The 115,343-nt window shown below is 30.3% G+C and carries 98 protein-coding genes, 1 other RNA gene, 1 riboswitch and 1 other annotated feature (2 of these 101 only partly in view); of the genes, 30 read left to right on the forward strand and 69 right to left on the reverse strand.

Going from position 1 to position 115,343, the window contains the following annotated elements:
• Positions 1-2,469 carry the 5' portion of a preprotein translocase subunit SecA gene (gene secA / locus CP520_RS02805; RefSeq protein ID WP_096862933.1) on the reverse strand. 369 nt of this gene lie to the left of the window's left edge, so only the first 2,469 of its 2,838 coding nucleotides appear in the window; its start codon is at positions 2,467-2,469; its stop codon lies off the left edge, out of view.
• Positions 2,470-2,626: 157 nt separating this feature from the next.
• Between secA and CP520_RS02810 the strand changes: the two genes are divergently transcribed.
• Entirely contained in the window at positions 2,627-3,211 is a 585-nt protein-coding gene (locus tag CP520_RS02810) for an IMPACT family protein (protein ID WP_096862934.1), read from the forward strand.
• 113 nt (positions 3,212-3,324) lie between these two features.
• A complete protein-coding gene (locus tag CP520_RS02815; protein ID WP_096862935.1) occupies positions 3,325-5,139 on the forward strand; it encodes a 5'-3' exonuclease in 1,815 nt (604 codons plus the stop codon).
• A gap of 61 nt (positions 5,140-5,200) precedes the next feature.
• On the opposite strand, the gene CP520_RS02820 is transcribed toward CP520_RS02815, so the two are convergent.
• The 38 genes from CP520_RS02820 to CP520_RS03005 form a co-directional block, all read right to left on the reverse strand.
• Positions 5,201-5,500, reverse strand: a complete 300-nt coding sequence (locus tag CP520_RS02820) for a FoF1 ATP synthase subunit delta/epsilon (protein WP_096862936.1) — start codon at positions 5,498-5,500, stop codon at positions 5,201-5,203.
• 14 nt (positions 5,501-5,514) lie between these two features.
• Positions 5,515-6,966 carry a F0F1 ATP synthase subunit beta gene (gene atpD / locus CP520_RS02825; protein WP_096862937.1) on the reverse strand — a complete coding sequence of 484 codons (1,452 nt, stop codon included), beginning with the start codon at positions 6,964-6,966 and terminating at the stop codon, positions 5,515-5,517.
• Between the two features lie 17 nt (positions 6,967-6,983).
• Positions 6,984-7,850 carry an ATP synthase F1 subunit gamma gene (gene atpG / locus CP520_RS02830; protein WP_096862938.1) on the reverse strand — a complete coding sequence of 289 codons (867 nt, stop codon included), beginning with the start codon at positions 7,848-7,850 and terminating at the stop codon, positions 6,984-6,986.
• Between the two features lie 6 nt (positions 7,851-7,856).
• Positions 7,857-9,434, reverse strand: coding sequence for a F0F1 ATP synthase subunit alpha (gene atpA / locus CP520_RS02835; protein ID WP_096862939.1), 1,578 nt, complete (start codon positions 9,432-9,434; stop codon positions 7,857-7,859).
• A gap of 3 nt (positions 9,435-9,437) precedes the next feature.
• Entirely contained in the window at positions 9,438-10,025 is a 588-nt protein-coding gene (locus CP520_RS02840) for a F0F1 ATP synthase subunit delta (protein WP_096862940.1), read from the reverse strand.
• Complete coding sequence (gene atpF, locus CP520_RS02845) at positions 10,025-10,564, reverse strand: F0F1 ATP synthase subunit B (protein ID WP_096862941.1); 540 nt, start codon at positions 10,562-10,564, stop codon at positions 10,025-10,027. Before atpF ends, CP520_RS02840 begins: the two co-directional genes overlap by 1 nt.
• A 63-nt stretch (positions 10,565-10,627) precedes the next feature.
• Positions 10,628-10,879 (reverse strand): ATP synthase subunit c family protein, encoded by a 252-nt coding sequence (locus CP520_RS02850; protein ID WP_373423240.1) that lies wholly within the window; start codon positions 10,877-10,879, stop codon positions 10,628-10,630.
• Between the two features lie 106 nt (positions 10,880-10,985).
• Positions 10,986-11,903, reverse strand: coding sequence for a F0F1 ATP synthase subunit A (locus tag CP520_RS02855; protein ID WP_245832602.1), 918 nt, complete (start codon positions 11,901-11,903; stop codon positions 10,986-10,988).
• Positions 11,890-12,357: an MG406 family protein gene (locus tag CP520_RS02860; RefSeq protein WP_096862943.1), complete on the reverse strand. Its 468-nt coding sequence runs from the start codon at positions 12,355-12,357 to the stop codon at positions 11,890-11,892. The genes CP520_RS02855 and CP520_RS02860 overlap by 14 nt, the downstream gene beginning before the upstream one ends.
• Positions 12,358-12,503: 146 nt before the next feature.
• Positions 12,504-13,127: a uracil phosphoribosyltransferase gene (gene upp / locus CP520_RS02865; RefSeq protein WP_096862944.1), complete on the reverse strand. Its 624-nt coding sequence runs from the start codon at positions 13,125-13,127 to the stop codon at positions 12,504-12,506.
• Positions 13,128-13,190: 63 nt separating this feature from the next.
• Positions 13,191-14,432, reverse strand: a complete 1,242-nt coding sequence (locus CP520_RS02870; protein ID WP_096863134.1) for a serine hydroxymethyltransferase — start codon at positions 14,430-14,432, stop codon at positions 13,191-13,193.
• On the reverse strand, positions 14,425-14,868 hold the full coding sequence (gene rpiB, locus CP520_RS02875; RefSeq protein WP_096862945.1) for a ribose 5-phosphate isomerase B: 444 nt from the start codon (positions 14,866-14,868) through the stop codon (positions 14,425-14,427). Before rpiB ends, CP520_RS02870 begins: the two co-directional genes overlap by 8 nt.
• 125 nt (positions 14,869-14,993) lie before the next feature.
• Entirely contained in the window at positions 14,994-18,761 is a 3,768-nt protein-coding gene (gene rpoC / locus CP520_RS02880; RefSeq protein WP_096862946.1) for a DNA-directed RNA polymerase subunit beta', read from the reverse strand.
• Between the two features lie 20 nt (positions 18,762-18,781).
• Positions 18,782-22,633, reverse strand: coding sequence for a DNA-directed RNA polymerase subunit beta (gene rpoB / locus CP520_RS02885; protein ID WP_096862947.1), 3,852 nt, complete (start codon positions 22,631-22,633; stop codon positions 18,782-18,784).
• Positions 22,634-22,658: 25 nt separating this feature from the next.
• A complete protein-coding gene (locus tag CP520_RS02890; protein ID WP_096862948.1) occupies positions 22,659-23,828 on the reverse strand; it encodes a hypothetical protein in 1,170 nt (389 codons plus the stop codon).
• A gap of 206 nt (positions 23,829-24,034) precedes the next feature.
• Positions 24,035-24,403 (reverse strand): 50S ribosomal protein L7/L12, encoded by a 369-nt coding sequence (gene rplL / locus CP520_RS02895; protein WP_096862949.1) that lies wholly within the window; start codon positions 24,401-24,403, stop codon positions 24,035-24,037.
• 72 nt (positions 24,404-24,475) lie between these two features.
• A complete protein-coding gene (rplJ, locus tag CP520_RS02900; protein ID WP_096862950.1) occupies positions 24,476-24,982 on the reverse strand; it encodes a 50S ribosomal protein L10 in 507 nt (168 codons plus the stop codon).
• A 41-nt stretch (positions 24,983-25,023) separates the two neighbouring features.
• Positions 25,024-25,176, reverse strand: a sequence feature (ribosomal protein L10 leader region).
• Between the two features lie 111 nt (positions 25,177-25,287).
• Positions 25,288-25,977 (reverse strand): 50S ribosomal protein L1, encoded by a 690-nt coding sequence (gene rplA, locus CP520_RS02905; RefSeq protein WP_096862951.1) that lies wholly within the window; start codon positions 25,975-25,977, stop codon positions 25,288-25,290.
• On the reverse strand, positions 25,977-26,411 hold the full coding sequence (gene rplK, locus CP520_RS02910) for a 50S ribosomal protein L11 (protein WP_096862952.1): 435 nt from the start codon (positions 26,409-26,411) through the stop codon (positions 25,977-25,979). The genes rplA and rplK overlap by 1 nt, the downstream gene beginning before the upstream one ends.
• Before the next feature lie 257 nt (positions 26,412-26,668).
• Complete coding sequence (nusG, locus tag CP520_RS02915; protein ID WP_096862953.1) at positions 26,669-27,340, reverse strand: transcription termination/antitermination protein NusG; 672 nt, start codon at positions 27,338-27,340, stop codon at positions 26,669-26,671.
• An 18-nt stretch (positions 27,341-27,358) separates the two neighbouring features.
• Positions 27,359-27,781, reverse strand: a complete 423-nt coding sequence (secE, locus tag CP520_RS02920) for a preprotein translocase subunit SecE (RefSeq protein WP_096862954.1) — start codon at positions 27,779-27,781, stop codon at positions 27,359-27,361.
• 1 nt (position 27,782) lies between these two features.
• A complete protein-coding gene (rpmG, locus tag CP520_RS02925; RefSeq protein ID WP_096862955.1) occupies positions 27,783-27,944 on the reverse strand; it encodes a 50S ribosomal protein L33 in 162 nt (53 codons plus the stop codon).
• Positions 27,945-28,011: 67 nt separating this feature from the next.
• Positions 28,012-28,605 carry a hypothetical protein gene (locus CP520_RS02930; RefSeq protein ID WP_096862956.1) on the reverse strand — a complete coding sequence of 198 codons (594 nt, stop codon included), beginning with the start codon at positions 28,603-28,605 and terminating at the stop codon, positions 28,012-28,014.
• A 153-nt stretch (positions 28,606-28,758) separates the two neighbouring features.
• A complete protein-coding gene (gene rlmB, locus CP520_RS02935; RefSeq protein WP_096862957.1) occupies positions 28,759-29,487 on the reverse strand; it encodes a 23S rRNA (guanosine(2251)-2'-O)-methyltransferase RlmB in 729 nt (242 codons plus the stop codon).
• A gap of 2 nt (positions 29,488-29,489) precedes the next feature.
• Positions 29,490-30,818: a cysteine--tRNA ligase gene (cysS, locus tag CP520_RS02940; RefSeq protein ID WP_096862958.1), complete on the reverse strand. Its 1,329-nt coding sequence runs from the start codon at positions 30,816-30,818 to the stop codon at positions 29,490-29,492.
• A gap of 17 nt (positions 30,819-30,835) precedes the next feature.
• The gene (locus CP520_RS02945; protein ID WP_096862959.1) at positions 30,836-31,738 is read right to left on the reverse strand and encodes an ECF transporter S component; all 903 of its coding nucleotides are present in this window, start codon (positions 31,736-31,738) and stop codon (positions 30,836-30,838) included.
• Positions 31,739-31,784: 46 nt separating this feature from the next.
• The gene (locus CP520_RS02950; protein WP_096862960.1) at positions 31,785-32,444 is read right to left on the reverse strand and encodes a uracil-DNA glycosylase; all 660 of its coding nucleotides are present in this window, start codon (positions 32,442-32,444) and stop codon (positions 31,785-31,787) included.
• A gap of 41 nt (positions 32,445-32,485) precedes the next feature.
• Positions 32,486-34,087 (reverse strand): lipoprotein, encoded by a 1,602-nt coding sequence (locus tag CP520_RS02955; protein WP_096862961.1) that lies wholly within the window; start codon positions 34,085-34,087, stop codon positions 32,486-32,488.
• Between the two features lie 119 nt (positions 34,088-34,206).
• On the reverse strand, positions 34,207-35,562 hold the full coding sequence (gene dnaB / locus CP520_RS02960) for a replicative DNA helicase (protein WP_245832604.1): 1,356 nt from the start codon (positions 35,560-35,562) through the stop codon (positions 34,207-34,209).
• A gap of 11 nt (positions 35,563-35,573) precedes the next feature.
• On the reverse strand, positions 35,574-36,026 hold the full coding sequence (gene rplI, locus CP520_RS02965; protein ID WP_096862963.1) for a 50S ribosomal protein L9: 453 nt from the start codon (positions 36,024-36,026) through the stop codon (positions 35,574-35,576).
• Positions 36,027-36,185: 159 nt separating this feature from the next.
• On the reverse strand, positions 36,186-36,596 hold the full coding sequence (locus tag CP520_RS02970) for a hypothetical protein (protein ID WP_096862964.1): 411 nt from the start codon (positions 36,594-36,596) through the stop codon (positions 36,186-36,188).
• A 142-nt stretch (positions 36,597-36,738) separates the two neighbouring features.
• Positions 36,739-36,960: a 30S ribosomal protein S18 gene (gene rpsR / locus CP520_RS02975; RefSeq protein WP_211276333.1), complete on the reverse strand. Its 222-nt coding sequence runs from the start codon at positions 36,958-36,960 to the stop codon at positions 36,739-36,741.
• A gap of 21 nt (positions 36,961-36,981) precedes the next feature.
• Positions 36,982-37,467 (reverse strand): single-stranded DNA-binding protein, encoded by a 486-nt coding sequence (locus CP520_RS02980; protein WP_096862966.1) that lies wholly within the window; start codon positions 37,465-37,467, stop codon positions 36,982-36,984.
• Between the two features lie 39 nt (positions 37,468-37,506).
• A complete protein-coding gene (gene rpsF, locus CP520_RS02985) occupies positions 37,507-37,992 on the reverse strand; it encodes a 30S ribosomal protein S6 (RefSeq protein ID WP_096862967.1) in 486 nt (161 codons plus the stop codon).
• 130 nt (positions 37,993-38,122) lie between these two features.
• A complete protein-coding gene (locus tag CP520_RS02990) occupies positions 38,123-41,266 on the reverse strand; it encodes an AAA domain-containing protein (RefSeq protein WP_096862968.1) in 3,144 nt (1,047 codons plus the stop codon).
• A gap of 116 nt (positions 41,267-41,382) precedes the next feature.
• Positions 41,383-41,934, reverse strand: coding sequence for a ferritin-like domain-containing protein (locus CP520_RS02995; protein ID WP_096862969.1), 552 nt, complete (start codon positions 41,932-41,934; stop codon positions 41,383-41,385).
• A 129-nt stretch (positions 41,935-42,063) separates the two neighbouring features.
• Positions 42,064-43,611: a lysine--tRNA ligase gene (lysS, locus tag CP520_RS03000; protein ID WP_096862970.1), complete on the reverse strand. Its 1,548-nt coding sequence runs from the start codon at positions 43,609-43,611 to the stop codon at positions 42,064-42,066.
• Between the two features lie 48 nt (positions 43,612-43,659).
• Positions 43,660-43,971, reverse strand: coding sequence for a DUF1904 family protein (locus CP520_RS03005; protein ID WP_096862971.1), 312 nt, complete (start codon positions 43,969-43,971; stop codon positions 43,660-43,662).
• Between the two features lie 195 nt (positions 43,972-44,166).
• Between CP520_RS03005 and proC the strand changes: the two genes are divergently transcribed.
• Together proC and CP520_RS03015 are read left to right on the forward strand one after the other, a co-directional pair.
• The gene (gene proC, locus CP520_RS03010) at positions 44,167-44,967 is read left to right on the forward strand and encodes a pyrroline-5-carboxylate reductase (RefSeq protein ID WP_096862972.1); all 801 of its coding nucleotides are present in this window, start codon (positions 44,167-44,169) and stop codon (positions 44,965-44,967) included.
• The gene (locus CP520_RS03015) at positions 44,967-46,076 is read left to right on the forward strand and encodes an alpha/beta hydrolase (protein WP_096862973.1); all 1,110 of its coding nucleotides are present in this window, start codon (positions 44,967-44,969) and stop codon (positions 46,074-46,076) included. The genes proC and CP520_RS03015 overlap by 1 nt, the downstream gene beginning before the upstream one ends.
• An 11-nt stretch (positions 46,077-46,087) precedes the next feature.
• On the opposite strand, the gene CP520_RS03020 is transcribed toward CP520_RS03015, so the two are convergent.
• Positions 46,088-47,008, reverse strand: coding sequence for a hypothetical protein (locus tag CP520_RS03020; protein WP_096862974.1), 921 nt, complete (start codon positions 47,006-47,008; stop codon positions 46,088-46,090).
• A gap of 218 nt (positions 47,009-47,226) precedes the next feature.
• On the opposite strand from CP520_RS03020, the gene CP520_RS03025 reads away from it, so the two are divergent.
• Entirely contained in the window at positions 47,227-48,426 is a 1,200-nt protein-coding gene (locus tag CP520_RS03025) for a phosphatase PAP2 family protein (protein ID WP_157755782.1), read from the forward strand.
• 30 nt (positions 48,427-48,456) lie between these two features.
• Here CP520_RS03025 and CP520_RS03030 read toward each other — a convergent pair whose 3' ends face one another.
• The 10 genes from CP520_RS03030 to dnaX all read right to left on the reverse strand — a co-directional run bounded on the left by CP520_RS03030 (position 48,457) and on the right by dnaX (position 62,725).
• Positions 48,457-51,849 (reverse strand): ABC transporter permease, encoded by a 3,393-nt coding sequence (locus CP520_RS03030; RefSeq protein WP_096862976.1) that lies wholly within the window; start codon positions 51,847-51,849, stop codon positions 48,457-48,459.
• A 122-nt stretch (positions 51,850-51,971) separates the two neighbouring features.
• Complete coding sequence (locus tag CP520_RS03775; RefSeq protein ID WP_169835721.1) at positions 51,972-52,823, reverse strand: ABC transporter ATP-binding protein; 852 nt, start codon at positions 52,821-52,823, stop codon at positions 51,972-51,974.
• Between the two features lie 829 nt (positions 52,824-53,652).
• Positions 53,653-54,528 carry an Hsp33 family molecular chaperone HslO gene (locus CP520_RS03040; protein ID WP_096862977.1) on the reverse strand — a complete coding sequence of 292 codons (876 nt, stop codon included), beginning with the start codon at positions 54,526-54,528 and terminating at the stop codon, positions 53,653-53,655.
• Positions 54,529-54,581: 53 nt separating this feature from the next.
• On the reverse strand, positions 54,582-56,750 hold the full coding sequence (gene ftsH, locus CP520_RS03045; protein WP_096862978.1) for an ATP-dependent zinc metalloprotease FtsH: 2,169 nt from the start codon (positions 56,748-56,750) through the stop codon (positions 54,582-54,584).
• Positions 56,751-56,861: 111 nt separating this feature from the next.
• Positions 56,862-58,055, reverse strand: coding sequence for a tRNA lysidine(34) synthetase TilS (gene tilS, locus CP520_RS03050; RefSeq protein WP_096862979.1), 1,194 nt, complete (start codon positions 58,053-58,055; stop codon positions 56,862-56,864).
• Positions 58,056-58,065: 10 nt separating this feature from the next.
• Positions 58,066-58,788 (reverse strand): tRNA1(Val) (adenine(37)-N6)-methyltransferase, encoded by a 723-nt coding sequence (locus CP520_RS03055; RefSeq protein WP_096862980.1) that lies wholly within the window; start codon positions 58,786-58,788, stop codon positions 58,066-58,068.
• A complete protein-coding gene (locus CP520_RS03060; RefSeq protein ID WP_169835708.1) occupies positions 58,788-59,480 on the reverse strand; it encodes a hypothetical protein in 693 nt (230 codons plus the stop codon). The genes CP520_RS03055 and CP520_RS03060 overlap by 1 nt, the downstream gene beginning before the upstream one ends.
• A gap of 40 nt (positions 59,481-59,520) precedes the next feature.
• Entirely contained in the window at positions 59,521-60,147 is a 627-nt protein-coding gene (tmk, locus tag CP520_RS03065; protein WP_096862982.1) for a dTMP kinase, read from the reverse strand.
• 11 nt (positions 60,148-60,158) lie between these two features.
• Positions 60,159-60,743, reverse strand: coding sequence for a recombination mediator RecR (recR, locus tag CP520_RS03070; RefSeq protein WP_096862983.1), 585 nt, complete (start codon positions 60,741-60,743; stop codon positions 60,159-60,161).
• A gap of 2 nt (positions 60,744-60,745) precedes the next feature.
• Positions 60,746-62,725, reverse strand: a complete 1,980-nt coding sequence (gene dnaX / locus CP520_RS03075) for a DNA polymerase III subunit gamma/tau (RefSeq protein ID WP_096862984.1) — start codon at positions 62,723-62,725, stop codon at positions 60,746-60,748.
• A 175-nt stretch (positions 62,726-62,900) separates the two neighbouring features.
• On the opposite strand from dnaX, the gene CP520_RS03080 reads away from it, so the two are divergent.
• Complete coding sequence (locus tag CP520_RS03080) at positions 62,901-63,236, forward strand: winged helix-turn-helix transcriptional regulator (protein WP_096862985.1); 336 nt, start codon at positions 62,901-62,903, stop codon at positions 63,234-63,236.
• A gap of 23 nt (positions 63,237-63,259) precedes the next feature.
• Here the strand turns inward: CP520_RS03080 and CP520_RS03085 are convergent, their stop codons facing one another.
• From CP520_RS03085 to dnaA, 12 genes are all read right to left on the reverse strand, one after another.
• On the reverse strand, positions 63,260-63,694 hold the full coding sequence (locus CP520_RS03085) for a nucleoside deaminase (RefSeq protein ID WP_096862986.1): 435 nt from the start codon (positions 63,692-63,694) through the stop codon (positions 63,260-63,262).
• 14 nt (positions 63,695-63,708) lie between these two features.
• An RNA gene (ffs, locus tag CP520_RS03090) (signal recognition particle sRNA small type) lies at positions 63,709-63,805 on the reverse strand.
• Between the two features lie 31 nt (positions 63,806-63,836).
• A complete protein-coding gene (gene serS / locus CP520_RS03095) occupies positions 63,837-65,105 on the reverse strand; it encodes a serine--tRNA ligase (protein ID WP_096862987.1) in 1,269 nt (422 codons plus the stop codon).
• A 115-nt stretch (positions 65,106-65,220) separates the two neighbouring features.
• Positions 65,221-66,186: a hypothetical protein gene (locus CP520_RS03100; RefSeq protein ID WP_096862988.1), complete on the reverse strand. Its 966-nt coding sequence runs from the start codon at positions 66,184-66,186 to the stop codon at positions 65,221-65,223.
• Positions 66,187-66,257: 71 nt separating this feature from the next.
• Positions 66,258-66,869, reverse strand: coding sequence for a LemA family protein (locus CP520_RS03105; protein WP_096862989.1), 612 nt, complete (start codon positions 66,867-66,869; stop codon positions 66,258-66,260).
• 111 nt (positions 66,870-66,980) lie between these two features.
• A complete protein-coding gene (gene gyrA, locus CP520_RS03110) occupies positions 66,981-69,458 on the reverse strand; it encodes a DNA gyrase subunit A (RefSeq protein ID WP_096862990.1) in 2,478 nt (825 codons plus the stop codon).
• A gap of 18 nt (positions 69,459-69,476) precedes the next feature.
• Positions 69,477-70,049: a nucleoside 2-deoxyribosyltransferase gene (locus CP520_RS03115; RefSeq protein ID WP_096862991.1), complete on the reverse strand. Its 573-nt coding sequence runs from the start codon at positions 70,047-70,049 to the stop codon at positions 69,477-69,479.
• Positions 70,050-70,072: 23 nt separating this feature from the next.
• On the reverse strand, positions 70,073-71,992 hold the full coding sequence (gene gyrB, locus CP520_RS03120) for a DNA topoisomerase (ATP-hydrolyzing) subunit B (protein ID WP_096862992.1): 1,920 nt from the start codon (positions 71,990-71,992) through the stop codon (positions 70,073-70,075).
• Positions 71,993-72,195: 203 nt separating this feature from the next.
• Positions 72,196-72,996, reverse strand: a complete 801-nt coding sequence (gene rsmA, locus CP520_RS03125) for a 16S rRNA (adenine(1518)-N(6)/adenine(1519)-N(6))-dimethyltransferase RsmA (protein WP_096863136.1) — start codon at positions 72,994-72,996, stop codon at positions 72,196-72,198.
• Positions 72,992-73,546, reverse strand: a complete 555-nt coding sequence (rnmV, locus tag CP520_RS03130; RefSeq protein ID WP_096862993.1) for a ribonuclease M5 — start codon at positions 73,544-73,546, stop codon at positions 72,992-72,994. Before rnmV ends, rsmA begins: the two co-directional genes overlap by 5 nt.
• Before the next feature lie 233 nt (positions 73,547-73,779).
• Positions 73,780-74,916: a DNA polymerase III subunit beta gene (dnaN, locus tag CP520_RS03135; protein ID WP_096862994.1), complete on the reverse strand. Its 1,137-nt coding sequence runs from the start codon at positions 74,914-74,916 to the stop codon at positions 73,780-73,782.
• Between the two features lie 288 nt (positions 74,917-75,204).
• Complete coding sequence (gene dnaA, locus CP520_RS03140; protein WP_096862995.1) at positions 75,205-76,524, reverse strand: chromosomal replication initiator protein DnaA; 1,320 nt, start codon at positions 76,522-76,524, stop codon at positions 75,205-75,207.
• Between the two features lie 349 nt (positions 76,525-76,873).
• On the opposite strand from dnaA, the gene rpmH reads away from it, so the two are divergent.
• The 7 genes from rpmH to CP520_RS03175 all read left to right on the forward strand — a co-directional run bounded on the left by rpmH (position 76,874) and on the right by CP520_RS03175 (position 82,478).
• Complete coding sequence (gene rpmH, locus CP520_RS03145) at positions 76,874-77,008, forward strand: 50S ribosomal protein L34 (RefSeq protein ID WP_096862996.1); 135 nt, start codon at positions 76,874-76,876, stop codon at positions 77,006-77,008.
• 37 nt (positions 77,009-77,045) lie between these two features.
• A complete protein-coding gene (rnpA, locus tag CP520_RS03150) occupies positions 77,046-77,387 on the forward strand; it encodes a ribonuclease P protein component (protein ID WP_096862997.1) in 342 nt (113 codons plus the stop codon).
• 26 nt (positions 77,388-77,413) lie between these two features.
• Positions 77,414-78,628 carry a membrane protein insertase YidC gene (gene yidC, locus CP520_RS03155; protein ID WP_279306708.1) on the forward strand — a complete coding sequence of 405 codons (1,215 nt, stop codon included), beginning with the start codon at positions 77,414-77,416 and terminating at the stop codon, positions 78,626-78,628.
• Between the two features lie 152 nt (positions 78,629-78,780).
• Positions 78,781-80,142, forward strand: a complete 1,362-nt coding sequence (mnmE, locus tag CP520_RS03160) for a tRNA uridine-5-carboxymethylaminomethyl(34) synthesis GTPase MnmE (protein ID WP_096862998.1) — start codon at positions 78,781-78,783, stop codon at positions 80,140-80,142.
• 2 nt (positions 80,143-80,144) lie between these two features.
• Entirely contained in the window at positions 80,145-80,951 is an 807-nt protein-coding gene (locus CP520_RS03165; protein WP_096862999.1) for a TatD family hydrolase, read from the forward strand.
• Positions 80,952-80,988: 37 nt separating this feature from the next.
• The gene (locus CP520_RS03170; protein ID WP_096863000.1) at positions 80,989-81,555 is read left to right on the forward strand and encodes a hypothetical protein; all 567 of its coding nucleotides are present in this window, start codon (positions 80,989-80,991) and stop codon (positions 81,553-81,555) included.
• Between the two features lie 128 nt (positions 81,556-81,683).
• Positions 81,684-82,478 (forward strand): TatD family hydrolase, encoded by a 795-nt coding sequence (locus CP520_RS03175; protein WP_169835710.1) that lies wholly within the window; start codon positions 81,684-81,686, stop codon positions 82,476-82,478.
• Between the two features lie 72 nt (positions 82,479-82,550).
• Here the strand turns inward: CP520_RS03175 and CP520_RS03180 are convergent, their stop codons facing one another.
• A complete protein-coding gene (locus CP520_RS03180; protein WP_096863002.1) occupies positions 82,551-82,952 on the reverse strand; it encodes a MarR family winged helix-turn-helix transcriptional regulator in 402 nt (133 codons plus the stop codon).
• Between the two features lie 72 nt (positions 82,953-83,024).
• Positions 83,025-84,560 (reverse strand): ABC-F family ATP-binding cassette domain-containing protein, encoded by a 1,536-nt coding sequence (locus tag CP520_RS03185; RefSeq protein ID WP_096863003.1) that lies wholly within the window; start codon positions 84,558-84,560, stop codon positions 83,025-83,027.
• A 404-nt stretch (positions 84,561-84,964) separates the two neighbouring features.
• On the opposite strand from CP520_RS03185, the gene CP520_RS03190 reads away from it, so the two are divergent.
• Complete coding sequence (locus CP520_RS03190) at positions 84,965-87,037, forward strand: MATE family efflux transporter (protein WP_096863004.1); 2,073 nt, start codon at positions 84,965-84,967, stop codon at positions 87,035-87,037.
• Positions 87,038-87,069: 32 nt separating this feature from the next.
• Here CP520_RS03190 and CP520_RS03195 read toward each other — a convergent pair whose 3' ends face one another.
• A complete protein-coding gene (locus CP520_RS03195) occupies positions 87,070-87,777 on the reverse strand; it encodes a hypothetical protein (protein ID WP_096863005.1) in 708 nt (235 codons plus the stop codon).
• A 277-nt stretch (positions 87,778-88,054) separates the two neighbouring features.
• Between CP520_RS03195 and CP520_RS03200 the strand changes: the two genes are divergently transcribed.
• The 5 genes from CP520_RS03200 (at position 88,055) to CP520_RS03220 (ending at position 92,597) form a co-directional block, all read left to right on the forward strand.
• A complete protein-coding gene (locus CP520_RS03200) occupies positions 88,055-88,687 on the forward strand; it encodes a hypothetical protein (RefSeq protein WP_096863006.1) in 633 nt (210 codons plus the stop codon).
• Positions 88,688-88,810: 123 nt separating this feature from the next.
• Positions 88,811-89,860 (forward strand): ribose-phosphate diphosphokinase, encoded by a 1,050-nt coding sequence (locus CP520_RS03205; RefSeq protein ID WP_096863007.1) that lies wholly within the window; start codon positions 88,811-88,813, stop codon positions 89,858-89,860.
• A 2-nt stretch (positions 89,861-89,862) separates the two neighbouring features.
• Positions 89,863-90,444: an aminoacyl-tRNA hydrolase gene (pth, locus tag CP520_RS03210; protein WP_096863008.1), complete on the forward strand. Its 582-nt coding sequence runs from the start codon at positions 89,863-89,865 to the stop codon at positions 90,442-90,444.
• 20 nt (positions 90,445-90,464) lie between these two features.
• On the forward strand, positions 90,465-92,000 hold the full coding sequence (gene metG, locus CP520_RS03215) for a methionine--tRNA ligase (protein ID WP_096863009.1): 1,536 nt from the start codon (positions 90,465-90,467) through the stop codon (positions 91,998-92,000).
• Positions 92,001-92,093: 93 nt separating this feature from the next.
• A complete protein-coding gene (locus tag CP520_RS03220) occupies positions 92,094-92,597 on the forward strand; it encodes a hypothetical protein (protein ID WP_096863010.1) in 504 nt (167 codons plus the stop codon).
• Between the two features lie 46 nt (positions 92,598-92,643).
• Here the strand turns inward: CP520_RS03220 and CP520_RS03225 are convergent, their stop codons facing one another.
• Positions 92,644-95,367, reverse strand: coding sequence for a lipoprotein (locus tag CP520_RS03225; RefSeq protein ID WP_096863011.1), 2,724 nt, complete (start codon positions 95,365-95,367; stop codon positions 92,644-92,646).
• A 572-nt stretch (positions 95,368-95,939) separates the two neighbouring features.
• On the opposite strand from CP520_RS03225, the gene mnmG reads away from it, so the two are divergent.
• The 6 genes from mnmG (at position 95,940) to ychF (ending at position 104,011) form a co-directional block, all read left to right on the forward strand.
• The gene (mnmG, locus tag CP520_RS03230; protein ID WP_096863012.1) at positions 95,940-97,841 is read left to right on the forward strand and encodes a tRNA uridine-5-carboxymethylaminomethyl(34) synthesis enzyme MnmG; all 1,902 of its coding nucleotides are present in this window, start codon (positions 95,940-95,942) and stop codon (positions 97,839-97,841) included.
• Between the two features lie 195 nt (positions 97,842-98,036).
• Positions 98,037-99,668: an APC family permease gene (locus CP520_RS03235; protein WP_096863013.1), complete on the forward strand. Its 1,632-nt coding sequence runs from the start codon at positions 98,037-98,039 to the stop codon at positions 99,666-99,668.
• Positions 99,669-99,759: 91 nt separating this feature from the next.
• The gene (locus CP520_RS03240; RefSeq protein WP_096863014.1) at positions 99,760-101,376 is read left to right on the forward strand and encodes an APC family permease; all 1,617 of its coding nucleotides are present in this window, start codon (positions 99,760-99,762) and stop codon (positions 101,374-101,376) included.
• A 66-nt stretch (positions 101,377-101,442) separates the two neighbouring features.
• Complete coding sequence (gene pgsA, locus CP520_RS03245; protein WP_096863015.1) at positions 101,443-102,126, forward strand: CDP-diacylglycerol--glycerol-3-phosphate 3-phosphatidyltransferase; 684 nt, start codon at positions 101,443-101,445, stop codon at positions 102,124-102,126.
• Positions 102,101-102,835, forward strand: coding sequence for a 16S rRNA (guanine(527)-N(7))-methyltransferase RsmG (gene rsmG / locus CP520_RS03250; protein ID WP_096863016.1), 735 nt, complete (start codon positions 102,101-102,103; stop codon positions 102,833-102,835). The genes pgsA and rsmG overlap by 26 nt, the downstream gene beginning before the upstream one ends.
• 78 nt (positions 102,836-102,913) lie before the next feature.
• Positions 102,914-104,011 carry a redox-regulated ATPase YchF gene (gene ychF / locus CP520_RS03255; RefSeq protein ID WP_096863017.1) on the forward strand — a complete coding sequence of 366 codons (1,098 nt, stop codon included), beginning with the start codon at positions 102,914-102,916 and terminating at the stop codon, positions 104,009-104,011.
• 58 nt (positions 104,012-104,069) lie between these two features.
• On the opposite strand, the gene topA is transcribed toward ychF, so the two are convergent.
• Both topA and CP520_RS03265 read right to left on the reverse strand, forming a co-directional pair.
• Positions 104,070-106,307, reverse strand: coding sequence for a type I DNA topoisomerase (topA, locus tag CP520_RS03260; protein ID WP_245832609.1), 2,238 nt, complete (start codon positions 106,305-106,307; stop codon positions 104,070-104,072).
• Positions 106,308-106,538: 231 nt separating this feature from the next.
• Positions 106,539-107,033, reverse strand: a complete 495-nt coding sequence (locus CP520_RS03265; protein WP_096863018.1) for a hypothetical protein — start codon at positions 107,031-107,033, stop codon at positions 106,539-106,541.
• 393 nt (positions 107,034-107,426) lie between these two features.
• Between CP520_RS03265 and CP520_RS03270 the strand changes: the two genes are divergently transcribed.
• The 3 genes from CP520_RS03270 to CP520_RS03280 all read left to right on the forward strand — a co-directional run bounded on the left by CP520_RS03270 (position 107,427) and on the right by CP520_RS03280 (position 111,893).
• The gene (locus CP520_RS03270) at positions 107,427-108,986 is read left to right on the forward strand and encodes a YfcC family protein (protein WP_096863139.1); all 1,560 of its coding nucleotides are present in this window, start codon (positions 107,427-107,429) and stop codon (positions 108,984-108,986) included.
• Positions 108,987-109,116: 130 nt separating this feature from the next.
• On the forward strand, positions 109,117-109,821 hold the full coding sequence (locus tag CP520_RS03275) for an ABC transporter ATP-binding protein (RefSeq protein WP_096863019.1): 705 nt from the start codon (positions 109,117-109,119) through the stop codon (positions 109,819-109,821).
• A gap of 2 nt (positions 109,822-109,823) precedes the next feature.
• On the forward strand, positions 109,824-111,893 hold the full coding sequence (locus tag CP520_RS03280) for an ABC transporter permease subunit (RefSeq protein ID WP_096863020.1): 2,070 nt from the start codon (positions 109,824-109,826) through the stop codon (positions 111,891-111,893).
• Positions 111,894-111,953: 60 nt separating this feature from the next.
• On the opposite strand, the gene CP520_RS03285 is transcribed toward CP520_RS03280, so the two are convergent.
• Complete coding sequence (locus CP520_RS03285; protein WP_096863021.1) at positions 111,954-112,550, reverse strand: FMN-dependent NADH-azoreductase; 597 nt, start codon at positions 112,548-112,550, stop codon at positions 111,954-111,956.
• A gap of 148 nt (positions 112,551-112,698) precedes the next feature.
• Positions 112,699-112,793: riboswitch (purine riboswitch) on the forward strand.
• A gap of 98 nt (positions 112,794-112,891) precedes the next feature.
• Between CP520_RS03285 and CP520_RS03290 the strand changes: the two genes are divergently transcribed.
• Both CP520_RS03290 and purB read left to right on the forward strand, forming a co-directional pair.
• Complete coding sequence (locus tag CP520_RS03290; protein WP_096863022.1) at positions 112,892-114,196, forward strand: adenylosuccinate synthase; 1,305 nt, start codon at positions 112,892-112,894, stop codon at positions 114,194-114,196.
• A gap of 2 nt (positions 114,197-114,198) precedes the next feature.
• A protein-coding gene (gene purB / locus CP520_RS03295) for an adenylosuccinate lyase (RefSeq protein ID WP_096863023.1) crosses the window boundary here: on the forward strand, positions 114,199-115,343 show its 5' portion. The gene runs 148 nt beyond the window's last position; 1,145 of the gene's 1,293 nt are visible here — the first part of the coding sequence; the start codon lies at positions 114,199-114,201; its stop codon lies off the right edge, out of view.

Raw genomic sequence — 115,343 nt, forward strand, 5'->3', positions numbered from 1 at the left:
TGGATCTACTTTAGCTTTTAAATCAGCAAATTTTTGACTTAATACCTCTGGAGATAAATCTTCTTTGCTAATTCCAGTTTCATTAAAGATTTTTTCAATATCTTCATCAGTAATTTCAATTTGTTCAGGTTGACGATCAGTTGCAACTTCTCTTAAAACAACTTGTGAAAGTCTATCAGTTACTTGTTCAGCAATTTTAACTTTCATATCATTGAATAGTTTTGTAGCTTTTTCAACGTATTCACTTAATGGATTGTTTTGTGCATATTGTTCTAGATAAATTCCTGATTTTAATTTAGAAACAATATTGATATGTCTAGTTCAATTATCATCAAAAACTTCAAGAATAATTCCTCTATCCATTCGGTCAACAACGTTTTTATCAACACCATCAACTTTTCCATGATAGAACTTCATCATGGCATTAGTAATTTTTTTAGCAATTTGATTATTTTCTAAACCATCAAAATCTGATGGTTTAAATTCACCTTTTGGTACATATTTACCATCAATTTCTTTTAATAAACTTTCAGCATCCAAGGTTCTTTCGTCACGAATAATTTTGGCATGTTTTAAAACTAATTCATAAGCAGTTGTATAGAACATTCTTTCAACAACAACTTCAATGTTTTCAGTAGTTAAAATATCGTCACGTTGAGCATACATAGTTTCACGTTGTTGAGCTACGATGTTATCATAATCTAAAACGTTTTTACGTTGGTCAAAGTTCATTCCTTCAAGTTTCTTTTGTGCATTATTAACAGAACGGTTAAATAAACGAGATTTAATATAGTCATCCCCAAGTTTTAAGAATTGTTGGCGAGTTTTTGCAGTAGTAAAACGAATCATTAATTCATCTTCCATAGAAATATAGAATCTTGAATATCCAGGGTCTCCTTGACGACCACTACGTCCACGTAATTGGTCGTCAATACGACGAGCTTCGTTGTGTTCAACTCCGAAAACAACTAATCCACCAAGTTCTTTAACTTCTGGGGTTAATTTAATATCAGTCCCACGACCAGCCATGTTAGTAGCTAAAGTAATAGCTCCTTTTTCACCAGCATGAGCAACAATTTCAGCTTCTCTTCCGTGGTTCTTGGCATTAATCATTTGATAATCAAAACCAGCTTTATCTAAGTAGTTAGCAATTTGTTCAGAAGAATCAACAGAAGTTGTTCCAATCAAGATTGGGTTTCCTTTTTCATGAACTTCTTTAACTTCACCCATTAAGTGTTTTAAAGCAGCATTCTTAGTTCCAAAAGTTAAATCAGTTTCATCTTTACGAATAACTGGTCTATTGGTTGGAACAACAACAACTCTAGTGTTATAAATTTTAATAAATTCTTCTTCTTCAGTTTTAGCAGTCCCAGTCATTCCTGAAAGTTTTGCGTATAAACGATAGAAGTTTTGATAAGTAATTGAGGCTAAAGTAGCTGTTTCTTCTTCAATATAAACTCCTTCTTTAGCTTGTAAAGCTTGTTGAAGTCCATCAGAATAGGCTCTACCTTCCATAATACGTCCAGTTAGTTGGTCAATTAACATAATTTCATCATCTCTAACTGTATATTCAACCCCTTCTTTAAAAGTAAATTGTGCTTTTAAAGCATTTAAGATTAAGTGGTATAACTCAGTATTTTGAGTTGAGAATAAGTCATTAACACTAAAGAATTCTTTTGCTTTTTGAATTCCTTTCTCTGTTAAATAAACTTGTTTGGTTTCTAAATCAACTTCAGCATCATCATTTTCTCCAACCTTTAAAGTTTTAGAAAATTGATCTGCTGCTTTATAAAGGTTAGCAACAGTAGCTGAACCTCCAGAAATAATTAAAGGCGTTCTAGCTTCATCGATTAGAACAGAGTCGGCTTCATCGATAATTGCAAAGTTCAATCCACGTTGAACTTTGTCAGCAAAATTATCAACCATGTTATCTCTTAAATAGTCAAACCCTAATTCAGAGTTAGTTGTATAAGTAATATCTTGTGCATAAGCATCTCTTTTTTCTGCTTTTGAAGCAGATGAAGAGTTAACTCCATGTGTAATTCCTAAGAAATCAAAGACTTCTCCGTTGATTTCAGCATCACGTTCAGATAAGTATTCGTTAACTGTAACAATATGTACACCTTTACCAGTTAATGCATTTAAATAAGCTGGAAATAACCCAGTTAAAGTTTTTCCTTCTCCAGTACGCATTTGCGCAATATCTCCAGAGTTTAAAACAATTGCTCCAATTAATTGGACTCTAAAAGCATTCATACCTAAGATTCTTCTAGCAGCTTCTCTTGCAACTGCATAAGCTTCAACTAAGATATCATCAACTTCGTTACCTTCAACTTGTAAATAATCTTTAAATTCTTGCGTTTTTGTTTTAAAGTCTTCATCCTTTAATTCACGCATTTGTGGTTCAAGGGCAATAATTTTGTCCGCTATTTTCCCGTACTTCTTAATAAGTCTTTTATCACTAGCCATTTATTAATATTCTCCCTGTTCTTAAATAAATAAAAAAATATCGGTGGTAAATGTCCACCTTGCTACTTATAATTATAAGATAAATAGAAAGTTTTTAATAACTAAATCACGTAATTTAGAAAATGTGGTTTTGAAAGGAGTTAGTCATATTTAATTTATGCAAACTTTAAAAGAAAATCATGTTTATCAAACTGAGTTAATTATTAAAAAATCAAGATTTATTACCATTGCTAAAAAAGTGAGTTCTAAAGAAGAATTAAATGATTTTTTAGATCGGTATTCTCAAAAAGAAGCTCGCCATAATTGCTACGCCTATAAGATTGGGATTGATCCTCAAACCGGTGGCTATAGTGATGATGGAGAACCAAAAAATACAGCAGGAATGCCATTGTTTAAATTAATTGAAAATAAAGATTTAACCAATGTAGTTGTACTTGTAATTCGTTATTTTGGAGGAATTAAGCTTGGTGCTGGTGGATTAATTAGAGCTTATACCAAAGCTGGGACTATGGTTCTAGATGAAGCTTCGTTCCACCAAATAGAAGAAATGTGAGAGATTAAAATTTCTTTTGATATCAATGATATTAAAAGTGTAGATTTATTTTGTTTAAAACATGATTTAGAAGTTATAGATAAAGAGTTTTTAGAACAAGTTAGCTACACCCTTTTAACTGATGATAAAGACATTTCTTTTGACAATTTAAATATCGAAGTTATTTCAAGAAAGAAAAAATACCTATAAAGGGTTTTCTACTATATTATTGATTAGTAGACGCTCTTTTTTGCGTTTTTCCTATACCATTCTAAGAGATAGCAAAGATGTTAAAATATAGAATAAGATAAGAGGAAAAACATATGGATAAGAATAATAAAGAAACTATTATGATTATCGACGGATACCTTCTGCTTCATAAAGGATATTATGGTTCTTTAAAAAGGAAAAAAATAGCAACAAACCGTGATGGTGTAAAAATTAATGCTATATATACTTTCGTTTCAAAACTGAATCAAATCATTGATTCAAATAAATATAGAACAATTATAGTGACATTCGATGTTGATAGAGGGTGCGAATGACGCCGAGAATTATACCCAGATTACAAAGCTAAGAGAAAAGAAACACCAGATGATTTGATACCACAAATGCAAATCATTCGTGACTTTTTAACAGCTGCTCAGATTCCTTGATATGAAAAGAAAAACTGAGAGGGAGACGATGTCATGGGGACTATAGCAAGTATGGCTACAAAAGCCGGCTATAAAGTCCACATTTTATCAAACGATAAAGATTGTTATCAACTAGTCGACGAAAACGTTAATGTTGTTGTTAAAGCATCAAGAAACGACGCTACAGAATTAATAGATGAGCAAGCCGTATTGAAAAAAATGGGCTGTACTCCAAAACAAGTAATAGATATGAAAAGTTTAATGGGAGATAGTTCTGACAACATTAAAGGTGTTAGATATCTTCATTATCAAACTGCCACTTCTTTAATTAAAGAATATGGATCAGTTGAAGGAATTTTTGAAAATCTAGATGAACTAAAGGGAAAAGCAAAAGGCCTATACAAACGTATGAAAGATGCTAAGGATCAAATATTAACTAATAAAAAAATTGTAACAATTTGTAGAGACTTAGATTTGGGAGAAGAAGTTAACTTCTCTCCCCTACGCGTAAATTGACGCGGTTACAACAGATTCTTAAAAGAAAACAAGATGTGAGCTTATGTTCCTTATGTGGACAATAAAATTTCAAAGCTCCCAAGAAAGAAAAAAATGGAAGACATTAAATTAAACAACAGTACTGTTGATACTAGCGAAGAAGCTAAAGACTATTATGATAACGAAAGAATCGCCAAATCAAATAGAGATAAAGAAGAAAAGAAATTTTCACGTAATGGTGGAAAAAGAAATTTCTCACGTGATGACGATTTCAAAAAAGGTAATAAAAAACCATACAACAAGAAAAATGGAAACTTCAACAAAAGAAGTTTTGTAGAACCAACTGGAGAAGGAAATTCTTTCTCAAGAGATAGAGATAATTCTGATCGTAAACCATACAACAGAGATGGTGGAAACAGAAACTTTAACCGTGATAACAATTCTGGTGAAAGAAGACCATACAACCGTGATAACAACGGACAAGGACGTTCATTCAACCGTGATAACAACAGTGGAGAAAGAAGACCTTACAATCGCGAAAACAATGGTGATAGAAAGCCATATAACCGTGATGGTGGAAACAGAAACTTCTCAGACAGAAAACCATATAACAGAGATAACAATCAAGAAGGTAGAACTTTTAACCGTGATAACAATGGTGGAGAAAGAAGACCTTACAACAGAGATAATTCTGATCGTAAACCATACAACAGAGATGGTGGAAACAGAAACTTTAACCGTGATAACAATTCAGGTGAAAGAAGACCATATAACCGTGATAACAACGGACAAGGACGTTCATTCAACCGTGATAACAATGGTGGAGAAAGAAGACCTTACAACAATAATCGTGGGGACCGTAAACCATACAACCGTGATGGTGGAAACAGAAATTTCCAAAGAAACGATAATGGTTATAAACCAAGAACAAATAATTCAAACTTTGATCGTAACCAAAAACCTGGATACGACAAACCAAAATTTGAAAAAACTGATTCAGAAGATTAATTATAAGCACAAAAAAATTAGCTCACTTAGAGCTAATTTTTTTTACCTATATTTTATTCAACTAATTAATTTTAGCTGGTGTAGCGATTTTTGAACCGTTTTCATCAACTAAATAAAGTCTTTCAGTAATAATTTTACATTCATCAGGATTTACTTTTAAAATCCCACGGTGAACGTGTACATAAGTCACATCATTACCAACTCTAAAGCTCATTGTTCCAATTTTTAAAGCAGAAACAACAGGAACCATACCTTTTAAAATTCCCATGTCTCCATCAATTGTTTGAACATTGACAATGTCAACTTCTTTATCATTGATAAAAGTGCCGTTAGGAGTAACTACTTTTAATTTAATACCCATTATTTTCGTTCCCCCTATTTTTTATTACTTTTTTTTGATTGTTCGTTATATCTTTCTTTAACTTCGTCGATATCTCCAGCATACATAAACATTGATTCTGGAATTTCATCAACTTTACCATCTAGAATTTCTCTAAATGATCTTACAGTATCAGCAGCTTTAACATATTTCCCTGGACGACCAGTGAATTTTTCCCCAACGAAGAATGCTTGTGACATGAAGTTACGCATTTTACGTGCACGGCTAACTACTAATTTATCTTCTTCAGATAATTCATCTAATCCTAAGATGTTGATGATTGATTGTAATTCTTTATATTTTTGTAAAGTTGTTTGAACATCAAGTGCTGTTTGGTAGTGTTCGTCTCCAACAACATCAGGATCTAACATACGTGATGAAGATTCTAATGGGTCAATCGCAGGATAGATTCCTAAAGAAGCGATTGAACGGTCAAGAACAATTTTCCCATCAAGGTGGGCGAATGTTGTTGCTGGTGCCGGGTCAGTTAAGTCGTCGGCAGGAACATAAACAGCTTGAACAGAGGTAATTGAACCTTTGTTTGTTGAAGTAATACGTTCTTGTAATGCACCCATTTCAGTTGAAAGTGTTGGTTGGTAACCAACAGCTGATGGCATACGTCCAAGTAACGCAGAAACTTCTGATCCAGCTTGTGTGAATCTGAAGATGTTATCGATGAATAAAAGTACGTCCATGTTTTTCTTATCACGGAAATATTCAGCGATTGTTAAACCAGTTAAGGCAACACGGAAACGTGCTCCTGGTGGTTCATTCATTTGTCCGAATACTAATGAAGTTTTATCTAAAACTCCAGCTTCGATCATTTCGTGGTATAAATCGTTACCTTCACGAGTACGTTCACCAACTCCAGCGAATACTGATACCCCACTGTGAGCGTTGGCGATGTTGTTAATTAATTCTTGGATAAGAACTGTTTTACCAACTCCGGCTCCTCCGAATAATCCAACTTTTCCCCCACGTGCAAATGGAACCATTAAGTCAATAACTTTGATTCCAGTTTCAAGAATTTCTGCACTAGTTACAAGTTCATCATAAGCAGGTGCTTCACGGTGGATTGACATTCTTTCACCTGTTGGTTCAGGTTTTAAGTCGATTGCTTCTCCAAGAACGTTAAACATTCTTCCTAAACATTGTTCTCCAACAGGAGTAGTGATTGGTGAACCAGTGTTTAACACTTTTTGTCCACGCACTAATCCATCAGTAGCTCCCATTGCAATGGTTCTACATACATCATCTCCGATGTGTTGTTCAACTTCTAAAGTTAAAGTTTTATCTCCATTTTGAACTTGTAATGCATCAAGTAAGTCAGGCATATCAGATTCATCGAATTTAACATCGACAACAGGACCTGTAACTTGAACTACTTTACCAAATGATTGTTTCTTACTATCAGAAGGTTTTTTAGCATTTTTTGCTTTGCTTTCCATTTTAATTACCTCCTTTTTTATTTTTGTTGTAGAGCATTAGCTCCGGCTACAATTTCTGAAAGTTCTTGTGTAATTGAAGCTTGACGTTCACGGTTATATTTCAATTGTAAAGTTTCAGTTAATTCTTTCCCGTTTTTTGTAGCTGCATCCATTGCAGTACGGCGAGAAGCTTGTTCTGAAACTTGTGATTCAATAATTGTTCCATAAAGTACAGTATTCAAATATAAAGTCACAGTTTTTTCTAAAATTGTTTCAGCATCAGGTTCGAATTCAACAGTCATGTTGTTTTTGTCGCCTTCAGCTTTTTGATTTTGATCATCGTTTTTAATAATTGGGAATAAACGTAATGTTGTTGGTTCAAAAGTTACATTGTTAATGAATTTTGTATAAGCTAATTGAATTTCATCAAATTCACCAGTTGTATAATAATCCATTAATTCTTTTCCGATTGTTGAAGCTTCTTGTGAAGAAAAGTCGATATCAATAGAAGTGTTTTCTTTTAAGATATTTACTTTTCTTGCTGTATAAAAAGCTACAGCTTTAGAACCTAATGCATAAATTGCATCATTTGGTTTTAATTGCCCCATTACTAAACGATTGATATTTGCGTTATATCCACCACATAATCCTAAGTTTGAATTAACAACAACCCATAGGGTTTTTTTAATCCCTGAAGTGTCATCTTTAAGAAATGGTGAATTATCTGTTTGACGAATAATGTCATTGAAAACGCTGTAAACTTCTGAAACATATTCTTGGGTTTCAGTAATTTTTTTACCAGCTTTTCTCAATTTTGCAGATGCTACTAATTGCATGGCATCAGTAATACTAGTGATGTCACCAACAGAACTGATTTCGGTTTTTAAACCACTTAAGTTTGCCATTTTTTATTATTTACCTAATTTGTTGTATTCATCTTGAGGTCCATAATTAGTAGCTTTGTAGTCTGGAATTTCATTTGTCATTTGTTTTACAACTTGACCAATGTAACGTTTTGCATCTTCCATTGAATCATCATCAAATGCTGTAGCTTTTTTGACTTTGTCATAAACTTTTTTAGCATCCTTGTTTTTGTGGAAGAAGTTAATAATGTTGAATTTTAAATCTTGCATTTTATCTTGTGGCAATCATTTAATTAAACGTTCTTTGATTGCTAAAAGAACAAAGGCTTCATCAATTTGATCCATTGGGTTGTATTGTTTTTGTTTTAACATTTCCATGATTTTTGAACCATTGCTCAAGATTTGAGCAGTTTCATCATCTAAATCAGAACCAAATTTTGCAAATGATTGTAATTCAAAGTATTGTGCTAAATCTAATTTCAATGTTCCTGAAACTTGTTTAACAGCTTTTAGTTGAGCAGTTGACCCAACACGTGAAACTGATAGTCCAGTATCAACAGCAGGACGAATCCCTGAGTTGAATAAGTCTGATTGTAAGAAAATTTGTCCATCAGTAATTGAAATAACGTTAGTTGGAATGTATGCTGAAATATCTCCGGCTTGTGTTTCAATGATTGGTAAAGCAGTAATTGAACCACCACCATAAGCTTCAGTAACACGAGCGGCACGTTCTAATAAACGTGAGTGTAAGTAGAATACATCTCCAGGATAAGCTTCACGTCCGGGTGGTCTACGTAGTAATAATGACATTTCACGATAAGCAACGGCGTGTTTTGATAAATCATCATAAACGATTAACACGTCTTCTCCTTCGCTCATTCATTTTTCTCCGATAGTAACACCAGTATATGGAGCTAAGTATTGCATTGGAGCTGATTCAGATGCCCCAGCATTAACAACAACAGTGTAATCCATTGCACCAAATTTACGTAATTTTTCAACGATTTGAGCAATTGTTGAATCTTTTTGTCCAATAGCAACGTAAATACATTTTACGTTTTTACCTTTTTGGTTAATAATTGCATCTACTGCAATTGCAGTTTTCCCTGTTTGACGGTCACCAATGATTAACTCACGTTGTCCTTTACCAATCGGGATAATTGAATCGATTGATAAGATTCCTGTAGCCATAGGTTGATCAACAGATTTACGAGCCATAACTCCAGTTGCAATTTTTTCAACTGGGCTATATTCTTTGGCGTTTAAATCTCCGGCACCATCAATAGGTTGACCGATAGCATTAACAACACGTCCGATTAGTTCGTCACCAACTGGTGCTTCAACAACACGACCTGTACGTTTAACTTTGTCCCCTTCTTTGATTAAGTCACCATCACCTAAGATAACAGCTCCAACTAAACCTTCTTCAAGGTTAAGAACCATTCCATAAATGTCATTTGGGAAAAGTAATAATTCACCCATTAGGGCATTATCTAAACCATAAATAAGAGATACTCCATCCCCAATGGTAATAACTGTACCTTCTTCGGTTTCAACAACGTCTTTACCATAGCGTTTGATTTGATCTTCAATTACAGCAGAGATTTCTTTAATATTAAATGCCATGTATTAGTCCACCTCTTTTTCTGTTTTTTTATTTTGATTTTCTAAAATTTGGTAGCGAATGTGGTCAAGTTTACCTTTAACAGAACCGTCAAAGATACGTCCTTCAACAACGATTTCTACCCCACCAATCAATGATTGGTCAATTTTATTAACAAGCTTAATATTTTTGTTAAGTTTTTTACCGATTTTTTCTTCGAATTGTTTTACTTGAGCATCTGAAATAGGTTCAGTTGATCAAATTACTCCATATTCATTACCGGCTTTTAAGCTAAGAATACGACGAGTCTTTTTAAAGACATCTCTTGCGTATTCAAATTCTGATGCTGCAGCTAGTAACTTCATAGCGTTAACTATGTAAGGGTTAAAACCAGCTTTTGTGAAAACATCATCAATGATTTTATCTTTATCAATATCAATTGAATTTGTATCAATTTTGATTGATAGTAAATCAACTAAGTTTTGATTGTTTTTTAATAAATCAATCAAAACTCCAGTTTGTTCAATAAATTCATTTTCTTTTTTATTTTCAACAGCAATGTTTGCTAAAGCGATTCCTCAATTGTCTGATACTTTAGAATCCAATAAAGCCATTAGATAAGACCTTTAGTTGAATCTAATTCTTTTAAGTAATCTTCAACCAATTTTTTGTTTTTATCAGTTGAAACATTTTCTTGAAGAATTTCTTGAGCAGCTTGGAAAGCAACATCAATAATTGCTTGTTTAATGTTAGCTTCCGCTTCTGATTGCGCTTTGGCAATTGAGTTTTTAGCTTGTGTTTGAATGTTACTTGCTTCAGCGCTAGCTTCGTCAAGTATTTTTATTTTTTGTGCGTCAGCGTCAGCACGTGCATTTTTAAGAATAGTTGATGATTGAGTTTTTGCGTTAGTTAATAAAACACTAGCAGCTTTTTTATCTTTATTTGCTTGTGTTTGTTTTTCTACAGCATCATCTAATAATTCATTAATTTTTGCTCTACGGTTATCAATAGAGTTTCTAAATGGTTTATAAACTCACTTAGCAAGTAAAACAACGATAACAATAGTTGCCAACACGTGAGCTATGAAGTTCGGTAAGTTCGGGAATAAATCCGGAAGAATCTCTGGAACTCCAGCAGTCATTAATAGTGGCATGTTTTACCTTCTTTCTTTGATACTTTGTTTTTAATTATTTCTTTAATATTGTTTGAAATTGTATTAGGCAACAAAGATTAAAAGAATAGCGATAACTAGAGAATAAACAGCTCCAGATTCAGCAATTCCGGCTCCAATAATCATAACTGATTGAATTTTTGAAGCCATTTCTGGGTTTCTTCCGATAGCCATACATGCTCCTTGAGCAGCTACCCCTTGACCAATTCCGGCTCCGAATGTACCGATTCCGGCAATCCCAGCTCCTAAGAATTTATATCCATCTGCTGCTGTTGTTTCAGCCATTAAGTTAGGCATAACAGTTGCAAAAGCACTGAATAAGTTCATGTATACGTTTGTCATTAAATCTGCGAATAACATATAATTATCTCCTTTGATTTGTTTTTATATTTAAAAGTTAAGACTATAAAGCAACTTGTACTGCTTTGTCTTTTTTGTGTCCGATCTTGTGTCCCAATTTATGTTTTTTAGTTGAGTCTCTTTCAAGAGCTTCAGCTTTGTCATCTTCTTTGTCTTCTCCCATTGCTTCTTGTCAATATGAGAATGTTAACATTGCAAATACTAATGCTTGAATTCCTCCATCGAATAAATCGAAGTACATGTGAATTCAAGGCGCAAATAAAGTAGTGAAGATATTGAATCCTGCTCAGAAGTAAATGTATTGATAGTTTCAGGTTTGATCGTATAGAACCTTATCACCATTTGCATTTTCAACTTCGTTGTAGATTCTTCCAACAACGTTTCCTGAACCGTCAAATCCAGCTTGAATGTTGATGAATAATGCGTAAAGTAATCCTAAGATTACAGCTCCACCAAGCATATTACCAAATAGACGGAAAGAAAGTGAAATTAGGGGTGAAAATTGGGTAAGAATTTCAATCGGGTTCACGTATCGTTTGAAGTAACCTCATTTTTGATACTTGAATCCAAAATAGTAGATTGAAAAGAATGTTACAAGTGCCATACTTAAAGCTACTGTATATGTTGTTGCTAGTGATTCTATCCCTAAAAGAGATAAGATACATGAAACAAAGATATACATGGTAATGTACATTGCGTAAGGTGTTAATTTTCGGTATTTTTTACCCATAGAACTAACAACTAAGTTTTCACAAAAGGTTATATACATTTCCATCAAAACTAAGAATCCACTCATTTGTCCACCGTTTTTATCGTGGTTACGAATTTTAACATTGTATAGAAGACAAATTAAACTGATAATCAAGGCTGTGAAAATAATAGACATAAACTGTGGCGTTCAAACGTTATAGTTATTCTTTATAGTATCACCAAGACTACCCATTAGATTAGGTTGCAACATTGTTTCCCCCTTCCTTTTTTTGATTTTTTTTAAACATATTTGTAGTTCTATTATCCTTAATCACAGCTTCAAAACCTTGGATTAATGGGATTAATATGATCGGGCTAAATCCAATTAAAACACCATAGATATTAAAGATATCATTAGGAATAAAAACAGAAAATATGAATGGAATAAAATATAGGCCAATTCTTAAGATAAATAAGAAAATGAAATAATAGTAATTTTCAGTTTTTACCAACGCTTTGTATGAAAACATAACGCCGAAAAGAGCAATTGTTGTACATATTGCAGCAATCGCATAACCTGTTATTCACTCTCAACTAATCACTTTGCAAGCTACTAAAATAGCTAACAAAACTAACGTAAACGTAATTAACAAAACTAATGAGATATAAAATCATTTGTTTTCTTGATTTCATCTATGTTTAGGTTTTTTGGTTAGTTGCTTCATTCCCTTACTTACCTCAATTTTTAAATATAATTATCCACTCCTTCTATTTTAGTACGAATCGAGACATATTTCTTGAAAAAGTCGAACAAAAACCGCGGATTTATGGCCGCGGTTTTTATATTTTTTATAAACAAATATACTTACTTTTATTTAGTTCCAAAAATCCTGTCACCAGCATCTCCTAAACCAGGAACAATATAGCCATCATCATTTAATTTTTCATCTAAACTAGCAGCATAGATATCAATATCTGGATGATCTTTTTGTAATCTTGCTACACCTTCTGGTGCTGCTACTAAACAAATAAATTTAATTGTTTTAGCTCCTCATTCTTTTGCAATATCAATTGCTTTAGAAGCACTACCACCAGTTGCTAACATTGGGTCAACTACTAAAACATATGATGAAGCGATATCTGCTGTTGGTTTTGCAAAGTATTGCACTGGTTCAAGAGTTTCTTCATCACGATATAAACCAATGTGAGCAACTTTTGCAGTTGGAATTAATTGTTGAATTCCAGCAGTCATTCCCAATCCAGCTCTAATGATTGGTACAAGAACAACTGATTGATCGACAGTATATCCAGTTGTTTTAGTAACTGGGGTTTCAATTTCTCCTGGAGTTAATGGTAAGTCACGAAAAACTTCATAAACCATTAAACCTCCAATTTCATTTAGATTTTCTCTAAAGTCTTTTGAAGAAGTATCTTTTCTTCTCATTCTTGTTAATTTATCCACAATTAAGGGATGTTTAATTTCTGTAAAAGCCATTTTTATATCTACCTTTCTTAAAAAAATAGGATGTGTCTTTATAGACTCATCCGTATTTATAAATTAATAACTTAATCCTTCGTATAGAGGGAATTTATCACATAGTTCTTTAACTTCGGCCTTAATTCTTGCTAAGTTTTCATCACTATGATCTTTTAAAGCGCTAGAAATCATGTTTCCAACTTGTTTGAATTCAGTTTCTTTGAAACCTCTTGTAGTCATAGCTGGAGTTCCAATCCTTACACCAGATGTGTTGTATGGAGTTTCAGTATCAAATGGAAGTAACTCTTTATTAGTTACAATTCCAACTGATTCTAAAATCGCTTCAGCTTCTCTTCCAGTAATTCCAAAGCTTTCTTTAACTTCAAAGTTAATTAAATGATTATCAGTTCCGTTGGTTAAAACTTTAACTCCATTATCCATTAAAGTTTGTGCTAAAACTTTTGCATTGATAACAACTTGTTCAATGTATTGTTTGTACTCTAAAGTATCAGCTTCACATAAAGCTTGAGTTTTTCCAGCGATTAAGTTTTCTAAAGGTCCACCTTGTGTTCCTGGGAAAACTGCAGAGTCAATTTTTTTAGCATATTGAGCTTTACATAAAATCATTCCCCCACGTGAACCACGTAGAGTTTTATGAGTTGTAGTTGTCACAACATCAGCATAAGGAACTGGTGATTCATGAACACCTGCTGCAACTAATCCAGCAATGTGAGCCATATCAACCATTAATTTAGCATCAACTTTATCAGCGATTTCTTTAAAACGTTTAAAGTCAATTTTACGAGAATAAGCACTAGCTCCAGCAACAATTAGTTTTGGTTGAAATTCAATTGCTAGTCTTTCAACTTCATCATAATCAATTAAATCAGTATCTTTATCAACACCATAAAAAGCAAAGTTATAAGTTTTACCAGAGAAGTTAACACTTGACCCATGAGTTAAGTGTCCACCAGCATTTAATCCCATTGATAAAATTTTATCTCCTGGATTAACTAAAACTTTATAAGCAGCTTCATTTGCTTGAGAACCTGAATGTGGTTGAAGGTTTGCGTGATCTGCACCAAAGATTTTTTTAGCTAAATCAATTCCTAATTGCTCAACAACATCAATATATTCGCATCCACCATAATATCTTCTACCAGGATATCCTTCAGCATATTTATTGGTGAAAACTGAACCATTACATTCCATTACAGCTTCAGATACAAAGTTTTCAGAAGCAATTAATTCGATGTGTGAGCGTTGGCGATTTAATTCACCATTCATAGCATCGGTAATTCTTTTATCCATTTTTTTATCCATTGTATTCATCAATAGTATTAACTCTTTCTGTATGTCTTCCACCTTCAAATGGAGTTTCTAAAAATGCATCAACTAATTTAATTGCTTTATCAACAGCAATTAATCTAGCTCCGGTTGCTAAAACATTACAGTTGTTGTGTTGGCGAATTAATTGGGCAGTTTCAAGTTCATAAACTAATCCAGCTCTAATTCCTTTAACTTTGTTTGCTGCAATTGAAATTCCAATTCCAGTTCCACAAATTACAATTCCTAAAGAATCTTTGTCTTTAGCAACAGCTTCTCCTAAAGCAATTCCTTCTTCAGAATAGCTGCATGACTTACCATCTTCATTTCCCATGTCAATGACTTCATAACCTTTATCAACTAAGTGATTAACGATCGCTTTTTTCATTTCAACAGCAGTATGGTCATTTGAAATATAAATTTTTTGTGCCATAAAAATTCTCTCCTTTTATTCTTCCTTGTTTGAAAAACAAGGTCTTAAATTAACTTTATTATACAATTAAAAACAAAAAAAGACCTAAGTCTAAACTTAAGTCTTTTATAAAATTTATAAGAATTCTAGTATTCGTTACGGTGGTATTCTTCACCAATTTCCATAACTTCTTTAGCACCAGTTAAACCAGTTCCAGCAGGAATTAAGTTTCCTAACATGATGTTTTCTTTTAATCCTTCTAAGTGATCTTCTTGACCTCTTACGATTGCTTTTGCCAATACACGTGCAGTGTCTTGGAATGAAGCAGATGATAATCATGATTCTGATTCTAAAGGAGCTTTTTTAATACCAAAGATTACAGGTTTAGCTAAAGGAGCTTGTTTGTTATTTTCAAATGCTCATTTAACAGCGTTTCTGAAACGTTTTTGTGAAACAACTTCTCCTGGTAATAAATCAGTATCACCAGCATCAGTTACTTTAACTTTACCTAACATTTGTTTAACAATGATTTCGATGTACTTATCAGCAATTTCAATCCCTTGTAAACGGTAGACTTTTTGAACTTCTTTTAAAATGTAGTTTTGAACAGCTTCAACTGAGGCAACATCTAATAAGTTTTTAATATCAATTGATCCTTCAGTTAATTTGTCCCCAGGTTTAACTTTGTCTCCTGGTTGAACTCTAACAATGGCATTGTATGAAGTTTTGTATTTTTCAACATCTCCAGAGTTAGATTTAACAAAGATTTCTGAGAAACCTTCGTGTTGTTGAACATCAGTAACTTCTCCATTCATTTTAGCAATCATAGCGATTGATCCTTTTGGAGTAGTAACGTCAAGTAATTCTTTAATACGAGGAAGCCCTTGAGTAATATCAGCATCCCCAGCAACCCCACCGGTGTGGAAGTTACGCATAGTAAGTTGTGTTCCAGGTTCCCCAATTGATTGAGCAGCCACAACCCCAACAGGAGCTCCGTATTTAACTTCTTCTCCAGTTGCTAAGTCGATTCCATAACACATTTCACAAACTCCGCGTTCAGCATCACAAGTTAATACTGAACGAATGTTTACTGTTTCAATTCCAGCATCAGTTACTTTATCTGCTAATTCTGAAGTAAACATTTCGTCTTTTTTAACAATAATGTTTCCATCTTTGTCTTCGATATCTTCGAATGAACGACGTCCAACTAATCTATCTTTTAAAGGCACGATTGTGTTTTGGTGTTTTGTATCAACGATTGCAGAAACTGCAAATCCTTTAGTTGGTTTACAGTCTTCAGCAACTACTACAACTTCTTGTGATACGTCAACTAATCTACGAGTTAAGTATCCTGAGTCCGCAGTTTTTAAGGCAATATCTGCCATTCCTTTACGAGCCCCGTGAGTTGAGATGAAGTATTCAGAAACTGTTAATCCTTCACGGAATGATGATTTAATTGGGATTTCTTTAATATCCCCTTTAGTATCGTTCATCAATCCACGCATACCTACAAGTTGAGTAAAGTTAGATACGTTCCCACGAGCTCCAGAGTCTGACATCACAAACACTGGGTTTTTTGGGTCTTGTTTTAAGATAACTTCAAGTTCTTTTTGAATGTTTTCTTTAACATTAGATCAAACTTCAATAACTCTTTGTTTCTTTTCACTTTCAGTTAACATACCTTCTTTGTAGAATTCGTTAATTTGAGCTACTTTTTCATCAGCTTCTTTGAACTCATCATATTTATGAGTATAAGCAACAACGTCTCCAGCTGAAATTGTAGTTCCTGATTTAGTTGAGAATTTGTATCCCAAGTCTTTCATGTTATCTAACATTTCAGCAGTTGAACGTGAGTCATAAGTGTTAAAGTATCTTTCAATAATTTTTGAAAGTTCTTTTTTCTTAATTGGTTGTTGAACATCATGAGCTTCAATTCAATCCATTGGATTTGTTGAATCATCAATGATGTATTCTTTTACAGCTTCTTCTGCATTAGTGATATCTGGAGTGTTAATTCATGGGAATTGACGTGCAAAGATTTCATTAAATAAGATTTTACCAACAGTTGTCATTAAGTATTTATCTTGTTGATCTTCTGTAAATGTGTGACCAGGTAAAGTATTAACTGGAACAGCAATTAAAGCATTTAAGTTAATAACTTTTTGATCGTATGCAGTTTTGGCTTCTTGAGGGTTTGCAAATAGCATTCCTTCTCCATCAACACCTTTTTCTTCTAAAGTTACATAATAGTTTCCTAAAATCATATCTTGAGTTGGTGTAACGATTGGTTTACCATCTTTTGGCCCTAAGATTGCGTGTGAACCTAACATTAAAGCACGAGCTTCACCAACTGCTTCAGGAGTAATTGGTAAGTGGACAGCCATTTGGTCCCCATCGAAGTCGGCATTGAATGCTGTAGTTACTAATGGGTGTAAACGCATAGCTTTTCCTTTTACAATTTTAGGTTCAAAGGCTTGAATTCCTAAACGGTGTAAAGTAGGTGCACGGTTTAAAAGAACTGGACGATCTTTAATAACTTGTTCTAAAGCATCTCAAACTTTAGGATCGTTATTTGTAATCATACGTTCTGCAGCTTTTACGTTATCTGCATAGTCGTGTTCTTGTAATCATTCAATAATGAATGGTTTAAATAAGGTAATTGCCATTTCACGAGGAATTCCTGCTTGGTACATTTTTAAATCTGGACCAATGGCAATAACTGAACGTCCTGAGTAGTCAACACGTTTACCTAATAAGTTTTGACGGAAACGTCCTTGTTTCCCTTTTAAAGTTGAAGTTAATGATTTTAACGGACGTTTATCTTTTCCAACAATTGGACGAGATTTACGGTCGTTATCCATTAAAGCATCAACAGCTTCTTGTAACATACGTTTTTCGTTGTTAACAATGATTGATGGTGCTCTCATTGCTTTAACTTTTTTCAAACGTTCGTTTCTAATGATAATACGACGGTATAAATCATTGATTTCAGAAGTTGTAAATCTTCCTCCGTCTAATTGAATAATTGGACGGATGTCTGGTGGGATAACTGGAATAGTATGTAATACCATTCATTCAGGTTTAGCACCAGATTTGTGGAATGCATCAAGAACTTCTAATCTTTTCATTAATTTTTGTTGATCAGAAGCTGATGTACTTCCTTTTAATTCTTGTTTGATTTCGGCCATATCTTTGTCGACATCAATTTGTTGTAATAAGTATTCAACTGCAGAAGCACCAATACCAAATTTAGCACCTGTGTATTTTGCAATTAAATCTGAAGCTTCTTCGATTGAGAAAGGAACTGAAGGATCTTTTAATTCTTCAATCATACGTTTTGCTTTTCTAGCATCACGTGATTCTTTGTCTTCGATTTGGTCTAATACTTCTTCTTGTAAAGTATTTAACATAGCTTCTCTAGTTTTAGCACTAGATTTAGCACTATCTAAATCTAATACTTGTTTAGGAGTTAGGTATTTTGAGTTCCCAGCTTCTAAAACTACATAAGAAACGAAGTAAACAATTTCTTCTAATTCTTTAGTTTTTAAATCAAGAATAGCAGCGATTCTTGAAGGAGCAACTTTTAACATTCAAATGTGAGTTACTGGTTCTTCAAGTTCGATGTGTCCCATTCTTTCACGTCTTACGATTGATTCAGTTAGTTCAACCCCACATTTTTCACAAACTTTTCCTTTGTTCATAGGGTTTGCTTTTTTGTATTTACCACAAGCACATTCAAAGTTTTTGATAGGACCAAAGATTCTCTCATCAAATAGTCCATCTTTTTCAGCTTTTAATGTTTTGTAGTTAATAGTTTCAGGCTTGGTAACTTCACCGTGAGATCAAGAACGAATTGTTTCAGGGCTTGATAATTCAATTTTAATTGATTTTTTATTTTTCTTATTGTTTTGCATTTAGTCTCTTCCCTTCAGTCTTAATCGTCATTTTTTTCAACATTTGGTAGGTCATCATCATCTAATGAATCTGTATCAATGTTTTCAACTTCAACTCCAGCATCTTCTGGGTTTTCTACGATAGTACGATTTTCGTCGTAGAATTCTTCTCCAGGTGCAATTTCGTCATCATCGTTTCCATCATAAGCAGAGATTGGTGTTTTATTTCCATCTTTATCGACCATAAACATGTCAAATCCTAATCCCATGATTTCTTTTGTTAAAACGTTGAATGATTCAGGAATCCCTGGTTCAGGAATTGGTTTAGAACGAACGATAGCTTCGTAAGTTTTAACTCTTCCTTTAATATCATCTGATTTAATAGTTAAGATTTCACGTAATGTGTATGCTGCACCATAAGCTTCAAGTGCTCATACTTCCATTTCCCCAAATCTTTGTCCCCCATTTTGAGCTTTTCCTCCTAATGGTTGTTGAGTAATTAATGAGTATGGACCAACGTTACGTGCGTGTAATTTGTCGTCAACCATGTGTGATAGTTTCAACATGTACATAACTCCAACAGCAATTGGTTTATCCATAGGTTCTCCAGTTGCTCCATCGATTAATTTAACTTTTCCGAAGTTGGTCATTCCAGCTTCTTTCATGATGTCATCTAATTCTTCATCAGTTAATCCTTCGAAAACAGGAGTTGCTACTTTAACACCAAGTTTTTTAGCAGCCATTCCTAAATGGATTTCAAGAATTTGTCCAATGTTCATACGTGAAGGAACCCCTTGTGGGTTTAACATAATGTCAACTGGTGTTCCATCTTCAAGGTGAGGCATGTCTTCGATTGGTAAGATACGTGAGATAACCCCTTTATTACCATGTCGTCCAGACATTTTGTCCCCTTCTTGAATTTTACGTTTTTGCACGATATAAACTTTGATTACTTCAAGAATATCTGGTGCTAAATCATAACCATCTTCACGAGTGAAACGTTTAACTGATTGAACAATTCCGTCTCCTCCGTTAGGTACTCTTAATGAGTTATCTTTAACGTTACGTGATTTTTCTCCGAAGATTGCGTTTAATAATTTATCTTCTGGTGATAATTGAACTTGTCCTTTTGGAGTTACTTTACCAACTAAAATATCTCCTTGGTGAACTTCAGTTCCAATGGCAACAATTCCATCTTCATCTAAGTATTTCTTAGCATTATCAGAAATATTTGGTAATTCACGAGTGATTTCTTCTTCACCTTGTTTAGTATTACGTCTTTCGATTGTGTATTCATCAACGTGGATTGAAGTAAATCTATCTTCTTGAGTTACTCTTTCACTCATAATGATTGCATCTTCATAGTTGTATCCGTTGTAAGTTGTAAAGGCTACAACAACGTTTTGTCCAATCGCTAATTCCCCATTGTCCATTGAAGGTCCATCGGCGATAATTTCACCTTTTTTAACTTGATCTCCAACTTTAACAATTGGTGCTTGTGAAATTGCAGTTCCGTTGTTTGAACGTTCGAAGTTAATTAATTGGTAAGTGTGAGTTCCGTCTTTTGTTTCAACAGTAATTACTTTTGAATCAACGTATCTTACAATACCATCTTCTTTAGCAACAACAGCACTTCCAGAGTCACGAGCCGCTTCAAATTCAACTCCAGTACCAACTAATGGTGCTTGTGGGTTTAATAATGGTACAGCTTGACGTTGCATGTTAGCTCCCATTAACGCACGGTTGGCATCATCGTTTTCTAAGAAAGGAATACATGCAGTTGCGATTGAGAAGATTTGTTTTGGTGAAACGTCAATGAAGTCAACATCAGCAGTGTTTGCAATGATGTCGTCTCCTTTGTAACGTGAAATTACAGTTTCATCTAAGATATCTCCATCTTTAGATTGACGTACGTTTGCTTGAGCAATGATGTATTTGCTTTCTTCATCAGCAGTTAAATATCTAATATCATTGTTATCAATTTTTCCGTTGTTAACTTTTCTATATGGAGTTGTAATAAATCCATATTCGTTAACTTTAGCATAAGTTGCTAAGTTGTTGATTAACCCAATGTTTGGTCCTTCTGGTGTTTCAATTGGACAGATTCTTCCATAATGAGACTCGTGAACGTCACGAACTTCTAATCCGGCTCTATCTCTAGATAATCCTCCAGGACCAAGCGCAGTTAATCTACGTTTGTTTGTTAATTCTGAAAGTGGGTTAATTTGATCCATGAATTGTGATAATTGAGAAAGATTAAAGAATTCTCCAATTACAGCAGTTAATGGTTTGTTATTAATAATTGTTGAAGGTTTTACTTTAAATAATTGTGAAGTTGATAATTTTTCACGAACATTTTTTTCAATACGGATCATTCCGATACGTAATTGGTTTTGTAATAATTCTCCAACAGTACGAACTCTACGGTTTCCTAAGTGGTCGATATCATCGACTTCACCAATGTTGTATCTTAAGTTTTCAGCATATGAAATTGTTGCTAAGATATCTCCAACATTTAAGAATTCATCTTTTGATTTTCCAGAAATTCCTAATAAAGTAACTGTTTTAGTTTTTAAATCGTTATCTCTATAAACTTTAATTTTTTGGATTTGTTTTGGTGAATCAATATCAGCATCAAAGTCGATATTAACCATCATTACATCACCATCTAAGATGTTTTGAACTTCTTCTAGGTTTTCTTTGCTTACTAAAGTATCTTTAGCAATTAAAACTTTACCGTTTTTATCAACGATATCTTCTGCAAAAGTAGTTCCTAAAATACGGTTTTTAATTGTAAGTTTTTCGTTTAATTTAAAACGTCCAGCTTTTGTTAAATCGTATTTACGTTTATCAAATAATAAAGCATCTAAGAATTTTGAAGCTCCATCAGCAGTTGCAGTTTCTCCTTGACGGATTTTTTTATAGATTTCTTGAACAGCATGTTCTCAATCAGTTTCTCAGTCTCCTGATAAGTCATCTTGTTCATAAGTATTTCTAATTAGTTGTGAATTATCAAATAAGTCTAAAACTTCTTGAGGTTTCATTCCTAATGCAGTTAATAAACTTGTTCCAGTTGTTTTACGTGATTTATCAATTTTTACAAATAATGCTTCAGCATTATCTCCATCAGCATTTTTCTTGCTTTCAGTTTCAAATTCTAATCAAGTTCCACGTGAAGGAATAATGTTTGCGCTGTAAATCATTTCCCCGTTTTTACGGTTAATTTCTTTGTTAAAGTATGATCCAGGTGAACGAACTAATTGTGAAACAATTACTTTTTGACTTCCGTTAATAATAAATGTTCCAGCTTCAGTCATTAATGGGAAATCTCCCATGAAAACTTCACCTTTTTTATAAACAGTTAAACGTAATGAAATGTTTTCATCAGTTTCTTCTAATACTTCTACTTCAATAGTGTCAGGTTCATTGTTCCCCTTAACTTTTGCTTCATAGAAATATAAGTTGTCAGCATGTTTTTTAAGTAAGATGTTTTTATTATCTAGTTTTTCTTCCAATCATGTTTTAATGAATGCTGCCATATCATTATTAACAATTTTTAAACCTTCTTTTGAAATAGTTTCATTAGGTTCATTGATTGTTAAAGTTAAATTGGCATAGATTGGTGCATCATATACTTTAGATTCTTCTTTTGCTTGAGCAATAGTAATACGAGGTTCTCTGAATTCTCAACTATCCATTGCTAAAGTTGCTTGTCCGTTTGGTGAAGTGATTGGGAAGATTTCGTCGAAAACTTCTTGAATCCCTTCATTTTGGAATCATTTAAAAGTATCTGTTTGGATTTCTACTAAGTTTGGTAAAGGTAATTCACCAGATACTTTAGTATAGTCTCTTCTTTCTGTACGGTTGTTAATTTTTTTAATCTTGTAACTCATAGACTTCTCCTTGTTAATTTATTTCTTAATCTTTCAATAGATTTGCTATTTTTTTAAAATGTTTATCTTTTCAAGCATAAACATTTTTGTTGTTTTCTTTTGTCTTACTTAAAACATTTGCTCCTACTAAAAGAGCAATTTCAGTTTCCACTTCTTCTTTAGTACAATAAACCCCATCAATAAAACAATTTCTATCAATCATTTCATCAAGATTAAAGGTTTCAGCATTGTTTCTCATAATAAATGCTAATAATAGTTCTAAATTTTGATCTGAAAACTCTTTTTCATATCCTTCAGGAATATATTTGTTTTCTTTTAATCAAAGATAACGTTTGGTTAAGTTTGTTTGGTCTTTGACTAATGTTTTTGTTAACTCTAGATACTCATCAGTATTGAAGTTTGTCGCAAATACCTTATCAACTGTTTTTACAAATTGGTTAAAATTTAACGCAATTAGAATTGAAGAATTCATAAATGAGAATTCTTGATCTAGTTGGAATAGATATCATTTGATAATGAACTGCATCAAGATAATGTTCAACTGGTTGTATGGGCTAATGTATAAAAACTCTAATCCCAAAATTAAAGCCTCAGTAAATCCTGAGAAATTATTTGTTGAGTTAGCTTTTATAAAAGCTCAAAAGTTTTCCAATTCTTGATCAATCAATGAAGGATCTAAAAGATTCTTAAATTTTGATTTTGTTTTTTCTGAACGTTTAATATTTTCTTTACGATCCATGTCATAACCTAAATTACGAAATAAAATATGTACGATTAATTCAAAATTTTCTTCATTCAAAGGGAAGTTATTTTGATAAATTAAATCATAAACTTTCAACATATTTTGCATTAATCTCTCATCATAAGAGTTAGGCTTAACTGTGTCGTTGTTAATATCTGTTAATTCTTTGTATAGCGTTTTGAATGAACTTTTTCCTTGTAGATTCCCGTCCACAAACAAAATTGAAATAATATCGTAATATCTAAATTCACGATACACTTTGTTCATAATATCAACTTTAAAACCATTAATGTAATCGTATAAAAAACGATCATCATCAACTGCCTTTTGAAAAGATCAATTGAATTTTGGTCCTTCTTTTGAAGGTAAAGTTGAATAAAAAGTATTAGTTTTTAATTTAGAAGTTTGCTTTTTAATTCACTTATCATCTAAAAAATAGTCTAAACCAATCACCTAAGTCCCACTTTCCGCTCTCTTAAACTTGTAAGTTATTATCAAATGTTGATTTAGCAGAAGCTCTTAACTAACTAAACTAAAATCATTGTGATATAAGTTTATCATATTTTTATACCATATAACAAGAAATATTGAAAGAAAAAAAGTAAAAAAGAAGGCAAAGTTCATTGCCCTCTTTAATATTAATAATTAGATTAAATTAATTATTTAATGTCTACTGAAGCTCCAGCAGCAACTAATTTTTCTTTAATTTCTTCTGCTTCTTCAGGTTTAATGTTTTCTTTAATTGCAACTGGTAAAGTTCCGTCTACAATTTTTTTAGCGTCCATTAATCCAGCTCCAGTGATTTCTTTAACAACTTTGATTACACCAACTTTTTGTGCTCCTGCGTTTGTTAAGAATACTGATACTTCAGAAGGTGCTGCTGCTGCATCTCCTCCTGCTGCTGGTGCTGCTACAGCTGCTGCTGCAACAACTCCGAAGTGGTCTTCGATTTCTTTAACTAATGAGTTTAAGTCTGATAAAGTCATTGTTTCTAATGCGTCAATAATATCTTTGTTTGTAATTGCCATGTTTATGTTCTCCTTATGTTTTTAAAATTTTATTGTTTGTATTTACTAATAGTCCGATTTGCTCTTCTTATTTTAGTTTTGTTCTTGTTCTTTTTTTTCTGCAACTGCATTAATTGCGTTCATTACTTGACGTAATGGGTATAATAATGAGTTTGCGAACATTGAGTATAGGTCTTCACGTGAAGGTAAAGATGCGATTTCAGTAATTCCTGCTGTATCTTTAACTTGTCCTTCAAAGATCCCTGCTTTTAAAATTAAATCAGGGTTTTTCTTTGCGAAGTTTGCAACTAATTTAGGTGCTGCAACTCCATCTTCTTTAGAGAAGATGAATACGTTTTGTTTTGTTAAGAATGGAATTAATTCATTAAATCCGTCTTCTTCAGCAGCTCTTCTAACTAATGAGTCTTTGTAAACTTTAACTTCAATTCCTTGTTTTAAAGCTTCACGACGTAATTCAGTCATTTGAGCAACTGTTAAGTTTTTGTATTCAGCGATTGCAGTTCCTTGGTTATCTTTAAGTTTTGCTGCAATTTCTGCTACGATTTTAGCTTTTTGTTCGTGTGCTGGTCTTTGTGCCATTTATTTCCCTCCTTATTCTAATTAATATTTTTAGTTAATTTGAAAATAAGAAAAAACCTCAATCATTCAAAATTGAAAGACCGAGGTTAAAAAGCAAATTGTTTTTATTAAAAAAGAATTTTGTTTAGCTTTTTCCTCGGTAACAGATTAAGGGTTTCCCCAGTTACTTTCTTCGGTACTAATAGCTTTTTTATTATATCGAAGATAAGAAAATATGTAAACAAAATTTATTTTTAAAAATTTATTTTTCTTAGAAAATAAAAACACCTAAGCTAGGTGTTTAAATTTGAAGTTTAATAATTAAATTATTTAGCTTCTAAATCAATTTTGATTCCAGGCCCCATTGTTGAAGAAATAGTTACACTTGTGATGTATGCTCCTTTAACAGTTTGAGGTTTTACTTTTAAGATTTCTGAAACGATTGCGTTTAAGTTTTTAACTAAGTCAGCATCATCGAATGAAACTTTACCAATGATAGTTTGTACGTTTCCTTCTTTGTCAGCACGGTATTCAACTTTTCCTTTTTTAACGTCGTCAATTGCTTTAGCAACATCCATTGTTACAGTTCCAGTTTTTGGGTTTGGCATTAATCCTTTTGGTCCTAAGATTTTTCCGATAGGTCCTAATTTAGCCATAATTTCAGGAGTAGCAATAATTACGTCAAAGTCGAATCAGTTTTCGTCTTTAATTTTGTTAATTAAATCTTCTCCTCCAACATAATCAGCTCCAGCTGCTTGTGCTTCTTTTGCTTTAGTGTTTGTTAATACTAAAACTCTTTGAGTTTTACCTGTTCCTGCTGGTAAAACAATAGCTCCACGAACTTGTTGATCAGCTTTACGTGGGTCGATGTTTAAGTTGAAAGCGATTTCAACTGTTGAATCGAATTTAGTTGATGAAGTGTCTTTTGCTAATTTAACTGCATCATTAACTGAGTAAGCTTGTTTTTTATCAAACTTTTCTAAAGCTTTTTTACGGTTTTTTGTTAATTTAGCCATTATTTAGTTTCTCCTTCAGTGTATCCTTCGATTTTAACTCCCATGTTTTTAGCAGTTCCAGCAACAATTTTCATTGCTGCTTCAATGTCGTTAGCATTTAAGTCTGGCATTTTGTATTCTGCGATTGATCTTAAATCATCAACAGTAATAGTTCCAGCTGTTTCTTTTCCTGGGTTGTGAGCTGCTTTATTAATTTTTGCAGCTTTTTTAATCATGATAGCAGCAGGTGTTGTTTTTAATACAAAGTCAAATGATTTATCATCATAAGCTGTAATAATAACAGGAACTACGTCTCCTGCTCTTTCTTTGGTTGCGTCATTAAATTGTTTTGTGAATTCTGGCATGTTAATTCCTAATGAAGCAAGTTCTGCTCCTGGTTTAGCTTGCATTGCCATGAATTCTAATTTTGCAATACGTGTTACTTTTTTAGCCACGGGTATCATCCTTCTTTCTCTACTCGCTGTGGTCCGAACGAGACTTTTAGTTCTCTTAAAAAGTCTCTACCACAATAAAAATGACTAATTTATATTATCATAAATGCTTAAAATTACTAAATGTTTTTTATAAGAAAAAATAAAAAAACATACCCTTTAAAAAGGGTATGTTTACGCTTGTATTTATTATCTATTTTTTTAAAAAAAATTATAACTATTGTAGATTTATAATTCCTAAAAAAGTTTTGTTAAAGTTTCTAATATTCTTTAACTGGTTGAGCGTTTTTAAATTCAACTTCTGTTGGAGTATAGCGACCAAACATTTCGATTGAAACGATTGCTACTCCTTTGTCATAATCCATGTCAACAACTTTTCCATCTTTATCAGCAAAAGGTCCATCTTGAATAACGATGTAATCACCAACGTTAAAGTTAGCAGTGTGAAGCACTTTTTCTTTTGATGAGTTAGGTCCTGAAGTAATATTTGAATTAGTTTTTGAAGCGTTGTTATCAACTTCTTCAATTGCTAATTTTTGTTCTTCTTCACTATCTCCTAAAATCATTCTTGCTACTTCTTCACTAGTTAATGGGAAAGGTTTAGCTCCACGTCCAGAAGATCCAATAAATCCTGTAACTCCTGGTGTATTACGAACGATGAATCAAGCTTCATCAGTCATAATCATATTAATAAAAATATATCCTGGGAATTTATTTTTTTCAGTTTTTTTACCAGTTTTAGTTTCTGTTTGGTATTTAGAAATTCTGACATCAAAGATAATGTTTGATAATTTATCATTTTTAATTTTTTCTAATAAATCTTGTTTAACTTTATCTTCATGACCTGTATTTGAATTGATTACAAATCATTGTCCTGGATATTTATCTAATTCTTCTTCTAACATTTGATTTTGGGTTTGTTGTGAATTCATTTTATTGCTCCATTTCTTCTATATAACGTGAATTGCTGTGAATAAGGCTTGGAAACCTCAATCGATTAAGTAAAAAACTACTGCAAAAACTAGCATAAAGATGATTACTTGGATGAATTTATTTGTTAAATTTCTTTTTCCTGATCATTGAATCTTGTTAACTTCTTTGACCATTTTGACTGGAAATTCTTTAAATCCTAATTTTCAATCGGTTTTTTCTTTTTCTGCTTTACGTTTAAAATTTTTACGGTTGTAAAGATTTTTTTTCATCTCTTTTTCTTTAACAACGCGTTTAGTTGATGGCTCGTCCCCATCAGCTGCTTCACCATTACCAGCTCTCTTTTTGGCTTTGATGCGGCTCTTCTCTACTTTAGCCTTAGCTTTAGCTTCCTTCTTTAAACGTTTTTGTTCTTTTTTTAATTCTTTTTCTTGTTCTGTCATATTATCTACTTTCCTTGTGTAAAGTACGTGCATCACAAGTAGGACAGTATTTTTTAACTTCTAAGCGTTCTTTTTGAGTAAGATTACTTTTTGTCAAAGAGTAGTTACGATTTAAACAGTTTTCACAAACTAAAATAATTTTGTGTTTTGTTGTTTTTGCCATGATTCGTTTTCCTCCCCTACAAAATACATTGATTATATTATATAGAATATCACAAAATCGCATCGTTTTATATCAACAATTCGGCTAATTCGTTGGATATTTCTCTCACTAAACGATAGACTTTTGTTCGTCCAATCGCTGTATTACGTGCGATATGTTTTGGTGTTTCAAAGCTTAATAAATAAGCTTTGGCAATCTCAAGTTTGTCGAGATTTTTGATGCCAATCATATATTGTTCAATTACTGATTCAATTGCTACTCGTTCTTTAAAAGAACTGTTTTGATCATTAATATTTGACCTATCGTTGTTTTTATTCGTATAAGCAACATTCAAAACTTTGTGTCTATTTGTCAAATAGCTTTCACAATAGTCGTTACATTTTCAAGTGATTGCATCAATCATAAATGACTCAAAACTTTTTTGTCCTGTCGAAGAATCATACTTATCAACAGCTTCTTTAAAGCCACATCAAGCAATTCATTCCAAGTCATCTCTTTCGATTGGTAAGTTATAGTATCGACGATAACTCTTATTGATTGCAAAGTTTTTACAACTTTTTAAATCACAATATATAACAACTAGTTCATCATCTTCCATCCTTAAAGGATTAAAAGATTTTTCTGTTCCGTTACGGTTATAACGTATCAATTTATCTAGCATCGTTACCCACGCTTTCTATCAGACAACACTCCTGTTGTCATAAAAGCAAGGATGATTAATATTTGTTACTTTCCCTATTAACCAAAAAAAATTATTACATACTTTCTTTAAGATTTCCTTAAAATGAATTGTAATAATTTTTTTATTTTTTGTTTATATTAATTCTAATTTATTCGCAATCTCATACATCATCAAAGCACTAGCTACAGAAGCGTTGTATGAATCGATTTTATTTGATGATGGAATATAGATATTTACATCAGCATTTTTAGTTAATTTATCAGAAATTCCTTTTTCTTCATTTCCAATAATTAAAGCTGTTTTTTTATCAAAATCAACTTTTCTCATATCTTGAGCATCCTTGTTTAAGTTAGATGCATAAACTCAAAAACCAGCATCTTTTAACTTATCAACAGCAATACTTAGGTTTGGAACTTTTGCAATATTTAAATCATAAGCAGTTCCAGCACTTGTTTTTACCACAGTTGAATTAACCATAACTTGTTTACGATCAAGAATAATAATATTTTTAAAGTTTAATTGGGTAGCGCTTCTTAAGATTGCTCCAAAGTTATAAGGATCATGAATTTGATCAAGAATTAAAACTGTAGCTTTATCTTCTTTTGTTAAGTTTTCAATCATTTCGTTTAATGGTGTGTAGTTAAATTCTTTAACTTCAGCAACATAACCTTGGTGGTTAACTTTTTGATCAAATAAACGTTCCATTTTATCGTTTGTTGATGATTTAACAATTGGTTTTAAATCTGGATTAACTTCATTAATAAATTCTTTATAGTGACTAGTTCAAACTTCTTTAACCATGTTTGGATGGTTGGTAATGAATTCAGTTACAGCGTGTTTACCATAAATTAAATTTTTCATTTCTATACCAATCCTTTCTTACTTAAAGATTCACGAAGTTTATCGGCTTTGTCATATTCTTTATTCTTAATTAATTGTTTTCATTCTTTTAATTCTTGTTTATCAGCTTCACTAACTGTGTAATCAAGTTCATATTTAAATCCTAAAATTCTTAAAATTTCTTTTAGTTCCATAAATGTTGGTGTGATTTGTTTGTTTGTTAAATCTTTATTAATTTCTTTAATTGCTTGTTCAATTTCAGTTAGAACCATTGGTGTATTTAAATTGTCTCTCATTCAATCATCAAAACGGTCAACGTAATGATGAACGCTTTCTTCAGAAGTTAAGTCTTCTAAATCATCCATAGCTCAAAGTTGTTTTGCTTTCTTTTGAATGTTGTCTAAACGTTCAAAGAATTTTCCACCTTGATTTAAAACATCATCATTAATATCAATTGGTTGAGTATATGAAGTTGTCATAAATAATCAACGTAATAAATCTGGTGAATGATGTTTTAAGAAGTCACGAACTAAAATTGTGTTTCCTAATGATTTAGACATTTTTTCACTATTAAAAGTTAAGTGACCATTATGCATTCAAATGTCTGCAAGTTCTTTATCGTTTGTAGCAATAAATTGAATTCTTTCGTTTTCATGGTGTGGGAATTTTAAATCAATTCCACCCCCATGAAGTGAGATTGTATTGTGATCAAAATACATATCATTTAAAACTGCACATTCAGTATGTCATCCTGGACGACCAGCACCAAATGGTGCATCTCATTTAATACCAACATCAGTTTTCTTTCATAGCACGAAATCATTTGGGTTTTTCTTTTTAGAATTTTCTTCAATTCTTCCTACAGTAATTTCGTCTTGAGTTCTTCCACTTAATTGACCATATTCTTTTGGGAATTTATCAACAGAAAAGAAGACATCCCCATCAACTACATAAGCACTTCCATTATCAATCATCTTTTGAATGAATTGAATCATTTCTGGAATTACATCTGAAACTTTAATAATTTTAGTTGGTAATTGAACATTTAAATCTTCTAAATCTTTAATGTAAGCATCAGTATAGAAACTTGATAATTCAAGTTCTTTTTTATTTTCACTTATAGCCTTATTAATAATTTTGTCATCTACATCAGTTATGTTTTGTAGGTAGTTTACTTTAAAGTTTTTGTGTTCTAAAAATCTGACTACAAAGTCCATAGTTATACTTGGTCTAGCGTTCCCTAAATGGATGTAGTTATAGACTGTAGGTCCACAAGTATAGATATCAACTTCGTTATCTTTTTTAGTTTTTAAATCATCAATTTTACCTGTTAAAGAATTATAAAGTTTCATAAAATTGTTTCTCCCTTTTATTTAGATTTTACCAATGGTCTTAAAATATAGAACACAGTTGATAAGACTAATGTATTAAACACAATCTTGATTGGTGATTGTAATAATCGAACCATTAAGATTGAGGTGTATCCTCCGGTATCTCTTGGAATTCCAAGAAAGCTTACATCCCCTCATGAACCAATCAAGGTTGTGACACAATATTCGGTCACAACACACATTAAAATAATTGGTAAGACGATATCTAAGAGGTATCCTTTTTTCATGATTAAGAAAACTCCAACCACTACTCATACTAAAACTAATGATAATCCAATACTTCCAATAAATACATATGTGTAGTATTCTGGAGCAATATCAACACCAAATAATTTCACATCTTCATTATAATAAGAAGTTATTAATCCTAAAACAACTCCATAAGCAATAATAAATAAATTAATTGCTAAGAATGTTCATCATTTTTTACGGCCAGTTAATCTTTGGAAATAAGAAGTTAATCCAGATAAGAATCCAAACCCAACAGCAACAATTAAATAAGCTACGTGGATGTAACTTGGAACAAACATAATTGTGATTAATTCTGTAATTAATCCAACTATAATTCCAACTAAAGGACCAAAAAACATCCCAGCAATTTTAACCATGATTCCTTCAAAAGCAATCCTAATTGGCGGAAAAACAGTAATTGGTAGTGTTAAAGATATAACTACAGTTACAGTTGTTGAAACTGCAACCATCATAGCTATATAAGTAATATTTTTAGTTGTAAAGTGGAATCCTCTAACATTAGAACCTCTATAAAAAAGATTTTTTAAAACTTGAAAAATAAGAAAAAGAGCAATTAATCCCACTAAAAAATAAATAGCAACATGAGCCATATTGTTATTTGTTAGTAGATAATCACTGATTTTGTGCATTTTATACTATCCTTTACCAATAGAAGCATCTAAATAGTTCCTTTTATTATTTCGATCAATCAATTGGATTTTCATTATGTTCGATTAACCAGTTATTTATAGCACTATAAGGTTTTGTGTTTTTAAAATAACGTTCATAACTAAAAGGACTTGGATGTCCGAACCTCAAGATATCTTGAGAGTTTATATTAGTAATTTTACTATACATTTCATAAGCATTATTCCCAAATGCACAAAATAAAACATTATGGTTGGTTTGTTCTAAGAAATTTAGTAAGTCTAGGACAAAAATTTCTCATCCCTTATTTTTATGACTTAAAGGTTCATGTTCTCTAACAGTTAAAATTGTGTTTAGTAAAAATACCCCTTGTTTAACTCATCCTGTTAAATCATTTGAAGGATGTTCAATCCCTAAATCATTATTTAATTCTTTAAACATATTCGCTAAGCTTCTTGGTGTTTTACTATCGTTTGTAGAAAAAGCAATTCCGTTTGCTTGGTTATAGCCATGATATGGATCTTGTCCTAGTAAAACTACTTTTACATCTTCTGGTTTTACTAAATTAAAAACTGTGAAAATGTTTTCTTTAGGTGGATAAATAGTTTTAGTTTCATATTCATTTTTTAAGAATTTCATTAATTCTTCAAAGTAAGGTTTTTGTTTTTCTTCTTTAAAGAATTGTTCTCATCCAGTTGGTATTTTCATTAAATCCTCCTATAAAAAATGTGCCAAAAGGCACATTAAAATTATTTTTGTTCTTGTTTTGGTGTTACGTCTTCGATTTTTCAAGCAGTTGTTTTCATATCCCTTAATTGGTGGTTAAGTTCAAATCTAACATTATTTAAATATGTTGAACCAGCATCATTATTGTTTTCAACAGTCATTAATCTATCTTTCCCTGATAAATCATAAGTTTCTTTAGTCATATCCGGGTTTAAGAATTTATACCCTGCAAATAATCAAGTTACGTTGTAGTCTGTTTCTGGATTATCTTTGTTGTCAGGATTATCATTTCCTTTTGCAACAACATATGGTCTATAAACTTGCATTAAATTATTCAACGTAAATGAAACATTGTATTTTGAGTTTACTTCACCAGCATGACCATTATTGTGGTTGGTTTCAAAAGTATAAGTAACTTCAATTGGCGCTACTTTTACAGTATAGAAAGATTGTGAATTATAAGCGAAATTATAGTGGTCCCCATCTTTTTTAGTTAAGTAGTTAATTTCTGCATTTCCATTAGAAATTGTATCAACCATTTGTTCGTTTTCACCAACTCCACCATCTGTTGTTCCTAATTGTTTTGCATCTAATTGTCCTTTAGTTATCTTGTTAAAATTTTCTTGATCTTTTTCATCGGGAGCTAGTACTAATCTTCCAAAAGGATCAGTAAGCGGTCTATTATTAATTGGGTTTTTATTTTTTTCTTTAACAGCATCAGCTTGTTTATCTGGTTTAACAGGATTGTTTTCTTCTCAAGGTTTATATGTAGAATTAGTTCCAGTCACTACTCCTGTTTTTTTATTAAAAGTCATTAAAGCTGACTTAGTATTATATTCTTGGAAAATTGAATCTCCTTGAAGGCTCTTATAAGAAACGTTAGTAAACATTGAATATCTAGTAGCTTTACTTACTTGGTTATAATATTTAGAGGCATCCGAATCTTTATCAGAAAAAATTCCAGCTTGGCTCATATTATCCACCATAGCATTTGTTCCTGCATAGCCAGTAAACAGGTCAGGTTCACTTTTAATTGATTCTTCTAAAAAATGTAATCCTTGAATTGAATTAATGTAAGTTGCATTAAATTGGTCATAATAATCTTTTGTATTTTTTTCAAGAGAACCAATTCTTCCGCCATCAACTGAAGGAGTGTAAAATCCACCATTTTTCCCTTTTTTGTCATCATTAGAAACTCTAGCAGTTGGATCATTTTTTCCATCATTATTTAACATACGTCCTAGGAAAACATCTCTAGTATTTCTTAATTGTGCGTAGTTATCTTGGGGTTTAGTAATTAAACGAGTGTCGTTTGCCATAACTCTGAAAAGCATATCATTTAACTTGTTGAATCCCATCGCAAAGTTAACTGTATCAAAATCTTTTTTACCTGAACCAGTTTTATATTGGTAACTATTATTTAATCCGTCTATTGAAGCTGCTAAATCTTTAGCTGAATAACTTGCTCCATTTCCAGATCCTTTTACAGTGTAGTTATTATCACCAATATTTTTTCCATCAATAGTTACTGAAATTGGTTCTGTTTTAACACCACATGAAACAACGCTAGTAGCTGAAACTGAAGTGATTGCAACGGCAGATAAAAGTGCAAGTAGTTTTCTCATTTATTTTTCCCCTTAAAAGTAAATTTTTCTCATTAATTATTAAATTATACCTTAATTAAAAACATAAAAAAAGGCGATTTATTTCGCCTATATAATATCATGTTTTATTATTCTAAGCTTTATTTATCTAAGAACTTTCCGTATTGTTTTAAGAAGTTTAAACTAATATCTTTAGTAGCTCCGTTACGGTGTTTTGCAATAATTAATTCTGTTGGTGATACTTCAGAAGTATCTTCTTCATCATCATTATGTTGGTAATAATCTTTACGATATAAAAACATAATCATGTCAGCATCTTGTTCAATTGCTCCAGAATCACGTAAATCTGACATGATTGGGCGTTTATCTTCACGTTTTTCAACACTACGAGAAAGTTGTGATAAACAAACAATTGTTACTCCAGTATCTCTAGCAATTCTTTTTAATTGTCTTGAAATAGTTGAAATTTCGTTTTGACGATCGTTTCCGTTTGAACCAGGAGTTGAAATCAGTTGTAAGTAATCGATAATACATAAATTAACGTTTTCATCACGTTTTAATTTATGAAGTTTAGATTGAATTTGTTGCACAGTAATTCCAGGAGTATCGTCAACAAAAATTCTTGTTTTTCTTAACTTGTCTTCTGCTGCATTAATTTTTCTTCATTCTTCTTTAGTAATCCCTTTACCATTTCTCAACTTATCTGCATTGATTTGAGTTTCCATTGATAAAATACGTTGAGTTAATTGATCTGTTGGCATTTCAACAGAAAAAATAGCAACAGCATTATCTTGTTGACGATCAGTTGCAGCATTATAAGCTAGGTTTAAAGCAAAAGCAGTTTTCCCCATACTTGGACGAGCAGCTAAAATAATAAAATCTTGTGGTTGTAAACCACTAGTTACATTATCAAGTTCATGGAAGCCAGTTGAAACTCCAGTTAATGATTCTTTTGATTCTGCTAATTGTTTAATTCTTTTAACAACGTTAATTGCACTATCTCCAATTTTGGTTGTATCATTTTTCTTAATATCAAAATCAATTTCTAATAAATCTGTTTGTGCTTTTTCTAATAGTTTTCTGTAGTTTACAGAAGTTTTATTTGTTTCTTCTGAAGTTTTTCTAATTAGGTTTTTAAATTTACGTTCAGCTGAAGCTTCATGAATAATATCAATATAAGATTCAATGTTTTCATCAGTATAGTAAATTGAAGAAATTTCAAAAATCTTAGCATTCCCACCTGCTTGTTGGAGTTTCCCATTTTTATCCAATCAAGAAGCAATTGTTAATTCTGTAATTTCTTGGTTATTAGAATTTAAATTTTCAATTGCTTGAAAAATTAAATTATGTTGACCAAAAAAGAAGTCATCATGAGTTAAGCTAATTAAAATATCTGGTAGAGCGTTAGGTGATTTAATAGCTGTAGCTAAGACTTGTTGTTCAGCTTCTTCTAAGATTTGGCTTTGTTGTTCGTTATTCATATGTTTATAATTCACTTCAATCTATTTTATTTTTTTAGTCTTTCAACTTTAACACTTAAAGTTGCTTTAACTCCCATATCTAGATTAATCACAACTTTAGTTGTTCCTAATTTCTTAATGTTTTTAAAGTTTTTAAATTGTTTTGTGTCTAAATCAATATTATTATCAGTCTTTAATTTATTCACAATATCTTTTGCAGTAACTGCTCCAGTTGCTTTATCTTGATCTGAAAAGTCTAGTTCAAAAACTGGTTTTAAGCCTTCTAAAACGGTCTTTAACTGACGCATTTGTGCAGTTGTTAATTGATCAATTTCTGCTTGTTTTTGTTTATTAGCATTAACAGTTTTAGTAGCACCAGCAGTTGCTTGTTTTGCTAATCCTCTTGGAATTAAATAGTTAATTGCATAACCATCAGAAATTTCTTTGATTTCGTCTTTTTTCCCTTGACCTTTAACGTCTTTTAAAAATATAACTTTCATAAATTTATTTCCCCATTTCATTTATTCAATTATGTTTATTTTACCCTAACTTGAATAAAGGCTGAAATCTAATCATTCGCTTTAAGAATTTTTATAAATTTAACCATTAAAAAAACCTAAGAGTTATCTTAGGTTTAAATAATAATTATTAAAAAATTATTATTGAGCGTCGTAATCGACACCTTCAACTAAATGAGAGTTTCCTGAACGGAAAGTTACTTCATCATTTTGCATGTTAAAGTCCATGCTTGTTAAATGATATTTATCTAAGAATTCTCCTAATTCTCCATGATATGCTTCATCGTTTAATAATTTAGCAAAATCTTGTTTTAAAGGAACAATAACTGTTGATAAATCAATAGCATCGTATTCTTTAACTGTTGGGAATTCTTCTGCTTCAATAGTTAATGTTTCGTCTTCATCACCATAAATTGCAGTCATAGTTCTGTTTGTAGTATCAAATTTTAATTCAACTAAACCTAAATCAACTTTAGAATTTCTTAAAAATTCAGCAAAAGTTAATTTGTGTTCTTCCATTTGATTTCAATAGTTTTCAATTCTTTTTTCCATAATAAAAAACATCCTTTCAATAAATCTATTGTCTTAATTATACAACTAACTTATTTAAAGTAAGTGTTATTTCCTTTTTTATTGTGAAGAAAAAAAGCACTATTGAATTTCAATAGTGCTTTAGATTAATTATTTGTGAAAATTATTCAACAACGTATGGTAATAATCCCATAGTTCTTGCACGTTTAATTGCAGTAGCTAATTTTCTTTGGTCTTTTGGACTTGCCCCAGTAACTCTTCTTGGAAGAATTTGTCCGTTGTTAGAAATGAATTTTTTTAATAATTCAACATCTTTGAAATCGATGTAAGTAATATTATTTTTAACAAATGGATTTGGTTTTTTTCTTCTTTGTCCTTTTCTCATGTTTAATCCTCTTCTCTTTAATTAGTCTCAAAGAATTGAATCATCATCTTTAAATAACTCGTCTTTATCATTGTTATTTGGTTGTGATGGATGATTTTCTTCTTGTTCGAATCCGTTTACAAAGTCCATATCAACGTTTGAATCATTTCTAACATAGTTGTCATTTGATGATTGTTGATTTTGTGCACGGCTTGCGCCTTTAGATTCTAAAAATTCAACACGATTAGCAACGATAGTAGTAGTTGTTTGATAATTACCATTATCGTCTTTATTAGTTCTTGTAGAAATACTTCCAGTAACCCCTACTAAAGATCCTTTACCAACATATTGTGACATATTTCTAGCAGTCGCATTGTAGGCAATACATTCAATGTAGTTTGTTTGATTTTTACCATCTTTACGGTATTCATCAATCGCTACAGTAAAGAAACAATAAGTTGTTCCGTTACTATTTTCTCTTGTTTGTAGATCTCTTGTAAGTCTCCCGATTAATTGAACTTGGTTCATTATAAGTACTTCCTTTTTATTTCGTTAATTTAAATTAAATTATTTTGTTTCAGTGTTTGATTCAGCTTTTGGTGCAGCATCAGTTGATGGTGCAGCTTGATCATTATTACGTGGACGGTCATTGTTACGTGGACGGTCATTGTTGAAGTTACGTTTGAAAGTTCTTCTTTCTCTACGTTCTTCTTCAAATTTTTCCATATCAGTTTTTGATAATTCAACTGATTGAACATAATCGTTTTCTTTTTCAGTATTGATTACCATATTACGAACAACGTTTTTGTCGATTCCAGCAACACGTTCAAATTCTTCAACGTTTTCTGGAGTAGTGTTTACGATAACTACAAAGTAGTTTCCTTTTTTCTTGTGGTTGATTTCGTAAGCAAAGTCGATTAAACCTCAGTCTTTTTGATCTTCAATTTTTCCACCATTAGCAGTTAAGATGTTTTCTAATTTTGCTTTAGTGTCTTTAATTGTTTGTTCATTTGCATCTTGATCTAAGATGTACATAATTTCGTATTTTCTCATTTTATGTATCCTCCTTTTGGTCATAAGGGCCTGTTACGGCCAAGGAGCTAACTCGTGTAATATTAACTCTTTGTTAATTATAACAATAAAAAGTTTCTAGTCTATTAATCTCAAATATTAATTATTATTTTTAGTTATTGATTAATTCTTCTAGGTCTTTTTTGATTCCTTCTTTGTTTATTTTAAAGTCAATTTCTCTAATTCTATAAATTGGGAACCCTTTTGATTCGATAAACATTTGACGAGCATAATCTTGTAAATACTTGTTATAACCCATTCCCCCATGATATCTATATCCATCAACTTCAATACCTAGAATAAATTCTCTTGTTCTTTCATCAACTAAAGCAATATCGATAAAATAACTTCCAACTTCATACTGTTTTAAGATATCAATTTTTCTATCAGTTTTTACATTTTCTTTAATGAATTCAATTACAGATCTTTCGAATGAAGAATCGACTTCTCCAGCTCCTTCAGAAAAGTTTTGGTTTGAAATAGAATATCGTTTTTGTTCATCACATGTCATATCTAAGAAACGCAATCATTCTCTAAACACTTGGAAATCTTCAGTGTTAGCAATTTGAACATTTTCACTTGTTACTGATTTAATAACAATCATTTTATCTTTGGCTCTAGAGATGGCTACGTTTAAAGCATTCTTTCCACCAGGTTTAGTAACATAAGTGCTAGCCATTCTAGTTTCAGGTGTATAAACAACGCTCATAACAACAACATCAGCTTCATCACCTTGAATGTTTTCGATGTTTCTAATACTTAATTGCGGGTTTCCTTCTTCATCAGGTTCCATGGCTTTTGCTAATTCTGGTTCAGCTGTAAGAATTCTTTTTTCAATTATTTCTCTTTGTTTCGAGTTAAAAGTTAATAAAATAATTGAATCATATTGGCATAATAAATCTTTAGTAACTTGAATAGCTTTTTTAGCTTCGGGAATATTAATTCCTTCATTTCAAACACCATCAACATTAATAACTTCAATAGCTTCTTTTGAATCAATTCCCTTTTTATCAAGCACATCTAAGCCTGAATTATAGAAGTTCTTTGAAGAGAATGACATTAATGAAGCAGAACTAGATCTATAATTTTGATTTAGCATTACTGAAAAGACACCCTTTTCCTTTGCGTAATCTAATAAAGAATTTGCATTTTCTGCAATGTCATCTTCAGATTCATTATTATCTCTTGTAGCAAATCATGATGATGGTTGCATTTGTTCAGTATCACCTGCAAGAACCTTAATTTTTGCATAAGAAATTAAAGGTAAACCAACTTCTAAAAACATTTGTGAAGATTCATCTAGAATTGCATAGTCCAAACTTTCTGTTTCTCATCAGGGCATGATATCTTGTGGAGTAATAACCATCACTGGAAAGAATTCTTGAATGATATCTTGGAATTTATTCATAAATTTATAAGGTAAAGCTCTACCTGCTCTAATTGCGTTTGCAAAAGAAGAGTATTTATAATATCTATCATCATACGAATAATGTCATTGACTTAATTTGTTATAAAGTCTTGCACAAAAAACACTTGTTAAATAGTCTTCATCTGATTTAAATTCACTTGGTCTAATTTTTGTTTTAGCAACATTTTTTAAATCTAATACATCTTTTAAAGTTGTTTTTGATGTTAATTCCATAACCAAGTTAACATCAAGATTATCATCAGGATTCATATTGTAGATATTTATCAAAATATCAACAGCATATTTAATTGATTTAGGTGTTGTTTTAATGAAACCTAAAGTTTTGTCTGGTTGAATATTATTTAAATTCATAATATCTTTTGCCATTTGTTTTTTGTCAAAAGAATTATTTGGATATTTTCAATTTGGATTTAATTTAAATAAGTTTTCTAAAACAGAAATATTATCGTTAAATTGTTCTAATAATTTTAATGAATTGTCATAAACACCATCTTCTTTTTCACGATTTAAAGTTCAAAGCATTTGGAATTCTTCTTTACTCATTAATGGTTTTGAATAAATTTTTTCAGTAATATCTCTTCTATAATTTTCAAAAGTACTAATGAAATCTTGTAATGGTTCATAAAATTCTCGTTTACTCATATCGCTATTTTGAGCAAAAAAGACAAATTTAGATATTTTTCCTAATCTCTTTTTGAGCACATCTAAAGCTGCCTTCTTTTGTGAAGCTACTAGGGCTGTTTTTCCTTTTTCTAAAATATTAGCAATAACATTTGCAATCACTTGAGATTTACCTGTTCCAGGTGGACCTCAAATAATTGTATTTTGTTTTAAAGCTGATATTAAAGCAATTTCTTGTGAAAAGTTAGAAGGTTGAATGTGATAAATAACTGAGTTTGTATCTTTTACAAAATCATCAATATTATCTTTATAAATGTTCTTGTCGAATTCAACATCTAAGATACTATCAAGTTCATCGTTTGCGATGATATCTAGCATTCTTTGTCTAAGTTTTCCTCCACCAGGTCTAAATCATCCAAGCACAACTCCAGGATGGGTTTGAATTATAGTGTTTTTAATGTCATAACTTTTGATATTTTCAAAAGGAGCAATTGGTTCTATCGGAAACTTAACTCTACAAACTTCTTCAAAAGTTGTTTTTAATTTTTCTAATGAATCATCATCTTTGAAAATTTCTGCATCAATTACATATCCACTTTCATTTAACATAAATAATAATTTTTCATTTATAACTCAATCTCCATTGGTTTTTAAAACTACTTGATTTTTATTGTTGTCATAATTTATTTGCACTTCTTTTAAAAAGCAAGGAGCATATAAATTTCTAACTGGCGAAGCTAGTGAAATATATCCGGTTCCAACATAAAGTGGTCACACATTTGATTGTGTGTATTCATCAATAACTTTACGTCTATATTGTTGTCATTTAATATTTGATTTTTGTTCTTTTTCAGAGAATTCTCGATCAAGACTTTCTTTGGTTCTTTCAAGATCTGATGATTTCTTGATAAGTTCTCTGTTTCTTTGGGTTAATGGTACGTTGTATCTTTCAAAAAGTTCTAAAACTTCTTCTTTAGTTTCGGCTTTTGGTAATTCTGCTAACAGAAGAATGTAATCTAAGTCATCGGCTGGGAATGTACATTCATTCTGATTTAATATTTTACCTTCAACTGATTTTCCGAATTTATTATAAACATCGAACATTAAAGCATTTTCAATATTTGTGAATACTGCTTGGTCCCCTCTTGTTTTGATGTCTAATAAGTTGTTTAAAAGCTGTTTATACTTGTTTTCTTTCTCGCTCATGTTTTTCTCCTAATCCAATTCTTAAATTATCTCGCATTAATTATTATTTTTAAAACTAAACAAAGAAAAAAGAACTTTAAAAAAGTTCTTTCCTCAAATTATTATTTAAATAATTATTAATCTGGAACGAAAGCCCCCATTGGATTAATAACATTGTCTCTATCAGGTTCTGGTGAACCATCAGCTTTTAAGTCGAATCTTGCTAAGTCACAACTTGGCATATCTAAACGGTTTAATAAGTCTGAAGCTTCTTCAATTTCATCAAATCCATCTTGTAAGAATCATGAGTAGAAGTTTGAAGTAGTTTCATCTCCTAATTGACGTGCATTTTCTCTAAAGTTATTTGCAGCATTAATTAAGTTTGTACGAATTTGAATTCATGCTTGTAAAGCTTTTTGTGGTGTTACAGCATCAAATTTATTGATAACTGGTTGAGTGAAGCTATAAACTTCAAATCCTGGTTTGTTTTGTAAGAAATCTGTAATTCTTCTTTGGTGGAAGTATTCATCATTTGATTGACGAGTGAATTGCATTGCAAATCCAGGGAATCCTGCATTATTTAATTCTTGTGAAATGATATGGCAATCTAACATTGATTGAACGTGCATATTTAAAAAAGTTTCAACATCTTTTTTAATAGCGTCACGGTTTTTTTCGTAATTTTCCATTATAAGTTTCTCCTTTTAGTTTTTTGATAAGGCTTATGTCTTATTAATGGTTATTATATTCCTTTAAATAGTTTAGATTTCGTGAAATTAACAAAAAACCACCAAATTTTTATTTGGTGGTTTTCATTATTATTTAGTTTCTTCTTCGTTAGTTTGGTTTGATTGATTATTATCTCTTGGTTTCATTTGTGGAAATAATAAGACATCTTTAATTGATGGCGCATCAGTTAATAACATTACTAATCTATCAATTCCGATTCCAATTCCAGCAGTTGGTGGCATTCCGTATTCTAATGCTTCAACGAAATCTAAATCCATTTCGTTTGCTTCATCATTTCCAGCTTTTGCTTCTTCTAATTGAGCTTTGAAACGGTCATATTGATCGATTGGGTTATTTAATTCTGAGAAAGCATTTCCATATTCTCTTCCCATAATGAATAATTCAAAACGATCAGTGAATCTTGGATCTTCAACATTAGATTTTGCTAATGGTGAAATTGCTTTTGGGTGGCCATAAACAAATGTTGGTTCAACAATTGTATCTTCAACATATTCTTCAAAGAATAAGTTAATAATATGTCCAACATCACTAAAGTGAGATTCAACTTTTAATCCTTTATCTAAAGCAATTTTTTTAGCTTCTTCAAAAGTCATTGGTTGTCAGAAATCAATTCCAGTAGCTTCTTTAACAGCATCAACCATGTGAATACGTTTAAATGGTTTTCCTAAATCTAAATCAGTTCCTTGGTAATTGATTTTTGTAGTTCCATTAACAGCTTCAGAAGTTAAACGGAATAATTTTTCAGTCAAATCCATTAAGTAGTTAAAGTCTTGATAAGCAATGTATAACTCCATAGTTGTAAATTCAGGGTTGTGACGAGTGTCCATTCCTTCATTTCTAAAGATTCTTCCGATTTCATAAACTCCATCAAATCCTCCAACAATTAAACGTTTTAAGTGTAATTCTGTAGCAATTCTTAAGTAGAAATCTCTATCCAAAGCATTGTAGTGAGAAATAAAAGGTTTAGCAGCAGCTCCCCCTTGAATTGGTTGTAAGATTGGGGTTTCAACTTCAATATATCCTTGGTCATCTAAATAATGTTGTAAAGTACGAATAACTTTTGTACGGTTTTTAAATAATTTTTTAGATTCTGGATTAGTAATTAAATCTACATATCTTCTTCTATATTTTTCTTCAATATCAACAATCCCAGTGTGTTTATCTGGTAATGGTCTTAAAGCTTTTGATAATAATGTATAGCTAGAAACACGGATTGAAAGTTCACCATGATTTGTTTTCATGATTGTCCCCTCAACTCCAATAATGTCTCCTAAGTCTAAATCTCTAAAAGCTTCAAATTCTTCTTCACCAAGTTCGTCTTGACGAACGTATAGTTGGATTTGTCCATTTTCATCTTGAATATTAACAAAGGCTGCTTTTTTACCAGCTTCACGGAATAAGCGAATTCTTCCAGCAACTTTAACTGGTTCTTGTTTCATTTCCGCTAATTCTTCTTTTGAATATTTGTCATATTCATTTCTAATTTCAGTTAAATTAGTTGTGTTTTCTCATTTAGAAATAGCAAAAGGATCTTTTCCTTGTTCAACTAATTTTTTATATTTGTCTCTACGAACTTGTTCTTGCTCTGTAAATTTTCTATCGTTATTATTTTCCATAATTTATTTCCTCAATCTGTTTTTTAAATTAAATAAAAGCTTAGGTTATTAAGCTTTGTTTCCATTGACATATCATTTATCATTAATATCTGTAAAAAATACTCGTACACTATCTGAATATTCTTTAAAGAATTCTGTTAAGTGTTTAGAAAAGATTTCTTCTTTGTCTAAACGTTGTTTTCATTCTACAGTAATAAAAATCGGGGTTTGCTTGCCTCTTTTTGGAAAGATTTCATCATTTGTAGCAATAAAGATTATTGCTTCTTTGTTAGCGTTAATTAGTGTAGCTATTTCATCAATCTTTAACGCGTACTTCTCAACTACGCTTTTATCTACACCACTAAATTTAATATTTGGCATTAACCGATTTCTCCTTTTATAAAAAATATAATATTTTTATTTTACCTTAAAACCTTTATTTGGTAAATTAGGGATTTTTTAGCTATTATTTATTCTTTAAATTAGTTTGAAAAACCTCTATAAGTTTACTTTTTAGTTCTTATATAAAAGTTATAATTAATTTAATGTTACCAAAAGAAAAGGAGCCAAAATATTATGGACAAAATTAAAGTAGGATTTATCGGAGTTGGACACATGGGTTCAGCTATCGTTGAAGGAATGAGTAAATCAGATTACTTCAAAAACTTAGAAATCTTCGGATTTGATCATTATCCACAAGGAATGGAATCTTTAAATAAAAACGGACAAATCATTACACCAGTTAATGATTTAAACGATTTAATTAAACAAGCAGATGTTATTTTCTTAGCAATTAAACCTCAAGGTTTAGCTGACTTCGCAAAAGAAATTCAACCATCACAAGCTTTATTAAAAGATAAAACATTTATATCAATGTTAGCTGGAACTGATGTTGCTACATTAAGCCAATATATTAAAGCTAAAAACATCATTAGAATCATGCCAAACGTTAATGCTTCAATTGGGAAATCAACAATTGCTGTTAACTATTTAAATGATTCAACTAATTATGATGACTTATTAAGTTCATTTGGAACTATCTTTAAAATTCCAGAAAGCCAATTTGATGTTTTCACAGGAGTTTCAGGATCAGGTCCTGCAATCGTTTTCTTAATGATTGATTCATTAGCAAACGCAGCAGTTTACCAAGGAATGAACAAAAAAACAGCTACAGATTTAGTTGCTGCTATGGTTGAAGCTAGCGGAGAATATACAATTGAAAAATTAAAAGGTACAGACTTAAATGCTCGTAACTTAGTTGATATTGTTTCTTCACCTGGTGGAACTACAGTTAAAGCTATCATGAGCTTAGAAAGAAATAAATTCGAAGCATCAATGAACGAAGCCATTGATGTTATGATGCCTAAGAAAAATTAATGAAGCCAAAAAACAATAAAAATAAAAGACATAAGCATGTCCCAACAACTCTATTAACAGTTGTTAGAAGAGGCTTTCAATTTGTTTATGCAATCTTTTGAAACTTCTTTAAACCATGACATGTTCCTTTTAAAAAAAGTAAATGAAATGAAGTTCAAATGAAAAAAATGAATAACATTATGAGTCGTTTTTATAAACGTAAACAATTAATGATTAACGATTTTGAAAATGTCGACTTCTTTGATTTTGAATCTACAGATGGAACTAAATTAAGCGGAATTACTTATAGCCCGAATAAAGATAGTGATAAATGAGTAATTTCATTTCATTGATTCGCTGGAGACAAATTTTTCGGGCTATACCATGCACGTTTCTTAACTGAAATGGGCTACAACGTAATGTCATTTGATTTCCGTGGTCATGGTCAATCTGAAAACGATACTTCAACTATGGGAGTTAAAGAATCACGTGATGCTATAGCTGCAATTGAATGATTAACAAAACATAAATCACCAGAACAAATCGTTGTTCTTGGAACAAGTATGGGAGCTTATGTGACAAACTTCTTGTCATTCTACTACCCTTCTCTACCGGAAGATTACAAAGTAAAATTTGGTATTTATGATTGTGGTTTTGGATCAGTTGAAACCCTTTATATGCATTTTAGAAACTTATATTTAAGATTTATTCCTAAACGTTTAACTAAACAAGCAGTAAATCATTTATTAGATAAAAGTAATAAAGTTGATAAAAAAGATGGAATTGATATTCATGGTGGAAACGTTTTCAAATTAATTGAACAAGGTGATAAACCAGGTTATCCAATCTTCTTTAATCATGCTAAAAACGATATGGTAACTCCTGCATTTGATACCATGCAATTAGTTGAAGCTAGAAAAGATTTAATTGATGGTGATGAATACAATTTATATAACTATTGTATGCACACTCAAGCTTTAAGAACTCATTTTAAATCTTATGTTAACAACGTTACAAAGTTCGTTGCTAATAAAGATAACAATCAAGAACAATATCAAGAATTAGTTCAAAAATGAGAGCTAGATAAAATTACAAGTAAAAAAGACTTAAACGATGAACGTTTAAGCTAAGAAAAAGGTCGTTAATCTTTAACGGCCTTTTTTGTTTTTGTATAAATATTTTCAGGTAATTTTAAACCTTCTCTTTTATATTGCACTTTCATATTTCCTCTACTAATTCCATAGAATACTCAGAAGAAAGCAACTTGTTCTGCTAATGAACCAACATAAGCTAAAGCCATTTGTTCAGCTGCGTTGCTTAAAGGTTTATGAATTCTTGTTTGGGTATCTGTTGGATCCATGAATTCATATGGTCATCAACCAGTTGATGACATGTCTCCAAAGATTGGCATAGCATCAGTTGCTTTAAGAATAAATCCCAATGATTCAAAAACAACAAAGTAAATAATTAATGGTAATAATGAATAAATCATTTGTTCAAATCTGAACATAGCTGGTTTTTTGTTATAGTCAGTATCTACTTTTCTATAGAAGAACAAAATGTAAATAATTCCTAAAAATGGGACTACAGAATGTTCACATAGTCAGCTTACGTAGTTATATCATTTCATGTAGCTTATAGCACCTGAAAATAATAAAGAAACGTTATACATTAAGATAACCCATCACATAGCATTAACTACAATTATTCCAGTTTTTCAGTTATCAAATTTTCCTAATCCTTCATTACGGTGATGAACTGCTGAATTAATTAAGAATACACTTTGCATGATATTAGCAATCGTTGTAAACATGAATAAGTTTCTACTAATTCAATATCCGATATTTTGAGACTTGCTTCAACCTTCAACTCTAGCTATTAAATCAGGTTGAAAATCATTTACTCTATCAGGAGTAAATACTTCACTTCAATATTTTGCCGGGTCATTAAACAATGGTGCCCCTCCACCAAAGAAAAAGACAACAATTGCTACAAGTGGAATGATACCAACAATTAATTTAAATCAGAATTTTCAATCTTTATAAACAGGTTTGTTATCCATGACATCCAGCTTTCTTTTTTCTTAATTATAAATTAGTTTCATTAATTACTATTATTAAATCACGGTTTTTATGATTATTAACAACTTATTAGTTGTAAGTACTTTATAATACAAATAAAATAAACAAGAATACTTATGAAAGGATTTATTTAAAAGTGAAAGAAAACTCGAAAAAGTTTGACCCCAATAAGCCTAAGTTTAAAAATGTTTTCTTCCCTATGCGAAGTGAACAATTTTCTTGAATAGGTTTACCTTTAATAATCATTTGTGGATTAAGTCTAGGAGCTTTTATTGCTACTTCTTGATGATCAGTTGATTTAAAAAGTGCTGAAGTATTTTCAAAAGCAATGAAATATGAAGTCTTTAAATATTGAAGCCAATATTATAGTGTTTTAGGAAACACAGAATTAGTTGTTGTAATGTTCTTATTAATAATGATTTTAGTAGAAACATTCTTTAAATATAAATCTGAAAAACACCCTAATTCAAAATGAAGAAGGCAAAAAGAAGGTTGATTATGAACAATCTATGGAATATTTATTGCAATCTGATTATTCTATAACATTTGAGAATGTGTTGGTTTTAATACTTTAGATAAAGGTTTTGGTCCTGGTTTCGATAATGAAATCATGGATTCAACAAAATATAAACAATATGGAAAAATAGTTGCTATAGTAATTCAAACAGCTATTTTAGGATTTGGAATTTGATGAGTTCATTGCAAAATGACCAGAAAGCAAGATTTCTGATTCCAAGAATATTGAGTTGATGCAATCAAAGCCCTATTCTTCTTCGCTTTAACTTACTTAATAATTGCCGTTTTAAAATGAATGTTTGGTCGTGTTTACTACTACAACGTTGATTTTGGAAATCTGTATCAAGAATTAGGACAAAGAACTGGGGAATATAGACCTGGTCATTTATATTCAGACGCATATAATTGATATGCAAACCAAGACGCCAGAAAATGAGGTTTCTATGATCCAACTTCAAATCATTGAGATGCTAATGGTACTGGAGAATATCCTTGATGAAAATTAAATGGTTTCTTCGTTAGACCAGAAGATTCCCCTCAGTTTGCTTTACCAGTTAACTATGCTTTCCCTTCTGGACATGTTAATGCTACTTATTGTGTTCTTGCAGTTTTCTTCTTATTACTAGGAAGAAAAAGACATAGAACTTTTGGTAAATTAATGAAAACATTTACAATAATTTGTTTATTACATTTATTATCAATGAACTTTGCTGTTGTTGTTATGAGATGACACTGATTCTCAGATACATCATTTACAAACATTTTAGCAATCTTCTCTTACTTCTTTGTAGCATGATGTGTAGATAGATTAAAATGATTAGTTATGAAAAAACATAACTTAAAAGATATTGCCATCTATGGAGACAAAGAACTTAATAGATAAAAAATATGACTATATGTGTAGTCATATTTTTTAATTTTCTTCTTGAGGTTTTACATCAATTTTTTCAATTAGTTTATTAGAACTTATAGCCCCAATTGCTAAGATAGTCATCATTGCTACAAAGACAATACCTAAAGCCCATCAACTGAATGGGTTTGTTACAACCATGTTTGATTCCATTAATAGAATTGAAGTTGCTCCTCATCAAATTAGATAACTTATACCTAAACTAATAAAGACTGTAATAGCTTCACTTGTGAAGTATTTACCAATCAATCCCATATTAATTTTACGGTTAGTGTAACCCATAGCTTTAAAGGTTGAGATTAAGTTACGTCTTTCATTAATGTTTACTAATACGAATACTAGATAAAGAATTAAGACAACTATAATAGTCATACCAATTAACATATCAATTAAGATATAAAATTCTTTAACTTTAGATTTTGCTAACCCTTCATTAAAACTAATATTGTTGAAGTTAGGAGTATTAACATTTGCTAAGTTAACAAATGGTGATACTTGTCTAAAGTCAGTCATAAAGTCATTTACCTTAACAACTTCATCTTTATAAGTTGGATAAAAGAAGTTGTAGTAAGGAGTTGATACTTTAGCGCTTAAGAAGTCTTTAGCATCTTTTAATGTTATGAAATCTCTTTTAGTAAAGATCTCATTGTAATAAGTAACATCTGGTCTTTTATTATGAATGTAATTAGTTGTAAACACTTGGTGGTCTGCATAGATATTATTTGTATAGTTATCATTATTATTAATTCCAACTATTTTTAATTTTAAATAAGTATCATAGTCAGCTTCTGGTAAGGAAATTTTTAAAGTTGAACCAACTTTTAAATTATTTAACACTGCCATGTGTCTACTAATAATTACTGGTAAAGCATTATATTCGCTGGCGAAATTGTTCATTAATTCCATGTTTTTACTTTTCTTTCCAGAGAAGTTAAACATGTCATAACTGTAATCTTCTAGTAAATATATTTTTCAATCATTACTTGCTCTATACCCTCTTTTAGCAGGATTTACTTTTAAGTTTAAAACTGGGAAATCCACATCGTTTTGAACAAAAGCATTGTTTAAAGTAATTCAAGGATCTTTGTTTTCTTTTTGTGCCATTTCATTTAAGACATCAAAGTAAGGAATAACTTTTTCTTCACCAAAGCTTACAAGTTTATCTAAACCAGGAATTTGGTTTAATTCTGCATTTGAATTGTGATAGTCATAATCTAATTGGTGAATAAAGTCTTCTAATAAACTTAATCTTACTGAAACATTATTAATGTTTGAATTTAAGATTCTCATTAAGATTACTTCTTTAGATCTTCCATTGCTTGCATTGTTATAGCTTTCTAGTAATGAAGTCATAGTCATACTTGGTGTCATATTAGAATATCTTTCATCATTTGAACCTAAAATAATATTTTCTAATTCTTCATTACTATCATAATTAATATAGTTCATGTTATATCTTTCACGATCAGTGAAAGTATATTTATCATCATCTAATTGGGATCATTTAAATTGATAACCATCACTAATTGATGAGTTAACATTTTTACCATAAACGTTTCCTCAACTATTAATAATATTGTTAGTAAACGTTCTAGCATTGATTTCTAAGATAATAACTAAGTTTGCTAAGATTAATAAAATACTTACTAAAATAGTTTTTAAACTATCACGAATAACAACTTTATTACTTGAGATTTTATAAGACATGTTAGCTGATAAAATATTAAATCTATGAACTTTAGCACTTTTTACAGAATCAAAGTTTGTTAATTCTAATGGTTTTTTCTTCAAGTATCTATTTAAAGAAATAAACGATACCCCAGATAAAATTCCTGGAATAATTACAACAATGGTTACTACGAATCATCAAGATAATAAGTATTTATTAATTGTTACTAAACAGTTAACAATCATAATATTATTTACTAATCCTTGGATTGGTAAACTAGCTAAGAATCCTAAACCAAAACCAATAAACATCATTAACAATACTCTTGTTCAGAATGGGAAAATTAATTCTTCAGAAGAATAACCATTAGCTTTTAAAACTCCAATTGGAGAAGCTACTTGATCTAATTCTTTCTTTAAACAATAGTTAATAAAGATTGTTGCTAAGGTTAACATAATTAAACCAATCATGATAAAAATTGCAGCTTCAATAACATAAACATCGATTGTTTTAACGAAGTTTAAATCAGAGTATTTATCTACAACAAGTTGTTTTGAACTGAACATAACATCTTGTTCAACGACTGCATTTAAAAGCTTATTAAAGTTTTTATTACCATCTGTTTTAATTCTAGTTGTTGTAAAGATATCACCTTTGATAGTGTTAACTTTAGTTGGTGAAACAGCATAGTTATTATGTTTATAGAAGTAATTTATATATTTATCCATTTCACTTTTAGTTAAATAAACATATAAAGTATTACTAATTTTTTCATAATCATTATTTAATTGATTATCTAAAAAGACGTTATTGATTTTAGTTCCAAATCCAATAACTTCGTATTGTTTAACAAAAGAATTAGTTCCATCAGGGTTGATAAAATCATTTAAAGTAATTTTATCTCCAAGTTTTATATTATTAATTTCAGCATACTTAGGATTGATGATAACTTGGTTATCTTTCATTTCATCTAAAGTATTAATGCTTCTTTTTAAGGTAACTACATTATTAGTTTTATGTAGGTTTATAGGTTCGATATTAAAGAAAGTTTCTGGTTTATTAACGTTTGCTCAAGTATAGTTAATAATAAAATTGTAGTCAATTTTAATTTCAGGAAGATTTACATTTTTTGGTAAATCACTAAAAATTTGTTGAACAAATTGATCATAGTTATTTAATCCTCATTGATTTCATTTTGGATTAATTAAATCACTAAGTTCTACAATTGATTGATAATTGGCATTCTTCGAATCCCTATCTGGTCAGGGAAGATTGACTTGTCTATTATATAAATTATCAAAACTCAAGATTGTGTCTCGGATGAAATCTCCAATGAAGTCTGGTTTAGCTTCATTTCATTTATTTTGTTTGTTACCTTGTGTTAAATATAATTTATTAAAATATTCGTCCAATGTTAAACCATATACTTTTACATCATGATTTAATAAATTTTCACCAATACTATTTTGGTATTCTCCATTGTCATCTTTTTCTTCAAAATATTTGTATAAATATTTTCCTTGATAGTCATCTAGATAAGGTCTTGTATTAAAATCTCATTTAGTTTGAGCATGATTTATCTTTGAAGTTTCGTTAACAATTTGGATTGGAGTAGCAACAATTCCTGTTGTGATTCCAGCAAATAGAAAGATGAAAATTGTAAAGGCGAACGCTTGAAGTCAACGGTATCAACTTATGTTGTAGAACGCTTTAAATAATTGCGCCATTCTACTCGTTCTCTTTCTTTATATTCTCATAATGAAATTATATATTATTGTTTCAAAAAAACACTATTTTAAAAAGCAACAAAAAAGAGCATTTTTACATGCTCTTTTATTATTAATATAAATTATGATCAATCAATTGTTGCTGGGTCAGCTGGGTGTTCATTGTGTTCCAAACTGTCAATCAATCCGTTCTTAATGTGGATAATTGTGTTCCCAATTTTAGCAATGTTAGGGTTGTGAGTAACAACAATAACAGTTGTTTTGTATTTTTGGTTTACTTGTACTAAAATTTCTAGAACTTTACGTCCCATTTCTTCATCTAATGCTCCAGTAGGTTCATCAGCAAATAGAATGTCTGGGTTTTTAGCTAACGCACGCGCGATAGACACACGTTGTTGTTGTCCCCCTGACATTTGGTGAGGGTATTTGTTCATTTGTTCTTTCATACCAATTGTTTCAAAAATATCTTCAATAGTCATATCTGGATGTTTTTGAGTTGATAAATTTTCCCCAACTTCAGCATTTTCTTTAGCTGTTAAGTTAGTTAACAAGTTGTATTGTTGGAAAATAAATCCGACGTGTTTACGTCTAAATTTAGTTAAGTGTGAATCTTTTAAAAGAGTTAAGTTGTACCCTAAAACGAATACATCTCCTTTAGAAGCTTTATCTAATCCTGAAATTGTATTTAAGAAAGTAGTTTTCCCAGAACCAGATGGCCCTAAGATAACAATAAAGTCTGATTTGTTTAATTTAATGTCAATACCTTTTAAAACTTGAGTTTCAACATCTCCTGTTAAATAAGATTTTGTTACATCATGTAATTCAATTACGTGTTTTTCTAAATCAGGTTCGTAATCAGTTGTAGTAACAACTGCTCCATCTAAAATACGTTTTGAGTATTTAGAAGTTAATTTCTTTTGACGTTTTTCTAATTGTTTTAAAGCTTTAACACCAGTATCTTGAATTGGTGGTAAATCAACTTTAACAAAATCTGTATTTGCAGCTACACGTGTAAAGTCTTCAACTTCTTTACGTTCAGCTCTTGATTCTTTACGTAATTCTTGTTTTTGTTTTTTATCAAGTTCTTTAGTTTCGACATCAATTTCTTGGTCTATTTCTTCAGTCTTTTTACGAGCTTCTTTTTCTTTAGCTTCTTTAGCTTTACGTTCAGCTTCGTCTTTTTCGTGTTTTTGTTTGAAATCTAAATCAGTGTCTAGTTCATCTTTATCGTGTTTGTCCATTTTAGGAGTCCCACCTTTCATTTCGCTATCCATTTTTGAAGATTCTTTTTTAGAGTCTTCTTTGTTAGATTCATTTCTAATTTCAGTTTCTTTTTTGGTTTCAACAACAGGTGAAACTGTTTTTATCTCAGGTTTTTCAACAACTGCTTCAGTTACAACTTCAACAGTTTTATCATTTGTTGTTGGTTTGGTTTTAGTACTTCTTTTGTCTTCTTTATCTAAATCGTTTAAGTTATTTTCTAATGTACCAATTTGTTTGATATCAGTACTCATAGCTTTTTCGATTTGTTCAACAAGACTTTGTTTTGTTTTTAGAAGAGATTCTTCAGTTTCCTGACGGTTTCACTCTTCTGTAAATTGATCGATATTATCTAATTTATCATTAACGTCTTTTAACATGCGTTTAAGACGGTTAACGTAATTTTGACCCATCGAGTCCTCCCACATAAATAAAAAATTCTAAAACAATGTCTTTATTATTTTAGCATATTAAATTTAGTTTACTAACATATGAGTGTATTAATAAAAGTTCTATTTTGAGAAATAAAAAAGTAGATTTACTCTACTTTTCTGTCTTTTCTGAAATGATTTCTTTTGGGTCAATGTCGTAACTTGTTTTACAAAAATCACAAGTAACTTCAATTGGTTTCCCAGCCTCAACAATTTCTTCAACTGTTTGTTTATCTAATAAACGAACTGCATTAATTGTTTTTTCTCTTGAACAAGTACATTCAAATTTTAATTCTTTTGTTTCTAACACAATTGCATCTTCAGCAATATCTTCTGCTAAGGCAGTATAGTTAGTTGTTTTAAATAAGATTTCTGAAATAAATCTTGTACTTCCAATAGTTGTTGCAAGATAATCTAAATCTTCTTGAGTGTGTTCTGGGAATAATTGAATTAAGATTCCGACTGCTTTTTTAACACCTAAGTTATCATCTAAAACTACATTAGTAGCGATAAATGAAGTAATTTGATTTGATGTTTTTAAATATGACATATAATCTAAATCAATTGATCCATCTACTAAACTAACACGTGAAACATAAGGTTCACCTTTTAATGTTGATTGAGAAACAGTTAATACTCCATCAATTCCAACAACTTGTCCTAATAATTTGTTCATGTCTTTTTCTTGAGTAATTTCGTTTACATCAAATTGTGGATTAGAAATAAAACTACGAACTCTGTCTCCCTGGAATTCAGAAATAATAGTTTTTGCTAGCCCATCGTTTGTTGTAAAGTTTGAAGTTGTCATTTCGTGGTTTTTTAATTCTAATCCGATTAAGGCATTGGCAATTGTAATTTTTCCTAAAGCAATTGTTGCTAAAGGATTAGTTTTTTGCAATTTAGTAATTTTATCAATAGATTCAGTTAAATCTACGATAGAAATTTTCATATTATGTTTTGAGCTTATTGCTCTTAAAGAAACGTCCATATATTCTCTCCTATTAAAATAACGAAACAATTATGTTTCGTTATTTTATTCTATTATTTGTCTTTTTTATCATCAGAAGATTCATCTTTTGATTTATCTTCTTTTGGTGTTTTAGGTTTTTTAGTTTCAGCTTTTTTAGTAGAATCTTCAACTTTATCAGTTTTCTTTTCTGCCTTTTCTTTTGCTTCTTCTTTTTCGCCTTCAGCGATTAATTCATCATTACGTTTTTTAGCAACAGTTTCTTCTTTAGCGATGTCATCAATATCAATATCTAAGATATCTCCATTTTCTTTACGTTTTTCATCATTATCGAATTTTGCTTTTGCTTCTTTAACATCATCTGGTAAAGCTAAATTTTTATCAATGAATTCAATTTGTTCAGCTGTAATAGTTTCCATAACTCTTAATGATTCAGCTAATAATTCTAATTCAGTCATGTTTTCATTAATGATTTTAATTGCTAATGCATAAGCATCATTTAAGATTTTGCTTACTTCTTCATCAATTTCAGCAGCAGTTTTATCAGAATATGCTCCAGTTGTACGGCCATAACTTTGATCTTCGTTTGTTAACAATTTAGTCATACCAACTTTATCACTCATACCAAAACGAGTAACCATTTGGCGAGCAATATGAGTTGCTTTTTCTAAGTCGTCATCAGCGCCAGTAGTTACATTATCAGCTCCAAAGATGATTGCTTCAGCAGCTCTACCACCCATAAATCCTGCGATTGACGCGTATAAATCTTGTTTAGTTTGGAATACACTTTCATCACTTGGTGTAGTAATTGTATATCCTCCAGCGTTTCCACGAGGGATAATTGTAACTTTTTGGACTTTACTTGCAGATTCTAATTTTAATCCGATTAAAGCATGCCCTGATTCGTGGTATGAAACAATGTCTTTATCTTTTGTTGTCATAACACGAGATTTTTTAGCAGGTCCAGCAACTACTCTATCGATTGCTTCATCGATCTCAGTAATTGTAATATCTTTTTTATTTTCACGAACAGATAAAATTGCAGCTTCGTTTAATACGTTTTCAAGTTGAGCTCCTGAGAATCCAGGAGTACGTTGAGAAATTCTGTATCAATCAATTGAAGGATCAACATGTTTGTTACGTGCATGTAATTTAAGAATTGCTTCACGTTCTTTAATATCAGGTAATGAAACTTGAATTGTACGGTCAAAACGTCCAGGACGTAATAACGCAGGGTCAAGAACATCAACACGGTTTGTTGCGGCCATGATAATAACTCCTGAGTTAGTATCAAATCCGTCCATTTCAACTAAAAGTTGGTTTAATGTTTGGTCATTTGTTCCAGCAACACTTGAAGTTCTTTTACGAGCTAAGGCATCAATTTCATCGATGAAAATAATACATGGTGCATTCATTTTTGCATCATTAAACATTTCACGAATTCTTGAAGCCCCTAATCCAACGAACATTTCATCAAATTCAGATCCTGAAGTTGCATAAAAGTTAACTCCAGCTTCTCCAGCAACAGCTTTAGCTAATAAAGTTTTCCCAGTTCCAGGTGGCCCTTCTAAAAGAACACCTTTCGGAATTCTAGCTCCAGCTTCTTGGTATTTTTGAGGGTGTTTCATATAGTCTACTAATTCAACAACTTCAGTTTTTTCTTCATTAATACCAGCAACGTCACTAAATTTAACAGTTGATTTAGTTAATTTAGCTTTATTTTTGCTCATACCGAAGATACCATTAGCACCTCCAGCTCCTCCAGCTCCCATTGATTTAAATAAGAATCAGAATAAGAATACATAAATCAAGATCATTACAACTAATGGAACAACAGTTCCAACAATTGCAGCAGTTTGGTCTGTTGCTAATTCTGTAATACCTTCAAATCCTTTTAAATGACGAACTTGTTCAACAATTGCAAAGTCATTAGGATACATATCTTTATTACTTAAAACTTGAACAGGAATTGAGTTAACTATAAATGAATGCAAGTTTCCATTTGTATCTCGATAAGTCCCTTTAATTACAAATTTAGAAATATCGGTTTCGAAGTGTGCACTATTAATATCGTTTGAATTTAGTTTTGATTGTAATTCATCAACACTTAATACATCAGCGCTACCTTTTAAGAAGATTGAGGCAACAATAATAGCAATAATAATGATAATTACTAAAATAAGTCAGATTCAAACTCCGCCTTTTTTGTTTTTCTTCTTTTGGTTATTGTTTTGATTTCCCATAAATTACCTCTCTTCTTTGTTTGATTAATTTATTTATATTAAATAATACGTGAAAAAATTATAAAAAATAACATAGTAATATTACCATAGTTATATATCAATTTTACTGTTTTAAAAACTCTTATAGTTAACTATTTTATCATTGTTTAGGCTAATAACAGCTGGTTTTTCATAACGTAGTTTATAAGTAACTTTTTTATCAATGAAATATCGATTAGTTTTTTTCTTATCACAATAGCTTTTTAGCTTATAAGAATCATAATCATTACTAATTAAATAAGGGAATTTGAAGCCATCTTCATCCATTACTCTTTGTAAATAAATGGTTTCTTGTAAGAAATTTAATTTACTAAAGTCTTCACGATTGTTAATTTCAATTGAATAAGTTTTAAATCATTCTTCTTTTACAAAATAAATTCGGTCATAATCTTTAACTAAAAAATAATCTTTGCACTTAATTTTTAAGAATGTTTTCTTAGTATCTAAAAGTTCGGTAGCTATTTCTTTTAAAAAGTTACCATTGTAATCAAGAAGTTTTTCATCTAGTTTTAAATAATTAGCGTAATAAATAATGATAAACATTACTTGTTTTAAATCTTGTTTGTGAAAATTTTCAGTAAGGATTAAATCCTTTGCAGTTAGATTATTGTTTACATAAAACTTTGCAAAAGTTTTTAATTTTTCGTTTTCTAGATTTGCTTCTTTGATTTCCTTTTCATATTTAGGAAAATCAGCTTCAGAGATTTGAGATCTAATTTTATTTCTCTTGTATCTAATATCTGAATTTGTTTGGTCAATAACAAACGGGATATTAAGTTCTTTATCTTTTTCAAGAATTGTGCTTTTCAACATATTCAATAAGGGACGAACGACTATTAATCCTTTATAGTCAGATACAAACTTAAGTCCATAGTAAGAAACTATAGACCCTCTTTCTTCTTGTAGCAAGAAAGTTTCTATAGAATCATTCTTATTATGGGCTATGAATAGATACTTAGCATTATTTTTTCTTGCTACGTCTGCAAAAAAATTGTATCTTATATTTCTTGCGTATTTTTCAAAATTTTCATTTAGTTTTTTATAGATAGAACTATCTATATTTTTAACCTGTAGTTCTATATTATTCTTGCTACAGTACTCTTTGACTAATTCTTCATCTTTAATTGAATTTTCCCTATAGTTATAGTTTACGTGACAAGCAATAATGTTTTTATAGCCTTGTTCTTTTAAACTATTTAAAAGATACATACTATCAGGCCCACCTGAAACACCAACTAAAATTCTCTCGTTTGATTTAATCATCATTGTTTATCACCTAATCTCTAAATAGATCTAATACTTGTTGAGTATAAGTTTCATCAACATTATGAGCGATGATTGCTGGAAGTATAGTCATTCCTTTATTTCCTTGCTTCTCACCTTCAATTAATACAGTTTTGGCATCATAACCAGGTTTAGAATAAATGAATTGCATCTTTTTAGGAGTAATTTTGTATTTATTAAATAGTTCAATAATTTCTCCAATTCTTTCTGCTCTATGAACCATAGCAAAAGTTCCACCATTATTTAAGCAAAGACCTGCAGACTTAACAATTCCATCTAAATTAATTAAGGTTTCATGACGGGCATTAACAACTTCTTGGCTAATTTCACGAGTTTTTGTTTTTTCACCGACTTCGAAGAAAGGTGGATTACAAATAACTACATCAAATTGATGTACGTTTTCTTTTGCAAAATCTGCAATATCATTTTGAACAATTTTTATTTGTGATTGAAGTTCATTTAAATCAACGTTTTCTTTAGCTAGTTCAACAGCTTTAGGTTGAATTTCTACCCCAGTAATATTAGCATTTGTATATTTACTTATTATTAAAGGAATTACAGCATTATTTGTTCCAAAATCTACAATTCTTTTTTTCTTTGCATTAAGACTTACAAAGCGAGCTAATAAAATACTGTCTAATGTGAAGTTAAACATTTCTGTATCTTGATAGATATGTCTATCCTTGTAACCTAGTAAGTTATTAAGTTCTTTCATTAAATCACCTCTGCTATTTTAATCACGAAGCGGTCTATAGCTAGATTTGGATTATTTGAAAACTTCAAATCGTTATAAAATTCTAATAAATTTTCATATATTTCTATAGCACAATTTTTTAAGAAAGAGTTCATGCTATTTTTAACTATATCTTGTAGTTCGTTTTTATCTAGGTTTTTCATTTTATTATTCATTAATAGAATACTATCTTTATTTTTGGTTTTTATAATTTTAACAATAAAAGTTTCTTCACTCATGTTTTCTTTTTCATTAGATAATGATAATAGTTTTGCTCTAGATTTTATAGTTGGTAAAATAGAGTTTCTGTCATTTGTTTCTATAAAGAAATACGTATCTTTAGTTGGTTCTTCCAAGAACTTAAGTAAAGAGTTTGCTGCATCTACTTTTAAGTCTTCGCCATTTCTAATGATTGTTATCTTAGGTTTTCCTTGTTCCATAGCTGAATAACTAAGTTCATCAATAGTATTCTTGATTAATTCTTTTTTAATAAGATCATTATGATTACCGATTATTCTAAAATCTAAGATTCCTTGATTATCGAATTTTTCACATCATTCACAACCATCATCAGTTAATGAAAGATTTTCACAATATAACATTCTCGCTACATCAGTTGTTAAATCTTCTAGAGCATTATTATCTTCAGCATCAAATAAAATACTTTCAAACATTTTATTTTGTATATAGGCAGATTTTATATATTCTAAGATTTTATTTTTTTTCATTTTTTAATTTTTCATCCACAATTCTTATAGCTTGTTTTAATACATTATCTTTATCTTTATTTGCATCAACTACTTCGAATCTTTCTGGGTGTTTTTTAATTAAATCTTTATAGCCAGAAATTACTTTCTTTTTATAGTCATTATTTTCTTCATCTAAACGATTCTTGCTTTCATCTCGTGTGTTCATTCGAGCATTAGCAACATCGATATCAACATTGAAGTATAAAGTTAAATTAGGAACTCATTCACCAAGTACAATGTGTTGTACTTCATCGATATCGTTAACTTTTAACCCTCTTCCAGCTCCTTGATATGCACTAGTTGAATCCATGTATCTATCACATATGACAATGTATCCATCTTTTAATGCAGGAATAATAACATCAACTAAATGTTGTTTTCTAGAAGCAATGAATAACAAAGCTTCAGTTCAGGGATCCATTTTTTCATCACGTTTCTTTAATAAAACGTTTCTAATTTCTTCAGATATTTTAGTTCCTCCAGGTTCCCTAGTGACTAAAACTTTATATCCTTCATCTTCTAAGTGTTTTTTTAATGGTTCTACGACTGTGGTTTTACCTGAACCATCTGGTCCTTCTAAAGTTATAAACATACTATTGCCTCCTAATCGTCTTTTTTTCTATTTTTTAATGCATCTGAAAGAGTTTTTTCATCGACGTAATCCAAAACTCCTCCCACCGGTATTCCTCTAGCAAGTCTTGTGTATTTAATGCCTCTTTGTCTTGCTATGTCTCTTATATAATTAGCAGTTAATTCTCCATTGAAAGTGGAATTTAGAGCTAATATTAATTCTGTATTTTTATTAGTTCTATTAAAAAGCTTATCTATAGTAAGTTTGTCAGGTGTTATATTCTTTGAAAGATTAATCTCCCCATTTAATACAGCATATGCCCCGTTATAATCATGAATTTCTTCTATAGTCATAGCATCTGACATAGTAGAAACTACAGCTATAAGATTTTTATCTCTATCAGGGTCTGAGCAAATAGGACAAACATTATCTATAGTCATATAAAAACAAGTAGGACATTGACCTAAATCATTTTTAATGATGTCTAATGCTTCTTGCGCATTTTCAATTTTGTTATTTTTGTTAACCAAATCTATAGCCATACGCTTAGCGGATTTTTTAGTTACTCCATCAAGAAATCTTAATTTTTCAACAACTTCATCAAATTTATTTTCCATAGTTATTCTCCAAAGTTAATATCATCTAAATCAAATAACTTAGATGCGTTCTTTAACAATTCTTTATCTTCTTCTGAATTTTTACCATTGATAACATTTTTGTTATTTAAATAAAAGTTTTTGACGTCTTCTCTGGAATAAATTGGCAATAAATTTTGTTTTTTAAGTTCTGAGAATGTTATCTTAGATTCTTTTCAATAATTAGCACTAATCGCATACACAACATATTCTTGTCCTAATAAATTATTTAATTCTTTTCTGAAACTGTCATTAAGTAATTCATGATTAATTAAATCAGCTTGTGAGTTTGTATCAGTAATTATTATTATTTCATTATTGTTTGCAGCTGTTACTTTTGTATTGAAGAATGATGCTAAAGAATTTGCTTTATCTTTATTTATAAATTCATCAGAATCATCGACTTCAAAGATTGAATCAATTTTATCGGTTAATTCGTGGCGTAATTCTGGGCGTTTGTCTTCAATTACACCCATTAAAACATTAATAAGATCACTTATTAAATATTTAATATGTGTTTTGTTAGCAACCTTTTTCGCCTTTTCGGATTGCGTTTCAATTAATTCATTTTTGTTGTTTGCAATTTTATTAGCATCGATAACAGCCTTTGTTTCAGCAGTAAAGCTTAAACTGTCAAAGGTTAGACTTTCGTCTTCAGGACTTTCTGAAGCAATTGTTTTTTCAGTATTTTTTTCTATTTCTTCAAAAGAATCATCTTGATTCAATTCAATTGGTTCTTCTTCTATAGCCATAGCAGGTTCTTGAACTGCTTTTGTAGCTATAATCAGTTCATTATCTATAGCTGGAATTTGTTCAAATTTAACTACAGGTTTTTCTATTTCATTTACATTTGGTTTAGTATCTATAGATATCTTTTTGTCTTTGTTATCTATAGACTTTAAAATACTTAATAATATGTAATCGAATGAAGCGGTATTATTCTTTGTTTTAATATATGCATCTGTTAAATTGTCAGCTATAGTAAATAATTTTTCTATAGGAACATTTTTAAACTCTTGTGCATCATCTTCGTTAATATCTTCAAGTAATTTGCTATCACCAGTTAACTTAAATTCAATAAGCTCTTTAATAATCTTAATTAAAGCTAATGTAAGCACATCGAAATTCATTCCTTGTTGTTTATTCTTTTCAAAATAATCAATAATTGTTGTATATTCTCCGTTAATAACATTTTTGATGATATTTACCTTTTCATCTTTTGTAGCTACGTAAAATATTTCTTTAACCTTATTTATATCAATATTCTTAGTGTCATTAGAGATAATCATTAATTGTTCTAAAACATTTAATGCATCTCTTAAAGATCCTTCTGATAAAGAATATATTTCATTAGCAGCTTCTTCAGTTATTGTATAACCCTCTTCTTTGGCAATAAAATTAATTCTTTCTTTTAATGCATCATTAGATATCTTTTTAAAACTAAAAGTTTGACATCTTGAAATGATAGTCTGAGGAATTTTATCGTATTCAGTTGTAGCAAGAATAAATACTACATGAGCGGGTGGTTCTTCTAAAGTTTTTAGTAGTGCATTAAAGGCTGCTTTGGAAAGCATATGTACTTCATCGATTATGTAAACTTTATATTTTCCAGCTATAGGTAAAGTTTGAACTGCATTTGTTATGTTACGAATTTCGTCCACTCCGTTGTTTGAAGCAGCATCTATTTCATAGATATCTGGAAATTGATTTTGATTAAATGAAACACAATTATCACATTCATCACAAGGATTACCGTCTTGTAAATTTTGGCAATTAATAGCTTTTGCTAAAATTCTTGCTATAGAAGTTTTACCTGTACCTCTTTGTCCGGCAAATAAATATGCATGACCAAAAGAATTATTTTTTAATTCTGAAGTCAAGATTTCAACTATATTTTTATGTCCTGCAACATCCTTAAAATTAGAAGGACGGTAGGTACGATATAAAGAATTATGTTTCTCCATTGTTAACACCCCGTTATCATTTAATTATAATATATTTTGCTTCTATTCTTTAACCCGACTAGTTAATAACTAATTTAAAAACATGAACCTATTTTATTAAACAATCAATTAAAAACGGTGTAAAATCGAGAATATAGATGCGTACTTACAATAAGATAGTTAGGAGATCTTTAAAATGCAAAAATATGCTAGAAGTAACGACGAGTTCTGTCCAGTAGCTAAAACACTGGAAATGATTGGAACACCATGAAAAGTAATGATAGTTTATCGTCTTTTAAACGGTAAACTACGTTTTAATGAGTTTAAAAAAGAAATCCCTAACATTAGTGAAAAAATGTTAAGTTGTTCTTTAAAAGACTTAGAAAAAGACAAGATAATAATCAGAACTGAATATCACGATGGTCCGATTCGTGTTGAATATGAACTTTCAACAGAAGGTAAACAATTAAAACCTTTGATTGATGAAATGATTAATTTCGGAAACCGTTATACAAATTGCAAAAAAAACTAAGGAAGCTAAATTCCTTAGTTTTTTTAACGAATATTTTGATTAAAGAATTCAGAAAGAATAGTTTGATATTCTTCTTCTTGTTCTTTGGTGGTGTTTTTATTTAATGAAAGATAGTTATCATGTAAAGCAAAGCTTCTAGTTACATCGTTTTTGTCGTTATTAAGAATGTAATCAACTGACTTAATTTTAGCTTGTCTAATGGCTGAATAGCACATTCCACAAGGTTCTAAAGTTGTATAAATGACACAATCATTTAATTTTGTATTATCTTTTAAAGCTTGATTAATGGCATTAATCTCAGCGTGACCACTTATTGTATTGTTTTTAACTCGATCATTATAACCTTCAGCGATTATATTACCGTTCTTATCAACAATTAAAGCACTCACAGGAATATCATTGTTAGCCAATGGTATTTTTATTAATTCCATCAATCTTTCATAATATTTATCTTCCATTACTTTGTTTCCTTAATAAATAAAAAACCAATATACAAGACACAGATCCTTATAGCTGCTACCTTCCGGTCCTGACTAGGTTCAGACGTTATCTTTATACTGGCAAAATTATTTTAACATTTTTTAATAAGTTCAGTAAAACTTATTTTAAGTATTTTTCGTTATTGAAGTATGGTTGTAACACTTCTGGAAGAATTAATTTTTCTCCATCTCAGTAATTTTCTAAGATTGCAGCAACTAATCTATCAATTGCAACACCGCTACCATTTAAAGTATTAGCGTATTGAATGTTTCCATCAGCATCTCTTGTTCTTAGCATCATGTTTCTTGCTTGGAAGTCACGTGTGTTAGAACATGAAGAGATTTCACGATATTTTTGTTGTGAAGGGAATCATACTTCTAAATCATAAGTTCTAGCAGCACTGAATCCTAAATCTCCAGTACATAGTTCAACAACTCTATAAGGTAAATTAAACATTTTTAGAATTTCTTCAGCATCGTTTGTTAATTCTAATAAAGCTTGATCAGAAGTTTTTGCTTCAACAATTCTAACCATTTCAACTTTATTGAATTGGTGCAAACGAATTAATCCTTTAGTATCTCTACCAGCACTTCCAGCTTCTTGTCTAAAACATTGTGTATATGCTGTATATTTTTTAGGTAATTCAGAAACATTTAAGATTTCTCCATCATGAATATTAGTTAAAGGAACTTCAGCAGTTGGTATTAAATATTGTCCATCTGTTGTTTTATAAGCATCATCTGCAAATTTCGGTAATTGACCAGTTCCATACATAATATCAGCGTTAACAATAACTGGTAATCCAAATTCTTCATACCCATTGTTTGTATGTCTTGTTAACAAGATATCAGCTAAAGCACGAACCATTTTAGATCCTCTATTTGTGTAAACAACAAATCGTGAACCGCTTAATTTTGGCCCTAATTCAAAGTTAACCAAACCAAGTTTAGTAGCAATATCTCAATGAGGAACTTCTTGAGTTTTTTTAAATTCATCACCTCAACGACGCATTTCTTCATTTTCACTGTCATCAGTACCAACTTTAATATCAGCATCTGGTAAGTTTGGAATGTAATGCAATAAGTTATCTAATTCAGAACTTGTTTCTTTTAATTCTTCATCATATTTACTAATAGCTTCATTCATTTCTGAAACTCTTTTTTTAATTTCATCAGCTTCAGCTATTTTTTTATCTCTAACTAAGCTTCCAATTTCTTTAGATAAAGAGTTTTTATCACTCTTTAATTTCTCAACATCCATGATGATTGATTTACGTTTAAGGTTTAAATCTACACATTTCTTTAAATCGTCTGTATAGTTACCATTTCTTGTATTCAATCTTTTTGCTACTTCATCAAAATTAGCTTCAATGTAATTAATATCTAACATTTTCCCTCTCCTAAATCATTTAAGTATAAGTAATTGAGATAATAATTTATCTCTATTTACCTTTTATTATAGCGTTTTTATACCTTATATAAATGTTTATTTTATTAACATAAAGTTAATCAAAGTCATCGTATAAATCAAAAGGAATCAACATATTTTGTGATTCGAAATAAAATGCTGCAACTTTTCTAATCTTGTCTATAACTTTTTGAGCAACATTGTGACCAGATCAAGCAACTCCACTAAAGTCTAAAACATCATAGTGGTAAGGAACTTCTTGTTCTCTCATGTCTCTTCACAATACTGATGCATTACCGTCGTTAAAAAACACTCTATTAGTTCCTAAGAAGTATTTCCCACTTGCGAATCCATCTATAACTTTTGGTTGAAACAATTTATACATTTGCATTTGGTTTCATCCTGTAGCTCTATAGTTTTTATTAAATTCGATTGATTCTGAAACAAAAAATCCATCTTTATTTCTGGTTTTTCTTGCTACGAATTCGATAGGGTCATAGCCATCAAGTTTTTTAGCAGTGCTATCTAATTGATACTTAAGAATGTAAACTCAATAAGTTTCGCTTACTCTTTTACCATCAGAATTTGTAACTGTTCTTGTTCTTTGTTCTTTATCTTGATTTAAAGCAAATCTCACTTCTTCATTGTTTAATTTAAAAGAAAGACCATTTATTCCTCTATAGACTTTGCCTCTATTAATACCTTCATATTTAAAATTGATTGAACTGTCTACAAGTCCTTGTGTATTATCAAAATATATTTGATAAAGTTTTTCAACAATTGGTCCTAGAGCGCTGCTATTTTTCATAGCCACTTTTTTCTTATAGGCACCATGTAAAGTACTAACTATAAATATAGTTAATGAGGCTATAACAAAAGCTACAATAATAGGCACAAATGTTTTTGAAAACCCCATAGCAATTTGAATAATTACAGCTATGATTGTTAATAACGCACCACCACCTATAACTCATCAATAATTTTTATTGAATACAGGTTCTTCAATTTCTACTTTATCTATTTCTTTTCTCATAAGCTCGCAAGCTTTTTCGTCATTTATCATTTTTTCCTCCTATAACAAAAAAATACAACGGTTCCTAATCGGAAGTCGTTGTAAGTATGATTTTGTTTCTATTAAAAACCTAAATCCATTTTTACATCTTTTCTTTCTTCAGGTGTTGATTCAAAGAAAGGTTTTGAAGATAAGTGTTTTTGTGAAGCAATAACATTATCAGGATATTGGGTAATTGTTTGATTGTAAATAGATACGTTTGAGTTGTAGATTCTTCTTGAAGCTGCAATATTTTGTTCACAATCAGTAATTGATTTTTGTAAACTCTTAACATTTTGAGTAGCTGTTAAGTTTGGATATGCTTCCATTTGAATATTAATACTTCTTTGTAATTGAGTCATTTTGTCGTTTAAGTCTGCTTTTTCTTCAGTACTTAAACCGTTTACGTTTGTGTTTCTTAATCTAGTTACTTCTGTTAATGTACTTTGTTCATATTTCATTGCTTGTCTTGTTACATCAACTAATTTAGTTAAACTATCAGATCTTTGAGTTAATTGAGTATCAATTCCAGAATCTGCTTCATTAATTTTTACTAAATATTTATTTAATTTATTTGAAATTCCAATTGAAATAAAAATTGGAATAATAAATATAAAAGAAAGGTATCAAAAGAATTTACCAACTCCACTTGCTGTAGCTGGTTTTTCTTGATTAAAGTCTTTTTGGACTGCCATTTTATGTTCCTCGTTTTCGTTTTTTCCATAACTATATTTTATAATTTTGATTTTTAAATACAACGAAATTAAAAAAGAAAAAAGAGCTTGAGCTCTTTTAAAATTATTTTCTTAATCTTCTTCGAAGTCTTGGTTTTCTTCACCATGTTTACGGTATTCTAACGATACTGATGTTATAACATCTTTACCAGCTAATCTAATACCTCTAACTCCAGCAGCAGTTCTAGATAATGTAGGAACGTCACTAACTCTTGTTTTAATTAGATTACCGTCAGATGAAATAATTAACAACAAGTCAGATTCTCTAGTTCCAAGAATTGCTTTGAAGTCACCATCATGTAAATTCATAACTTTAACTCCTTTAGCATTTCTTCCACTAATTCTGTATTCACTAATCTTAGTTTTCTTGAAGTTTCCTTTTGATGAGATTGTTGTGATTTCATCAACTCCAAATGAAGTAGTTGCACCAACAACCGCATCACCTTCTTCAAGCTTAATACCTTTAACTCCAGTAGCAGTTCTTGATAGCGGTCTAATTTTTGATTCATCAATTCTGATAACTTTACCATCTTTTGTAGCAATGAAGATTGTTTCTTCGCCAGTTGTTGGTAATACAGAAACTAAACGATCATCATCTTTTAAGTTAATAGCGATTTTACCGTTTTTGTTAACTCTATCAAAGTTTTCGATGTCAGTTTTCTTAATGATTCCATCACGTGTAACGAAGTTTAAATATTTGAATTTACCTTTATCATTTCTGATTGGTAAAATAGCTGTAATTGTGTCATCTTTAGTTAGTCCATCCAAGAAGTTGACTACAGGAATACCTTTGTTGGTACGTGAGTATTGTCTAATTCCATAAGCTTTTGTTCTGAATACTTTACCAGTATCAGTAAACATCATAACTCAGTCTCTTGTTTTTCCCATAGCAGAAAGAACAATTGGGTCATCTGGGTTATTATCAATTGAAATTCCACGACCACCACGTTTTTGAACTCTAAATTCGTTTGGATCTAAACGGCGAATATTTCCTTCTTTTGAAAGAACGATCATCATTTTAACGTCAGGAATTAACTCTTCATTATCAATGTCTAACATTGCATCTGGAATTGTTTCTGTACGACGGTCGTCTCCGAATTTTTCATTAATTTCTTCTAATTGAGCAATAAGAACTTGGTTTTGTTCTTCTCTATCTGAAATTAATTTATTTAGATAATCTAAACGAGAAGAAATTTCATCCATTTCTGTTTGAAGTTTTTCTCTTTCTAAGCCAACTAAACGTTGTAAAGTCATAGCAAGAATTGCTTTAACTTGATCTTCGTCAAATCCATATTTAGCCATTAAGCTTTGGCGCGCTTCTTCAGTACTATTAGAATTACGGATAATGTGAATAATATTATCGATATCATCTAATGCTTTGTGTAGCCCTTCAAGAATATGATGTCTTGCTTGTTTTTTGTCTCGTTCAAAAATAGAACGTTTTACAATAATGCTAATTTGATATTCTACATAGAATTTAATAATACTTTTTAAATCTAATAGAACAGGAATTTGATTATGTAAAGTTAACATGTTAATTGAAAAACTTGTTTGTAAAGGAGTATATCTGTAAAGTTGTGATAATACTAAATCGGGATTAGCATCACGTTTTAAATCAATAACAATTTTGATTCCTTCTTTTAAGTTTGATTCATCACGAATATCTGAAATTTCAGTAATTTGTTTAGTCTTAACTAGTTCAACAATTTTTTCAATAATTTTTACTTTGTTAGTTTGGTAAGGGATTTCACTAACAACCAAACGTTCATGTTGTCCATGTTCTTCAGTTCTGATTTTGGCACGCATTCTGACGCTACCTTTACCAGTCTTATAACCTTCACGCATTGAAGGACCATTTGTCATTAATGCTCCAGTTGGGAAGTCAGGTCCTTGAATGTAGTTATCTAAAATTTCATCTATGGTAATGTCGTTATTTTTAACATAAGCAATAACAGCATCATTAACTTCTCGTAAGTTATGAGGTGGAATGTTTGTAGCCATACCGACTGCAATTCCCATAGCCCCATTTACTAATAGGTTTGGAAAATATCCAGTTAAATATGATGGTTCAGTTTCTGTAGCATCATAGTTATCTACAAACGGAACTGTATCCATATCAATATCTTTGATTAAGTAGTCAGATATTTTTGCTAAACGTGCTTCTGTATAACGCATAGCGGCTGCTCCATCACCATCAATTGAACCAAAGTTTCCGTGACCATCAATTAGAGGGTATCTGTATGAGAAATCTTGAGCCATTCTAACCATGGCTTCATAAACAGAACTATCACCATGTGGGTGGTACTTCCCGATAACTTCCCCAACAATACGAGCTGATTTTTTGTAAGGTTGGTCATGAGTCATTTTCAATTGATTCATAGCATAGATAATACGTCTATGAACAGGTTTTAATCCGTCACGTAAATCAGGTAATGCCCTTGAAACAATAACACTCATTGAATATTCTAGGAAGTCACGACGAACTTCTGTAGAAACATCAATGGGTAATATACGACCATGACCAAAATCTATTTCTTCTTTTTCACTCATCTTTTAATTACTTCCTTTTTATTTATTAAATCCGTGGTAAACATCATTTGTTTGTTTGTATAAATCTTTGATGTCAAATCTTTCACGGTAGTTTTTTGTATCTCCAGTTAAGATAGCTTTAATTGCTTCACGAGCAGATTTATGAGAATCAACAACAGTTAGTTGAGGAACGTCTCCTTTATTTAAATCTTTGTCGTAGAAAGCTCCAGTAATCATTTCGTTTAGTCCAAATCCTACGATTTCTCCATGAATAACACCTTGTTTATATCTGAAGTCAGAAATAATTGGGAACACTAATTTTGAAGGATCGTTTTTAGCCATTTCAACAACTAATCCAAATTCCATATGTGTTCCAGAATCTCATCCATCCATTTCAAGAATAACGATGTCTGATTCTTTAATTCCTTTGTAGTCTAATGCAAAAATTTCTTCATTAGTTGGTGCAGTTCCTTGATTGGTATCAAAGTCTACAGGGTTTTTAATTGTGTAGTCTGGGAACATTTTTCTAAGTTCTTCACCTTCACGTTTTCTTGCATCTCATTGTGCTTCGTTGAACATTGATCCAGCATTGTAAATGATTTTATTTTTCATAATTCTTTTTCCTTATCTAATAACTAAAAATCTAAATTTGTAACAAATTCAGCGTTGTCTTGAATATATTCACGACGTAATTCAGGGTCTTCTCCCATTAAATTACTAAATACTTCATTTGCTACAGCCGCATCTTCTAAAGTAATACGTAGCATAGTTCTGTGTTTTGGATCCATTGTGGTTTCTCACAATTGTTGTGGGTCCATTTCTCCAAGTCCTTTGTAACGTTGAATTCCGTATCTTTTACCAGCGAATTCATTGTTTTTAAAGTCATCTAATTCTTTATCAGTATAGGCATATGCAACTTGTTTTCCAGCTTCAATTTTGAATAATGGAGGTTGTGCAATAAACACATTTCCATTTTGGATTAATGGTTTCATATATCTATAGAAGAATGTTAATAATAAGATTCTGATGTGTGCTCCATCAACATCGGCATCAGTCATGATAACGATTTTTCCATAACGAATTTTACTAATATCAAAATCTTCTCTAACTCCTGCTCCAATAGCAGTAATCATTGTTTTTATTTCTTGATTTGTAAATGCTTTGGCAGGTTGTACTTTTTCAACATTTAACACTTTACCTCTTAAAGGTAAAATTGCTTGATATTTACTGTTACGACCTTGCTTAGCAGAACCACCCGCAGAATCCCCTTCGACGATATATAATTCGGCAAATTCAGGGTCTTTAGATGCACAGTCAGCTAATTTCCCAGGTAATGAGAAACCATCTAAAGCAGTTTTTCTTCTTGTGTCTTCTCTTGCTCTTTGAGCTGCAAAACGTGATTTTTGAGAAGTTTGGATTTTATCCATAATTGCAGCAGCATCTTCTGGGTTATTTCATAAATAACTTTCGAAGTTTTCACCAACAACTGCATCAACCGCGATTTTTGCATCAGGGTTAGCTAGTTTGGTTTTGGTTTGTCCTTCATATTGAGGATCAGTATGTTTGATACTGATTACTGAAGTCATACCTTCTTTAATGTCATCTCAGTTATAACGTTGAGGTGTTTTATTTTTGTTGATGTCTTTTTCAGCAGCATAACGGTTAATAATTCTAACCATGGCTTGCTTGAATCCATCTTCATGCATTCCACCATCACGAGTATTAATGTTGTTAACGAATGAAACTGAATCTTCATTGTATTCAGCGTTTCATTGAACAGCAATTTCAACTTCGATTTTTTCTACAATGCCATCTGCGTAGAAGACAGTTTGGTTTATAGCAGGTTTTCCTGTATTTGTTTCTTTAACATAGTCAACAATTCCGTTTGGGAAATGATATGTGACAGTCTTATCAATACGTTGATCAGTAAGTTGAATAGTAATACCTTTGTTTAGGTATGCTAATTGTTTAACTTTGTTTCTGATTGTGTCGTAGTCAAAGTCTACAGTTTCTTTGAAAATTTCTGGATCGGGTTTAAATAAAACTCGAGTACCGTGGTCATCGGTTTTACCAATGATTTCCATTTCGGTTTCTTTTGTTCCCCCTTCAGAGAACACTTGATGGTAGATGTTTCCGTTTTTCTTAACTTCTACATCTACGTATAAACTTAATGCGTTAACAACGCTGGCTCCAACCCCGTGTAATCCTCCAGAAATCTTGTATGATTCTGAATCGAATTTTCCTCCGGCGTGTAATTGAGTAAATACTAATTCAAGAGCAGTTTTCCCAGTGTCATGGTTAATTCCAACTGGAATTCCACGTCCATTATCTTGAACAATAACTTCTCCATTTTTTGTAATAGTTACTTCGATATGAGTAGCTTCACCAGCCATTGCTTCATCGATTGAGTTATCTAAAATTTCTCAAACCAAGTGGTGTAATCCAGTCACACCAGTTGATCCAATATACATTCCAGGACGAACTCTAACAGCTTCTAGCCCTTTAAGTACTCTAATCGAATCGGCATCATATTCATGCTTGTTATTTTCAGCCATTAATTCACCAATTCCTTTAATCTAAAATGAAAGACTAGATAGTCTTTCTTTGTACTAATTATATCATAATTAGCATTATTTTAGCCGTTGTAAAGGTTTAAAGGCATATGAAAAAAACCACTAGAAAATGAAAAAAACCTTAAAATGCGTTGTTTTTTTCGCAAATTTTAAGGTTTTAGGTTGAAATTATTTATTTTTTCTCACTAATAAGAGTTGTTATATAAATTTATATATTGGTCTAAATCAATGTTTTCTGGTCTTAAGTTTTCAGATATTTGGGTTTTATTTAAAACATCTTTCGCTTTTTCTTTGTCTCCTAGAACTCTACCTAGATTATTTAAGATTGTTTTACGTCTATTATTAAAAAGTTGTCTTACAAACGAAATGAACTTTTGTGGGTCTTTTACATCATTAACATGATCATTATTGAAAGTTAAACTAACAATTGCGCTGTCTACTTTTGGTATAGGTCTAAACATTTTTTTAGGCACTGTGAATTCATATTTTGTAGTTGCATAAAAATCACACGCTATAGATAGATTATTATAGTTATTTTCATTTACTTTAGCACATACTCTTGTAGCCACTTCTTTTTGCATCATGAATACAGCTTTAGTTAATAAGTCATGTACATCTAAGGTATTGAATAAAATTTCACTTGTTATGTAGTAAGGCATATTAGAAATTAAAAAAACATTCTTATAGTCATATTTTTTATTTTCTCCAGCTATAAGTTCTCGTAGGTCAACTTCTAAAGCATCTTTAATAATTAGTTCAAAATTTTCACTATTTATTTCTTTATTTAAGATATCCTCCATATCTCTATCAATTTCTATAGCTATAACTTTTTTAAATCTTTTCACTAATTGTTTGGTTAGAGCTCCTTTACCAGGACCGATTTCTATGACTAAACTATCTTTTTCATTACCTAATAAGTCAACAATCTTTGTAATTAAATTTGGATCACTAATAAAGTTTTGTCCAAATTGTTTTTTTGCATTAATTTGTTCCATTGTTTTTTCCTTCTATAATTTTCTTTACGTCTTCTACGTTATTTCCCATTCAATTTAATCATTTAAATAATGTTTTTGAGCTAGTTTTTGAATCAAAACTATAGTAATTACAAATGATTGTTCTGTTTTCTTTTAAATAGAAATCATTATCCAAATATTCATGTCACGAAATAGTTTGATTATCATTATTAAATTCAATTAAATTGTCTAAAGCATCTCTAATAGCTTCTTCAGTCGCTTCAGCAATACCAATCTTTTTCTTTCCTTCAACCATATCTTGTTTGGTGATAAATGCATTCTTAACTTTCCCAGGGAATTCTAAGTTAATTCTTTCTCTTATTTTCTTTCCAGGGCCATCTGGATCAGTAAAGACAATAATTTCGTTATTTTTAGACGCTTTTTTAATGTTGTTTAATATTTTGTCGTTTATTCCAGCTCCAGAAGTCTCGATTGTCTTAATAGAGTCTCCATAAATTTTCTTTAGCTTCTGAGTGTCAGTTTTTCCTTCAACTATTATTAAACTATTCTTAAGTTCTTCCACTTATAGCACCTATTTTCTATTGTTATAGTCATATTTTTATTACTAAACCCTTTATTTATAATGGTTTTTATAGTCATACTAATTTTATATCCATAGCAATATTTTTATATTCCTATAGTCGTATTTTTTACAATCTATAGCTATAATTCTTGCTATAGATATAATCTATAGTCATATTTTATATTATTTAATCGCAACTTACGTAATAAAAAAACCTAGACTTTTGCTAGGTTTTATCCAATTGATAACGGTAAGACAAGTTGTCTTAAGCTTTTATCAGTGGTTGTGTTCTCAATTTCTAAAGGTTTAACTGAAGAAATTAGGTTTACAGATACTTTATCATCTTCAAAAGTTCTAAAGGCATCTAATAAATACTTGATATTAAAACTAATCTTTTGTTCTTTACCTTCAAATTCAAATCCTGTTAATGTTTCAGAATAGTTCCCGACGTCTGGGCTATTTGATGATAAATCAATTTTATCATCATCAATTTCAAGAGTAACAATGGGGGTCATGCCTTCTTCGCTAGTTAAATTGGCTCTCCCTAAGGCTTTAATTATCTTTTGACGTTCAATTACTAACTTAGTTTCAAAGTTGTCAGGGAACGCACGTTCAACGTTTGGATATTTCCCTTCAATCAATGTTGTTTGGAATAAAGCATTATGATCTAAATCAAAAGTGATATATCCATCCAAAATATACATTTTTAGCTCATTTGCGCCATCTAGTAGACGAATTAGCTCATTTAATGTTTTGTAAGTAATAGTGAACTCAATATCTTCATTTAAAGGGCTTTTTAAGTTCAATTTCTTTGTTGAAATTCTATAAGAATCTGTTGTAAAGACCTTTAAAAATGAATCTCCTTGTTTTCCTTGGAAATTCATTCCTGTGAAAATCAATTTTTTATTATATTCATCAACAGAAACCATTGTTTGTTGAATCGCTTTTTTCAATTCTTTTGGATTTATTTCAAGTTCAGCGCCAGTTTCTCTAAAACCGATTAATGGATAACTCTCAGCATCCAAGATTTGAAGGTTAAATCTTACTTTTGAAGTCTTAATTACAAGCTCATTGTTTTCAACTTTGCTTAATTCAACGATCTCATCGTCAATCTTTCTTAATACTTCAATTAAAAATCGTCCTTTAATTAAAATATTTCCAACCGATTCAACTTCAAAATTTTCATCAGTACTTTTATTCACTCTTGCTTTTCAGTTCATGTTCCCATTAGAACTTAAAAGAGTGATGCTATCATTCTCAACACTTATATAAACTCCAAGCAATTCAGGATTAACAGCCTTAGGGTCGATAATCTTGTTTGCTTTAGATATTTCATCTAAGAGAATAGAACGAGTCATTTTTAACTTCATTTTATAACCTCTTTTACATTTACTTATATTTTAATGGAACAAACAACTTTATAAAACTAAAAAGGTAAATAAAAACAAAGTTCTCTAAATGCAAAATCAAAAGAAGAGAAGAAAATACTTTTCCTTTACTTTCTTGTTTTCTTTCTTTTGTTATTGTTGTGCCGTGGATTTGTGGATAACTTTAAAAATTGTGATAAATAAAGGGTTTTATAAACCTAATTAACTTTTAATAAATATCCAAAAAACACAATAAAAAAAGTAACTTTTTAGTTACTTTAACAATCATATTTAATTTGTTGTAATGTCATTTTTTAATTTCATAATAACTTTTTTGAAATCTTTGTCATTATCCATGCGATCTTGGATTTTATTGACTGCATTTAAGACAGTGGTGTGGTCTTTTCCACCAAATTCATGACCAATTTGTACGTAACTGATATTCAAAATATCCTTTGTTAAGTACATTGCAACGTGTCTAGCATTAGTAACAACACTAGTTCTTGTTTTACCTTCAATTTGTTTTCTTGAGACTCCGTATTTATCTCCAACGATGTCTTTAATCTTGTTAGAATTTAGCTTTCCAACAACGTTTGGTTGCAATCCATCAAGCATTTTTTCTTGTAACATGCTTAAAGTAATTGGTCCTGGTTCATCATCGAAGTAGAATCCAAATCTATTAACTATTTGTTGGATTTTACGAACATCACTAGCATAATAAGAAGCAATATAATCTAAAGCTTCATTGGTGATGTTTCATTCTTTATCAGTATCTTTTAAAGCTTCGTCTAAAATATGACGAGCTGTATCGACATCTGGCGTTTGAATATCAACGCTTAAACCATAATTTAATCTAGTAATAATACGTTTATCAAACCCATTTAGATCTTCTGGTCCTTTATCACTTGTGATGATGATTTGTTTATTTTCTTCCAGATAATAGTTAAAAATTGAGAAAAGTATTTCATTTGTCTTATCTTTATCTTTTAAAAATTGGATGTCATCAATTAAAAGCACATCATATTGCATAATGCCTTCTTTAAAGGCTTCGATTTCATGATAACCCTTTAAAATCACATCGACTGCTTCGTTTCCGAACTTTTCTGCAGTGACATAATAGCATTTTAAACCTTCGAAGTTTTCTTCGATTTGGTTTTGAGCTGCTTTTAAGAGGTGAGTTTTACCTAAACCAGAATCTCCGTAAATAAATAACGGATTGTATCTAGATCCAAGTTCTTCGCTGACCTCATTTGTGGCTTTAAAGGCCTTTTTATTGCTGTTTCCAACTACAAAGTTATCAAAGCTTTTAATATTTTTCCCAGTTTTTTTAGCTTTGGTTTGTGTTTTTCTTATTTCATTATATTCATTAACCCCAAGAACGTTTAAATTAACGTTATGTCCAAGTTCACGTTTGATTACTTCATTTATTTTGGGTAGAGCCGCCATAACGAAGTTTTTTCCAACTGAAGATCTTGCAACAACAAAGTATGACATTTCATCTTCTTTAGCTAATTCACTTGATGCAATATACGATTTGAACGCGTTATTGTCGATATCTGAATCAACTGCAAGAGTATCTTTGATTTTTTCTCAAAGTGTATCTGTCTGCATTTTGTTAATAACCCCCTTAACTCATAGATATTATTATATCTTTTTTATCCACATAGTGAATTGAAAAGTGAATAAAAACTGTTTATTCACAATGCTTTAACATAGTTATACACATTAATTAACATTATTTATTAACACTATTTTAAAGTTATCCACATTTCCACATAAGGTTATTTTTAGGTGTGGAAAACTTTCCACAGTTATCCACAGGAGAAATTTGATTTTTGCGCCTATTTTCTCTTACTGTTAATTAATGAAATTATTTTTTCTTAAAACGTATAAAAAACCGTATTTATAAGATATAATCTTTTTTGAAATTGTCTTGAAAGAAAAAGGAGAGTGTTAACAAATGAAAAGAACTTGACAACCAAGTAAAATTAAAACTGCTCACACTCATGGTTTTAGAGCTAGAATGGCTTCTAAAAACGGGAGAAAAGTTATCAAAGCTCGTAGAGCAAAAGGTAGAGCAAAATTAAGTGCTTAATTTGTTTAAGGCAAATTAAGCTTTTTTAATATTTACGATGAAAAATCAAAGAATCATTAAAAACAATTATGAATTTCAGTCAATCATAAACAAAAAGAACGTTAAACAAAGCAAATCTTATATTGCCTATTACGTACCAAATGATCAAAACAATGGTTTAAAGTATGGAATTAGCGTTGGTAAAAAGCTTGGAAATGCAATTTTACGTAATAAAGTTAAGAGACAAACTAGACATATGATAAATGAATTGCTTCCAAAGTATGAAAATCTGAATTTTAAAATTATAATTATTGTGAGAAAAAACTTTTTAAGTAATAATTATGAAATAAACCTTAAGAATTTAGAGTATATTCTTAAGAATCTCAAAAATGAAAAATAAATTAACTGCAAAGGAGGGGAAAGACTTTGTATAAACAGAGCGGAAATGGGAATAATTCCCGCGTTCTTGACTACTTTAACCCCAAACAAAGTAACGAACCTAAATCAAAAAAGGTTTGAAAAAACATTTGGAAATGAACAAAAATCTTAGGATTCCTGTTTATTGTTGTTTCTATGCTATGGGGTTGTGTACAAATGTACCAATCTGATTACATGGTTTCTCAAGTTACAGATATGACAGGAAGCAAAGTCTTTGCACCTGGTACTACATTCGAAATTGCGATTCGTTCGCTTGGTGATGAGCCGTCTAAAATGTTTTTAGATAACAATGCCGGCATCGATAATTTCGCTGGTTATGCTTATAACCCGATTGGAAGTTGAAAAGAGGCCTTTACGGTTACTAAATCACCATTCTATGGTTTCTTCGTTTATCCAATGGCCTTTATCCTTGTAGGATTAGCTAAAGGATTCTCAGGAACTGTTAGTCCAGGATTAGATCCTCATTCACAAAAAGTATTTGGAGTATCAATTTTCTTCGCTTTATTCTTCACTGTGTTCTTCGTGCGTTGTATCACATTAGCCTTCTCATGAAAATCACAAATGAATCAAGGGAAAATGCAAGATATGCAAGCTAAACAAGCTGAAATTCAAGCAAAATATAAAGATAAAAAAGATAAAGTTTCAAGACAAAAAATGACTATGGAAATGCAAGCGTTATACAAAAAAGAAGGAATCTCACCTATGAGTTCCTTAGGTAGTGCTTTTGCTCCATTACCATTCTTGTTTGCGATTTATGCTGTTGTTAGATCAACAAGAGTTATGAAAATCGCTAATATTGGTGCCATTTCATTAATTGAACAACCTTGACACCAAGTTACACATGGTCACCCAGTGTACCTAGCGTTATTACTAACTTACTTGCCATTACAAATTGTTTCTATGTTATTACCAACATTCTTACAATACCGTAGACAAAAAGGACAACCTTTATCTGCAGCGCAAAGAAAAGCTAGAAAACGTAACTTAATCATTCAATGTGTAATGATTGTAGTATTCATCTTCGTTGTTGCGTCAATCGCATCTGGAGTTGCAATTTACTGAATTCTTTCATCAGGATTCCAAATTGCTCAAACCCTAGGTTTCTATTTCTATAACCAAAAGAAATCTAAACATGGTTCACAAGAACGTGATAGACGTTTACGTCAACAAGAAAAACGCAAAGCAAAAACTGATAAACATTAGTTTTAAATAATTAATTAAATCCGCTAAAAATGCGGATTTTTTTGTTTTTAATTGTTAAACTTTGTTTCATTTTCTAATAAAGGTTAAAATAAAAGTTAGTTAACAAAAATGAATTAAAGTACTATTTTATAAAGTAATAAAGAGGTGAAAATATGGCTCAAATTAACGATACAATCGTAGCTCCTGCAACTAATATAGCTACTCAAGCTATATCCTTGATCAGAATCAGTGGAGAAGATGCTAGAGAAATAACTAATAAAATGACTAAAAAACCAGTTCCTGACAAACGTGGATTCTATTTACGCAAGTTATATGAAGGTTCTGAACTAGTTGATGAAGTAGTTATTAACTTCTATAACGCACCTAATTCTTTCACTGGTGAAGAAGTCGTCGAAATTGCCTGTCACGGGGGTATTTTAAACACAAACCATATAATTAACGTAATTCTTAAAAACGGCGCAAGAATGGCCCTTAAAGGCGAATTCTCGCAACGTGCGTTCCTAAACGGAAAGATAGATTTAATTCAAGCTGAAGGAATCAATGATTTGATTCATGCTTCAAATGATTTAGCTTTAAAAATTGGTATCGATAATATGAGCGGAAGTCATAATAAAGCTGTTTTAATTCTTAAAGAAAAATTAATGGACATAATCTCAAGAATTCAAGTTTCTATAGACTATCCCGACTATGATGATGTAGAAGGTTCTTCTCATGAAGACCTAATTTTATTACTACAACAAATCGCTAATGATGTAGATGGAATTATTAAACGTTCTAAAATGGCTGTGAAGTCTGTAGACGGAATTAATACAGCTATAATTGGTGAAACCAATGTAGGTAAATCTTCATTATTAAACGCTTTAATCAATGAAGATAAAGCTATAGTCACAGATGTTCCTGGTACAACCAGGGATATTGTAGAAGGAAAAATCAATTTAGGCAATACGACTATAAATCTTATAGACACTGCTGGAATTCGTGAAACTACAGATGTCGTTGAAAACATAGGTATTAATAAGTCGAAAGAATATATAAAGAAAGCTGATCTTGTTTTATATGTTGTTAACTATGACAACTATAAAGATAAACAAAATCAAGCTATGTACAATCTGTTAAAAGATAAACAACATATTATTATTCTTAACAAATCAAAAGACTTAACTTCAGAACAAATAAAAGAAGTTAACAATTACTTCGGAGAAAAAGTAGTTACTACAAACGCTCTATATGGAGATATTGATAACTTAATCAACTTGATAGAAGATAAATATAATAATGAAGAAATCTTAAAAGAAGATAGCCTGGTGCTAATCAATTTAAACCAAATTTCATTATTAGAAAAGGTATCAAGTAATGTTCACAAAGCTCTTGATAATATCAAAGCAGATTTCCCTATTGATATAGTTAATGTAGATCTTTATGAAGCATGAAACTATTTAGGTGAATTGATTGGTGAACAATATGATGAAGAAATCATTGATAACATTTTTAGAAAGTATTGCTTAGGTAAATAAATATGCTAAAAGAAGACTTAACAAAAATTTATGATGCTCATACTCATTTCAATGATTCTAGCTATGAAGAAAATGGTATAGCTATAAAAACTATAGTAGAAGATGCTGAAAAAGAAGGCGTAGGTTACTTCAATGATGTAGCTTTCGATTTAGATTCATCTATTCTTGCTATAGAACAAGCTAAACAATTTGATAACGTATTTGCTACAGTTGGAATTCATCCGACTGAAATCGAAACTCTAACAAATGAAGTTTATGACCAATTAAATATTCTTGCTATGGATACAAAAGTTGTAGCTATAGGCGAAGTTGGTATAGATTATTTCTATACAAAAGAAACTAAAGAACAGCAAGCTATAGGTTTTCAAAAAATGATTGATTTAGCTATAGCTAGAAATAAAACATTAATGATGCATATACGTGACGAAAGAAATGTCTATACAGCCTATGATGACGCTATAGCTATACTTTCTAGAAACTCTATAGCTAGAAAAGTTGTTCATTGTTTTTCTGCTAATGTCGATTATGCTAAGAAATTCCTAAATTTAGGATGCTATATAGAAATCGGCGGAGCAGTTACTTTTAAGAATGCTAAAGAATTACAAGAAGCTGTTAAAGTTATACCTCTCGAAAGAATGCTTGTTGAAACAGATGCACCATATTTAACACCACACCCTCATAGAGGTGAAATGAATTTCTCAAAGAACATTGTTCTTACTGTCGAAAAGATTGCCGAACTTAAAAATGTTTCTAAAGAAGAAGTTATTGCTAAAACTACCGAAAACGCATTTAACTTGTTTTTAAAATAATCATTTCATGTACTCTAAATAAAAGGAGAACTATATAATGTGATATCTACATACATTAGACAAATATAACTATCTAGTTACTGAACTAGAATGAAAAAACTTCGTTAATGGTTATAAACCTAACGAGCAAAAGGGATTGGAAAAACTTTATAAAAGACTTACTGCTTCAGATAAAAGTACTGTTCGTGGATTAAGAATTTTATTAGACATTATCGAAAACGATCCTAAAATGAAAAAAGAACTTGGAATTAATCCTTTTAACTTAGCTCCAATTGGATTAGAAAGTTATGTAAACTTTGCAGATGAACTCAACTTAGTTGTTTATAAAGTTAATGACTTTACTCAATCTGGTTCTTTGTTTTCGAATGAAAAATCAAAAAACGCAGCAATTTATACTGAAAAAGAATTAATTGCTAAGATTGATGAAAAATTAGATTCTGATTACAATTACTTAAAAAATTTCCCAACATCATACATCATTATTCTTTTACCAAGCACCATGGATGAATCAAAAACCAACATTGCTAAAAAGGTTCAAGAATTAAAAATGAAAAGCTATGATTATGATAAAAAAACAAACATAGTAAAAATTATTGTTAAATAATCCAATCTAAAAAGACAGCCTTTCTACTAGGTTGTCTTTTATTTCGCTTTTTTATACCTATAATAATTCAAAAACTATATTTTAGTTTTCTTTTAGTTATAAAATTAAAATATATGGAGGGATTTAAAATGGCAGGAATTTATGACACACACGTCCATTTAAATGATCAAATTTACTTAGACTTAGATGTAACTTCAGCTGATATTGTCAAATCAGCAACCCAAGCAGGAGTATCAATTATGAATGTTGTTGGTTATGATGTTAAATCATCTAAAATCGCATTAAGATATGCAAACGAATATCCAAATTTATATGCAGTTATTGGTATTCACCCAAATGAAGCACAATACTTTACAAAAGAAGCAATTCATTCTTTAGAAGATTGAGCTAATGGTGACAATGTAGTTGCTATTGGAGAAACTGGATTAGACTATTCTAAATCAAAAGAATTTGCAAAAAATCAAAAAGAAACTTTTGAAGCCCAAATTGATATAGCACTAAACCTAGGATTACCAGTTGTTTTACACATTAAAGATGTTGACGGATCATTTGAAGCTTATGATGATACTATTGAAATCTTAAAAGCTAAGAAAGTTAAAAAAGCAGTAGTTCACTCTTATGAAGGCGACTTAGCTCATGCAAAAGAATTATTTGCGATGGGTTATTATTTATCATTTTCAGGAGTAATTACTTATAAAGAAAATGCTGAACTATTAAATGTAGTTAAAGCTTCGCCAATCAATCAAATTATGATTGAAACTGATTCACCTTATTCTGCACCAGTTCCATTTAAAGGAAAAGTAAACTATCCTAAAAATGCTGTAATTGTAGCTGATGCTGTAGCAAAAGCTAAAAATATGGATGTAGATGATTTGATATCAGCTACAAGAACAAACGCACAAAAATTATTTAATGTAGACTAAAATCTATAGCAAGAAAAAAAGAAAAAATACCCATAGTATTACTACGGGTATTTTTTTACGTTTCGTTAGTTATTAATTTGCTTTACTTAAACTTGCTAAAATTTGTTTCAATTTGTCTTCATCTTCTGAAGGAATAATTTGGTTGAAAAGTTTAATTGTGTCTTCATAAACTTTTTTACCTTTTGGGGTAGAAAAGATATTATTTTGACGACGGTTCTTTTTGTCTTGACGACGTTCAACGAATCCTTCTTCTTCTAAAGTATTTAAAGTTCTAGCAACTTTAGATTTGTTTACTCATAAAGTTTCACCAATTTTTTCTTGGTTTAATCCTTCATTAGCAACTACTACTAAAATATAAAATAGGTTGTCTCCACCAATTTTATATTTGTTGTTAATACTTTTTTGAATTTTTTTAATCAAGTTATAAGAGTTTAAAGCATAATTAGTAACAACAGAAAAATTTTTATCGTCCATAAAAATTCCTCTCCTTATTTCTAATCTTATTTCTTTGAGATAGAGTCTGAAATCAGTTTAGGTTTCTTATGTTTAAACTAAATCTTCGAAGTTTAAGACTTTATCAGCCCAGTTAGTTTCGAAATTTATATCATGGGTTGTTAGAAGAACAGTACCTTCAAAAGCATTGATAGCTTCTAAAAGTGCTTCTTTTGCAAGAACATCGATGTGGTTAGTAGGTTCATCTAATATCAATAAACTAGATGGAACTAAACTTAACGCAGCTAAACGAACTTTTGTTTGTTCTCCCCCGGATAACAATTTCATCGGGTTATTCATTAAATTCGATTTGATACCAAAACGGCCAATAGTAGCGCGAATTTCACCATCCAACATATTTGGATATTCGCGTTTTAAGAATTGGACAGGTGTTTCATCACCTGCATGTTCAACTTGGTGGAAGAATGCCACTTCTACACCATTACCAAGTTCAACTTTTCCATCTATTGGTTTTATCTCTCCAGCTAAAGTTTTTAAGAATGTAGTTTTACCAATACCGTTGTACCCTTTAACAATTGCCTTTTCACCTTCTCTAAGTTCGAAGTTTAAAGGATTTTGTAGTAGGGGAAAATCATAACCTATTTCTAGATCTTGAATTTCTGCTACAACACTTGCTGCAGGTCTTTTGTATTTAAAACTCATGTTAGGCTTAACTAGATCTTTGCGTTCTTCTAACACATTCATTTTATCTAATTGTTTTTGTCTTGATTGAGCACTCTTTGCAGTTGATGCTCTTGCCTTGTTTTTATTTACATATTCTTGTAACTTAGCAATTTGTTGTTGTTGAGACACGACAGCCTTATCATATTGTTCTTTTCTTAATTCTGATAGCTCTAAATATTTTTCATAATTACCAACATAGCGATTTATTTGTTGATTTTCTATTGCATAGATAATATCAACAGTTTTGTTTATAAAGTCGTTATCGTGAGATACCAATAAGAAAGAATTTTCATAAGATTGTAAAAATCTTGCTAATCATTCTACTTGTTCAATATCTAAAAAGTTTGTTGGTTCATCTAGAAGAATGAAATCATCATTTTGTAGCAATAATCTTGCTAACAAGATTTTTCCTCTCTGTCCTCCAGATAATTGTCCAAGCTTTTTGTTCATATTTTCAGGATCGATTCCCAATCCTGAGACTAAGTTCCCGATTTGTTTATCGATTGTGTCGAAACCTTTTAAATCTAGTTCTTCTTGTAAAGCTAATGCTTTGACTAGATCCTCTTCTTTATATTCAATTGCCATTTCTTGGTAAATGTTTTGGATTTGATCATTTATCTTGTACAAGTCCGCAAATGCGCCTTTTAAGTAGTCTTCTGAACTAATTGACATATCTACGTCTTGGTGTTGATCTAAATAACCCATTTTTGCCTTTGGGTGTATTTCGATAGTTCCGTGGTCAGGTTGATCCTTACCACTTATAAGATTCAATAATGTAGTTTTACCAGCACCGTTAGCCCCTAATAAGGCAACGTGTTCACCTTTGTTAACTCTCAAGGTTGAATCTTTGTATAGTAACTTGTCACCATTTGCATGACTTAAGTTTTCTACAAATACTATACTCATGAATATTGCTCCCTCGTTATTGCATAACACAAATTGTATACAATACATCTATTATAATTTATCTAGGCTCTTTTTAAACATTTTGAAACAGTTTTAAAAAAACACATTTTTAAATAAAAACTCTTTATCAAAAAGAGGTTTATTTTTATAAACCCTTTATTTTAAATAGTTTTTTCTCTCAATTTATTTTTATTATTTAATGTTTTCCATTTTTAAAAAAAGTTGTCTTCTTACAAATTAAACAATATTTTCATACTTATTTATAGTGGGAAACAAATTAAATTGATAAATGTTCTTATTAATACTTCTAAGAAGAATTTTTAGCCCTTATTTTCTCATAATTATAATTAAAATATTAGCTAAATGTTTTTTAAATTTTTTATTACGTTATAAAATTAAAGAATATGGAAGAACAAAAGCACAAGAAAAAAGAGATTCCTTGGTATGATAAACCATTTTTTAAATGACTTTATTCAACTAAAAAACCAAGTAAACAAACTTCAACTCTAACACCAGAACAACAAGCACAACTAGTGAAGTTAAATGGTGGTTGATATGAAGATGAATTATTTATTCCCATGATGACTAAACGTGAAGCAATGTTACGCTATGCTAGCACTTGAAAAGCCATCTGATTTTTTTGTATTCCAACAATCATTTTAATGGTCGTACAAGGACTTTATAACATTGTCGATAAATCATTATCTCTTGTTTATGTAACCCCACATGCGGTTAAAAACCTTGATTATATGAAATATATGATTATGGGTGATGGTAATGGAAATCACACGATTTTACTTGATGCATTGCAACATACAAGCAATATTAATATACCTGCAGATATTGCTAAAATAATTCCAAATTATTTAGCTGTAAATCCAGATAAAGCAATGGAAATAGCTACAAATTTCTTCACATTTGATAACAATGGACTTGTTCAATACAAAAACAATAATGGACAAGCGTTGTTAGATTATCTAAATAATGAACATATTGAAATTTCTTCTTCAAAAATGAAGGAGTATATTAACGTTTCAACGCAATATACGGTGCAATCTTATAATATCGTACTTTCATTCACTCAAATCTTAGCAATCGGTGCTGGAATGCATTATTCAACCGAATTTGGGAAAAGAAATAAAGAAAAACTAAAAGAAATTGCTGGAAATGGAATTACTTATAGCTTTATTGCTTCTATTTTAGTTGGATTCTTATTATTTTCACTTTCTTTTAGACCTTGAGGACAAGTTTTAATTTCTTCACAAATGGGTTCTCACAGAAACTTAATTGTTGAAGAAATGGCTTGAAAAGATGTTGAACCATTGATTTATGGAATTAGTGCAATTTTCTTAGCTTACTTAACAATGAATATGTTAAGAAGTGAAGGAAAAATGATTCATATTATGATCATGACAATTACTAGTTTAGTTGTTAAATTTGTTACTTCAATTTTATTAATGAAATATACTTCATTAGAATTAACTGGAGCACAAATGGGAACTATCTTTTCATTCCTATATCAGTTTATATATTGTTTATTTGTCATGTTCTTTAGTAAAGTTACTTATTCTAATTTCACTTGAAGAAACTTATGAGACTTAAAAATATCAAACCTTACTTATTCATTAAAAGCAGGATTTCCAAACTTTATTAACTACTTTGCATTCGTAGTTAATGGTTATGTTTCAACTGCTTTAGTGATTAGATTGCCTGAATCAAAAGCAGGACCTAGTGTTGTTGAAAACGGTGGAGTTTCAATTAACCAACAACTAATTTCAGCAATCACCCCATGAAACGACTTCATTCTTTCTGCTTGTGTTGGATTAAATCAAGGAGTTAGAACCATGATTGCTTACAACAATGGTGCTGGTAAAAATGAACGTATTTTAGAAATCTTAAAACGTTCTAGTTGATTAATGTTTGGATGATTCTGTTTCATTCTTGTGATGATCTTTGCGATTGGGCCTTACATGTTAAGATTATTTGCTTTCCCAGCTCAATATGCTCACTATGGAAACGTATTCTATTGATACTTAGTCTTATTCTTCATGTTTTATCCTTTAGCTTGCTTTACTTATATTGATTTAGGTTTATTCCAAGGTAAAGGAAGAACAGTTGCTGCAACTATTTCTTCATCATTAAGAGCTTTAGTTATCTTTGTACCGTTAACATTTATTGGATGAGCAGTTGCAAGAGCTACTGGTAATCCAATTTGATACTTCTTCTTTATTGGTTTAACTGATTTAGTTTCAGCCTTTATCTTAGTACCAATGTTAATTGGATTCTATATTCAACAAAAACGTACAAATCAAATTCATGACAAACGTGATGATGATATTACCCTAGCAAGTTACTATAAGCTACTTATTGATACTTCAAAAGATAAAAAAGAAGTTGAAAATTACAAACGTGATTATGATTTAAAAATTCAAAAAATTACAAACGAACATAATGCGCAAATAGCAAAATTACAATAAAAAAATAGAGTTTAGATTAATCTTTCTAAACTCTATTTTTTATTATTATCTGTCGAATTTTGGTTATTATCAGCATTTGGTGCTGGTGGCATGGTTGTATTTGGTGATTCAACTTTCACAGAAACTGATTCTTTTTCTTTTTTTCTTTTTGGAATAATCATCAATTTGGGAATATTTAAACGATCTTTTAATTGTCTTCAAAGCACATGTTCACGTAAGTAAACAGCAATTTCTTTGGTGTCAGTATATTTGTGATACTCACTTAAAGCAAAGACAATTAATAATGAACTAATAAAGTCAAAAATGATTCCAAAACCAGTTACTAATTTAGATACATCATCATTTTTGAATGGTGTAATTGTTAATAAAGAAGTAATTCCACAACCAAAACCAATTACCCCAATAATGAATGCTGCCATATCAAATTGGAATGATTTCTTTTCATGTTCTACTAGTTTTCTTTTGATTAAGTCAGTTTCATGCTTATTCAAGGAAACATAAATTTTATATCCATAAATAAATGAAATTAAAGCTGACATTAAACTGATGAAGTCAACACATAAAGTTACTATAGTAAAGATTGTTGAATCTTTTGTTCTTGTAGCTTCTGATTCACTTCAGAAATCAACTAAAGCAAATAAACTTAATAATCCAAAAAGTACTCCACATAAACCAAACGATAATGATATTCAGTCGGCTATGGAGACTACTTTTTTGTTTTTCTTGCTATTGTTATGCACAATATCCCTCCAAAAAATCTCACATAAATATATATAATAATCAAAAAAACAAAAAAAGATAGTTTTTCTTCATTTTAAAGAATTAGTTAGTTTTTATATAAGACTTCTTTTCTTTTTAATTTCTTAAAAGAATAATAAAATAACTTCTAATTGAGAAGTTATTTAACAAAATCTAAGAATATTAACACTATTATAATTCTTTCAAATCTCGGTTTGTTAAAACTTCTTACACTTTTGTTATAATTTTTAAGATTAAAGTTTCAAGGAGATATAGGGAATGTTTAAAAAAAAGAATCAACTAAACAGTTTAAACAATGAAATAAATAATGAAGTTAAAACCTTTAATAAGAAATTTGGTAAAAAAGTAAAACATAAGGTAGCTACTAAATCAATTGCAGAAATTCAACAAGAATTGTTTAATAATGGCTGAAGAAATGACACTCTTTCACCATTATCAACTAAACCTTATTGACTATTAGCCGACGATTTAATTCCTAAAAAAGAAACTGTTTTATCAGCTTTATTTGCAACAAATTCTTCATATGCTCCAACTAAGAGAAATTTTTGTTTAATCTTAACTAATAAAAAAATCTATCAAGCTTCTAATATTGGAGATTATAGTAAATCTGTTAAATCTTATTCACCAGAAAAATATAATGGAATGAGATTATGACAAGATAAGTGACTAGAATCATGAATTTATATTGATATTTACTTTTCAAGACTAAGAGTTTGAAAAATTGAAACTGCTGATTCAACATCTTCAATTCACTTTAAATCTCAAGTTTTAAAACAAAGAAAGAAACCTTGAAAAATCAATTCAAATCCAGCAAAACAAGTAGATATGGTAGCTTTAAAAAATGAACTTCGTTTAGATAGCTACAAGATCCCTGGAGAAAAACGTAAATAACTATAACTTGCTATAGAAAAAAATAACAATATTGACTATATAAAATGGCGTTTTAAAAGGCGTCATTTTTTGCTAAAATTAGAACATAATATTCAAAACAGAACATAGAGGTAAAGAAGAATAATGGACTTTAATAAAGGCAAAAACGAAGAAATCAATATTTTTGGTTTAAGTGCTTCACAAGAACTTACAAATGAAATTTGTAATATTTTAGGAATTGAGCAAAAAAGGGCAAAAACTTTAAAATTCGCTGATGGAGAAATCTTAGTACAATCACTTGATTCAGTACGTGGTAAAGAAATCTATGTTGTTCAATCAACAAATCAGCCAGTTAATGAAAACTTAATGGAATTATTAATTGCAATTGATGCATTTAAGAGAGCAAGTGCAGCAAAAATTAATGTTGTAATTCCATATTATGGATATGCAAGACAAGATCGTAAGGCAGGATCACGTCAACCAATTACTGCTAAGTTAGTAGCAGACTTACTAACTACAGCTGGAGCTAATCGCGTAATAACTGTTGATATCCACTCAACACAAACAATGGGATTCTTTGATATTCCGTTTGATAATTTCCAAACTGCACAAACTATTTCAGAAGCAATTATCGATACTATTATTGATAATCATTTAGATTACAAAAACTGTATTTTAGTTTCACCAGATCACGGGGGATTAACTAGAGTTCATAAAGTTGATGAATTTACAAAAGGATTAACTAACGGAGTTGCAGTTATTGCTAAAAGAAGACCAGAACCAAATAAAGCTGAAGTTGAATTCGTTCTTGGAGATATTGAAGGAAAAACTTGTTTCGTAGTTGATGACATGATTGATACTGGAGGAACTATTATCAATGCTGCTAAAGCATTAAAAGATAATGGTGCTAAAGATGTTTATATCTTTGCTTGCCACGGTTTATTTAATGGACCTGCAAAACAAAGAATGGAAGATGCTATTAAATCAGGAGTTGTAAAAGAAATTGTTGTTACAAATACAATTGATATTCCACAAGAAAAACGTTTTGATGGATTAAAAATTATTTCAGTTGCCAACTTAATTGCCCCAATGATTAAAGCAAGCGTTCACGATGAATCTTTATCAGATGTTTATGATGATGCCAAAGACCGTATTCATGAAAAAGTAACTGAATATATTAAGAAGCAAAAATAATAATGAAATTAGTTGTTGGATTAGGAAATCCTGGCAAAGAATACGAAAACACCCGCCACAATGCGGGTTTTATCGCAATTAATTTACTTTTAAAAAAATACGGTTATCAAACAAATAAAACTGAATTTAAAGCTGAAACTTACTATTCAACTGTTAATGGTGAAAAAGTAGTCTTTATGAAACCTCAAACCTTTATGAACCTTTCTGGAGAAGCTATTAGACCTTTTATGGATTATTACAAAGTAAAAGAGGAAGATATAGTTATCATTTATGATGAAAAAGATTTTCCAATAGGAAAAGATCAAATGAAACAATCTGGTTCAGCTGGTGGACATAACGGAATTAAATCAATTATCCAACAAGTAGGGAATCAAAATTTTAATCGCATTAGAATTGGTGTTGGACAACCAAAACCTGGCTATAGTCTAGTTGATTGAGTTCTATCACACTTTACTTCTGAAGAATTAAATTTATTAGAATCAACTTTTGAAAAAATGATTAATTTCGTTAATGATTGAACTAACGGAGATAACTTCAACAAGATTATGAGTAAATATAATCCAATCGTTGAAGCTAAAAAATAAAATACTTGGGAGAGAATTAAATGAACAATAAAAAAACATTTTATGTAACAACGCCAATCTACTATCCTAGTGGTGAATTACACATTGGTCATGCCTACACAACCACATTAGCAGACATTTTAAACCGCTATAAGAAAAATGACGGCTATGAAACTTTCTTTTTAACAGGAAGTGATGAACATGGTGAAAAGATTGAAATTAAATCTGCTGAAATGGGATTACCACCATTACAATTCTTAGAAGAAAAAGTTAATAAATTCAAAGAATTATGAAAAGCTTTAGGAATTCATTATTCAAAATTTATTCGTACAACTGATAAATATCATGAAGATGCTGTAAAAAGAATCTTTACTAAATTATTAGAACAAGGTGATATTTATAAAGGTTTCTATGAAGGAAAATATTGTATTTCTTGTGAAGAATTTCTGACTACAGAACAAATCGATGAAAATGGATTTTGTAAAATTTCACATACTTTACCAACCGATGTTAAAGAAGAAACTTATTTCTTAAAAACTTCTGCATACCAAGAATTTATTACTGATTTATTAAACTCAAACTTTATTATTCCTGACTATAGAAAAAACGAAATGTTAAAAAACTTCGTTGAACCAGGATTAAAAGATCTTTCAGTTACAAGAATTTCTTTCAAATGAGGAATTCCAATTACTGAAGATCCAAAACACGTTATTTACGTATGACTTGATGCTTTAACAAACTATATTACTGCATTAGGTTACATGCAAAAAAATCATGAACTATTTGATAAATTCTGAAGTGAAGATACTGAAATTGTTCAATTAGTTGGAAAAGAAATTACTCGTTTCCATTCAATTTATTGACCAATTATTTTAAAAATGTTAGATCTTCGTATTCCTAACAAATTAGTTAGCCATGGATGAATTTTAAGTAATAACGATAAAATGTCTAAATCATTAGGAAACGTTGTTAACCCAATGGATTATATTGAAGAATTTGGTGCAGATGGATTACGTTTCTATATTGCAAACGAATTACCAATCGATAAAGATGGTAACTTTAGTCGTGAAATGTTCATTGAATCATACAATGCTTATTTAGCAAATAATATTGGAAACCTTATTTCAAGAGTTAACAATATGATTACAAAATACTTCGACGGACATTTAGGTGATGATTTATCAGTTTCTGATGAATTCATTGATAGCAAAATTAGCCAATTAATCGACGACTACAAAGCAAATATGGACAAATATGATATTTATACAGCTACAAGAAAAATCGTTGAATTCTCAGCTATTTGTAACAAATACATTGAAGACAAAGAACCTTGAAATTTAGACAAAGAAAATAAAACAGAAGAATTAAGAACTGTTTTAATGAGTTTACAAAAAGCAATTACTGTAATTAGCTTTTTATTAAAACCAATCTTAGTTTTCACATATGATGACATGATTGAACAAACAGGAATTAAAGATCCTGAAAACTTAACTTATGGAGCATTAAAAACCTTTGATAATTTAAGTTTTAACAAATTAGGGGATAAAAAAGTTTTATTCCAAAGAATCAAGAAATAAACCTTTCTTCTCCTAAAGTTGAAACTTAAAAGTTATATAATATAGGGGAAAATAAACAAATTTTACTATTTTATAGATTGAAGGGAAAAAGAAATGGATCAAAATAATAACAATCGTACAAGCGATAAAGATATCCAACAAAAAACAGCTATTTTCTTACAAATAGTTTATATCTTTTTAGAAATCATCGTTGGTTTCCCATTAATGGTGATTGGAGCAGTTGCTTTATCTCACCCAGATAATTGAGAACATGAAGCAAGACCTGTTAATACTTCTGCACATGGAAGTTATGTTGCAATGGTAGTAGTTGGGGTATTAATCATTTGTTTAATGGCATATTCAATTTATGTTTTATACCGCATGCTACATGAAAGAAAAGAAAACAATGACATTTCTTTAACAACAGCTACAATGGCCGCTACTTGCTTAAATTTCTATGGATTTACTTTAATTCGTGAATCACACGGAATCATTTCAAAAATGAAACAAAGAAAAATCGCTAAGAAAGCTGCTAAAAAAGAAAAAGCAGCTCAAAAACAAGCAGCAAAAGCTCAAAAACAAGCTAAACCAAAAGTTGCTAAAGCAGCAGTTAAATAATATTGACAAACAAAAACACGCAAGAGATTGCGTGTTTTTGTTTTATCTATCAATAATTTTTCGTAGATAATTTTGGTAATCCTTGTGGACCTGTTGCGTCAGTGTAATAATTTAACATAAGTTGATTAATCATTCCATCGTCTTTAACACCAAATTGTTTTATTTGTGACATAACGGTTTGTTTGTCTAAATCGCTCCCACTTCTGAATGTGACTAATTGTCAACCATCTTTCATTGGTGTTGTCATTGCAGACAAGATTCTAAAATAGTTACCTTTTTTAGAATATAGTTGAACTGATTTATAAGACCCATCTTCTAGTTTTCCAAATTCAATATAAGAAACAGTTCTAATATAATTTCCTCGAGAGTCAGTTACATCTACAGTATAAATTTTTCAAGTATAAACTTTTAATTGTTCTTCTAAATCATTAACTTGCTTTTGTAAATTTCTAACTTGCTTTTGTGAATCTTTTAATTGCCCATTTAATTTATCAATTGTGGACTGTTGTTCTTTAATTGTTTGATTTTTATTTTCAATATCAATTTTGTAATCACGAATTTGATTTTGATAATTAATAATTTGATTTCCTAGATCAGCTATTTTTAGATTATCGGCTTCAATTTCATCTTGAGCATCTTTTAATTTTGCAGCTGCGTCATTTAAATCTTTTGTTAATTGATCATTTTTTCTAGTTAAATCATTAACTTGCTTTTGTAACTTGTTTTTGTCAGCAGTTAATCTCTTGTTATCCGCTAAAGCACTGTTCAAATCACTAGTTGTTTTGGTTAATTTATCTTTAGTGCTTTGTAATTCTATTGATTGATCATCATATTTCTTTTGTAATGTCTTTAATTCATCACTTAATTTATCACGATCATTAGTTACATCTTCAAGTTGCTGACCAACTTTTTCTAAGTCTGCTTCTAATTGATCTTTAGCATTAGTTAAAGCAATCTTTTCTTTATTTAATTGTTCAGCTTTTTGTTCTGAAGTTTTTAAATCTTTTTTAGTATTTTCTAAATCAGTTTGTGAAGCTTTTAAATCTTTTGTTAATTCATTGTTTTCACTAGTTAATTTATTAACTTGTTTAGTTAATTCATTTTTGTCATTAGTTAAATCAATGATTTGTTGTTTTGCATTTGCTAAATCTTTGTTGGCTTCTTCTAATGCTTTTTTAGTATTAGTTAATTCAGTAGATTGATCATCATATTTCTTTTGTAATGCCTTTAATTCATCACTTAATTCATCACGATCATTAATTACATCTTCAAGTTGTTGACCAACTTTTTCTAAGTCTGCTTCTAATTGATCTTTAGCATTAGTTAAAGCAATCTTTTCTTTATTTAATTGTTCAGCTTTTTGTTTTTCAACTTTTAATTCATTTTTAGTTTGAGTTAATTCAGCTTCTGAAGCTTTTAATGCTTTGTCTAATCTATTAACTTCAGCTTCTGAAGATTCTAATTGGCTTTGTTTATCTTTTAATTGGTTAGTTAAACTAGCAATTTTTTCTTGTGCTTCTTTATCATTCTTGTCAGCACTATTAATTAAGTTTTGAATTGTTCCCTCAAGAACTTTAATTTCGGTATTTAAACGTGAATTAGTTTCACGTTCTTTTGCTAATTTGTTTTCTGCATCAGCTCTTTCTTGATCTAATTGAGTTGCTTTATTTTCTAATCTATTACGTTGAGCTTCAACACCAAGAAGTTCTTTTTTAGTGTTTTCTAATTGAATAGATTGGTTATCATAATTGTCTTTTAATGTGTCATAACTTGTTTGTAATTCATTTTTTTGTTGAGTTACATCTTCAAGTTGTTGACCAACTTTTTCTAAGTCTGCTTCTAATTGATCTTTAGCATTAGTTAAAGCAATCTTTTCTTTATTTAATTGTTCAACTTCGCTTTCAAGGTTCTTATTATTTGCAGTTAATTTATTAACTTGTTTAGTTAACTCATCGCGTTCACTAGTTAAACTATTGATTTGTTCATCTTTTTGTTTAATTTGAATACCTAAAGTTTTAATTACTTCTTCAAGTATTAAAGCGTTATTTGTTAATGTTTCGTTTATTTTTTGGCTTTCTGCTAAATCATTTTTGGCTTCTGCTAAATCATTTTTAGCAATAGTTAATTGATCTTGTAAATCATTTTTATCTTTAGTTAAATCGATAATTTGTTGTTTAGCTTTTGTTAAAGCATTGTTTGTTTCATCCAAACCAACTTTTAAATCAGCAATAGTTTTTTCTTGAGTTTTGTTAGTATCTTTTAAAGTTTGGTTTTCTGATCTTAATCATCAAATTAAAATATCTGATTGAGTAAGTTTGTCGCTTAAATTATTGATTGTTTTATTTAAGCTTTCAATTTCACTTTTTTGTTTATCAATTTCACTTTCGTTATCTTCAACTTGTTTTGTTAATTTATTTTTATCGTCAGTTAATTCACTGTTCTTTTTAATCAAGTCATTTTTTTGAATTAAAAGTCCTCTAATTGCTAAAGTGTTATTTTCAATTTCATTATTTAAATTAAGAATTTCCTTAGCTGCTGCTTGATTTTGACTAGTTAAAAAATCAATTCTTGTTTGTTTATATTCTAATTGAACTTTAGCATCTGTTAATTGGTCAGATAAATCGCTGTTTTCTTTTTTTAAACGTTTTACTTCTGATTCTCAGTTGTCATTAGGTGATGATTTTATTGAAGTAGTACCACAAGCAACAACAGCACTAGCTGAAGTAGCGGTAATCCCAATTGCACCTAAAATTGATAGTAATTTCTTCATAAAATAATCTCCTCTCTAGTACTTTTAAATGTTTCTCACACACTTAAAAAACTAAGTTTATTTATATATAAAAGTATTTGTTGTTAATCTTTAGTTTTTGTTAGTTTTAAAGCTCTTCCCAAAGCTTTAAAACTGGTATGTTAATTTATTTCATAAACCATAAAAAAGAATCCGAACAAAATCGGATTCTTAATTAAAAGGTTATAATTTGAACCTCTAACGCTTCTTTTTGTAATTAAGTCTCTCGTCAAAATATTAAAATAAAGGTTATCGGTTGGAAATTGAATATATTCTCTCTTTGAAAACGTTTTTCAATAACATAAATTATTATATTAGTTTAAAACTGTTTTTAAATAAAATTGTTGCATTAAAAAAATGCGTTTTTTTTATTAATTTTCTTTAATTATTTCTTCTCTTTTTAAGGATTATTTAAAACCTTGATTTTATGCTAAAATTTATCTAGTTTTGATTGTCAAAGAGTTAAAACTTTTTCTAAGTTATATGTCAAAGATATAACTTTTCTAAAAATAAAATTATAAAAATATTTAAGAAAAGAAATGAGAATCAATAATATGAATGACAAAAATTATGATGTCGTTGTTGTTGGTGGTGGACATGCAGGAGTTGAAGCTGCCTTAGCTTCAGCTAGAATTGGGAAAAAGACTGCTTTAATCAATTTATATGATGACAAGATCGCAACAATGCCATGTAACCCTTCTGTTGGAGGACCTGCTAAAGGAATCGTCGTAAGAGAAATCGATGCTTTAGGTGGAGAAATGGGTAAAGCAGCAGATGCTACTGCTTTACAAACTAAATTACTAAATTCATCACGTGGACCTGGAGTTTGAGCTTTAAGAGTCCAATCTGATAAATTGGAATATTCAAAATATATGGAAAACAAAGTTAAATCTACAGAGAACTTAGATTTAATTGTTGGGGCTTGTGAAGATTTAATCGTTGATAAAGATACAATGACAGTTAAAGGAATCGTTTTACAAGACGGAAGTAAGATTATGGCTAAAGCTGTAGTTTTAACTACTGGTACTTATTTAAAATCACAAGTTTTATTAGGACATGATTCACATGAATCAGGACCTAATGGAGAAATTACAACAAGTGGAATTTCTAAAGCTTTAAAAGACTTAGGATTAGAGTTATATCGCTTTAAAACTGGTACTCCACCAAGGGTTTATCAAGATTCAGTAGATTTATCAAAGGCTACTAAAGAACCTGGAACTGATGCTAAATTAGCTTTCTCAAGTAGTACAAAAGAATTTACACCAGTTGAAGATCAAGAATTATGTTATTTAATTCATTCAACTCCAGAAACTAAAAAGATTGTTGAAGAAAACTTACAAAAATCAGCTATGTATTCTGGTAAAAAAGTTGGAACAGGACCAAGATATTGTCCAAGTTTTGAAGATAAAATCGTTCGTTTTAATTCCAAAGAAGAACACCAAATCTTCATCGAACCTGAATCATTAAGTTTAAATACTTGATATGTTCAAGGGTTTTCAACATCAATGCCGATTGATGTTCAAGATAAAATGTTAAGAAGTTTACCTGGATTTGAAAACGTTAAAGTTCATAAATGAGCTTATGCAATTGAATATGATTGCATCGATCCTCAACAATTAAAAAGAAGTTTAGAATTAAAAAATGTTCATGGTTTATTTACAGCTGGACAAATTAACGGGACTTCTGGTTATGAAGAAGCTGCTGGACAAGGATTAATGGCTGGTATTAATGCTGCAAGATTAGTTGATGGTTTAGAACCATTAATCTTAAAACGTGATGAAGCATACATTGGAGTTATGATTGATGACTTAGTTAATAAAGGAGTTTGAGAACCTTATAGATTATTAACTAGTCGTGCTGAACACAGACTATTATTAAGAAATGATAATGCAGAAGAACGTTTAAAAGAATTTGGACATGATGTTAACTTAGTTAAAGAAGATGAATGAAACGAATATTTAGATAATCAAGCTAAAGTTGCTAAAGCAACTCAAGACTTAAAAGATATTCGTTTCTCACCAAAATCAGAATTAGCCATTGAATTAGTTAATAATGGTGAAGCTGTTATTAACCAAGGATTAAGTGCTTATGAAATTTTAAAACAACCAAAAGTTGATATTAATAAATTCAAAGCATATGTTCCTAGTTTAAATGATCTTTCAGATACCTTGTTACAATCAGTTTTAATTAACTGTCGTTTTGAAGGCTATGTTAAAAATGAAAAGAAACAAGCTGAACGTTTTAACAAACTAGAACAAAAATTAATCCCAAATGATATTAACTATGACTTAGTTGAAAATCTGGCTACAGAAGCTAGACAAAAACTAGAAAAAGTAAGACCTTCATCAATTGGTCAAGCTTCAAGAATTACTGGAGTTAATCCAGCAGATATTCAAATGTTATTATTCTACTTAAAGAATAATTATGCAGATGACGCTAAGAATAATCGCAATTAAAAAATTTATTCTAAAAATAAAATAATTTATCAAAACATACGTTTGTTATAAAATAAACGTATGTTTTTATTTAGTTTTAAATAAAAAAGAAGGATTTATATTAGAAAACTTATAAATTGGGTTTTAATCTAAAATAATTTATATTAGTATAAAGAATATTAAAAAATAAAATAAGTAATAAATGAAAGGGAAAAGATGAAGAAAAAAGGTAATAGGAAAGCATTTGAGTTTTTAACTTTATTTGTTATGGTTATTGGTTCTGTAATTGGTGCTGGTATTTATATTAAAAATAGTAGTATCGTTAAAGAAACGGGAAATCCAATCATAGCCATAATTTTATGAGTTATAGTCGGAATAATTTGTACATTAGCTATTATTGTTTTCATGGAAATAGCATCAGCTACAAAAGATGTTGGTAATGGTACAGCTCCAAACTGAGCTAAGATTTTTATCAACCGCAAGACTGCTTCATTTTTTAGTTTAGTTTATACAATTATTCTTTGACCTTCTTATTATTCTTTATTTGCAGGAACTTTTGTCTACTACATGTTAGTTTTAATTGGAGTAGATTTATCTGCTGGTAGCCAACTAGCAATTTATTTAAGTTTAGGAATCTTTTTATTAGTAGGGTTCTACTTATTTAATGGATTATTACCAAAATACTCTAAATGAGTTCAAATTGGTGGAAACATCTTTAAATTCATTCCTTTATTAATTGCACTTGTAGCAGGATTTTGTATGATTGATAGCAACTCTGCAATGTTCAATGGGGGATTTAACGGAGCTGAATGATCTGAAAAACAATGAGAAGCTTCAAGTTTCTTTAGAGGGTTTGGTGGAATCTTATTATCATTTGATGCCTTTTATTTCATAGCCAATTCACAAAAAACAGCAAAGAATAAAGATGTTGTTCCTAAAGCTTTATTTGTTGGAATGGTCTTTGCAGCATTATTTTATGTATTAATGGCTGTGTCATTATTCTTAGGTTCACCTGATGGATCAATCTTTGAACTATTTGCAAAAATGTTTGGAGAAGATTCTAAAGTATCTGCTATCTTACCTCCAGTATTAATGATGATAATTTGCCTATTATCCATCAATATGTTTACAGCATTTGGAATGGCTAACTTAGAATCTGATGTAGAAGCTAAACTTGTTTATGTTGGAAAACGTAGAGGAAAAGTAAGTTTATTTAAATGCGGAAGCGTACAAATCATTTTTACAGTTATAGTTTATGTAGCCTTTACTTTAATGGGATTCTTTATACCTAGAGCAGGATACTCATGAGGAAGTTTTTCTAACTATAATAAAGATGGAATTCTTGCTATAGCAGACCAACCTACAGACTTCTTAAGTATCATGGGTTCTGTAGCCGCAATTCTTTCATTCGTAATGGTAGATATTTTAATCTTTGCTTGCTTAGTAAATAGAAAAACAAATAAAGTTAAAGTCGACAGATACAAAGGTGTACCAGTTTTAGGTACTATCTCTGGTATAGCTATAGCCGTATTTATTATAGGTGGTCTATACACATATATCGATGTAGACCCTAAACATGTAACGCCATTTAAAGACACTATAGGTCTATACTTCTTAATATTATTTATAGCTATGCTAGCTATAGTAACAATCGCATTCTTTATTCAAGAAGCCTTATTCAAGAAATATCCATTTAAAGATGGATTTGACGGTTACTTAGAAGGCGAAGATCCTATTCCGTTCTTCTTTAAAATAAACCCAATTCAAAACTATTTCACTAAAAAAGGTGAAGAAGAAATCTATGATGATGAACATCCTAGATCCCATAAACGTTCTAATAATAAGTAAATAACCTATGATTAGAATTTTACATATACGTTTGTTATAAAATAAACGTATATTTTTTATATAATATTATTCAAATAGAAAGCTGCAATATATGAAGAAATTCTCAAACACAAAAGCATTTGAGTTTATGACTTTGTTCGTAATGGTTATTGGTACTGTAATTGGTGCTGGTATATACATTAAAAACACTGAAGTTCTTAAAGCAACACAAAACCCCATTATTGGGATTATCTTATGAGCTATAGTTGGTATAGTCTGTGTTTTATGTGTTCTTGTGTTTATGGAAATTTCTTCTGCAACAAAACATTTTGGTAATGGTACTATAGCTAACTGAGCCAAAATATTTGTTAATAGAAAAACTGCATCTTACTTTAGTCTTTTATACACAATTATTATTTGGCCAGCTATGTATTCTTTATTTGCTGGAACATTTATATTCTATTTACTTAAATTAATGAATGTAGAAATGTCTAGTGGAACTCAATTAGCCATTTACTTAGGATTAGGAATCTTCTCAATGATTATGCTATTCCTATTCAATGCCTTTTTACCTGCTGGTTCTAAATGAGTTCAAGTAATTGGTAATGCATTTAAGTTCATTCCATTATTCGTAGCTCTTATAGCTGGATTTTGTATGATTAATGATAACTCTGCAATGTTTAATAATGGATACAAAGATAGTACTTGATCAACTAGTGACTGAGAACCATCTAGTTTCTTTAGAGGGTTTGGAGGAATCTTATTATCATTCGATGGATTCTATTTAATTGCTAACTCTCAGAAAACTGCTAAACATAAAGAAGTTGTACCTAAAGCGTTAATGGCTGGTATGACATTCGCTGCATTATTCTATGTATTAATGGCTGTATCGTTATTCTTAGGTTCACCAGATGGTTCAATTTTTGAACTCTTCGCTAAGATGTCTGGTGGAAATGCCACTGTAGCAAGAGTTATTCCTGCAATAATTATGATGCTTATTTGTTTATTAAATTTAAACTCATTCACAATGTTTAGTATGTCTAACCTAGAATCAGACGTTGAAGCTAAACTTGTTTATACAGGTGTGCGTAGAGGAAAAATTAGTAACTTTAAATCTGGGTTAGTTCAATTGACTGCTTCAATAATAAGTTATTCAATTTATATCTTAATGGGATTCTTTATTACAAGAAATGGCTATGGTGGTTGAGATAGCGCAAAACATGCTATAGACCAAGCTGTAACGGATTACACAGGGATCATGGGTTCTGTAGCCGCAATTCTTTCATTCGCAATGGTAGATATCTTAATCTTTGCTTGCTTAATTAATAGACGTACAAACAAAGTAAAAGTTGAGAAATATAAAGGAGTTACAATATTAGGAACTATCTCTGGTATAGCTATAGCTATATTCGTTATTTGTGGTATTTATACTTTTATTGATAGTGATCCAACTCATAGCACTAAATTTAGTGATACAACAGGAATGTACTTCTTGATATTGTTTATAGTCATGATGGTTTTTGTGACTATAGTATTCTTTATACAAGAAGCCCTGTTCAAGAAATATCCATTCAAAGATGGATTTGGAGGTTACTTAACAGAAGAAGACCCAATGCCTTTATTAATTGCAATCAATCCAATTAAAAACTACTTCACTAAAAAAGGCCAAGAAGAAGTTAAACAATACGAACAACAAGATAAGCCTAAGAACAAAAGAAAACGAAATTAAGAAAATAATAACCACCTTCTATCATGATAAAATTAACTTATTATGAATAAGGTGGTTTTTTAATTTATGCGTATGAATTGACCTAATCGTTTAACATTATTGCGATTATTACTTGTTCCTGTGGTTGTAGCCCTAATTTTAGTTTCTTACTATGCAGAAATTAATTCAGGAACTGGTGTTTGAAAATGATATTTCCAAAGTGGTGACTATCAGTTACCTAAATTAATGATGGCGGCAGGAATTGTGTTTATTGTTGCTTCATTTACAGATTTCCTAGATGGATATCTAGCAAGAAAATATAATCAAGTAACTGACTTTGGTAAGTTCTTTGATCCCATTGCAGATAAATTATTAGTTAACTCTGTATTAATCTTATTTGCCGTAACAAAAATGTTACCAGTTTGAATGACATTGATTCTTATCTTGAGAGACATCTTTGTCGACTTTATTAGAATGACTTTAGCAAAGAAAAATGTTACTCTGGCAGCAGGAATTTATGGAAAACTAAAAACTGTATTCCAAATGGTAGGGTTATCACTTTTATTCTTTGTTAACTATACATACTTCGAATTATCTTCAAACGCTGGTTTATCAAGCGAATACGGATGAATGAACCAAGTTGTAATGATTCCAATGTACTTAGCAACATTCTTCAGTATCTTTAGTGGTTGTGTTTACTTCAAAAATGGTTATAAATACTTATTTAAAGATGGAGAAAAACAAAATGGAACAAAAAAATCAACAAAATAATACTTTCGATAATTGAAGTATTTTTGATGAATGTAAAAACATTAATTTAACTGATGATATTAAAAAACAATTAAATGATTACTATAACTTAGTTGTAGAAGAAAATAATAAATACAACTTAACTAGAATCACTGATGAAAATGACTTCTATGAAAAACATATCGTAGACTCATTATTATTCACAAACGTTTATCCAATCTATGATCAAAAGATGGCAGATATTGGATCTGGAGCAGGGTTTCCTGGAATTGTATTAAAAATATTCTTCCCAGAAACAAAAATAACTTTAATTGAATCAAACAATAAAAAAGCAAACTTTTTAAATCTAGCTATTTCTAGATTAGGTTTAAAAGATATTGAAGTATCAAGTGAGAGAGCGGAAGTATTTTCAGTAGAACATAAAGAAGAATTTGACGTAGTTATTTCAAGAGCTGTAGCTTATCTAGATATCATTCTAGAAATCGGAGTTCAAATGCTTAAAGTTGATGGAGTTTATATTCTATTAAAAGGACCACGTGCACAAGAAGAAATGAATAATAGCGGTAATTTACCAACTAAACTAAATTTAAGCTTGAAAGATACACAAATTTTAAGCGATACAGGGTTTGGAACAAGAGTAAATCTGTTCTACCAAAAGAATGGTCATACAGATGCAAAATACCCACGTAAATACGCAACTATTAAAAAAGAAAGCGGAATTAATAAATAGTCAGGTCTTAAAATAACTTGGCTATTATTTTAAATGCGATAAACTAAATAGAGTAAAAGTAGAGAAAGAGGAAATAAAATGGCATTAAAAGTAGGAATCGTTGGTTTACCAAATGTTGGTAAATCTACTTTATTTAACGCAATTACCAATTCAAAAGTCGAAGCTGCAAACTATCCTTTTGCAACTATCGAACCAAACGTTGGAGTTGTAGAAGTACCTGACAAAAGAATTGATTTTTTAGCTGAAAAATTTGGTTCTAAAAAAATATTAAGAACAACAATTGAATTCGTAGATATTGCTGGTTTAATTGCTGGGGCATCTAAAGGAGAAGGTTTAGGTAATGCCTTCTTAGCAAATATTCGTGAAACTGACGCAATTTGTGAAGTTGTTCGTTGTTTTGATGATAAAGATATTACACACGTGGAAGGTAGTGTTGATCCTATCCGTGATATTCAAATCATCAACTTAGAATTAATGTATGCTGATGAAGCTACAATTGACAAAAGAATGGCAAAAGTATTACCAAAAGTTAAATCTAATACCGATAAAGATGCTAAAGCAGAATATGCGTTATTAGAAAAATGTAAACAAACATTAACTGATGGTAAATTATTAAATACTTTAGAACTTTCTGATGAAGAAAACAAAATACTAAAAGGTTTCCAATTATTAACTGCTAAACCATTTATTTATGTAGCAAACGTTGGTGACGATGACTTAGCTGAAGATAATAAATATGTAAAAGAAGTTCGTCAATTTGCAGAAGAAAACAATGCAAAAGTTGTTAAGATTTGTGCAAAAATTGAAGAAGACTTAACAGAAGCTTCTGATGAAGAAAAAAGAGAATTCTTAAAAGACCTTGGTGCTAACCAAACTGGATTAGATGAATTAATTCAAGTAGCATACCAAACTTTAGGATTAATTACTTACTTTACTGCAGGTCCTCAAGAAGCACGTGCATGACAAATTAAACAAGGTTGAACAGCTCCACAAGCTGCAGGAGCAATTCATACTGATTTTGAAAAAGGATTTATCAAAGCTGATGTTTACTCATATGCTGACTTTGAAAAACTAGGTTCAGAAAAAGCTGTTAAAGATGCTGGAAAAATGCGTCTAGAAGGAAAAGGTTATGTAGTTGAAGATGGAGACGTATGTTTCTTCAAATTCAATAGATAATCTTGCTATAGGATAATAAAAAATACTTGCTATAAGAACTTATAGCAAGTATTTTTTATTATTTAGCTTTCTTTGTAGCTGGTTTTTTCTTTTTAGTTGTAGTCTTACGTTTTTTAATTGTTTTCTTTTTAGGTTTGTCATCTTCATCAGTTTTTTCTGGGATAACGTATTCTTTTCAAGAACCATCTGATTGTTCATATTCTCTATATGAACATCCTGTAATAGGGAAGTTTGAACATCCTCTACCACGGTTGAAGTAAGAACGAATGAATACTAAATGACCTTCGTGACACTTAGGACAAATTTCATCACTTTCTTCTACAGCTTTTTCTTTTTCTTCTACAACTTTTACAGATAAGTTATCGTAGATATTTTTTAATCATGGTTTATATTCCATTTTACCTTCAGCAATCTTATCTAAAGTTTCTTCCATTTCAGCAGTATAGTCTAAGTTAAATTCTTCTGGGAATTCTTTGTATAGATAATCATCTGCAATATATCCAAAGCGTTCAACTTGAATTGGTTTACCTTTGTGGTATTTAACATATGAACGATCTTGTAATTTAGAAAGAATAGGGTTGTAAGTAGAAGGTCTACCAATTCCTAATTTCTTTAATTCTCTAATTAAAGAAGCTTGGTTATACATGTTTGGTGGAGAAGTTTTTGCATCTTCTTCAACAATCTTGCTTGGGTCAATCTTAATTACAAAACCTTTATCTTGTGCTAATTGAGGTGCTGTTTCATTATTTTTTACAACAATTTCATCATTGTCATCTAATTCAATGTTTTCATCACTTTTATCAATTGAAAGTTCTTGATAACCTAAGTTTTTAACTTCTTGTCATGATTGTTTAAATTCATAGCCATTGTTATCAAAAGTTCATCTGTGGTTAACTCCACTAGGACCATGCATTAATGATTTCAAAGTATTTCATCAAATTAAGTTATAAACACGTTTTTGTAAATCGTTTTCTAATTTATGATCAACTAATCACGGTGCATCAGAAATGTGAGTTGGACGAATAGATTCGTGGGCATCTTGAGTATTTGCTTGTTTACCTTTTGGTTTTAAAGGATATGCAAATAATTCTTCTTTATAGTTTTTAGCAATATAGTTTTTTGCTTCATGAATAAAGTCATCACTATATCTTTGTGAATCTGTACGGATATATGTAATTAATCCTTCTTCATATAGTTTTTGAGCAGACATTGTAACTTGTGCTGCACTTAAACGTAATTTAGTAAATCCATCTTGTAGTAATCCAGCGGTTGAATAGGGTTTGAATGATCTTGTTTCAAATTCAGTTCCTTTGTAATCAACACAGTTGTAATCTTCTGTTAAAGCATCAAGAACTTCTTCATCTTTTGGTGGAACTAAATAATAAGTATCAGGTTTATTAATTAAAAGCCCTTCATCATCTTTATTTAAATCCAGGTGAATGTTTTTAGATTCATCAATTACTTTAATTCTTTTATATTTAATTTCTTCAAAGGCTTTAATTTCTCTGTCTCTATCAACAACAAGTTTTAAAGCAGGTGTTTGCACACGTCCAGCACTTAAAAGTCCTGTAGCTTTTTGTAAAACTCCTGAAACTAAGAAACCAATAATCTTATCTAACATTTGTCTTGAGATAGCAGCATTTACTAAATCCATATCAATTTCTCTTAAATGATCAAAAGCATCTAAAACAGCTTCTTTAGTAATTTCATCAAAAGTCATACGTTTGATGTTTTTATTCTCACCATCAAATAAGTTCTTTAAGTGTCAAGCAATTGCTTCCCCTTCACGGTCAGGGTCGGAAGCTAGAATAATTAAGTCAGCTTTTTTACCAGCTTTTTTAATTGCATTAATTTGTTTAGTTTTTGAACGGTCATTAATAAAGATTGGTGTCATTGTTTCTGTATCAATCCCTAAGTTATTTTTCCCTCTGTTAGCAATTTTAGTAATGTGTCCAACACTTGCTAAAACTTCAAATTCATCTTCTGGATGTCCTTCTTCTAAGAACCCTTTGATTTTGGCAACTTTAGTTGGTGATTCGACTAATACTAAAATTTTTGGTTTTTTAGCATTAGAAACAAACTTCACACCTTCATTAGTTAACTTGTTAACAACATCATTAACTTCATCATCACTAATGTTTGTAAAAACTGTGTGTAAGGCATCAATTAAATCTTCTTTAGCAATAGTATTGTCATTCATATCTAAAAAAGTTTTTACATATTCTAAGAATTGATCTAAAGTTTTAATTCCTTTTAATCTTGTCTTCACGTTTAATTTTTTCATTTTTGTTGGCATATTAAGCTCCTTTTAAAATTAGTTACTTACTACGTAAGTAAGGAAACGTTTATTCATTATTTAAAATGATAAATCGAAAATTTTCTCTCTTTTGGTTTCGATAGCGCTATTTTAATTGTGTATTTTTTAAAAATCAAGCATAAATTATTTTTTTAATATTTTACCTAAGTTCTTAGCCATTGTTTTTATTTATAAATAAAAAACTTCCAATAGGGAAGTTTTCTTTAAATATTAACGTCAATATTTCTTTCTTTTGTTATGAGTTCTAATCCCCAGAATGTCATCAACTGATTTTGGCAAATCAAAGAAATCTTTATAACGATTTAAGATTGTACCTCATCTCATATTCGCAGCATCTCTAAATTCACCAATTTTTCTCTCAACTTCATAATCGGTTAAATCATAATCAATGTCATGAGTTTCTGGTAGTAAGATTCATGACTTTCTTTCAAATCCATTATCGGTTGTTACTTCAATATAAGCATTTTGATTAAAGATGTCTTTAATATAATCTGCTAAATCATCTAAAAGATATTCATCTTGATAATTAGTTTTTGGAGCTTCTTGGATTTGTAAAGCTACAAAAACATCATCAAAAGTTTCGATGATTAAAAAAGGATCTGCAACGATATTTCCGTTTCTGTCCTTATGATCCATGATGATAATGTCACCAGGAGTTATTGCTTGTTCTCTTAATAAAGTAATTTTTCTATTTAAACTTTCCATATAAACCATTCCTCACTATTTACTTAAAATTATAAACTTTAACCCTTAAATATGAGAAAATATAAGAATTTTTTAATCGTAATTGTATACAAAAAAGAACTATTATAGGATAATTACTAAATTAATACAGCTATAAGTTTTTACTTTAATAAAAAAATCCGAAGTATACTTAGGCTATAAATAGCTCTTAAAAAAACAGAAAGGAGCAAATCAATGACTGAACAACAGACACCAACAGAATGTAATGGTGAATCTCAAAATAATGGTATTAACATAGATCCTAAAGTTGAGATGGAAGAAGAACAAAACCTCTTCCCTGAAGATGGAATTAAAGAACAAGAACAATTAAACCCTGGAGCTCCTCAAGGCAAGAAAAAGAAAAAACATTTTAAAATGTTATCTGCTTTTTCAATTATTTTTATTGTTATTGCTTTACTAGTTTTAGTAACTTGAATCCTACACTGAGCTGGAGTTACAGCTGATTTACCAAAAAGGGAAGTTAATGAAAAGGGTCAACCGCTATTCGACCCGCTTACAGGTCAACCGCTATTCGTACCCGGAGTATATGAATCGGTACCAATTCAACCTATGGGTATCTTGGATATTTTCTTCTCAGTTTTCAAAGGATTTGAAAACCAAGCTGGAATTATTATTTTTCTTCTATCGATTGGAGCTTTTGTTTTAATTGTAGTTAATTCAAAATCTTTAGATGGCTTTGCTCAATTAATCACTAGAAAATTAAAAGGAAACGAAATCTGAGCTATAGTCCCATTAATGTTATTCTTTTCTATTTGTGGAACTGTAGAAGGTTTTGCAGAAGAAACATTAGGGTTCTATATGATTTGTATCCCATTAATGTTAATGGCTGGATTTGATGTCTTTACAGGACTATTAGTAATCTTACTTGGAGCTGGTTCAGGTGTTTTAGCTTCTACAGTTAACCCCTTTGTTATTACTACAGCTATATCAGGATTAAACCAAGGAGCTGGATATCAATTTATTTCAGTTGGTGATGGTTTAGTGTGAAGACTAGTTTGTTGAATCATTATGTTAAGTGCCTCAATTTGTGCTGTAATGTTATATGCTTGAAGAATTAAAAAGAATCCTCAAAAATCAGTTACTTTCGATACTTATGAAGCTGATAAAACTTATTTCTTAAATGAAACCGAAGAACAAATTGATTTAAATTGAAGAAGAAAAACAACCTTAGTTATCTTCTTATTAACTTTTATAATCATGATTATTTATTTAATTTCATGAGATAGTATTTTAAATACGCATGCTTTTGAAAATGCTGGAGAAGAAGTAAATAAAAAAGCACCATACTTAACTGCTTTAATTCCTGGATTTGGACAAGGTGAATTAATCTATGTTGCTGCTTTCTTCTTAATCGCTTCAATTATTCTAGGATTTGTAAATGGTCTTGGAGAAGAAGGATTTATTAAACAATATATGGATGGAGCAGCAGACATCTTAAGTGTTTGTTTAATTATTGGTACTGCTGCTGGAGTTGGTGTTATTCTTCGTGAATCACACATGCAAGAATTATTTGTTAAAGGATTAGCAGGTTCAGTTGGAGGAATTAACCCAATTGGAAGAATTATTGTTCTTTACTTATTATTTATTCCATTATCATTTGTAATTCCTTCATCATCAGGATTTGCAACTGCAGTGTTCCCATTATTAGCTGGAACGGTTTCAGTTGATCCTAATGCCGCTGTATTACAAGCAGATGCTGTTGCTGGTTCTGGCTCAATCTTAGCCTTTTCATTTGGTTCAGGATTCTTGAACTTATTCTCTCCAACTTCTGGAGTTGTAATGGGTGCTTTAGGAATTGCTAGAATTAACTATGGAAAATTCTTAAAAGGAATTTGACCATTCCTATTAATGTACTTTGTTTTATCACTTGCTTTATTAGCAATCGGTGGAGCAATCGGTGGAAGCATCGCTTAAAAATATATCTAAATAAGCAAAAACTCGTTACCTAGTGGCGAGTTTTTCTTTTCAAAGTGTTAAACTTAGATAAACATTTAAAAGTGTAATTACCTTTAAATGAAACAATATAGGAGGTCATTTACCAAAAATGATAGAAATAAAAAATGTCACTAAGAGTTATGGACCAAATACAGGAAACTTTGATGTAAACATCAGCATAAAAGATGGAGAAATTTATGGTTTGCTAGGACCAAATGGTGCTGGTAAAACCACTTTAATTCGTCAAATGATGGGGTTTATTAAACCTGATTCAGGAACAATTAGTATCCTTGGTTTAGATTCTTGGAAACAGCATAAAGAAATTATGACTAGTTTAGGATATCTTGAAGGAGAAGTTGAACTATTCGATAACTTAAAAGGAATGCAATACATTAAGATGGTTGCTGATTTAAAAGGAATGAAAGATTTACAAGAAGCCGAAAGATTAATTTCTTATTTCCAATTAAATGCCAATACTAAAATTAAGAAAATGTCTAAAGGGATGAAACAAAAGATTGCCATCATTTGTGCAGTTATGAACAAACCTAAAGTTTTAATTTTAGATGAACCAACTTCTGGATTAGACCCATTAATGCAAAATCAATTTAATGAATTAATTAAATCTTTAAATAAACAAGGAACAACAATTTTCTTAAGTTCACACATCTTCCAAGATGTAGCTCAACTATGTAATCGTGTTGGTTTCTTACGCGATGGAAAACTAATTAAAGAAGAAACTATTAAAGATAGAAATATTGAAGCGTTACAAAAAGAATTCTTATCACTTTACAAAACAAAGGATGCTAAGGATTAGTTATGAAACAAACAAATACAAATATTAAAGAAAGAGAATTTGATAAGAAGTTTTCACCTTCAAAATCATTTTGAAAAGTAGTCAAATTTGAACTAACAAATAGTTGAAAATTTACCTTATTCTTCGGATTGATTTGATTAATGGTGTTGATACTATTCGTGCCATTAATGATCAATGTAAAACCAACAATTAATGGTTATCCGGGATTCAAAGTTTCAGATTATGCACCGTCAATTTCTGGTGTTAACTTTGAAGCAGACAATGGAGCAAACACTATTGGTTTAGGAACTATGGCTAGTTTTTGAATATATAGTGGTGTGGCTGTTGCTTATTTCTCTATTTACTCAGTTATTTTAATTAATAAATCAATAAATTCACAAATGAATAACGGACAAATCAATATGTGAATGTCTATGCCCTTAACTCGTAGAGAAATTATGAATGGTAAAGTTGCTACAATCATTTTTAACCAATTAATTGTTTGATTTCCAGTGTTTGTAGTTACTTTAATCATGGGTGCTTGTGTGCATCATACTAGTTCTGAAATGGGTAATTTATTCTTCTATGGAATTGAATACATTATCTTTATGATTGCTTTAACAACAATCTTTACAATGGTTTATATTGCTTTAGTAAACCATACTGTTATAGCTAATGTTTTAGCTTCAATATTTATTGTTTATGTTTTGGTGACTTGAGTTTTATCAATGTTATACACAGACATGAATATGCAAAACTTAGCATTTGCTAAGTATATTTCTCCTTCTAATTTAATCCTAAATGTCTTAGCTATTGAAAATGGAGACAATCCAATTTATAGCAATGGTGTTGGTGGAAAAGGGGTTGACTTTCCAAAAGAAGGAGCAACAAAACCTTGAGAAAAAGTTACTGTCGGAGTCTATGCTTATAAATCTTATAGTGTTGGGTTAGCTGTATTTTTCCCAATCTTAGGAATTGCAGTTTCTATTCTATGTTTCTGAGGAACAACTGAAGTTTTTGTAAAAAGAAGTTCAGGTAACACTCGCAAAGAAAGAAAAATGAATAACTCTTCTAAAGATGATAGTGAGTCAATTGAAACAGGTTATGTAGCTCCAAATTCCAAAGATCTTTCAGTTAAATTTCACAAGAAAAATGAATTTGGAAAAGTAATTCGATATGAACTTTTAAATTATTGAAAATATATTCTATTCTTCGGAATAGCTTGATTATTAGTTACAGCAATTCTTGTTCCTGTAATGAGTGGTTTTGGACCAGAAGAATTTGGACCATTTAAAAAAGCTGATTACATGCCAAGTATTGCAAATATCTCTTTAGCTATAAGTAAAAAGGGAGAAAATATTGGAAATTCTAGTGAAGTCGTGAACGGTATCGGTGATGTTATGACATGAATCTTTTTCGTGGGACCGGCAGCAGTGTTTTTCTCAGCCTTTGCCATTGTTTTAATTAACAAAAGTATAAATACTCAAGTAAAAAATGGTGAAATGACCACTTGATTATCTATGCCTTTAACTCGTAGAAAAATTATGTCAGGTAAAATAGCAACAATCTTAATTAGTCAATTAATTGTCTTTGTTCCATCATTCATAATAATTTTAATTATTGGTGGAGTTTCACACCATACAAGCGAAGAATTCTGAAATCTATTCTTATATGGGATACAATTTATATTATTTATATTTGCTTTATCAATGTTGTATTCTTTAATCTCTATTGCGCTTGTTGAAAAAACAACTATCGCTATTATGACTAATTCAATCATTGCGACATATATTCTAGTCGTTTATATAATGACAATGATTTATCAACAAGGAAACGTTCAATCATTAAAATTTGCTCAATACATAACTCCTATGTCATTTGTAATTAACACATTACAATACAATGAAGATGGGCAAAAAACATTAATGGCTAAACTTAGTGAAAATGGGTGACATCTTACAGAATACAAATTAGAACATGTATCTTATAGTGTTCCATTAGTAATTGCTTTCCCAATTCTAGATTTAGCTTTAACAGCTGGGTTTGCAATCGGAACTATAGAAATCTTTAATAAAAAAGATCTAAGTATCTAATAAAATTTATAATAAAAAAATATGACTACAAGTTAATTCTTGTAGTCATATTTTTATTTATTAAAATTCTGTTGCAGCTAATTTAATTTCTGGATCAAATTCATCAATTACTTCTTGTGGTTTCATTTTATTAAATGGTGCTGATTTTGTTCCTGACACTAGAATAGGGGTAGTTACTTTTGCACCAACAAAATCAAATGTTCCTCTTAAGTACTCTGTGTGGTTTCCTCATAGGTATCATCCATAAGGTGCTCCTTGGGTTGTTAAGATTTGAACTTTAAGATTTGGTAATAATCCTTTAGCTTCACCTTTTACACTATATTTATATGAAAAAGTTTCATTTGCTAATAAGATATGATCTAAATAATTCTTTAACATTGCTGGAATATTAAAGTTATGCATTGGTGAAACAACAATTAATTTATCAGTGTTTCTTAACTGATTAATTGCACCCATTGCATCTTTTCCTCAATAATCTTTTTGATTATCAACATTTAAAGTTTGTTGTGCGATTGGGAATGTATTTAAATCAATTTCTTCAATCTCATCATTTGGATGAGCTTCTTTATAATATTTTAAAAATCGATTCTTTAATTCTAAAGAATAAGAATTTTCTTCACTTGAAATTGTAGCTGTTAAGACTAAGACTTTACTCATGAATAATCCCTCCTTATTTGTTGTAATTATAGCACTTTAAAGGTATGTAGATTTTCGTTAAGAACAATGACTAAGGAAAGCAAAATAACATTTCACTATTCTTATAAAGATTAATATAAGTTTCCGTTATAATAAAGGTAGATAAAAATTAATAATCTTTAAGAAAACTTATATAATCCAACATATCGGGTTGGAGTCTCTACCTAGCACCAATGCTAGATTATGAGTTTTACAAAAACACATTAACACTTATGTAGAGTGCATTTTTTAGGTTTTCTTATGAAACTTAGTAATGCATTTTACTTTGGGTGTTAATTTTTTTAGTTTTAAAGGAGTTTTTTATGCTAAATAGTAGAGATTATAAGACTCTTGTTGTGGTTGGTTCACAATGAGGTGATGAAGGAAAAGGGAAAATTACTGACTTTTACGCGCAAGATGCAGACTTAGTTGTTCGTTTTGCTGGTGGAGATAATGCTGGTCACGTAATTTGAAATGAAGGTAAAAAATATAAAGTAACAATTGTACCTTCAGGAATCTTAAACCCCAAAGTTATGAACGTAATTGGAAACGGTTGTGTTGTTAACTTAAATAAATTAAATGATGAAATGGCTATCTTAAACAAAGCTGGAGTTGATACAAAAAACCTATTTGTATCAGATAGAGCTCACGTTATTTTTAAATACAATGAAGTAATTGATGAATTACAAGAAGAACAAAGACAAAATAGAAAAATCGGAACTACAAAAAGAGGAATTGGTCCAACTTATGCTGATAAAGCATCACGTTGTGGAATCAGAATCTGTGATTTTGCAGAACCTAATTTCAAAGACTTATTAGAAGAACAAGTTGAATACCACAATAAATTAATTACAGATATTTATGGTGGACAACCATTAGACTTCAACACCATCTATGAAGATGCATTAAAACAATATGCAAACATTAAAGATAGAATTGTTGATTCTGGAAGCTATGTAAACCAAGCAATTAGAGATAATAAATTCGTTTTATTTGAAGGAGCACAAGGAGTTCTTTTAGATATCGATCATGGAACTTATCCATTTGTAACAAGTTCAAATACAACTGCAAACAACGTAAGTATTGGAACAGGAATCCACAACAAACTAATTAATAAAGTTGTTGGGGTTGCTAAAGCTTATGATACTCGTGTTGGAACTGGTGGATTCCCAACAGAATTACTAGATGCAACTGGAGATAGAATTCGTGAACGTGGTCACGAATATGGATCAAATACTGGACGTCCTCGTCGTATTGGATGATTTGATGCTGTAGCCATGAATTATTCAATTAGAACTGGTGGATTAGATGCTTTATTCATTACTTTATTAGATGTTCTTGATACAGAAGAAACTGTAAAAATTTGTACAGGTTACAAATACAATGGAAAAGTTATTGATACTATTCCAGCATCAAATACTGAATATGAAAAATGTGAACCAGTTTATGAAGAACTACCTGGATGACAAGAAGATATTACTAAGGTGACTTCATTTGACCAATTACCTAAAAATGCTCAAAACTACATTAACAGAATTGCTGAATTATGTGATGTAGCAATCCAAGGTTTCTCAGTTGGACCAGACCGTCATCAAACAGTAACTATGTTAGATAAATTTGAAGGTTAATTATGATTGATAGATACGAAGTAAAAGAAATCGCTGATATCTGAGATGATGACAATAAATTAAAGATCTGAACTTTAATTGAAGAGTTAGTTGTTGAAGGTTGATCAAAAATTGGGGTAGTTCCTCAAAGCGATGTTGATGCAATTAAAAAGAACATTAAAATCGATAGACCAAGAATGTTAGAAATTGAAAAAGAAACTAAACACGATGTTGTAGCCTTTACAAGAATGTTAAGCGAATCATTAGGTGATGAACGTAAATGAATCCATTTAGGAATCACTTCAACTGATATTGTTGATACTGCTCAAAACTACATGGTTAAACAATCTTCAAAATATGTTTTAGAAGATATTAAAAAACTTGAAGAAGAATTAGATTCATTATCAAAAAAATATAAAGACACTTTAATCATGGGTAGAACTCACGGGATGTATGGAGAACCAACATCTTTAGGATTAAAATTCCTGCTATGATTAGAAGAAGTTAAAAGACAAGAAAAAAGACTACGTGCAGCCTTTGATGATGTATGTGTAACTAAAATTTCTGGGTCTATGGGTAACTATGCAAACTTAGAAATTTCTGTAGAAGAATACGTAGCTGGAAAATTAGGAATGAAACGTGATAATCTATCTACACAAGTTTCTCAAAGAGATCGTTTAGCATCACTTTATCTAGCTATGGCTAACCTTTCTACAACTTTTGAAAAGGTTGCTACAGAAATTCGCTTGCTACAACGTAGTGAAGTTAAAGAAATCATGGAAGGTTTTAGTAAAAACCAAAAAGGTTCTTCTTCTATGCCGCATAAAAAGAATCCTATTAGTTCAGAAAACATTACTGGTTTATCAAGAATGTTAAGAGCTTATATTATTCCTGGTTTAGAAAATAACGTGCTATGACACGAAAGAGATATTTCTCATTCATCAAACGAAAGAATCATTTTACCTGACTCATTAAACTTAGTATGTTACATAGCAAGAAGATTAACAAATGTTTTAGAAAATATCGTTGTTAATGAAGATGCAATGTTAGAACACATTAATAGTTCAAACAATATTTTCTATTCTCAACCATTAATGACATTTATTATCATGAACACAAATCACTCACGTGAAGAAGTTTATGACTTTGTTCAAAAATGTACTATGGA

The organism is Mesoplasma lactucae ATCC 49193, from assembly GCF_002441935.1.
GTDB lineage: Bacteria > Bacillota_I > Bacilli_A > Mycoplasmatales > Mycoplasmataceae > Edwardiiplasma > Edwardiiplasma lactucae.